The sequence below is a fragment of the Azohydromonas aeria genome (assembly GCF_009760915.1).
In the GTDB taxonomy this organism is placed as follows: domain Bacteria; phylum Pseudomonadota; class Gammaproteobacteria; order Burkholderiales; family Burkholderiaceae_C; genus Azohydromonas; species Azohydromonas aeria.
The window spans coordinates 1-105,900 of sequence record NZ_VIDQ01000017.1 but is presented as its reverse complement, the minus strand read 5'-3'; the positions used below and the strand labels follow the sequence as shown (position 1 = coordinate 105,900).

Annotated in this window: 85 protein-coding genes, 2 tRNA genes, 1 pseudogene and 1 riboswitch; of the genes and pseudogenes, 42 read left to right on the top strand and 46 right to left on the bottom strand. The window is 72.9% G+C overall.

What is annotated here, in order from left to right:
- The 6 genes from FJ694_RS12880 to FJ694_RS12855 form a co-directional block, all read right to left on the bottom strand.
- The coding region (locus FJ694_RS12880; protein WP_157267637.1) for a cadherin-like domain-containing protein at positions 1-7,605 on the bottom strand (7,605 nt) is incomplete at its 3' end.
- Positions 7,606-7,892: 287 nt separating this feature from the next.
- Positions 7,893-9,509, bottom strand: a complete 1,617-nt coding sequence (locus tag FJ694_RS12875) for a gamma-glutamyltransferase family protein (RefSeq protein ID WP_157267636.1) — start codon at positions 9,507-9,509, stop codon at positions 7,893-7,895.
- Between the two features lie 131 nt (positions 9,510-9,640).
- Complete coding sequence (locus tag FJ694_RS12870; protein WP_157267635.1) at positions 9,641-11,155, bottom strand: tripartite tricarboxylate transporter permease; 1,515 nt, start codon at positions 11,153-11,155, stop codon at positions 9,641-9,643.
- A gap of 4 nt (positions 11,156-11,159) precedes the next feature.
- Positions 11,160-11,633, bottom strand: coding sequence for a tripartite tricarboxylate transporter TctB family protein (locus FJ694_RS12865; RefSeq protein WP_157267634.1), 474 nt, complete (start codon positions 11,631-11,633; stop codon positions 11,160-11,162).
- 131 nt (positions 11,634-11,764) lie between these two features.
- On the bottom strand, positions 11,765-12,541 hold the full coding sequence (locus FJ694_RS12860; RefSeq protein ID WP_157267633.1) for a class I SAM-dependent methyltransferase: 777 nt from the start codon (positions 12,539-12,541) through the stop codon (positions 11,765-11,767).
- Positions 12,542-12,647: 106 nt separating this feature from the next.
- Positions 12,648-13,502: a TatD family hydrolase gene (locus tag FJ694_RS12855; protein WP_157267632.1), complete on the bottom strand. Its 855-nt coding sequence runs from the start codon at positions 13,500-13,502 to the stop codon at positions 12,648-12,650.
- A 67-nt stretch (positions 13,503-13,569) separates the two neighbouring features.
- Between FJ694_RS12855 and FJ694_RS12850 the strand changes: the two genes are divergently transcribed.
- The 4 genes from FJ694_RS12850 (at position 13,570) to FJ694_RS12835 (ending at position 17,821) form a co-directional block, all read left to right on the top strand.
- On the top strand, positions 13,570-14,634 hold the full coding sequence (locus tag FJ694_RS12850) for a S1C family serine protease (RefSeq protein ID WP_157267631.1): 1,065 nt from the start codon (positions 13,570-13,572) through the stop codon (positions 14,632-14,634).
- A 129-nt stretch (positions 14,635-14,763) separates the two neighbouring features.
- Positions 14,764-15,771, top strand: coding sequence for an AAA family ATPase (locus tag FJ694_RS12845; RefSeq protein ID WP_198320813.1), 1,008 nt, complete (start codon positions 14,764-14,766; stop codon positions 15,769-15,771).
- A complete protein-coding gene (locus tag FJ694_RS12840) occupies positions 15,764-16,750 on the top strand; it encodes a DUF58 domain-containing protein (protein WP_157267630.1) in 987 nt (328 codons plus the stop codon). Before FJ694_RS12845 ends, FJ694_RS12840 begins: the two co-directional genes overlap by 8 nt.
- A gap of 27 nt (positions 16,751-16,777) precedes the next feature.
- Positions 16,778-17,821, top strand: coding sequence for a VWA domain-containing protein (locus tag FJ694_RS12835; protein ID WP_157267645.1), 1,044 nt, complete (start codon positions 16,778-16,780; stop codon positions 17,819-17,821).
- A gap of 160 nt (positions 17,822-17,981) precedes the next feature.
- Here FJ694_RS12835 and FJ694_RS12830 read toward each other — a convergent pair whose 3' ends face one another.
- The 4 genes from FJ694_RS12830 to FJ694_RS12815 form a co-directional block, all read right to left on the bottom strand.
- On the bottom strand, positions 17,982-20,786 hold the full coding sequence (locus tag FJ694_RS12830) for a tripartite tricarboxylate transporter substrate-binding protein (protein WP_157267629.1): 2,805 nt from the start codon (positions 20,784-20,786) through the stop codon (positions 17,982-17,984).
- A 98-nt stretch (positions 20,787-20,884) separates the two neighbouring features.
- Positions 20,885-21,367 (bottom strand): DUF4148 domain-containing protein, encoded by a 483-nt coding sequence (locus FJ694_RS12825; RefSeq protein WP_198320812.1) that lies wholly within the window; start codon positions 21,365-21,367, stop codon positions 20,885-20,887.
- A 136-nt stretch (positions 21,368-21,503) separates the two neighbouring features.
- A complete protein-coding gene (lolD, locus tag FJ694_RS12820; protein ID WP_157267627.1) occupies positions 21,504-22,247 on the bottom strand; it encodes a lipoprotein-releasing ABC transporter ATP-binding protein LolD in 744 nt (247 codons plus the stop codon).
- A complete protein-coding gene (locus FJ694_RS12815) occupies positions 22,240-23,493 on the bottom strand; it encodes a lipoprotein-releasing ABC transporter permease subunit (RefSeq protein ID WP_157267626.1) in 1,254 nt (417 codons plus the stop codon). Before FJ694_RS12815 ends, lolD begins: the two co-directional genes overlap by 8 nt.
- Before the next feature lie 161 nt (positions 23,494-23,654).
- Here FJ694_RS12815 and FJ694_RS12810 point away from each other — a divergent pair, with 161 nt between their 5' ends.
- The 6 genes from FJ694_RS12810 (at position 23,655) to FJ694_RS12785 (ending at position 30,894) form a co-directional block, all read left to right on the top strand.
- Entirely contained in the window at positions 23,655-24,566 is a 912-nt protein-coding gene (locus FJ694_RS12810) for a hypothetical protein (RefSeq protein WP_157267625.1), read from the top strand.
- On the top strand, positions 24,563-26,293 hold the full coding sequence (gene recJ / locus FJ694_RS12805) for a single-stranded-DNA-specific exonuclease RecJ (RefSeq protein ID WP_157267624.1): 1,731 nt from the start codon (positions 24,563-24,565) through the stop codon (positions 26,291-26,293). Before FJ694_RS12810 ends, recJ begins: the two co-directional genes overlap by 4 nt.
- Before the next feature lie 170 nt (positions 26,294-26,463).
- Positions 26,464-27,693 (top strand): PQQ-dependent sugar dehydrogenase, encoded by a 1,230-nt coding sequence (locus FJ694_RS12800; RefSeq protein WP_157267623.1) that lies wholly within the window; start codon positions 26,464-26,466, stop codon positions 27,691-27,693.
- A gap of 18 nt (positions 27,694-27,711) precedes the next feature.
- Positions 27,712-29,100, top strand: coding sequence for a PQQ-dependent sugar dehydrogenase (locus tag FJ694_RS12795; RefSeq protein ID WP_157267622.1), 1,389 nt, complete (start codon positions 27,712-27,714; stop codon positions 29,098-29,100).
- A 131-nt stretch (positions 29,101-29,231) separates the two neighbouring features.
- The gene (locus FJ694_RS12790) at positions 29,232-30,095 is read left to right on the top strand and encodes a 3',5'-nucleoside bisphosphate phosphatase (RefSeq protein ID WP_157267644.1); all 864 of its coding nucleotides are present in this window, start codon (positions 29,232-29,234) and stop codon (positions 30,093-30,095) included.
- Between the two features lie 169 nt (positions 30,096-30,264).
- Positions 30,265-30,894: an L-threonylcarbamoyladenylate synthase gene (locus FJ694_RS12785; protein ID WP_157267621.1), complete on the top strand. Its 630-nt coding sequence runs from the start codon at positions 30,265-30,267 to the stop codon at positions 30,892-30,894.
- A gap of 75 nt (positions 30,895-30,969) precedes the next feature.
- Here FJ694_RS12785 and FJ694_RS12780 read toward each other — a convergent pair whose 3' ends face one another.
- Entirely contained in the window at positions 30,970-31,314 is a 345-nt protein-coding gene (locus FJ694_RS12780) for a RidA family protein (protein WP_157267620.1), read from the bottom strand.
- Positions 31,314-32,009: a glycerol-3-phosphate 1-O-acyltransferase PlsY gene (gene plsY / locus FJ694_RS12775; RefSeq protein ID WP_157267643.1), complete on the bottom strand. Its 696-nt coding sequence runs from the start codon at positions 32,007-32,009 to the stop codon at positions 31,314-31,316. The genes FJ694_RS12780 and plsY overlap by 1 nt, the downstream gene beginning before the upstream one ends.
- A gap of 141 nt (positions 32,010-32,150) precedes the next feature.
- Between plsY and FJ694_RS12770 the strand changes: the two genes are divergently transcribed.
- The 3 genes and pseudogenes from FJ694_RS12770 to FJ694_RS12760 all read left to right on the top strand — a co-directional run.
- Positions 32,151-33,566 (top strand): DUF3422 domain-containing protein, encoded by a 1,416-nt coding sequence (locus FJ694_RS12770; RefSeq protein WP_157267619.1) that lies wholly within the window; start codon positions 32,151-32,153, stop codon positions 33,564-33,566.
- A gap of 90 nt (positions 33,567-33,656) precedes the next feature.
- On the top strand, positions 33,657-34,358 hold the full coding sequence (locus FJ694_RS12765; RefSeq protein ID WP_157267618.1) for a DUF2238 domain-containing protein: 702 nt from the start codon (positions 33,657-33,659) through the stop codon (positions 34,356-34,358).
- 140 nt (positions 34,359-34,498) lie between these two features.
- Positions 34,499-34,699 (top strand): annotated as a pseudogene (locus FJ694_RS12760) (dodecin); the annotation flags it as partial.
- Positions 34,700-34,912: 213 nt separating this feature from the next.
- Here the strand turns inward: FJ694_RS12760 and FJ694_RS12755 are convergent.
- The 4 genes from FJ694_RS12755 to FJ694_RS12740 all read right to left on the bottom strand — a co-directional run bounded on the left by FJ694_RS12755 (position 34,913) and on the right by FJ694_RS12740 (position 39,300).
- Positions 34,913-35,401: an aminoacyl-tRNA deacylase gene (locus FJ694_RS12755; protein WP_157267642.1), complete on the bottom strand. Its 489-nt coding sequence runs from the start codon at positions 35,399-35,401 to the stop codon at positions 34,913-34,915.
- Between the two features lie 20 nt (positions 35,402-35,421).
- On the bottom strand, positions 35,422-36,486 hold the full coding sequence (locus FJ694_RS12750; protein ID WP_232540007.1) for an aldo/keto reductase: 1,065 nt from the start codon (positions 36,484-36,486) through the stop codon (positions 35,422-35,424).
- Between the two features lie 47 nt (positions 36,487-36,533).
- Positions 36,534-37,427, bottom strand: a complete 894-nt coding sequence (locus FJ694_RS12745; protein ID WP_157267616.1) for an Hsp20/alpha crystallin family protein — start codon at positions 37,425-37,427, stop codon at positions 36,534-36,536.
- Between the two features lie 97 nt (positions 37,428-37,524).
- Positions 37,525-39,300, bottom strand: a complete 1,776-nt coding sequence (locus FJ694_RS12740; RefSeq protein ID WP_157267640.1) for an acetate--CoA ligase — start codon at positions 39,298-39,300, stop codon at positions 37,525-37,527.
- 118 nt (positions 39,301-39,418) lie between these two features.
- Between FJ694_RS12740 and FJ694_RS12735 the strand changes: the two genes are divergently transcribed.
- The gene (locus FJ694_RS12735) at positions 39,419-40,366 is read left to right on the top strand and encodes an alpha/beta fold hydrolase (RefSeq protein ID WP_157267615.1); all 948 of its coding nucleotides are present in this window, start codon (positions 39,419-39,421) and stop codon (positions 40,364-40,366) included.
- A gap of 184 nt (positions 40,367-40,550) precedes the next feature.
- On the opposite strand, the gene FJ694_RS12730 is transcribed toward FJ694_RS12735, so the two are convergent.
- Both FJ694_RS12730 and FJ694_RS12725 read right to left on the bottom strand, forming a co-directional pair.
- Positions 40,551-42,644 carry a VC_2705 family sodium/solute symporter gene (locus tag FJ694_RS12730; protein WP_157267614.1) on the bottom strand — a complete coding sequence of 698 codons (2,094 nt, stop codon included), beginning with the start codon at positions 42,642-42,644 and terminating at the stop codon, positions 40,551-40,553.
- Position 42,645: 1 nt separating this feature from the next.
- Positions 42,646-42,963 carry a DUF4212 domain-containing protein gene (locus tag FJ694_RS12725; protein WP_157267613.1) on the bottom strand — a complete coding sequence of 106 codons (318 nt, stop codon included), beginning with the start codon at positions 42,961-42,963 and terminating at the stop codon, positions 42,646-42,648.
- A 138-nt stretch (positions 42,964-43,101) separates the two neighbouring features.
- Here FJ694_RS12725 and prfB point away from each other — a divergent pair.
- The 9 genes from prfB to FJ694_RS12680 all read left to right on the top strand — a co-directional run bounded on the left by prfB (position 43,102) and on the right by FJ694_RS12680 (position 54,361).
- Positions 43,102-44,206, top strand: a protein-coding gene (gene prfB, locus FJ694_RS12720) for a peptide chain release factor 2 (RefSeq protein WP_157267612.1) whose coding sequence is annotated in 2 segments (ribosomal slippage) — positions 43,102-43,182 and positions 43,184-44,206 — 1,104 coding nt in all. Because the reading frame shifts where the segments join, the coding sequence is not laid out codon by codon here.
- Between the two features lie 84 nt (positions 44,207-44,290).
- Entirely contained in the window at positions 44,291-46,993 is a 2,703-nt protein-coding gene (pepN, locus tag FJ694_RS12715) for an aminopeptidase N (protein WP_157267611.1), read from the top strand.
- Between the two features lie 46 nt (positions 46,994-47,039).
- On the top strand, positions 47,040-48,059 hold the full coding sequence (locus FJ694_RS12710) for a class 1 fructose-bisphosphatase (RefSeq protein ID WP_157267610.1): 1,020 nt from the start codon (positions 47,040-47,042) through the stop codon (positions 48,057-48,059).
- Positions 48,060-48,255: 196 nt separating this feature from the next.
- Positions 48,256-48,331, top strand: a tRNA-Thr gene (locus FJ694_RS12705).
- Positions 48,332-48,427: 96 nt separating this feature from the next.
- Positions 48,428-49,393 carry a glucokinase gene (locus FJ694_RS12700; RefSeq protein ID WP_157267609.1) on the top strand — a complete coding sequence of 322 codons (966 nt, stop codon included), beginning with the start codon at positions 48,428-48,430 and terminating at the stop codon, positions 49,391-49,393.
- A gap of 32 nt (positions 49,394-49,425) precedes the next feature.
- The gene (locus FJ694_RS12695; protein ID WP_157267608.1) at positions 49,426-50,352 is read left to right on the top strand and encodes a DUF72 domain-containing protein; all 927 of its coding nucleotides are present in this window, start codon (positions 49,426-49,428) and stop codon (positions 50,350-50,352) included.
- A 113-nt stretch (positions 50,353-50,465) separates the two neighbouring features.
- The gene (locus FJ694_RS12690) at positions 50,466-51,671 is read left to right on the top strand and encodes a DUF3182 family protein (RefSeq protein ID WP_157267607.1); all 1,206 of its coding nucleotides are present in this window, start codon (positions 50,466-50,468) and stop codon (positions 51,669-51,671) included.
- Positions 51,672-51,793: 122 nt separating this feature from the next.
- Positions 51,794-52,642 (top strand): alpha/beta hydrolase family protein, encoded by an 849-nt coding sequence (locus FJ694_RS12685; protein ID WP_157267606.1) that lies wholly within the window; start codon positions 51,794-51,796, stop codon positions 52,640-52,642.
- A 168-nt stretch (positions 52,643-52,810) separates the two neighbouring features.
- Entirely contained in the window at positions 52,811-54,361 is a 1,551-nt protein-coding gene (locus FJ694_RS12680; protein ID WP_157267605.1) for a methyl-accepting chemotaxis protein, read from the top strand.
- Positions 54,362-54,391: 30 nt separating this feature from the next.
- Here FJ694_RS12680 and FJ694_RS12675 read toward each other — a convergent pair whose 3' ends face one another.
- Together FJ694_RS12675 and trkA are read right to left on the bottom strand one after the other, a co-directional pair.
- Positions 54,392-55,849, bottom strand: a complete 1,458-nt coding sequence (locus tag FJ694_RS12675; RefSeq protein ID WP_157267604.1) for a TrkH family potassium uptake protein — start codon at positions 55,847-55,849, stop codon at positions 54,392-54,394.
- A gap of 18 nt (positions 55,850-55,867) precedes the next feature.
- Complete coding sequence (trkA, locus tag FJ694_RS12670) at positions 55,868-57,358, bottom strand: Trk system potassium transporter TrkA (protein ID WP_157267603.1); 1,491 nt, start codon at positions 57,356-57,358, stop codon at positions 55,868-55,870.
- Positions 57,359-57,546: 188 nt separating this feature from the next.
- Between trkA and FJ694_RS12665 the strand changes: the two genes are divergently transcribed.
- Positions 57,547-57,978 (top strand): DUF4148 domain-containing protein, encoded by a 432-nt coding sequence (locus tag FJ694_RS12665; RefSeq protein WP_157267602.1) that lies wholly within the window; start codon positions 57,547-57,549, stop codon positions 57,976-57,978.
- Here FJ694_RS12665 and FJ694_RS12660 read toward each other — a convergent pair.
- Genes FJ694_RS12660 through FJ694_RS12650 form a run of 3 tightly spaced genes read right to left on the bottom strand, consistent with a single transcriptional unit; the run spans position 57,915 to position 59,165 of the window.
- Positions 57,915-58,316: a nucleotidyltransferase family protein gene (locus FJ694_RS12660; RefSeq protein WP_198320810.1), complete on the bottom strand. Its 402-nt coding sequence runs from the start codon at positions 58,314-58,316 to the stop codon at positions 57,915-57,917. The genes FJ694_RS12665 and FJ694_RS12660 overlap by 64 nt on opposite strands.
- Positions 58,313-58,717: a nucleotidyltransferase substrate binding protein gene (locus tag FJ694_RS12655; protein ID WP_157267601.1), complete on the bottom strand. Its 405-nt coding sequence runs from the start codon at positions 58,715-58,717 to the stop codon at positions 58,313-58,315. The genes FJ694_RS12660 and FJ694_RS12655 overlap by 4 nt, the downstream gene beginning before the upstream one ends.
- Positions 58,718-58,760: 43 nt before the next feature.
- A complete protein-coding gene (locus FJ694_RS12650; RefSeq protein WP_157267600.1) occupies positions 58,761-59,165 on the bottom strand; it encodes a nucleotidyltransferase substrate binding protein in 405 nt (134 codons plus the stop codon).
- A gap of 223 nt (positions 59,166-59,388) precedes the next feature.
- On the opposite strand from FJ694_RS12650, the gene FJ694_RS12645 reads away from it, so the two are divergent.
- From FJ694_RS12645 to recD, 7 genes are all read left to right on the top strand, one after another.
- Positions 59,389-62,694 (top strand): exodeoxyribonuclease V subunit gamma, encoded by a 3,306-nt coding sequence (locus FJ694_RS12645; RefSeq protein WP_157267599.1) that lies wholly within the window; start codon positions 59,389-59,391, stop codon positions 62,692-62,694.
- A gap of 292 nt (positions 62,695-62,986) precedes the next feature.
- Complete coding sequence (locus FJ694_RS12640) at positions 62,987-66,709, top strand: UvrD-helicase domain-containing protein (RefSeq protein WP_232540006.1); 3,723 nt, start codon at positions 62,987-62,989, stop codon at positions 66,707-66,709.
- Between the two features lie 399 nt (positions 66,710-67,108).
- Complete coding sequence (locus tag FJ694_RS12635) at positions 67,109-67,315, top strand: hypothetical protein (protein WP_157267597.1); 207 nt, start codon at positions 67,109-67,111, stop codon at positions 67,313-67,315.
- Positions 67,316-67,555: 240 nt separating this feature from the next.
- Entirely contained in the window at positions 67,556-69,205 is a 1,650-nt protein-coding gene (locus FJ694_RS12630; protein WP_157267596.1) for a flagellar biosynthesis protein FlhF, read from the top strand.
- A 34-nt stretch (positions 69,206-69,239) separates the two neighbouring features.
- On the top strand, positions 69,240-69,683 hold the full coding sequence (locus FJ694_RS12625) for a hypothetical protein (RefSeq protein ID WP_157267595.1): 444 nt from the start codon (positions 69,240-69,242) through the stop codon (positions 69,681-69,683).
- Positions 69,684-69,771: 88 nt separating this feature from the next.
- Positions 69,772-71,280, top strand: coding sequence for a DegQ family serine endoprotease (locus FJ694_RS12620; RefSeq protein WP_157267594.1), 1,509 nt, complete (start codon positions 69,772-69,774; stop codon positions 71,278-71,280).
- A 295-nt stretch (positions 71,281-71,575) separates the two neighbouring features.
- Positions 71,576-73,420 (top strand): exodeoxyribonuclease V subunit alpha, encoded by a 1,845-nt coding sequence (gene recD, locus FJ694_RS12615; protein ID WP_198320809.1) that lies wholly within the window; start codon positions 71,576-71,578, stop codon positions 73,418-73,420.
- A 98-nt stretch (positions 73,421-73,518) separates the two neighbouring features.
- Here the strand turns inward: recD and FJ694_RS12610 are convergent, their stop codons facing one another.
- Both FJ694_RS12610 and FJ694_RS12605 read right to left on the bottom strand, forming a co-directional pair.
- Complete coding sequence (locus FJ694_RS12610; protein ID WP_157267592.1) at positions 73,519-73,752, bottom strand: hypothetical protein; 234 nt, start codon at positions 73,750-73,752, stop codon at positions 73,519-73,521.
- A 140-nt stretch (positions 73,753-73,892) separates the two neighbouring features.
- Positions 73,893-75,008: an NAD(P)/FAD-dependent oxidoreductase gene (locus tag FJ694_RS12605; protein WP_198320808.1), complete on the bottom strand. Its 1,116-nt coding sequence runs from the start codon at positions 75,006-75,008 to the stop codon at positions 73,893-73,895.
- A gap of 564 nt (positions 75,009-75,572) precedes the next feature.
- Between FJ694_RS12605 and FJ694_RS12600 the strand changes: the two genes are divergently transcribed.
- Positions 75,573-76,040 (top strand): MarR family winged helix-turn-helix transcriptional regulator, encoded by a 468-nt coding sequence (locus FJ694_RS12600; RefSeq protein WP_157267590.1) that lies wholly within the window; start codon positions 75,573-75,575, stop codon positions 76,038-76,040.
- Between the two features lie 194 nt (positions 76,041-76,234).
- On the opposite strand, the gene FJ694_RS12595 is transcribed toward FJ694_RS12600, so the two are convergent.
- Together FJ694_RS12595 and FJ694_RS12590 are read right to left on the bottom strand one after the other, a co-directional pair.
- Complete coding sequence (locus tag FJ694_RS12595) at positions 76,235-76,984, bottom strand: SapC family protein (protein WP_157267589.1); 750 nt, start codon at positions 76,982-76,984, stop codon at positions 76,235-76,237.
- Positions 76,985-77,114: 130 nt separating this feature from the next.
- Entirely contained in the window at positions 77,115-78,425 is a 1,311-nt protein-coding gene (locus FJ694_RS12590) for a hemolysin family protein (protein WP_157267588.1), read from the bottom strand.
- A gap of 75 nt (positions 78,426-78,500) precedes the next feature.
- Here FJ694_RS12590 and FJ694_RS12585 point away from each other — a divergent pair, with 75 nt between their 5' ends.
- The 6 genes from FJ694_RS12585 to FJ694_RS12560 all read left to right on the top strand — a co-directional run bounded on the left by FJ694_RS12585 (position 78,501) and on the right by FJ694_RS12560 (position 84,453).
- On the top strand, positions 78,501-79,328 hold the full coding sequence (locus tag FJ694_RS12585; RefSeq protein ID WP_157267587.1) for a symmetrical bis(5'-nucleosyl)-tetraphosphatase: 828 nt from the start codon (positions 78,501-78,503) through the stop codon (positions 79,326-79,328).
- Positions 79,325-79,600, top strand: a riboswitch (cobalamin riboswitch). (Overlaps the previous gene by 4 nt.)
- 91 nt (positions 79,601-79,691) lie before the next feature.
- Positions 79,692-81,566, top strand: a complete 1,875-nt coding sequence (locus FJ694_RS12580) for a TonB-dependent receptor domain-containing protein (RefSeq protein WP_157267586.1) — start codon at positions 79,692-79,694, stop codon at positions 81,564-81,566.
- A gap of 22 nt (positions 81,567-81,588) precedes the next feature.
- Positions 81,589-82,590 (top strand): FecCD family ABC transporter permease, encoded by a 1,002-nt coding sequence (locus FJ694_RS12575; protein ID WP_157267585.1) that lies wholly within the window; start codon positions 81,589-81,591, stop codon positions 82,588-82,590.
- Positions 82,587-83,363 carry an ABC transporter ATP-binding protein gene (locus FJ694_RS12570; RefSeq protein ID WP_157267584.1) on the top strand — a complete coding sequence of 259 codons (777 nt, stop codon included), beginning with the start codon at positions 82,587-82,589 and terminating at the stop codon, positions 83,361-83,363. The genes FJ694_RS12575 and FJ694_RS12570 overlap by 4 nt, the downstream gene beginning before the upstream one ends.
- Positions 83,364-83,368: 5 nt before the next feature.
- Complete coding sequence (locus FJ694_RS12565; RefSeq protein ID WP_157267583.1) at positions 83,369-84,283, top strand: cobalamin-binding protein; 915 nt, start codon at positions 83,369-83,371, stop codon at positions 84,281-84,283.
- A gap of 80 nt (positions 84,284-84,363) precedes the next feature.
- Positions 84,364-84,453, top strand: a tRNA-Ser gene (locus FJ694_RS12560).
- 17 nt (positions 84,454-84,470) lie between these two features.
- Here the strand turns inward: FJ694_RS12560 and FJ694_RS12555 are convergent.
- Both FJ694_RS12555 and FJ694_RS12550 read right to left on the bottom strand, forming a co-directional pair.
- Positions 84,471-84,761 (bottom strand): BrnA antitoxin family protein, encoded by a 291-nt coding sequence (locus FJ694_RS12555; RefSeq protein WP_157267582.1) that lies wholly within the window; start codon positions 84,759-84,761, stop codon positions 84,471-84,473.
- Between the two features lie 37 nt (positions 84,762-84,798).
- Positions 84,799-85,050 (bottom strand): BrnT family toxin, encoded by a 252-nt coding sequence (locus FJ694_RS12550; protein ID WP_157267581.1) that lies wholly within the window; start codon positions 85,048-85,050, stop codon positions 84,799-84,801.
- A 180-nt stretch (positions 85,051-85,230) separates the two neighbouring features.
- On the opposite strand from FJ694_RS12550, the gene FJ694_RS12545 reads away from it, so the two are divergent.
- On the top strand, positions 85,231-85,539 hold the full coding sequence (locus FJ694_RS12545; protein WP_157267580.1) for a DUF4148 domain-containing protein: 309 nt from the start codon (positions 85,231-85,233) through the stop codon (positions 85,537-85,539).
- A 39-nt stretch (positions 85,540-85,578) separates the two neighbouring features.
- Here the strand turns inward: FJ694_RS12545 and FJ694_RS12540 are convergent, their stop codons facing one another.
- From FJ694_RS12540 to flgB, 13 genes are all read right to left on the bottom strand, one after another.
- Positions 85,579-87,828, bottom strand: coding sequence for a putative bifunctional diguanylate cyclase/phosphodiesterase (locus FJ694_RS12540; RefSeq protein ID WP_157267579.1), 2,250 nt, complete (start codon positions 87,826-87,828; stop codon positions 85,579-85,581).
- Positions 87,829-87,832: 4 nt separating this feature from the next.
- Complete coding sequence (locus tag FJ694_RS12535; protein ID WP_157267578.1) at positions 87,833-88,228, bottom strand: Hpt domain-containing protein; 396 nt, start codon at positions 88,226-88,228, stop codon at positions 87,833-87,835.
- A gap of 157 nt (positions 88,229-88,385) precedes the next feature.
- Positions 88,386-89,606: a flagellin N-terminal helical domain-containing protein gene (locus FJ694_RS12530; protein ID WP_157267577.1), complete on the bottom strand. Its 1,221-nt coding sequence runs from the start codon at positions 89,604-89,606 to the stop codon at positions 88,386-88,388.
- A 95-nt stretch (positions 89,607-89,701) separates the two neighbouring features.
- Positions 89,702-91,732: a flagellar hook-associated protein FlgK gene (gene flgK, locus FJ694_RS12525; RefSeq protein WP_232540005.1), complete on the bottom strand. Its 2,031-nt coding sequence runs from the start codon at positions 91,730-91,732 to the stop codon at positions 89,702-89,704.
- A 57-nt stretch (positions 91,733-91,789) separates the two neighbouring features.
- Positions 91,790-92,773: a flagellar assembly peptidoglycan hydrolase FlgJ gene (gene flgJ / locus FJ694_RS12520; protein WP_157267576.1), complete on the bottom strand. Its 984-nt coding sequence runs from the start codon at positions 92,771-92,773 to the stop codon at positions 91,790-91,792.
- Positions 92,773-93,927 carry a flagellar basal body P-ring protein FlgI gene (locus tag FJ694_RS12515; protein WP_157267575.1) on the bottom strand — a complete coding sequence of 385 codons (1,155 nt, stop codon included), beginning with the start codon at positions 93,925-93,927 and terminating at the stop codon, positions 92,773-92,775. Before FJ694_RS12515 ends, flgJ begins: the two co-directional genes overlap by 1 nt.
- 18 nt (positions 93,928-93,945) lie before the next feature.
- Positions 93,946-94,659, bottom strand: a complete 714-nt coding sequence (locus FJ694_RS12510) for a flagellar basal body L-ring protein FlgH (protein ID WP_157267574.1) — start codon at positions 94,657-94,659, stop codon at positions 93,946-93,948.
- 47 nt (positions 94,660-94,706) lie between these two features.
- Positions 94,707-95,489: a flagellar basal-body rod protein FlgG gene (gene flgG / locus FJ694_RS12505; RefSeq protein WP_157267573.1), complete on the bottom strand. Its 783-nt coding sequence runs from the start codon at positions 95,487-95,489 to the stop codon at positions 94,707-94,709.
- A 202-nt stretch (positions 95,490-95,691) separates the two neighbouring features.
- Positions 95,692-96,420 (bottom strand): flagellar basal-body rod protein FlgF, encoded by a 729-nt coding sequence (gene flgF / locus FJ694_RS12500; RefSeq protein ID WP_157267572.1) that lies wholly within the window; start codon positions 96,418-96,420, stop codon positions 95,692-95,694.
- A gap of 49 nt (positions 96,421-96,469) precedes the next feature.
- Complete coding sequence (gene flgE, locus FJ694_RS12495; protein WP_157267571.1) at positions 96,470-97,771, bottom strand: flagellar hook protein FlgE; 1,302 nt, start codon at positions 97,769-97,771, stop codon at positions 96,470-96,472.
- A gap of 13 nt (positions 97,772-97,784) precedes the next feature.
- Positions 97,785-98,474: a flagellar hook assembly protein FlgD gene (locus FJ694_RS12490; RefSeq protein WP_157267570.1), complete on the bottom strand. Its 690-nt coding sequence runs from the start codon at positions 98,472-98,474 to the stop codon at positions 97,785-97,787.
- A gap of 49 nt (positions 98,475-98,523) precedes the next feature.
- The gene (gene flgC / locus FJ694_RS12485) at positions 98,524-98,931 is read right to left on the bottom strand and encodes a flagellar basal body rod protein FlgC (protein WP_157267569.1); all 408 of its coding nucleotides are present in this window, start codon (positions 98,929-98,931) and stop codon (positions 98,524-98,526) included.
- The gene (flgB, locus tag FJ694_RS12480; protein ID WP_157267568.1) at positions 98,931-99,377 is read right to left on the bottom strand and encodes a flagellar basal body rod protein FlgB; all 447 of its coding nucleotides are present in this window, start codon (positions 99,375-99,377) and stop codon (positions 98,931-98,933) included. Before flgB ends, flgC begins: the two co-directional genes overlap by 1 nt.
- 134 nt (positions 99,378-99,511) lie before the next feature.
- Between flgB and flgA the strand changes: the two genes are divergently transcribed.
- From flgA to FJ694_RS12465, 3 genes are all read left to right on the top strand, one after another.
- Positions 99,512-100,261, top strand: a complete 750-nt coding sequence (gene flgA, locus FJ694_RS12475; RefSeq protein WP_232540004.1) for a flagellar basal body P-ring formation chaperone FlgA — start codon at positions 99,512-99,514, stop codon at positions 100,259-100,261.
- A gap of 148 nt (positions 100,262-100,409) precedes the next feature.
- Entirely contained in the window at positions 100,410-100,706 is a 297-nt protein-coding gene (gene flgM, locus FJ694_RS12470) for a flagellar biosynthesis anti-sigma factor FlgM (protein ID WP_157267566.1), read from the top strand.
- A 19-nt stretch (positions 100,707-100,725) separates the two neighbouring features.
- The gene (locus FJ694_RS12465) at positions 100,726-101,121 is read left to right on the top strand and encodes a hypothetical protein (RefSeq protein WP_157267565.1); all 396 of its coding nucleotides are present in this window, start codon (positions 100,726-100,728) and stop codon (positions 101,119-101,121) included.
- A 76-nt stretch (positions 101,122-101,197) separates the two neighbouring features.
- Here FJ694_RS12465 and FJ694_RS12460 read toward each other — a convergent pair whose 3' ends face one another.
- From FJ694_RS12460 to flhF, 4 genes are all read right to left on the bottom strand, one after another.
- Positions 101,198-103,102, bottom strand: a complete 1,905-nt coding sequence (locus tag FJ694_RS12460; RefSeq protein ID WP_157267564.1) for a PQQ-dependent sugar dehydrogenase — start codon at positions 103,100-103,102, stop codon at positions 101,198-101,200.
- Positions 103,103-103,234: 132 nt separating this feature from the next.
- Positions 103,235-103,957 (bottom strand): RNA polymerase sigma factor FliA, encoded by a 723-nt coding sequence (locus tag FJ694_RS12455; RefSeq protein ID WP_157267563.1) that lies wholly within the window; start codon positions 103,955-103,957, stop codon positions 103,235-103,237.
- An 86-nt stretch (positions 103,958-104,043) separates the two neighbouring features.
- Positions 104,044-104,838, bottom strand: coding sequence for a flagellar biosynthesis protein (locus FJ694_RS12450; RefSeq protein WP_157267562.1), 795 nt, complete (start codon positions 104,836-104,838; stop codon positions 104,044-104,046).
- Positions 104,839-104,852: 14 nt separating this feature from the next.
- Positions 104,853-105,900 (bottom strand): flagellar biosynthesis GTPase FlhF (gene flhF, locus FJ694_RS12445; RefSeq protein ID WP_157267561.1); only part of this gene is annotated, 1,048 nt, incomplete at its 5' end.

Below are 105,900 nucleotides of genomic sequence, written 5' to 3'. Positions count from 1 at the left end.
CACGGCCGCCTCGCGCGGCGCGCCGGCGCCATCGGCCGCCGCGGGCCGGGGCACGACGATGCGCTCGGTGGCCGGCGGCGCGGCGGCTTCCTGCACCGGCGCGCTCGCCGGCAAGCTGCCGCCCGACTCCGCGGGCCCGTCCGCAGGGGCCGGCAGCGTCGGCGCCATCAGGTCGGACCCGCGCAGCCGCTGCGCCAGCAGCTGCCTGGCCTCGCGCTCCAGCTGCTGCGAAAAGGCCACGCCGTCGCGGCCGACATGCTGGCTGTGGCTCATGGCCAGGTTGTCCAGCAGCGTCTGGCTTTGCAGCTCGTCGCCCAGGTCCAGTCCCATGCCGGCCGTCAGCTCCAGGCTCTCCCGGGCCGAATCGCGTACCGCGTGCTGCACGAACAGCCCCGGCGCCATGGCCTGGGCGATGTCGCGCTGCTGCGGCTCGTACGCCACCGGGAAGATCTGGTCGCCGAACTTCACGAAGGCCGAGTTGCCGCGGATGGTGACGACCAGCGTGGCGGTGCTGGTGCTGCCGTCGGCGTCACGGATGGTGTAGGTGAAGCGCTCGGTGAGGATCTTGCCGTCGCCCAGCGCCGCCACCGCGGGATGGGCATCGTCCACGGCATAGACGTAGCGGCCGTCGGCCTCGACGCGCAGCGTGCCGTACTGGCCGCGCAGCGCGCCCGCGCCCACGCTGCCGCTGCGGCTCTCGAAGGCAATGCCGACCACGGTCACGGGCGCATCCGCGCCCAGGCGGTCGGCCACGTCGCCATCGCCGCGGCCGGCGCCGCCGAGCAGGTTGCCGCTGGCCGTGGCACGCGGCAGCGCGATGCCCAGCTGCGCCGCGTCGTCGCGCGCCAGCGGCGCGTCGTCGAGCACGAGCACGCGCAGCGTGCCCGCCACGCGGTCGCCGTCGCGGTCGAGCACCTGCAGCGCGATGTCGTCCGTGACGTCGCCGCCGCTGCCCGCATGGGCCTGCGGCGACGACAGCACGTAGCGCCAGGACACGGCGCCGCTGGCCGCGTCGTAGCCGGTGAGCGTGAGCACGCCGCGCGCGGTGACGATCTCCAGCGGCGAGCCGCCCAGGGCGGCCAGCCGGGCGGCGCTGACGAAGGTGCCGCCCACGCTCACGCCCTGCAGCCCGTCGGGCGCGCTCACGACGAAGCGGCCCTGCGTCGCCTGGCTGCCGTCGGCGTCGGCCAGCCCCCGCTCCGACACGCTGGCCTGGCCGGTGGCGCCGCCGTTGCCGTCGTCGATGACGAGTGTCGGCACGTCATTGGTGCCGCGGATGGTGATGACCAGCGTGGCGCTGCTGGTGTCGCCGTCGGCGTCGGTGAGCGTGTAGGTGAAGCGCTCCACCAGCGTCTCGCCCGCGACGAGGCGCTGCACCAGCGGGTTGGCGTTGTCCAGCGTGTAGCTGTAGCTGCCGTCGGCGTTGCGGGTGATGGTGCCGTAGGCCGGTACCTCGCCGCCCCAGGTCACGGTGTGCTGCGCCAGCGTGCCGTCGCCCGGCGTGTCGTTGGCCCGCACGCTGCCCGTCAGCGGCGTGGCCGTGTCCTCGTCCACGCTGCGGCTGTCGTCCACCGCCACGGGCAGGTCGTCGGTGCCGCGGATGGTGATGACGAGCTCGGCGCTGCTGGTGTCGCCGTCGGCGTCGGTGAGCGTGTAGGTGAAGCGCTCCACCAGCGTCTGTCCCGGGCCGAGCTGCTGCACCAGCGGGTTGGTGTTGTCCAGCGTGTAGCTGTAGCTGCCATCGGCGTTGCGGGTGATGGTGCCGTAGGCCGGTACCTCGCCGCCCCAGGTCACGGTGTGCTGCGCCGGCGTGCCGTCGCCCGGCGTGTCGTTGGCCCACACGCTGCCCGTCAGCGGCGTGGCCGTGTCCTCGTCCACCGTGGCAGCGTCGTCCTGGGCCACGGGGGCATCGTTGGTGCCGGCGATGGTGATGCGCAGCACGGCCGTGCTGGTGCCGCCGTCCGGATCGGCGAGCGTGTAGCTGAAGGTGTCAGTCAGCGTCTGTCCCGGGCCGAGCTGCTGCACCAGCGGGTTGGTGTTGTCCAGGTCGTAGCGGTAGGTACCGTCGGCATCGAGCCGCAGCACGCCGTAGCTGCCGGTCAGGCCGATGCCCACGGCTGCCGTGCCGTCGGTGCTGGCGCCCCCGGTGCCGGGGCGCACCGCGCTGATGCGCAGGCTCGACAGCGGGTTGTCGGGATCGCTGTCGGCTTCTGCGCTGACCCGGCCGGTGATGACGTTGCTGCCGACGAACACGCTGTCCTCGCTGATCGAGTGCGTGTCGTCGACCGCTGCCGGCGGGTCATTGGACGCTTCCAGCGTGAGGACGCCGACGAGCGCGTTGCTCGGCCGCGCAGGCCCGCCGGCATTGCCGCCGGGCTGCGCGTTGTTGCCGTCGTTGAGCTCGATGCGGTAGCTGCGCGTGGCGTCGGTGCCGTTGGCGGTGGGGTTGTCGCTGCTGGAGCGGTAGGCCAGCGCGTTGAGCACCGTGCGCACCTGCGCCAGCGTGGTGTCGGCATCGAAGCTGACGGTCAGCGCCGTGCCGACGCCGCCGGCCACCGTCACGCCGGCGGGCAGCGCCGCGGGATCGAGGTCGACGAACAGGATGTCGCCCGGGCGGTAGCCGGCGGCGTCGGTGAGGCTGACCGTGAGGCTGCCGCTGCCGAACACCGCCGGGTCCAGGCCCGGGGTGGTGGCCAGGTCCACGTCGCTGACGTCGCCGCCGGCGAGCAGGCGTACCGACTCGGTGCCGGTGGCTGCGTTCTCGCGCACGGTCGCGCCCGTCGTGCCGCTGAGCACCGGGGCGTCGTTGACGGGCACCAGGGTGATGGCGACCTGTTTCGGCGTGCCGTTGTTGGCCTGGCTGCCGCTGCCCGTGTCGCCGCCGAAGCGCGAGCCGCTGTCGTCGAAGGACATCGTCAGCGTCACGTCGCCGGCGGCGCCGGCATTCATGTCGCCGTTGACGTTGGCACCGGCCTGGTAGCGAAGGCCGCGCGTGGCGTCCTTGAGCAGCGCGTCGATGTCGGCGGCCGCGCCCGTGAGCGTGACGGAGGCGCTGCCGTCGCCACTGACGGTGACCGTGCGGCCGCTGACCGTGAAGCTGCCCTCCGCGGTCCCCACGGCACCCAGGTGGAGCGTGCCGTGGTTCACGCCCAGCGTGACCGAGACCGGGGTGCCGAAAGCCGCGCTCTCGGCATCGCTGACGCCGAAGCGGTTGCCGATGAAGGTGAGCGTGTCCTCGTCGATGTCGAGCGTGGCGGGCGCGACGAGGTCGGGCTCATCGTTGACGCTGGACGCGCGCACCTGCACGAAGGTCGAGTGGAGGTTGCCGGTGATGGCCCCGGTGGTGGGCACGCTGGCCGTGTACCAGTCGTACTCGGTCGAGGGCACGGCCACGGTGCTGGCCGTGGCGCTGGCCGGCTGGTTGTAGGCGCCGCCGTTGGCACCGGTGCCCAGCAGCTTGCCGTCGGCGTCGCGCAGCCGGTCGTCGGCGATCACCTGCACCCGGTACAGGGCGTCGCGGTCGTCGGCGAAGGTGAGGGTCAGCCCCGCCAGGGCGTCGTTGACCTGCTGCCGCGTGCCGCTCAGCACCAGGTAGTCGCCGTTGCCGGTGTGCTCGCGCTGGCCGTCGCCGTCGAGGTCAACGCCCACCACCGCGCCCGCGCCTGCGCCCGGCGCCAGCGTCACGCCGGCATACGTCGCCGCGCTCACCGGCAGGCTGCCGCTGGCCGGGAGCAGCCGCACCGTGACCTGCAGGAAGTCGGTTTCCCGGGCAGTGGTTCCGAGGCCCACGTCCGGCGTGGTGACGAAATCCAGGTCCGCGTCGGCGACCCGGAACACGGCCACCGGGTTGTTGGCCGCCACGGCGCTGTCGATGTTGATGATGGCGGCGCTGGTCACGGAAACGACGGGCGCGTCGTTGGCCAGCGGGTCGAAGTAGATCCAGAACTCGTTGCCGGCCTGCTCCTTGTCGCCGTCCGCCACCGTGAAGACGAACTTGTCGTCCGGCGTGGTCGCCGACGGTGCCGCGACCGGCTCGCTGCCGCGCTGCACGTAGTAGATGCGGCCGGCGGCCACGTCGGCCTTGGTGAACGCCGAGCCCGCGCCCAGCAGCGTGAAGGTGGTGCCGTTGGTGGAGTACGCCAGCGAACCGTGCGTGGGCGCGGCGGTGATGCGGTACTGCACCTGCTGGTCGGTGCTGTCGGGGTCGAAAGCCTGCAGCAGCGTGCTGGTGATCTGCGTGAACGTGCCCTCGCGGGCGTACAGCGGCTCGTTGTAGCTGACCTGGACGCCGGGACGCTCCGGGTCCGTCGGGTCGGCATTGCCGGGCCGGGCCGCGATGGCCGGCGGGTCGTTGACGTTGGTGATCTGAATGGTCACGGCGGCCGTCGTGGCCGAGAGCGCGCCCCAGCGGTCCACGGACCGCACCTGGAAGCTGGTCTGGCGCGTTTCGAGGCCGTCGCTGACGAAGCGCAGCCCCGTGGTGGCGGCGGAACCGGTCAGCAGCGAGGCATCGAGCGTCTGGCCCGCCGTCACGGCGGTCCAGGTGACCCCGTTGTCGCTGGAGGACTCCAGCGTGCCGCCCGTGGGCAGCGACACGACCTGGAAGCGCAGCGGCAAACCGCCGCCGGCGCCGTTGTTGTAGGCGAAATTGGCGCCGCCGCCGGGCAGCGTGTCGGCGGCCTCGTAGAGGCCTGCGCCGTCCGTGGAGATGGCGTCATCGGCATCGGCCACGGCGAGCTGGCCGGTGGTGATGTAGGCCGTGCCGCCTTCGCGGATGACGGTGGACGTGGAGCCCGTGACGGTGGGCAGGTCGTTGACCGGCGTGATGCGGAAGGCGAAGGTCGGCTCCCAGCGGTCGATGGCCAGGCTGCCGCCGCCGCCGTCGACGAGCACGCCGGCCGATACCGAGAACCTGACGCTGGACTCGAAGTCCTCGCTGGCGCCGTCGTGCACGTAGCGCAGCAGGCCGACCGGCGCGGGCTGCACCGGGTTGCCCGAGGGGTCCAGCGTCACGCCGTTGCCCGCGTTCAGGTCGGCCTGGGTGAACGTGTCGTAGCGACCGAGCGCGACCCAGGCGCTGCCGTTCCAGCGCTGCAGCGTGCCGTTCCAGCCCCCGCCGGCCGGGCCGCCGTCGAGGCTGGCCACGGTGTAGACGATCTGCTGCGGGTCCACGACGCCGTTGGGCGTGGTGACGCTGTAGCTCAGCGACGCCGCCGACAGCACGACGGCGCCACCCTCGCCCAGGCTGGCGTCGGCGCCGAGGACCTTGGTCGCGCTGTTGCCCGGCGGGTCGGGCGTGGGGTCGGGCGTGGCGGGCTGGGGGTCGTAGTCCGGATCGGCGGTCTGGTCCAGGCCCACCGTGAAGTTGAAGGTGCTCAGCGGACTGGCGGCGCCGCTGCCGGCGTGCACGCCGCCGGCGCGCGCGTACTGCGCGCCGGCGGCGTCCCAGAACAGCGACGTGGCGTTGTCCACCACCTGGAACTTGAAGGTGTCGTACAGGTCGCCGCCGGCCAGGTAGGTCTGGACGTAGCTCACCTGGTTGGCGCGCAGCTGCGCCAGCGTGAAGGTGCTGCCCACGGTCAGCGTCTTGCCGGCGAGCTGCAGCTGGCCATGGCTCAGGTCCGCCAGGTCCGTCACGATGATGCTCACGGCTTCCGCGCTCGAATCCACGTCCGTGATCCGGAACATGCTTTCCTGCAGGACCACCGAGCGCACGCCGCTGCCCTGGGGCACGTCGGCGCGCAAGGGCGCATTGGCCTGGTCCAGCACCGGGTCGTCGTTGACGCTGCGCACGCTGATGGCGATGGTGGCCGCCGTGCTCGCCGGCGTGCCGGTGCCGCCGCCGCCGTCCGAGACGAGCACGCCGAAGCTGTCGCCGTACGGGTAGCCGCTGCCGGGCTCGCGGCTGCTGAGGTTGGCATAGGTCAGCCGGGCGCGGTCGGCGTACGCGAACTCGAAACCCACGCCGACGGCCACGCCGTCGAAGTACAGCGCGCCGTCGCTGGGCAGCGCCGTGATGAGCACGCGCAGCGTCGCGGGGTCCTCGTTGTCGCCACCGTCTCCGGCGACGATGAAGCTGCCGATCGGGGGCGCGGCGTTGGCGGGTTGCCCTTCGTACGCGCTGCCCGTGCCCGACACGGTCGGCGGCAGGTTGACCGCCGCGATGTTGAGCGTGACGACGGCGGTGGCCGACGCCGCCACGGGCGTGGCGCCGTCGTTGAGCCGTACCGTGAAGGCATCGGGCAGGTTCTGGTCGGCGCCGGTGGCGGTGTGGACGTAAGCCAGCCGGCCGGCGATCACGTCCGCCTGCGTGAAGATCGAGTCCACGCCCAGCCGCGCGCCGTTGAGCGTGAGGTAGCCGTGCTGCGGCTCGGCGTTGAGCCTGTAGACGAGCTGCGCCATCACCTGCGTGCCGAAGGCCACTTCCGGGTCGAACGCCCCCAGCGTGGCCGCGGCAATGGTCGTGGTGGCGCCCTCGCCCACGCTCTGCGCAACGGGGACCAGGGTCGCCGGGTCGTTTGACGGCGTCACGGTCACGGCGATCGAACGCGTCGTGCCGTTGAGGGTGGCACCGTTGACATCGACCGCCGACACCGCCACCGAAAGCGTGCCGCTGAGCGCCGTGTTGCCGATCTCGTCCTCGGTAGCGTTGAAGCGCAAGGCGTTGAGCCACGCCAGGGCCGTCGCGGACGTGCCGCTGAAGCTCAGCGTCGAGCCCGTGTCGGTGCCGTTCTGCAGCTGGCCCAGCGCGGCGCTGCTCAGGGTCGCGGTCACCGTGACGTTGCCGTTGGTGCCGTCCGAGACCGCCCAGCCCGAGGAGAACGCGAAGCTGGACACGCCCGCCGCGTTGTTGGCGCTGGCCTCGATCACGGTGATCGCGGTCGTGCTGATGGTGACCGAGGGATTGGCCAGCAGGCCGCTGTAGCCGTCCACCACCAGTGCGCGCGTCTCGATGGCACCGACGGCAGCCTCCAGCGTCCAGTCGCCGCCCGCGCGCGCCGCGCCGGTGGCATTGGTGGAGGCGGCCACGTCGGCGCCGGTGAGCTCGGCCAGGCGCTGCAGCAGCTGCGTGCCGTCATGCGCCAGGTCGCAGCCGTAGAGCAGGATGTCGGCGTCGCTGCCCAGCGCCGCGCCGATGGCCTGCCATTGCGCCGCCTGCCGCGCGGCGCTGCCGGCGTCCACGGTGCCGGCGCCCAGGCGCAGCTCGCCGGCGGCGGCGTGGCTGAAGATGGACAGCGACGCGATGCCCGACTGCCCCTGCAGCGCCGCGGCCAGCTGCGCCACGCCGTCGGCCTGCGGCGTCAGCAGCACGACTTCGCCGCCGGCGGGCACGGCCGCAGCCAGCTGCTGCCAGTTCGCCACGCCCTGGTCGATCACGTAGACATGGCGCTGCGGCGCCGGGGCGGCCGGCTCGGCAGCCGCGGGCTGCGCCTGCTCGGCCGCGGCAGGCTGCGCGTCATGCCCGTCGCCGCCCTCGTGGTGCATGTCCGCCCCCACCGCGGCGGCCTCGACCAGCGCCGCGCCGTCGAAGAGCTGCCGGCTCTCCAGGGCAAAACGATGGGCACGGGGCCGGAACTTGGGAGCGGGCTTGGCAGCGGTGGGCATGGGCAGGTCAGCGGCGGCGTGAAAGCCGGCGGACCGGGCGCAGGACCGGCTGGCGGCGCGCACGGGCCAGCGCCCGAAAACGGCGTGACTCGCGGCGTCAAGCGGCTGCGGCCGGGTCCGCGCGGCAGGCGGGTCGGCAAATCAACTGCATCACTCTAGACGCCGATTTGTTACAAGACTGTAGCTTTGGTGCAATGAAATGACAGCCTCATGCAGTCTTACCGTTTTCCGCGACGGCCCAGATGACACAGCTGCTGGGCTTGCCACCAAAAGAATCGGCAGCTCTGTCAAAAACCCACCGCCGCGCCGTCGCGGCGCGGGTCGCTGGCCGCCACGAAGCCGTCCAGCGCCGGGTCGCCCAGGCGCCAGATGAACTGCCCGGCGCCGAAGTCCTGGTAGCTGTCCTCGATGACTTCCAGGCGGTGGCCGCGGTCGAGCAGGCCCTGCACGGTGGCCGCCGGCATGGCGGCCTCGACGTTGATCGAGAGCCCGGCATTGAAGCGCCAGCGCGGCGCATCGCAGGCGGCCTGCGGGTTCTGGCCGTGGTCGAGCATGCGCACGAGCGTCTGCAGCTGGCCCTGCGGCTGCATGTTGGCGCCCATGACGCCGAAGCTCATCACCGGCTGCCCGTCGCGCGTGAGGAAGCCCGGGATGATGGTGTGGAACGGCCGCTTGCCCGGCGCCACGACGTTGGCGCTGCCCGCGTCCAGGCTGAAGGCATGGCCGCGGTTCTGCAGGCTCAGGCCCCACTCGGGCAGCACCACGCCGGAGCCGAAGCCCATGTAATTGCTCTGGATGAAGCTGACCATCATCCCCTGCTCGTCCGCGGCCGAGAGGTAGATGGTGCCGCCGCGCGGCGGGCGGCCCGGGCCGAAGTCCTGCGCCCGGGCCGGGTCGATCAGCGCGGCGCGCTGCGCCAGGTAGGCGGGGTCAAGCAGGTGCTCGGTGGTGCACTCCATGCAGTCGCGCTCGGCCACGAAGCGGTAGACGTCGGCAAAGGCCAGCTTCATGGCCTCGATCTGCAGGTGGTGCGCCTCGGGGCTGTCCGGGCCCAGGGCGCGCAGGTCGAAGTGCTGCGCCATGCCCAGCGCCATCAGCGCCGCCAGTCCCTGGCCGTTGGGCGGGATCTGGTGCAGCCGCCAGCCGCGGTAGTCCTGGCCCACGGGCTCGACCCATTCGGGCGTGTAGCCGGCAAGGTCCTGCAACGTGAGCGCGGCGCCGGCGGCGCGCGCCGCCGCGGCCAGCGCCTGCCCGATCTCGCCGCCGTAGAGCGCCTGCCCGCCGGTGTCGGCGATGGCGCGCAGCGCGCGCGCCGCGCCGGGCAGCGCGAAGCGCTCGCCCACGTGCGGCGCCCGCCCGTGCGGCAGGAAGGCCGCGGCAAAGCCGGGCTGCTGCGCGAGTTCAGGCAGCGCCGCGGCGGCGGCCCACTTCTGCTGCACCACCACCGGCACGGCGTAGCCGCGCGCGGCGACGTCGATGGCCGGCGCCAGCACGCGCGCCAGCGGCAGCCGCCCGAAGCGCTGCGACAGCGCCACCCAGGCCGACACGGCGCCGGGCACGGTGACGCTGTCCCAGCCGCGGCGCGGCGGCGTGGCGGCGCCGGCGCCGTACCGGTCCGTGAACCAGCGCGGCGTCCAGGCCGCGGGCGCGCGGCCCGAGGCGTTGAGGCCGTGCAGCGCCGTGCCGTCCCACAGGAGGCAGAAGGCGTCCGAGCCCAGGCCGTTGCTGCAGGGCTCCAGCACCGTCATGGCCGCGGCGGCGGCCACCGCGGCATCGACCGCGTTGCCGCCGGCGGCGAGCATGCGCAGCCCGGCCTGCGCCGCCAGCGGGTGCGAGGTGGCCACGACGTTGCGCGCGAACACCGGCAGCCGTGGCGTGGGATAGGGATTGCTGTAGTCAAACATGGCGCGGCTCCCGCGGAGCAGGTGAGGTTGTCGATGCACCGAGTTTGGGAGCAGCGCGCGTGCCTTGCCGCAGGCCAGCCATGAAAAAGGGCCGCACGCGGCGGCCCTTCGGGGTTGGCGGGGAAGCGCGATCAGTCCGCGTCCTGGAACGCCACCTCGCGCTTGTTCTTGATGGAGGGCAGCATCACCACCACGATCATCAGCAGCGCGGCCAGCAGCAGCCCGGCCGAGAGCGGGCGCGACATGAAGGTGGACCAGTCGCCGCGCGACAGCAGCAGCGCGCGGCGCAGGTTCTCTTCCATCATCGGGCCCAGGATGAAGCCCAGCAGCAGCGGCGCGGGCTCGCAGCCGAGCTTGTAGAACAGGTAGCCCACCACGCCGAAGCCGGCGGCCATGTACACGTCGAAGTTGTTGTTGTTGAGCGTGTACAGGCCGATGGCGCAGAAGGTCATGATGGCCGGGAACAGGAAGCGGTAGGGCACCGTCAGCAGCTTGATCCAGATGCCGATGAGCGGCAGGTTCAGGATCACCAGCAGCAGGTTGCCGATCCACATCGAGGCGATCAGGCCCCAGAACAGCTCGGGGTTGCTGGTCATGACCTGCGGGCCGGGCTGGATGCCCTTGATGGTCATGGCGCCCACCATCAGCGCCATCACGGCGTTGGGCGGGATGCCCAGCGTGAGCATCGGGATGAAGCTGGTCTGCGCGCCGGCGTTGTTGGCGGCCTCGGGGCCGGCCACGCCGCGGATGTTGCCCTGGCCGAAGGGCACCTCGCCGGGGCGGCCGCGGGTCTTCTTCTCCACCGTGTAGGCGGCGAAGGAGGCCAGCAGCGCGCCGCCGCCGGGCAGCACGCCCAGGATCGAGCCCAGCGCCGTGCCGCGCAGCACGGCCGGGAAGGCGTCCTTGAAGTCCTGCCGGGTCGGCCACAGGCCCTTGACGTCCTTGGTGAAGACCTCGCGGTGCTCGGCCGGACGGCCCAGGTTGGAGATGATCTCGCCGAAGCCGAACACGCCCATGGCGATGGCCACGAAGCCGATGCCGTCGGTCAGCTCCGGGATGTCGAAGCTGTAGCGCGGCACGCCGGAGATGACGTCGGTGTTGATCTGCCCCAGCAGCAGGCCCAGCACGATCATGGCGATGGCCTTGACCAGCGAGCCCGAGGCCAGCACCACCGCGCCGATGAGGCCCAGCACCATCAGCGAGAAGTACTCGGCCGGGCCGAACTTGAAGGCCAGCTCGGTCAGCGGCGGCGCGAAGGCCGCGATGATGACGGTGCCCACGCAACCGGCGAAGAACGAGCCCAGGCCCGCGGCGGCCAGCGCCGGGCCGGCGCGGCCCTTGCGCGCCATGGTGTAGCCGTCGATGGCCGTGACCACCGAGCTCGACTCGCCGGGCACGTTGATCAGGATGGCGGTGGTAGAGCCGCCGTACTGCGCGCCGTAGTAGATGCCCGCCAGCATGATCAGCGCCGGCGTGGCGTCGAGCGAGTAGATGCTGGGCAGCAGCATGGCGATGGTCGCCACCGGCCCCAGGCCCGGCAGCACGCCGATGAGCGTGCCCAGAATGGCGCCGCCCAGCGCCCACAGGATGTTGGAGAACGTGAAGGCGGTCTGGAAGCCCAGCGCCAGGTTGTCGAGCAGTTCCATGGGGTCAGCCTCCGGTGGCCGCGCCGATGGTCGGCCACAGCGGGATGGTGAGATTGAGGCCGTAGATGAAGATCAGGTAGCTGCCTACCGTCAGGATCACGGCATTGAACAGCGCTTCCTTGAGCTTGAACTCGTCGCTGGCGCTGGCCGACATCACCACCAGCAGCGGCAGCGCGATGAACATGCCCAGGCGCGGCAGCAGCACGCCGAACAGGACAATGGAGCCGATGATGATGCCCAGCGGCCTCCAGGCGAAAGCGCCGATGGGCTCGCCGTCCGCGGTGTCCTTGGTCAGCGCGCCCAGCAGCACCAGGGCGCCCAGGAGGGCCATGAGCAGTCCCAGGCCGAAGGGGAAATAGCCCGGGCCCGGGCGTGCGGCCTGGCCGAAGCTGTATTCCGTCGCCCCCCAGGCGAAGCCCAGGCCGACGGCGATGAACATCAGCCCGGACCAGAAGTCCTTCTGGCTCTTTATCTTCACGATGGTTGTCTCCTGTACCGAAGTGGCGCGGATTCTAGGAACCGGCCCCGGGCGCTTTTGTGTGGATTCCACGTAAGCGCGAGCTCAGGAAACGGCCGCGGCCTGGCGCGGCGTGAAAGGTGGCGCGCGTTTCAGCCGGGCAGCCGCAGCGGGCGCACCAGGCGCAGCCACTTCGGGGCGGGCAGCCCCCAGCGCTCGCGGATGTGCTCGGCGCGGGCGATGAGCGTGTCGCGGTCGGGCACCGTCACGCCGCGGCCGGCCACGACGATGGTGTTGCCTTCCCTGGTCGGCGCCAGGTGCCAGACCTGGTCGATGCCGAAGGCCTCGGCGATGCGCGCGGCGCTGGCGTCGAAGCTGGCGTCGCGGCCGAAGAGGTTCACCGTCATGAGCCCGCCGTCGGCCAGCACGCCGCGGCAGTGCGCGTAGAAGGCCGCGTCGTCGAGCACCGGCGCGGCGGCCTCGTGGTCGTAGAGATCGACGTTGAGCACGGCCACCGTGCCCAGTTGGGCCGGGTCGGCGACCCAGCGCGCGGCGTCCTCGTGCAGCACGGTGAGGCGCGCGTCGTCGTCGGGCAGGTGGAACCACAGCCGGCAGGCGTCGATCACGGTGGCGTTGAGCTCGACGGCGGTGGTCTGCATCCTGAGCACCGAGTGGCAGAAGCGGGTGATGGCGCCCGCGCCCAGGCCCAGCTGCACGGCCTGCCCGCTCGCGAGCTCGCTGCTGGGCCGCCACAGCATCCAGGCCATCATGCGCTGCACGTACTCGAGCTCGATGGCTTCGGGCTTCCTCACGCGCATGGCGCCCTGCACCCATTCCGTGCCCAGGTGCAGGTAGCGCACGCCGGCGTACTCGGAGATGGTGGCGCCGGCCTGGGCCTGGCGCGCCGGGGTCTTCTTCTTGGTGGCCATGGAAAGTCGCCGCGAACGGACTTGCGGGGGGTGTGTCGGGGCCGCGAGTGTGCCGCGCCGGCCCGCGCGGCCCCGGCTGCCCCGGCGCCGGCGCGGGTTTGAAGCCTCAGGCGGCCGCGCCGGCGTCCAGCAGCGCCGCCAGCCGCGGCAGCGCGGCGCGGGCGTTGGCCACGGTCATGGCGGCGGTCTCGGCGGCGCTCCAGCCGCGCAGCGCGGCCAGGGTGTCGGCGATGCGCGGCAGCTCGGCGGGCTCGTTGCGCGCGCCGATGGCGCCGCCCGCCTCGCGCTCGGCGGCGCGGCGGTAGAGCCACTGCGGCGGGATGTCGGGCGCGTCGGTCTCCAGCACCAGCGCGTCGGCGGGCAGCTCCGCGGCCAGGCGGCGGATCTGCAGCGCGCGCTCGTGCGTCATGGCGCCGCCGAAGCCCAGGCGCAGGCCCAGGTCCAGGCAGGCGCGTGCCTGCTGCGCGCTGCCGTTGAAGGCGTGCGCGATGCCGCCGCGCACGCCGGCGCGCTTCAGGTGCATCAGCAGCCGGTCCACCGCGCGGCGGCTGTGCAGCAGCACCGGCAGCGCGTGCTCGCGCGCCAGGGCCAGCTGTGCCGCGAAGGCCTCCTCCTGCACGCCGCGCTCCAGCCCGGGCACGAAGAAGTCCAGGCCGATCTCGCCCACGGCCACCAGCCGCGCGTCGCCGCGCCATTGCCGCAAGGCCTCGCCCAGGCGCTGCAGCGCGGGCTGCGGGTCGCCGCGCACGTACAGCGGATGCAGTCCCAGCGCGTAGCACAGGCCGTGCCGGTGCGCCAGCGCGCGCACCGCCCCGAAGTTCTCCGGCGCCACGGCCGGGAGCACGATTTGCTGTACTGAAACATCGCGGGCGCGCTGCACCACGGCGTCGCGATCGGCTTCGAATTCGGCGGCATCGAGATGGCAGTGGGTGTCAACCCACGGCAAAGCGGCGTAACCCATGCGCCCGATGATGCCCGAGCGGGGAACGTGCTACCGTGGGGCCGCATTGCTGCAGCAGGGGGCGCAGATGAACGGGCGCAGGTCGAACCGGACTCCGCTTTACAGCCACTCGAGCCGGGTGAGTCCACCCGCGGCGGACCCGCCCACAGGGGCACCGCCCGACCGGCCGGCAACCGCTGCCGGGCCCCGGCCCGGCACCCGGGCGCAAGCCGCACCTCCCGCCTCCACCCCTCCCCCCACCGACGCATCCTCCGCCGCCATGCCGCCCCGGCGCCGCCGCGCGCTGGCCTTGCCGGCCTGGGGCTGGGCGCTGGCGGGCGCGCTGTTCCTGGGCGGGCCGGTGCTGCTGTGGGAGGCCTCGCGGCCGGCGCCGCAGCGCATCACCCAGAAGCACATCGACCAGGCCGTGCGCGAGGCGCTCAAGACGCAGCCGCTGCCCTCGCCCACCGCCAAGGCCTACGAGAAGATCCGCGGCTCGGTGGTGCGCGTGGTCGGCCTCGATGACGAGGACACCGTCGCCAGCGCCGAAACCACCAACAAGCCCGATCCGAGCAAGAAGGCCGTGGCCGGCGAGAAGCCCGGCCAGGGCGGCAGCGAGGTCGGCGTGGGCAGCGGCGTGGTGATCGTCGACAGCGGGCTGATCCTGACCAACCTGCACGTGGTCAGCGGCGCCAAGCGGGTGCAGGTGGTGTTCGCCGACGGGCTGGAGTCCGAGGCCACGGTGGTCAACGTCATGCCCGAGAACGACCTGGCGGTGCTGCGCGCGCAGCGCATCCCCGACGACCTGCAGGCCGCCACGCTGCGCTCCACGGCCGACCTGCAGCCCGGCGAGCGCGTCACGGCGGTGGGCTTCCCCTTCGGCATCGGGCCCTCCGTGTCGGCGGGCGTGGTCTCCGGGCTCAAGCGCGAGTTCCGCTCGCCTGAAGGCAAGCAGGTGCTGTCCAACCTGATCCAGTTCGACGCCATGGCCAACCCGGGCAGTTCCGGCGGCCCGCTGGTCACCGACGACGGCGAGGTGGTGGGCATCGTCACCGCCATCCTCAACCCGGTGCAGCAGCGCTTCTTCGTGGGCATCGGCTTCGCCGTGCCGATCGAGAACGCCGCCGGCGGCGCCGGCCTGCCGCCGTTCTGAACCACGCGGCCGCCGCGCCGCGTTCACCGTGGCGCGGCGCATGCTCTTTGCGCGCTCTTTGCCGCACGCCCGTGACCCGGGCGCTTGCACCGCCTCACCACCTCACTCATTTCCCACGGGAGGATTTCAATGCACGGCAGCAACAGCGAAACCGCGGCCCTGATGGAACGCGTGCTCTACGAGGTCAAGCGCGTGGTCGTCGGCCAGGACCGCTTCCTGGAGCGCGTGCTGGTAGCCATGCTCTCGCAGGGCCACCTGCTGGTCGAGGGCGTGCCGGGCCTGGCCAAGACGCTCACCGTCAAGACCCTGGCGCAGACGCTGCGCGGCCAGTTCAAGCGCATCCAGTTCACGCCCGACCTCGTGCCCGCCGACCTCGTGGGCACGCGCATGTACAACCAGAAGACCGGTGACTTCAGCACCACGCTGGGCCCGGTGTTCACCAACCTGCTGCTGGCCGACGAGATCAACCGCGCGCCGGCCAAGGTGCAGAGCGCGCTGCTGGAGGTGATGCAGGAGCGCCAGGTCACCATCGCCGGCACCACGCACCGCGTGCCCGAGCCCTTCCTGGTGATGGCCACGCAGAACCCCATCGAGACCGAGGGCACCTATCCGCTGCCCGAGGCGCAGGTGGACCGCTTCATGATGAAGGTGCTGGTGGACTACCCCACCGAGGAAGAGGAGTTCGTCATCGTCGAGCGCGTCACCGGCGCGCCGGTGGAGGTGCAGCCGGTGGCCACGACGATGCAGCTCGCCGCGCTGCAGCAGGCCTGCCGCAGCCTGTACGTCGATCCCTCGCTGATGCAGTACGCCGTCAGGCTCGTGGCGGCCACGCGCGACCCGGGCCGTGCTGGCCTGGGCGACATGGCGCGCTACATCACCTTCGGCGCCAGCCCGCGCGCCACCATCAACCTGGTCGAGGGCGGGCGGGCGCTGGCCTTCCTGCGCGGGCGCGGCTACGTGCTGCCCGAGGACATGGTCGACATCGCCGCCGACGTGCTGCGCCACCGCCTGACGCTGAGCTACGAGGCGCTGGCCGAGGGCATCACGGCCGACACCATCATCGGCCGGCTCATGCAGAAGCTGCCGGCCCCGGACAAGCCGCTGGAATCCCGCGTCCAGCTCGCCGCCAATGGTTGATCGCGCCACCGCCTCCCCAGCGCCGGGCGCGGCCGCCGCGGCGAGCGGCGCGCTGCCCGGCGAGAACGCCGAGGCGCTGCTGCGCCGCCTGGAGTGGAGCGTGCTGCGCCGCCTCGACGGCTGGCTGCAGGGCGACTACCGCACGCTCTTCCGCGGCGAGGGCCTGGACCTGGCCGACCTGCGCGAGTACCAGCACCACGACGACGTGCGCCGCATCGACTGGAACGTCACGGCGCGGCTGCAGCAGCCCTACGTGCGCGAGTACACCGAGGACCGCGACATCGCCGCCTGGTTCCTGCTCGACCTGAGCCCCTCCGTGCACTTCGGCTCGCGCCGGCGCAGCAAGGCGCAGGTGGGCATCGAGTTCACCGGCGTGATCGCGCGGCTGCTGGCGCGCCGCGGCAACCGCGTCGGCGCGCTGCTCTACGGCGACCGCGTGGACACCGTGCTGCCCGCGCGCAGCGGGCGCATGCAGGTGCTGGAGCTGATGCAGCGGCTCATCAACCGCCCGGACGCCAGCGCCATGCCGCAGGGCACCAAGCTCTCCGAGCTGCTGCAGGGCGCACTGCAGCAGCTCAAGCGGCGCAGCATGGTGTTCGTGCTGTCGGACTTCTTCAGCGAGCCGGGCTGGAGCGAGCCGCTGGCCACGCTGGCGCTGCGCCACGAGGTCATCGCCGTGCGGCTGTACGACCCGCTGGAGCTGGAGCTGCCCGACCTGGGGCTGGTCTACATCCAGGACGCCGAGACCGGCGAGCAGCTGATGGTGGACACCCATTCCAGGGGCTTTCGCCAGCGCTTCGCCGGCGCGGCGCGGCGGCGCGAGGCCGAGCTGCGCACCGGGCTGGCGCAGGCCGGCGTGGACACGCTGGAGCTGGCCAGCGACGAGGACCTGGCCGCGGCGATCGTCCGTTTCGTGCACCTGCGGCGCCAGCGCAGCCGCCTGGCCGCTGGCAGCGTGGCGCCGCGGCCCAACGCCTAGGTTCTTGATTGCCAGGGAGTCGTCATGATGAATTTCCTGTGGCCCTCGCTGCTGTGGACGCTGCTGTTGCTGCCGCTGCTGGTGCTGCTCTACCTTTGGCTGCTGCGCCGGCGCAAGCAGACCGTGCTGCCCTACGCCGACCTGGGCCTGGTCAAGCAGGCCCTGGGCCGCGGCGGCACCTGGAAACGCCACGTGCCGCCGGTGCTGCTGCTGCTGGCGCTGACCTCGCTGCTGCTGGCGTCGGCGCGGCCCACCGCCGTGATGACGCTGCCCCTGGCCGAGCAGACCATCATCCTGGCCATGGACGTCTCGGGCAGCATGCGCGCCGCCGACGTGCAGCCCACGCGGCTGGCCGCGGCGCAGACCGCGGCCAAGGCCTTCCTCACCGACCTGCCGCGCGACGTGCGCGTGGGCGTGGTCAGCTTCGCCGGCACCGCCGCGGTGGTGCAGGCGCCGACCTTCAGCCGCGAGGACGTGGTCGCCGCCATCGACCGCTTCCAGCTGCAGCGCGCCACGGCCATCGGCAGCGGCATCGTGCTGTCGCTGGCCACGATCTTCCCGGACGCGGGCATCGACCTGAGCCAGGTCACCGGGCAGCGCCCCATGCCGCAGGCGCTGGGCGAGAACAACGGCGCCGAGTCCAAGGCGCGCGACTTCAAGCCGGTGGAGCCGGGCAGCTACGCCTCGGCGGCGGTCATCCTGCTCACCGACGGCCAGCGCACCACGGGTCCTGACCCGGTGGATTCCGCGCGCATGGCCGCCGAGCGCGGCGTGCGCGTCTATACCGTGGGCATCGGCACCAAGGAGGGCGACACCATCGGCTTCGAAGGCTGGAGCATGCGCGTGCGCCTGGACGAGGAGACGCTCAAGACCATTGCCGACCTCACCCGCGCCGAGTACTTCTACGCCGGCACCGCGGCCGACCTCAAGAAGGTCTACCAGACGCTGTCCTCGCGCCTGGTGATGGAGAAGAAGGAGACCGAGGTCAGCGCCCTCTTCGCCGCCCTGGGCGCGGCGCTGGCGCTGGCCGCCGCGGCGCTGTCGCTGTGGTGGTTCGGGCGGGTGATGTAGGCCCGGCCGCTCTTCCTACTTCCCTTGCGAAACGGCGCGCCCCACGGGGCGCGTCGGCGTTTGCAGGCCTGTTTCCAAGGCACGGCAAGCGCTGCGCACGGGCTTGCGGCGGGATTGGGGGCCGCCTGGGTTCCCGCCTTCGCGGGAATGAAGAAGGTAGCTACTTCGCCAGCCGCGTCCGGTACGCCCGCGCCGCGTCGTAGTAGCGCTGCAGGTAGGCGCGCGTCTGCTCCTCGTCCAGCGGCTCGGCGCAGCTCAGCAGGTGGCGGCAGTAGTTGCGCCAGTCGCTGCTCTGCAGCGCGCGTGCCAGCGCCTGGCGCAGCGCCTGCACCCGCTGCGGCGGCATGGCCGCGCTGGCGACCACGGCGCGGAAGCTGCTGAAGCCGCGCAGGTCGATGCCGAGCTCCTGCGCCGCCGGCACTTCCGGGAACGCCGGGTCGCGCCGCTCGGCCAGCACCGCCAGCGGCCGCAGCTTGCCCTGCTCCAGTTGCTCCGCCACGTCGCCGGCCTCCTCGATCAGCAGCTCGACGCGCCCGTCCAGCACCGCCGCCACGCGCTCCCGGTGCTTGGACACCGGCACGTTGATCAGCCGCCCGCCGCCCCTGGCGCTCAGGGCGCGCAGCAGCAGCTCGTGGCGCCCGTCCGCCCCGGTGGTGGCCACGCGCAGCCGGCCGGGATGGCTGCGCGCCTGGTCGAGCACGTCCTGCAAGGTGCGCAGTGGGCTGTCCGCCGGCACGAACAGGAAGGACTCGAAGGAGGACACCACGCCCAGCACCTCGAACTGCCGCGGCTCCAGGTTGACGCTGCCGCCGGCCCAGACCCACACCGTGGTGCCGCTGAGGATGGCCAGGGCATTGGCCGGATCGCCGGACGCCAGCAACCGCGTCAGCCCGGTGTTGCCCGAAGCGCCGGGCACGTTGGCCAGCTCGAAGCCGGTGCCCAGGTCGCGCTCCATCAGCCGCGTCAGCAGCCGCGCGACGCCGTCGGGCCCGGAGCTCAGGCCGTAGGGAATGGTGAACTCGATGCTCCTGCGCACGTCGCGCTGCCCGGCGGCCGGGCCGAAGAACAGCGCCATCACGTAGCTGATGCTGTCGTGGTAGGCGGGCGGGGCGTTGTCGCGCCAGGTACGCAGGTAGTCCTCGAAGCTGCCGCCCGGGGCGTCGAGGTTGAGGTAGCCCAGCGCCTCCCACAGCTCCGGGTTCTCCTCGAACAGCGGCAGCAGCTGCGTGGCCACGACTTCGTTGCGGTCGCGGTCATAGGCGCCGCTGCGCAGCTTCTGCCCGTTGGCGGCGTACCAGGCCGCCAGCGTCTGCCCGGGCGGCAGGCTGCGGTGCTTCTCGCCCAGGAAGCGGTCGGCACTGGCCTGCAGCTCCTGCGCGTAGCCCTGCAGCCGCGGGCTCGGCGGGTTGTTGCGCCATTCGGCGGCGAAGCGCTGCAGCGTGTAGAGCGAGGACACCTCGCACAGCGCCTCCTCGAACCACTGGTGCGCGCCGGCGGTGCCGAAATGCGGATGGCGCTCGTAGTTGGCCATCACGTGGCAGAACTCGTGCGCGAACTCGTAGACGTAGCCGGCCCAGCGGTCGTCGCGCGCGGTGAGCAGCACCTGGTACTCGCCGCGCGGGCCGCGCTCGTAGAGCGCGATCGGCGAGCGCGTGGAATTCGACACCACGATCGGCGCCAGCGGCCGGCCCGGGATGCGCTCCTGCAGCTCGCGCGCCACGGCCACCAGGATGTCGCGGATGTCGCGCGTGTTGGCAGTGCCCCAGCCGCCCTCGCGCACGGTGATGGCCACCTTCGCCGCCGGCGCCTCGCCCGGTGCACGCGCGGGCTGCGGCATGACCTGGCCCACGGGCGCGCGCAGGTTGCGCTCGCGCAGCACCGCCGTCGCCAACTCGGGTTCCAGCGCCCGCGGCGGCAGCGTGTCCGAGGGCACCTGCCCGGCCTCGTGCAGGTAGGCCATGGTGCCGGCGATGAGGCGCCGCGCCGCGTCGTCGAACATGAAGGGCAGCGTCATGCGCGGCGCGCCGGCCGTGGCGGGCGTCGCCGCGTACAGCGCGTTCCACAGCGTGGCGGCATCGAAGCCGGCGGTCTGCGCCAGCGCCAGGCGCACGATCTCCTCGGCATTGGCCGGGTCGGCCAGGTAGCGCTGCGCATCGAGCTCGGCCTGCAGCCAGGCCCGCGCCACGTCCGGGCGGCGCTCCAGCAGTTGCGCGCGCATGACCAGGAAGGCGCCGTCCTCCATGCCGAACTCGTGGCCGCTGGCAATGCGCCGCGCCACGCCCTCCTGCACCAGCCGCGTGGCCACCGGCTCCCACACCGCGACGGCATCGACCCGGCCCGCGCGCAGGTTGCTGGTGATGAGCTCGATGTTCTGGCCCAGGTACGCGGCGGGCGAGACGTTGCGCTGCTGCAGCAGCTCGCGTGCGAAGCGGTCGGCGCAGCTGTCGCGCGGCGCCGCGATCTGGCTGCCCTGCAGCGCCTGCAGCGTGGCCGGCCCGTCGATGCGGCCCAGCAGCACGTTGCACTGGTCACGGCCCATGCCCAGCGCGGCCACCAGCCGCAGCTCGCCGGGCGTGCCTTCGGAGCGCGTGACGCCCACCAGCGCCGACACCGGGCCCATGTAGCCCACGTGCTGGGTGCCGGCCTGCAGCGCCGCGTTGATCTTGCGCCCCTGTAGCGCGGGCTCGAACTCGACCGTCGAGCCCTTGGGCAGGTAGCGCTCGTAGAAGCGCTTGCCGCGCATCACCAGCGCGGACCAGGCCGACGTGAAGTAGGGCTGGTAACCGATCACCAGCGCCACGGGCTCGCCCGGGCGGCCCAGGCCCGCAGGCGCCGCGGCGGCGGGTGCCGCCGGAGCCGGGGCTGCTGCGGCCGCCGTGGGCGGCAGCGCGGCCATGAAGAGGAGAAGCAGGGCCAGCGCCGCGGCCGGCAGCCCGGAGAAGAAGAAATGCAGAGGCGACTTCACGCCCCGCATGGTCGCACCCCGGGACAACTCCGGGGCCGTCACCCGCTGCGCCGGCGCGGCTTCCCCGGCAGCGGGAGCCACGCCGGCGAGATCGAGCGTCAGTACGAGTCGGCCGGGCCCTTGTAGACGCGGCCGGCGTGGCTGTTCCAGCCCGGCTCCAGGCGCTGCACGCCGTCGAGGTCGTTGAAGATCCAGCGGTCGCTGCGCATGGCACTGTCGCGGTCGGATGCGACGTCGGAGCGGCTGGCCGAGCCGCTGCTGCTGCCGTCATAGGGGCGGCCCGCCGCACCCGCGCTGCCGGAGTCCATGGACGACGACGAGGACATGGCCGAGCTGGAGCTACCGTCCATGCTGCTGCCGGAGGACATCGAGTTCGCAACGTGCTTGTCGTAGTTCTGCGATGACGGGCTGGTGGCCCACTCGGTGCCGTAGTTCAGGTCGTTGCGCTCGATGTCGCCGCTGGAGATGGCACGGGCGGCTTCGGACCTGACCTGGTCGCGCGTCAGGGGCTGGCTCTGGGCCATGGCGGAGGTGGCGCCCAGCGCCGCGACGATCAAGGTAGTGAGTGCTGCAACTTTCACGTTCTGCTCCTTGCCGGGTCCGGGTCGGGACCCGTGAAATCGACTATAGGACTGCCCCATCCCCTGGCATGGCAATGCATGCGTCGTGAATGGGGGCTGACCCTGACTCGGCAAGTCGCGGACCTCCCTGCGGCTCTTATGTGGCCTGCAGCACACCCTGGCTCAGGCGCAGCGCGCGGTCGCAGCGCGCGGCCAGGCGCTCGTCGTGGGTGACCAGCACGAAGGCCGTGCCACGCTCGCGCGCGAGCTCCAGCATCAGCGCGAACACGCCGTCGGCGGTGTCGCGGTCGAGGTTGCCGGTGGGCTCGTCGGCCAGCACGCAGGCCGGTTGCGCCACCAGCGCGCGCGCGATGGCCACGCGCTGGCGCTCGCCGCCGGAGAGCTCGCCGGGGCGGTGCTGCGCGCGCTGGCCCAGGCCCACGCGCGCGAGCATCTCTTGCGCCTGCGCGCGCGCCGGCTCCAGCGCCATGCGCCGCACGCGCAGCGGCATGGCCACGTTGTCCAGCGCCGTGAACTCCGGCAGCAGGTGGTGAAACTGGTAGATGAAGCCCAGGTGCTGGTTGCGCCAGCGGCCCTGCTCGGCGGCGTTCATGGCGGCGAAGTCGCGGCCCAGCAGCTGCACGCGGCCGCTGCTGGGCGCGTCCAGGCCGCCGAGCAGGTGCAGCAGCGTGCTCTTGCCCGAGCCCGAGGCGCCGACGATGGCCAGCGTGCGCGCGCGATAGACCTGCAGCGTCACGTCGCGCAGCACCTGCACGTCGAGGATGCCGTCGTGAAAGCGCTTGCTCAGCGCGGTGCAGGCCAGCACGGTTGCGCCGGCATCGGCAGCACCCGGTGCCGACGGGTTCGCGCCAGTGGCGCGGGAAGCGGAAACCTCATTCATAGCGCAGCGCCTCCGCCGGGTTGACGCGGCTGGCGCGCCAGCTCGGGTAGAGCGTGGCCAGCAGCGCCAGCACCAGCGAGATCAGCACGATGGGGACGATGTCGCCGCGCTGCGGGTCGCTGGGCATGTGGTTGATGACGTAGATGCTGCCGGGCAGGAAGCTGACGTTGAGCAGCCGCTCGATGGCCGGGACGATGGTGCCCACGTTCACCGCCACCAGCAGCCCCAGCGCCGCGCCGCCGAGCGTGCCGATGATCCCGGCGGCCGCGCCCTGCACCACGAAGATGCCCATGATCGAGCGCGGGCTCGCGCCCAGGGTGCGCAGGATGGCGATGTCGGCGCGCTTGTCCGTGACCGTCATCACCAGCGTCGAAACCAGGTTGAAGGCCGCCACCGCGACGATGAGCGTGAGGATGATGAACATCAGCCGCTTCTCGATCTGCACCGCGTCGAACCAGGCGGCGTTGGTGCGGGTCCAGTCGCGCACGAGCAGCCGCGGCATGGCGGCGCCGAGCTGCTGCGCGACGGCGCGCGCCTCGTTCACGTCGGCCAGGCGCAACTGCACACCGGTGGGGCCTTCCACGCGGAACAGCCGCGCCGCGTCGTCGAGGTGCACCAGCGCCAGGGAGCTGTCGTACTCGTAGTGGCCGGAGGCGAAGGTGCCCGCCACCGTGAAGGCGCGGAAGCGCGGCACCACGCCCGCGGGCGTGACCTGCCCGCCCGGCGCCACCAGCGTGACGCTGTCGCCCGGGCCCACGCCCAGCTGCCGCGCCAGCTCCTGGCCCAGCACGATGCGCCAGGCCCCGGGCTGCAGCTGCGCGAAGGTGCTGTCGCGCAGCTGCGCCGCCAGCGGCGTGACGGCGGCCTCCTCGGCCGGCTCGATGCCGCGCACGAGCACGCCGCGCATGTTGTCGCCGCGCGCCAGCAGCGCCTGCGTGGAAATGAAGGGCGCGGCGCCCTGCACCTGCGGCTGCGCCCTCGCCTGCGCCGCCACGGCGCGCCAGTCGGGCAGCCCGGCGCCGCCGGGCTCCAGGATCTCGACGTGCGAGATGACGCTGAGCATGCGTTCGCGCACTTCCTTCTGGAAGCCGTTCATCACCGACAGCACGATGATCAGCGCGGCCACGCCCAGCGCGATGCCCAGCATCGAGACGCCGGAGATGAAGGAAATGAAGCGGTTGCGCCGCCCGGCCCGGCCTGCGCGCGTGTAGCGCCAGCCGATCTGCCATTCGTAAGGCATTTGCATAGGTGCGGCATCCTAGCGGGGCCGGCACGGCCGGCGGCGACATGGAAGGCACGGTGAACCTGCGCACCAGCCTCATCGTTGTTCCTCCGGGCAAGCTCCTCTTCGATCGAACCCGGCTCGTGCCAGCCGCCTCATCGCCGGGGGCTTGGATAATCCAACCCATGCAGTTGCTGATTCCTTTTGCCGCCCCGCTGTCCGACGCCGGACGCCAGGCCCTGCAGTCGCTGCGGCTGCCCCACCTGGACGCTCTTCTTGCCAACTGGCGCGAGGCCGAACGCGACGCGGGCGACGAGGGCTCGCTGTCGCCGCCGCACGAGCGGGCGCTGGCGCGCGCGCTGGGCTGGGAGGTCAGCGACGGGCTCATTCCCTGGGCCGCGCACGACGCCGCCGCGGCCGGGCTGCCCGCCGATGCCGCCTGGGGCCGCCTCACGCCGGTGCACCTGCTGCTGGGCAGCGACCACATCGGGCTGGCCGATCCGCAAGCGCTCGCGCTCGACGCGGGCGAGTCGCGCCGCTTCTTCGACGCCGTCGAGGAGCTCTTCACCAGCGAGGGTTTCACGCTGCATTTCCACGAGCCCCTGAGCTGGCTGGTGTCGCACCCGCTGCTGGAGCAGCTGCCCACCGTGGCGGCGGACCGCGCCATCGGCCACGCGCTGCAGCGCGACCTGCCCGAGCAGCCGCGGCTGCTGCGCCGGCTGCTCAACGAGGTGCAGATGCTGCTGTTCAACCATCCGCTCAACGAGTCGCGCGAGGCGCGCGGCGAGCTGCCCGTCAACGGCCTGTGGCTCAGCGGCTGCGGCGCGCTGCAGCCCGTGCGCGCCGACGCCGAGGCCCCGCGCGTGGACGAGCGCCTGCGCACGCCCGCGCTGGCCGAGGACTGGGACGCCTGGCTGCAGGCCTGGAGCGCGCTGGATGCCGAGGTCATCGCGCCGCTGGCGCAGGGCGGAGAGGGCCGCCTGGTGCTGTGCGGCGAGCGCAGCGCGCTGGCGCTGGAGCCGCAGGCCAGGCGCTGGTGGCAGCGCCTGACCGGCGCGCGCGGCCCGCGCGCCGCGGCACTGCTGGAGACGCTATGACGCAGCCGCTGCTGGAGCTGCGCGACGTGCCGCCGCGCGCGGCGCACGCGCTGGAGCAGGCCGGGGTGCACCCGCTGCTGGCGCGGCTCTTCGCCGCGCGCGGCGTGCGCACGGCCGAGGAGCTCGACGACGGCCTGAACCGGCTGCTGCCGCCGGCCACGCTGCGGGGCAGCGCCGAAGGCGCACGGCTGCTGGCCGATGCGCTGGAGGCGGGAAAGCGCATCTGCATCGTCGCCGACTACGACTGCGACGGCGCCACCGCCTGCGCCGTGGCGCTGCGCGGCCTGCGCATGCTCGGCGCCGCGCCCGACACGCTGCACTACGTCGTGCCCGACCGCGCGGTGCACGGCTACGGCCTGAGCCCGACCATCGTGGACCTGGCGCTGCCGCTGCGCCCGGACGTGCTGGTCACCGTGGACAACGGCATTGCCAGCCTTGCCGGCGTGGCGCATGCGCGCGCGCTGGGCCTGTCGGTGCTGGTCACCGACCACCACCTGCCCGCCGTCGAGAACGGCAGCGTGCTGCTGCCCGAGGCCGACGTCATCGTCAATCCCAGCCAGCCGGGCTGCGCCTTTGAGAGCAAGTCGCTTGCGGGCGTGGGCGTGATGTTCTACGTGCTGCTGGCCCTGCGCGCCGAGCTGCGCGCGCGCGGGCGCTTCGATGCCGCGTCGCAGCCGCGCCTGGATGCGCTGCTCGACCTCGTGGCGCTGGGCACCGTCGCCGACGTCGTGAAGCTCGACGCCAACAACCGCCGCCTGGTGGCGCAGGGCCTGAAGCGCATCCGCGCCGGGCGCATGCAGCCGGGCATCGCGGCGCTCTTTGCCGCGGCCGGGCGCGACCCGCTGCGCGCCAGCGCCTTCGACTTCGGCTTCGCGCTGGGCCCGCGCGTCAATGCCGCGGGGCGGCTGGCCGACATGACGCTGGGCATCGAGTGCCTGCTCACCGACGACGCGGCGCGCGCGCGCGAGCTGGCGCAGCAGCTCGACGCCATCAACCGCCAGCGCCGCGAGGTCGAGGCCGGCATGCGCGAGCAGGCCGAGAACCTGCTGGTGCAGCTCGCGCCCGAAGGCGAGGAAGTGGACGCGCCCGCCGCCGTGGCGCTGTACGACCCCGAGTTCCACGAGGGCGTGGTCGGCATCGTGGCCGGGCGGCTCAAGGAGCGGCTGCACCGGCCGACCTTCGTGTTCGCGCGCGGCCAGGACGGGCTGCTCAAGGGCTCGGGGCGCTCCATTCCCGGTTTCCACCTGCGCGACGCGCTGGACCTGCTGAGCAAGCGCGCGCCGGGCGTGCTGCTGAAGTTCGGCGGCCACGCCATGGCCGCCGGCTGCACGCTGGCCGAAGCCGACTTCCCGCGCTTCGCGCAGGCGCTGGTGGACGTGGCGCAGGAGCAGCTCGACGCCGCCGCGCTGCAGCGCCGGCTGCCCGTGGACGGGCCGCTGCCGCCGCAGTACTTCGACGCCGACACGGTGCAGGCGCTGGAGTCGCAGGTCTGGGGCCAGGCCTTCGACGCGCCCCTGTTCTGCGACGAGGTGCAGGTCGTGGCGCAGCGCCTGGTGGGCGAGCGGCACCTGAAGCTGCGGCTGCGCCTGCACGGCACGCTGCGCGACGCGATCTGGTTCAACCACGCCACGACGCTGCCCGACACGGTGCGCCTGGCCTACCGGCTGGCGCTGGAGACCTGGCAGGGACAGACGCGGCTGCAGATGGTGGTGCAGGCCAGCGCCTGAGCCCGGGCGCCGCGCGCGCCCGGCGCTTTCCCGGGCCGACCCTCACGCCCCCACCGGTTGCCCGCGCAGCCAAGCCGGGCACGGCATCTGCTGAAAACGCATGTCGTCGTGCCGCTGCCGGCAGCAGGCCCGAACGACGTGCAGTCGGAAAAAACGTCGTTGAGGTGTCTATGCGTGATCTGCAGTGCGCGGGTGAACCCGTGCTGGCCGCGCCGTGTTCGCGGCGCCAGTTGCTGGGCCGGTTCGCCGGCTGGGGTGGAGCGGCCGGGATGGCGGCGCTGCTGCCGGGCGTCGCCGGCGCGGCCGACGTCGAGGTCGATGCCGCGGCGCTGCCGCCGGTGCGCACGCTGCGCACCGGGCTGAGCCGTCCCTGGGGCCTGGCCTTCGTCTCCGACGGCTCGCTGCTCGTGACCGAGCGCGAAGGCCGGCTGCGCCGCATCAGCGCCAGCGGCAGCGCGATGAGCACCGTCGCCGGGCTGCCGCCGCGGCTGTACGTGGGTGGCCAGGGCGGGCTGCTGGACGTGCAGGTGGACAGCAGCGGGGGCGACGACTGGGTCTACCTCAGCTACACCGAGCGCGGCACCGGCAGCCGCTGGGACAGCGTCGGCGTGGCGGTGGCGCGCGCCCGGCTCGCCGGCAACCGGCTGCTCGACCTGCGGGTCATCTTCCGGGCCCGGCCCAAGGTGCCGCTGTCGGTCTCCAACGCCCACTACGGCTCGCGCCTGGTGCTGGCCCCGGGCAACAAGCTCTTCATCTCGCTGGCCGACCACCGCGTGGACAGCGAGCGCATCAAGGCGCAGTGGCTCACGCACCACCACGGCAAGATCTGTCGCATCAACCGCGACGGCAGCGTGCCCGGCGACAACCCCTTCGTCGGCCACGAGCGCGCCCAGCCCGAGATCTGGAGCCTGGGGCACCGCAACCCGCAGGGGCTCACGCTCAATCCCTTCACCGGCGAGCTGTGGGAGAGCGAGCACGGGCCGCAGGGCGGCGACGAGATCAACGTCATCCGGCGCGGCGCCAACTACGGCTGGCCGCGCGTGTCCCACGGTTGCGAGTACGGCGCCGCGCCCGAGACCTGCCGGCCCGTGGGCGGCAGCAGCACGGCGCCCTGGGTCGAGCCGCCGGTGACGGTGTGGCGCCCGTTCTCGATCGCGCCCGCGGGCATGTGCTTCTACGACGGCGCCATGTTCCCGGAGTGGCGCGGCAACCTGTTCGTGGCCGCGCTGGCGGACATGGCGCTGTGGCGGCTGACCGTCAGCGGCCGCAGCGTGACCTCGCGCAGCGCCCTGTACCGCGGCCAGCGCCGGCGCATGCGCGACGTGCGCCAGGCGCCCGACGGCGCGCTGCTGGTCCTCACCGACGAGGACAACGGCCGCATCCTGCGCATCGCGCGCTGACAGCCAGGGAGCATCGCCATGACCGGCCCTGCCGCCCCGCGCGCATCCGTTGCAGACACGGCCTGTTCCGCCGATTCCACCGCTTCCGCCGACCTGCCCCGCCGCTTGCAGTGGCTCTGGAGCGCCGCCGTGGCGCTGAGCCTGGCGGTGTCGGGCTGCGGCGGCGGCGGCGGTGACGGCGGCTCCGCCACGAGCCCGCCCGCCGGGGGCGAGGCGGCGACGCCGGCGCCGGCGCCTGCGCCTGCACCCGCACCCGCACCCGCACCCGCACCCGCACCCGCACCAGCACCAGCACCAGCACCAGCACCAGCACCAGCACCAGCACCTGCGCCCGCGCCCGCGCCGGTGACCGATGCGCAGGTGGTTGCCTTCCGCAACGGGCTGAACCATCCCTGGGGCCTGGCCTTCCTGCCCGACGGCCGGATGCTGGTGACCGAGCGCGACCTGCGGCAGCTGCGCCTCGTCAGCGCCGACGGCGCCACGCTGTCGGCGCCCATCACGGCCGGGCTGCCGGCCATCCGCAGCGGCGGCCAGGGTGGGCTGCTGGACGTGGCGCTGGACCCGGACTTCACCAGCAACCGGCGCATCTACCTGTCCTACGCCGAGGGCACCGACGCCGCCAACGGCCTGGCGGTGTGGCGTGCCGAGGTGGAGGCCGACTACAGCGGCCTGCGCAACGGCACGCGCATCTGGCGCACCAACCAGCCGGCCGACGGCCAGGCCCACTACGGCGGGCGGCTGCTGTTCGACGGCAGCGGGCATCTGTTCGTGTCGGTGGGCGACCGGCTCAGCGACGCCACCCGCGTGCAGGCGCAGAACGCCGGCAGCGACCTGGGCAAGATCCTGCGCCTCACCACCGACGGCGCGCCCGCGCCGGGCAATCCGGCCATCAGCGGCGGCGTGCCCGGGCTGTGGAGCCTGGGCCACCGCAACCCGCAGGGCCTGGCGCTGAATCCGGCCAACGGCCAGCTCTGGGAAGCCGAGCACGGGCCGCAGGGCGGCGACGAGATCAACGTCGTGGGGGCCGGCCTCAATTTCGGCTGGCCGCTGGTGTCCTTCGGCTGCGAGTACGGCGCCCCGCCCGACACCTGCACCGTGGTCGGCGGCGCCACCGGGAGGCCCGGCCTGACGGCGCCGCTGACGCACTGGACGCCCTCGATCGCGCCCGGCGGCATCGCCTTCTACAGCGGCGACAAGTTCCCCGGCTGGCAGGGCAGCCTGTTCGTGACGGCGCTGGCCGACCGCTCGCTGTGGCGGCTCACGCTCAGCGGCAACACCGTCACCGGCCGCGAGCGGCTGTTCGCCGGGCAAGGCAAGCGGCTGCGCGCCGTGTACCAGGGGCCCGACGGCTGGCTGTACCTGCTCACCGACGAGGATGCCGGGCAGATCCTGCGCGTGCAGCGCTGAAGGCGGGGCCGTGGCGTCGCGGTCGCGGTCGCGGCCCGTCCGCGCCGCGATCGCGCGCCATCGGCGCGCATCGGTGCCGCAAGGGACTGCGCAATCCGGGAAAAACCTTGGCTGCCTACAATCCGGGGGTGATTGATCCCATCGAACTCAACGCCGACCTGCACTGCCACTCGGACGTGTCGGACGGCACCCTCAGCCCGGAAGGCGTCGCAGCGCGGGCCCACGCCAACGGCGTGCAGCTGTGGTCGCTGACCGACCACGACGAGGTCGGCGGGCAGCAGCGCGCGCTGCGCGCGGCGCGCGAGCTGGGCCTGCCCTATCTCAGCGGCGTGGAGGTGTCGGTGACCTTTGCCGGCAAGACGGTGCACATCGTCGGGCTGGGCTTCGACATCGAGGACGCGGCGCTGCGCGAGGGCCTGGCCGCCACGCGCGGCGGGCGCGGGCAGCGCGCGCACGAGATGGCGCAGGCGCTGGCCGAGGCCGGCATCGAGAACGCCTACGAGGGCGCGCTGCGCTACGTGGGCAACCCGGAGCTGATCTCGCGCACGCACTTCGCGCGCTTCCTGGTGGACAGCGGCGTGTGCGCGAACACCCCCGAGGTGTTCCGCCACTACCTGGCCGACGGCAAGCCCGGCTTCGTGCCGCACCGCTGGGCGGCGCTGGCCGACGCGGTGGGCTGGATCCGCGGCGCCGGCGGCATGGCCGTGATCGCGCACCCCGGGCGCTACAACTTCTCGCCCAACGAGGAGCACGCCTTCGTCGGCGAGTTCAAGGCGCTGGGTGGCGAGGGCGTGGAAGTCGTCACCGGCAGCCACCGGCCCGACGAGTACCCCAAGTACGCCGCGATGGCGCTGGAGTTCGGGCTGTACGCCTCGCGCGGCAGCGACTTCCACAGCCCCGACGAGAGCCACACCGACCTGGGCACCCTGCCGCTGCTGCCGGGCAAGCTGATCCCGGTGTGGGAGCTGCTGGCCGAGCGCGTGCACATGCCCTGAGGCCGGGCCCGCCGGGCACCCACCGCCCGGGGCCACCGGGCACGGCCCGGGCCGGACACGGAGGCGCGGGGCCTGCGCTGGCATGTTCCTGGCTAGGCCTTTGGCCATGCAAGCTGCCCTCACCGCGCCCTGGCCGGGCCTGTTCCGGCCGCGATGGACAATCCCGGCCATGGCCCAGTATTTCGAACTTCATCCCGACAACCCGCAGCCGCGGCTGCTGAAGCAGGCGGCGCAGATCCTGCACGGCGGCGGCGTGTGCGCCGTGCCCACCGACTCCAGCTACGCGCTGGTGTGCCACCTGGACGACAAGGCCGCCGCCGAGCAGCTGCGCCGCATCCGGCAGGTGGACGACAAACACCACCTCACGCTGCTGTGCCGCGACCTCTCCGAGCTGGCCAGCTACGCGCGCGTGGACAACCAGCAGTTCCGGATGCTCAAGAACGCCACGCCCGGGCCCTACACCTTCATCCTGGAGGCGACCAAGGAAGTGCCGCGCCGCCTCAGCCACCCGTCGCGGCGCACCATCGGGCTGCGCGTGCCCGAGCACGGCGTGACGCAGGCGCTGCTGGAGCAGCTGGGCCAGCCGCTGCTGGCCACGACGCTGATCCTGCCCGGCGACGACGACCCGCTCAACGACCCGCGCGAGATCCGCGAGCGGCTGGAGAAGCAGGTGCAGGCCGTGCTCGACGCCGGCGCCTGCCCGATGGAGCCCACCACCGTGGTGGACCTCTCCGGCGACGAGCCGGTGCTGGTGCGCCAGGGGCGCGGGGACGCGTCGGCGCTGGGACTGGGCCTGTAATCCTTTCCCCGCGAAACGCAAACGGCCGCCCATCGGGCGGCCGTTTCTGCATCGGGGCGTGAAAGGCTGAAAGGCTTACAGCGCCGCCGTCACCACCATCTCGACTTTCCAGTCCGGGTTGGCGAGCCGGGCCTGCACCGTGGCGCGCGGGGGCGCCTCCACGTCGGCGACCCACTTCTCGTACACGGCGTTCATGACCGGGAAGTCGGCCAGGTCCTGGATGAAGATCTGCACCATCAGCAGCCGGCTCTTGTCGGTGTGGGCGCGCTCCAGCAGCGCGTCGATCTGGTCGAGCACCTGCTGCGTCTGCCCGGCCATGTCGGCCGTGGCGTCGGTGGGCACCTGGCCGGCGAGGTACACGGTGCCGTTGTGCACCGCCATTTCCGACAGGCGCGGGCCGACGTCGAAGCGTTGAACCATCACTTCACTCCTTTGTGCTTGCGGGATTTGCCGCCGTGCGCGGGCGTGTGCGCCGGCGGGTGGTGCGGCGCCGGCGCCGCGCCCTTGGCCTTCTGGCCGATGCGGCTCTCGGTGCCGGCCATGAGCTTCTGGATGTTGGCGCTGTGGCGCCACACCAGCAGCAGCCCCATCACCGCCACGGCCAGCGCGGAGGGGCTCGCGCCCCAGATCAGCAGCTCGTAGAACGGCGCGAACAGCGCCGCGACGATGGCCGCCAGCGACGAGTAGCGGAAGAAGAAGGCAATGATCAGCCAGGTCGCCAGCGTGGCCAGGCCCAGCAGCGGGTTCAGCGCCAGCAGCACGCCCAGCGCCGTGGCCACGCCCTTGCCGCCCTTGAACTGGAAGAACACGGGGAACAGGTGGCCCAGGAAGGCGGCCAGGCCGACGAAGGCGATGGTGGTGTCGCCAAAACCCAGGCGCGGCGCCAGGGCCTGCGCGATGAGCACCGCGGCGGTGCCCTTGAGCGCGTCAAAGAGCAGCGTCAGCGCCGCGGCCTTGCGGTTGCCCGAGCGCAGCACGTTGGTGGCGCCGGGATTCTTCGAGCCGTAGCTGCGCGGGTCGGACAACCCCATGAGCCGGCTCACGATCACGGCGAAGGACAGCGACCCCAGCAGGTACGCGCCCAGCAGCGCCAGCAGGCTCCACAGCAGCTCCATGTCCTTCGTTCGCGGTGCGCTCAATTGTTCAGAGCCCACCAGTGTAAGCGCCGGGACAGGCTGCCCCCCTTGACAGCCGGCCGGCGCGGCCAGTCGCGCGCGCCCGTTACAGTGCCGATTCCAGCAGTCTTGATCCAGCGCATGAATCCGCTCACCGACGCGCCCGCGGCGCCCGCCCCCTCGCCCGCCGCCGCTCCCGCGGCCTGGCTGCCGCGCAGCCACACCGAGCTGCACGGCGAGCTGCACGCCCGCCCGGCGCTGCCGGTGCGCACGCCCTGCGTGGTGTCGTCCTGGGCGCAGTGGGGCATGGCCGCGGCGCAGGCCGAGAGCGCGCTGGCCGAGCTGTGCCGTGCCGGCGGCCAGCCCGCGCCGCCGCCGCAGGCGCGCCACCACGTGCTGCACACGCCGCGCTTCGAGCTGCGCTTCGAGCGCCACGGCGAGTTCGTGAGCTGGCAGGTGAACCGGCCGCTGCACCTGCCCGAAGGCACGCCCGAAGACGGCGCGCTCGACGACCTGCTGGAGCACGCCGCCGCCACCGAGCTGCTGCCCGCGGCCTTCGTGCGCCAGCTCTCGCCGCCCGAAGGCGCGCCGATGATCGCCGCGGCGCACGTGCTGCTGCTGCAGGCCGACGAGGACAGCCTGCCGCGGCTGCGCCGGCGCATCGCCACGGCGCTGGGCAGCGGCGGCGGGCTGGGCGGCGACGACGGCGCGCCGCTGCTGGGCGCCGTCATCGCCGACGGCCAGGCCGTGGTCTTCACCGACCTGCGCCTGCGCGGCGACGGTTTTACTCGCTTCGTGCTGCTGGACATGGGCCTGCCGCCGGACCAGGCCGCGCGCGAGGCGCAGCGGCTGTGCGAGATCGAGACCTACCGCATGCTGGCCATGCTGGGCTTTCCGGTGGCGCAGAAGGAGGCGCAGGCGCTGGTGTCGCTGGAGCGCACGCTGCAGCGCACCGTGGACGCCATGGCCAACGACGACGCGCGCGACGACGCCGCGGCCTTCGAGACGCTGACCAAGCTGGCCGCCGAGATCGAGCACAGCGCCGCGCGCACGCGCTACCGCTTCTCGGCCACGCGCGCCTACCACCAGATCGTGCAGCGCCGGCTGGCCGACCTGCGCGAGCGCCGCATCGAGGGCGTGCAGACGCTCTCGGGCTTCTTCGGCCGCCGCTTCGCGCCGGCCATGGCGCTGTGCGAGAGCACCGACGCGCGGCTGACCGACGTGGCCGACCGCATCAACCGCGCCGTGGCGCTGGCGCGGGTGCGCGTGGAGGTGCAGCGCGAGGCCGGCAACCAGGAGGTGTTCAAGCTGCTCGCGCACCGCCAGCAGCTGCAGCTGCGGCTGCAGCAGACGGTGGAAGGCCTGTCGGTGGTCGCCATCAGCTACTACGCGCTGGGGCTGGTGGGCTACCTGGCCAAGGCGGCCAAGGGCGTGCCGGCGCTGGCCGCGACGCTCCCCGCCCCCGACGTGGTGGTGGGCCTGGCGGTGGCGCCGGTGGTCGGCGGCGTGTGGCTGTTCCTGAAGCGGCTGCACCAGCGCCTGGGCGGCCATCACTGAGCCACCCCTGGGAAGACACCCACCCGGGGTGGGCACCTGGAATGCTCGGGGGATTGACATGGCGACCAAGATCGCCGTGGAGACAACCCCATGCATCTCAACCCCCTTTCGCCGCGCAACCCGCTGCACCCGGCCTGTGCCTGGGTGGTGGCGGCCGGGCTGGTCGTCTCGGGCCTGCAGCCCTACAGCCGCGTGGGCTGGCTGGCCGAGGCCGCGCCGGTGCTGCTGGTCGGCGCGGTGCTACTGCTGACCTACCGGCGCTACCCCCTGAGCACGCTGACGTACCTGCTGCTGTCGCTGTTCGCGCTGGTGGTGCTCACCGGCGCGGCCTACAGCTTCCAGCGCGTGCCGCTGGGCTTCTGGCTGGAGGACGTGTTCGACCTGTCGCGCAACCCGTACGACCGGCTGGGCCACTTCCTGCAGGGCGTGGTGCCGGCGATGGTGGTGCGCGAGCTGCTGCTGCGCCGCGGCTGGGTCACGCAGCGCGGCGTGGCCGCCGTGCTGTCGGGCTGCGTGGCGCTGGCGCTGAGCGCGTGCTACGAGATCCTGCAATGGCGCCTGGCGGTGCTGTTCCAGCGCCCGCTGGAGGAGTTCATGGGCATGCAGGGCGACCTCGCCGACAGCCAGGCCGACATGCTCATGGCGCTGCTGGGCGCACTGGCGGCACTGCTGCTGCTGTCGCGGCTGCAGGACCGGCAGATGGCGGCCACGCCCTGGCCGCGCGAGCAGAACGCGCCGCCGCGCGCGGGCCCGCACAACCGCGGCAGCCGCAACCGGCCCTCCGCGGCCTGAGCCGGCCGCGCGGTGCGCGGTTTCAGGGGGGACGCCGACCGCCCGGGGCGGCGCACGGCTTGCCCCAGAGGCTGGCCGCACCGCCGGCGCCTGCCGTCGCAGGACCGCCGCAGTCCAGGGCGCGGCCAGGAGAACAACCCATGTCCGAACACGTCTACAAGCTCATCGAGCTGGTGGGTTCCTCGACCACCGGCACCGACGACGCCATCCGCAACGCCATCGAGACCGCGGCGCTGACCGTGCGCCACATCGACTGGTTCGAGGTCGTGGAAACGCGCGGCCACGTCGTCGATGGCCGCATCGGCCACTACCAGGTCACGCTCAAGGTGGGGTTCAGGCTGGCGCCGCAGACCCCGGCCGGGGATGAGGACGGCGGCGGGGGCGGCGGCGGCAGCGGCGCGCAGGCCGGCGGGGTCAGCGGGATCGGGACGGCCTGAGGGCAGCACCCTCCTCGCGCAAGCGCATGCAGGCGGCCCGCGGGGCCGCCTTTTTCCATGGACGCTTTAGGTCGCCTTATGGCCGCTTCATGGCCGCCGATACGGCGTGTGCAGGCCCTACAGCGCGCACCGCACCGCCCTCGCCCCCACCAGCGTCGGCAGCAATTTCGGATCGATCCCCACCAGGTAGCCGCGCCGCCCGCCGTTGATGCGGATCTCCGGCAACTCCAACACCGTCGCCTCGACATAGACCGGCATCGCCTTCTTCGTGCCGAAGGGCGAGGTGCCGCCCACCAGGTAGCCGCTGTGGCGCTGCGCCACTTCGGGCTTGCAGGGCTCGACGCTCTTCACGCCGATCTCGCGCGCCAGCGCCTTGGTGCTGACCTGGCGGTCGCCGTGCATGAGCACGATCAGCGGCTGCGCGCGCTCGTCCTGCATCACCAGGGTCTTGACCACCGCGTGCTCGTCCACGCCGAGCTGGCGCGCGGATTCGGCCGTGCCGCCGTGATCGACGTAGTCGTAGGGGTGCTCGGTGAAAGCCACGCCCGCGCGGCGCAGGAACTGCGTGGCGGGCGTCTCGCTGACGTGCTTTTCCTTCTTCGCCATCTCGCTGCCGACGCCCCCGCTCACTGCGCCGGGTCGCGGTGCGACCAGCGGACGTCGTCGATGGCTTCGAGCAGCGACGCCGGCAGCGTCGTGTCCCAGGCGTCCAGGTTCTCGTCGAGCTGCGCCACGCTGGTGACGCCGACGATGGTGCTGGCCACGCGCCAGTTGCGATAGCACCAGGCCAGCGCCATGCGCGTGGGCGTGAGGCCGTGCGCGCGCGCCAGCGCGTTGTAGTGGCGCGCCGCCTGCAGCGCCTCGACACGGCCCCAGCGCTGCTGCTTCATGCTCTCGAACCGCGCCAGCCGCCCGGGGTTGTCCACGTCGTTCAAGCCGCGCTGGTCGTACTTGCCGGTCAGCAGCCCGAAGCCCAGCGGCGAGTAGGCCAGCAGCGACACCTGCGCGTGGAACAGGGCCTCGTCCAACCCGTTGTCCACCACGCGGTTGACCAGGCAGTACGGGTTCTGCACGGTGGCGATGCGCGGCAGCCCGGCGGCTTCGGCGAGGCGCACGAACTCGGCCACGCCCCAGGCCGTCTCGTTCGACAGGCCGATGGCGCGCACCTTGCCGTCGCGCACCAGCCGGTCGAGCGCCTGCAATTGCGCCTCGATGCCGGTGACTTCCTGGACCTTCTTCGGCTCGAAGTACAGGCCGCCGAACATCGGCACGTGGCGCGCGGGCCAGTGGATCTGGTAGAGGTCGATGCAGTCCGTGCCCATGCGGCGCAGGCTGTCCTCGCAGGCCTGGACGATGCGCTCGGGCTTCAGGTCAGGCACGCCGCCGCCGATCCACTCGTAGCGCGAGGGGCCGGCCACCTTGGACGCCAGCACCACGCGCTCGCGCGCGCCGGGGTGCTTCCTGAACCACGAGCCCAGGATGCGCTCCGTGTCGCCGTAGCGCGCGGCGCTGGGCGGCACGGGGTACATCTCCGCGGTGTCGATGAAGTTCAGGCCGCGCTCGAGCGCGCGGTCCAGGATGCGGTGGCTGGTGGCCTCGTCCACCTGCTCGCCGAAAGTCATGGTGCCCAGGCAGATGGGCGTGACGCGCAGCTCGCTGCGGCCCAGGGTGACGGTGTCAAGCATGGACATGAGTTTGCCTCACCATCGGTTCAGGGGGGGCACGCCCCCGCCGCGTGTCAGCTGCCGACCTCGCTGCCCGCCGCGCCCGCGCCACCGGCCATTCCGGTGCCGCCGGCCGGGGCGGCGCTCGGGTGCCCGTCGTTGATCGGGATCTGCCGCGTGCGCGTGTGGCGCGGCGGCATGTCGAAGCACACCTCCAGCACGCCGTTGTGGAAGCCCGCCTGCGCCGTGTCGGGGTTGACGCCTTCGGGCAGCGGGATGACGCGCTTGAAATGCCCGTAGGTGCGCTCGGTGCGGTAGTAGCCGCCGGGCTGCACGGAGGTCTGCGTGCTGCGGCGCTCGCCCGCCAGCACGAGCTGGCCGTCCTCGAAGCCGATCTGCACCTGCTCGCGCGACAGGCCCGGCAGGTCGGCATGCACGACCAGCTTGCCGTTGCGCTCGGACACTTCCACTTCGGGCAGCCAGCCGCCGCCCGGCGCCATGGCGACGCCGGAGCCGCCGGCCGTGCCGGGCGCCTCGGTGTAACTCTCGTCGGTGCCGCCGCTGCTGCCCGCGGCGGCCGGGGCATCCACCGCCTGGCCGCCGCCGCTCCAGCCGCGCAGCCGGCTGCGCAGCTTCTCGCGGCCGCCGCCGACGAACTCGTGGAAGAGGCGGTCCACGTCCTCGTCCAGGCGCTTGAGCAGGTCCATCGGGCTGGTGCCGCGGCGGCTGAAGAAGTCGGTGTAGGGGTTGCCGCTGCGGCGGGAGGTGTCGTCGCTGCCGCTGGCAGCACCCTGCTGCGAGCCGGCGCCGCCGTTGCCGGCGGCACTGCCGCCGGACGCACCGCCCTGCTGGCCGGCGGCGGCGCTGAACTGCTCCTGCTGGGTGCTGCTCGTCGAGGACGACGATTGCGCCCCCTGCTGCGAGGAAGACGTGGGGCCGGCGGCGCCGGATTGCTGGGACTGGTCCATGGTCGAAGGCTCCTCATCCGACGAAGCCGGCGCCGCGGCGATGCCCGCGGCCGGCCGGCGCTCCGGGCGGGCATCCACCGTGCCCGCACCCGGACGCTCAGCCCTGTCCGCTTGAAGCCCGCGCCGCTTCCCGCTCCCTCAACACCTTCCGCTGCACCTTCCCCGTCGTCGTCATCGGCAGCTGCTCGATGAACTCGATTTCCTTGGGATATTCATAGGGCGCCAGCCGCCCGCGCACGTGCTGCTGCAACTCCTCGATCAGCGCCGCGTCGCCCTGGAAACCGGCCGCCAGCACCACGAAGGCTTTCACGATTGCACCCCGCTCGGCGTCGGGTTTCGGCACCACCGCCGCATTGGCCACCGCCGGGTGCTTCAGCAGGCAGTTTTCTATTTCTCCCGGGCCGATGCGGTAGCCCGCCGCCTTGAACATGTCGTCGCTGCGCCCGCGATACCAGAGGTAGCCCTCGGCATCCATCTCGGCCATGTCGCCGGTGCGGCACCAGCTGTTGGCCGGGTCACCCGTGAACTTCGCGCGCGTGGCCTCCTCGTTGCGCCAGTAGCCCAGGAAGAAGATCGGGTCCGGGTCGCCGTGCATGTCCAGGCGGTGCAGCGCCACGTCGCCCACCACGCCGGGCGGGCAGACGTTGCCGGCGTCGTCGATCACGGCCACGCGGTGCCCGGGATAGCCGCGCCCCATGCTGCCCGGCCGTGCCGGCCAGCCCTGCGCCACGCGGCCGTCGGCGGTCCGGGGCGTGGCGCAGTTGCCGACGATGTAGTTCACCTCCGTCTGGCCGAACATCTCGTTCACCACCACGCCGACCTCGTCGCGGCACCAGTTGAAGACGGCGTCGCCCACCGCCTCGCCCGCGCTCATCAGGCCGCGCAGGCGCAACGTGAAACGTCCGCGCGGCTGCGGCACGGCTTTCATCATGGCTTTCAGCGCCGTCGGGAAAAGGAAGCTGTGCGTGACGCGATGCTCCTGCAGCAGCTCGAAGGCGCGCACCGCATCGAAGCGGCCGCGATACGCCAGCACCTCGCGGCCGAAGAAGAGCACGGGCAGCAGCACATCCATCAGGCCGCCGGTCCAGGCCCAGTCGGCCGGGCTCCAGAACGGGCCGGGCGCGGGGATGGAGGCCGGCCCGGTCCGGCCCGCGTCCAGCGCCGGCAGGCCCCAGGGCGCCGGCAGGTCGAAGCCGTTCTGGCTGGCGACGAAGCCGGTCAGGTTGCCCAGCAGCGCCCGCTGCGGCAGCAGCGCGCCCTTCGGGGCGCCGGTGGTGCCGCTGGTGTAGATCAGGATGGCCGGGTCCTCGGCGCTGGTCGCCGCGGGCTCGAAGGCGTCGGACTCGGCCGCCAGCGCCGCGTCCCAGTCCGCGTCGCCGCGGCCCTGCGCCTGGCCCACGGCCAGCAGCGTGCGCAGCGTCGGCACGGCCGCGCGCAGGCCGCGCAGCGCCTCGATGCCGCTTTCGTCCGTCAAGGCCAGCACCGACTCGCTGTGCCGCAGCCGGAATTCCAGCGCCTCGGGGCCGAACAGCGTGGTCAGCGGCATGGCGACGGCGCCGATCTGGTGCACCGCCATGTGCGCCACCGCCGTCTCGATGCGCTGCGGCAGCACGATCGCTACCCGGTCGCCGCGCGCCACGCCCAGGCGGCGCAGCGCGTGCGAGAGGCGGTTCACGTCGGCCTGCAGCCGGGCGTAGCTGACGGTCTCGACGCGGCCGTCCGCCGCCACCTGCCGGATCGCCACGGCGCCGGGCGTCTCGCGCGCCCAGCGCCTGCAACAGGCCTGGGCAATGTTGAAGTCGGCCGGCACGCGCCAGCGCCAGGCCTGTGCCAGGGCGGCGTGGCGGTCGGGCGTCGATGGAGAGGACGCCATCGGCTCGGCGGCCTCGGAACGGGGGATGTCAGGGTCGGTTCGCATGGCGGGACAGCTTAGGAGCGCCTATGGCGGCTGCCAGCCCGGCACAACCCGCGGCTGGCCTAGCATGCGGCGCATGAGCTACGAACCGCGCATCCCCGCCGCCAGCCGCTTCCTGGACATCCGGGGCTTGAAGTACCACCTGCAGTGCTGGGGCGAGCCGGCGCTGGCGGCGCCGCAGCGCCCACTGCTGGTGCTGCTGCACGGCTGGATGGACGTGGGCGCGTCGTTCCAGTTCCTGGTGGATGCGCTGCAGGCGCCGCGCTGGATCGTGGCCCCGGACTGGCGCGGCTTCGGCCGCAGCGCCGTGCCCGGCGCCGACGCCTACTGGTTTCCGGACTACCTGGGCGACCTCGACGCGCTGCTCGACGCGCTCAGCCCCGACGCGCCGGTGGACCTCGTCGGCCACAGCATGGGCGGCAACGTGGCGATGGTCTATGCCGGCGTGCGGCCGGGGCGCGTGCGGCGCCTGGTCAACCTGGAAGGCTTCGGCATGCCCGACAGCCGTGCCGCGCAGGCGCCGTCGCGGCTGGAGAAGTGGCTCGACGAGCTCAAGGCGCCGCCGGCGCTGAAACCCTACGCCAGCCTGGAGGCGGTGGCCGCGCGGCTGCGCGCCAACGACCCGTTCCTGGATGCGGACAAGGCCGCCTGGCTGGCCGCGCACTGGGCCGAATCCGACGGCGCCGGCGCCTGGCGGCTGCGCGCCGACCCGGCGCACAAGCGCGTGAACCCGGTGCTCTACCGCAAGGAGGAAGCGCTGGCGGCATGGGCGCGCATCGCGGCGCCGCTGCTGTGGGTCGAGGGCGAAGACACCGAGGTGCTGCGCCGCTGGGGCGCGGCCTATCCGCGCGCGGACTTCGAGGCCCGCATGGCGACGCTGCCGCCGCACCGGCGCGAGGTGCTGCCGCGCTGCGGCCACATGCTGCACCACGACCAGCCGCGGGCGCTGGCGGAGCTGGTCGAGGAGTTCCTGGATGCGGACGCGGCGCCTGGCGCCGCGCCGGGAGTCACACCAGCGCGCTAAACAGCGCCGGCACGCCGATCACGACCAGGCTGACCAGCAGCAGCTCGGCCCCGCCCAGGCGGTCGATGCACTTTTCCAGCTTGCGCATGTCGGTCTCCTGCGTCGCTCTTGTATGCGGCACAGGTTAGGCACCCCCTGATCGAGTGGATTTGATTCAGCTCAATTGATCCAGGTCACTTCGGGTTTACCCAGGGTGGCGCCAGTCGGCCACGCGCGCCCGGGTCTCGGCCGAGGGCGCGCGGGTGAAGAAGCTCAGCAGCACGATGGTGATGAAGCCCACCGGCACGCCCAGCACGCCGGCAGAGACCGGGTGCAGCCCCCACAGCAGCTCCAGCGGCGCCTCGATGCCGAAGAGCCGGCGCAGCCAGGGCTGCGTCAGCACCATGTACAGCACCGCGCTGCCCAGCCCCAGCACCATGCCCCAGCAGGCGGCGGTGCGCGTGGCGCGCTTCCAGAAGATGCCCAGCACCAGCGCCGGAAAGAAGGCCGAGGCCGCCAGCGAGAAGGTGGCCGAGACCAGGAACAGGATGTCCGCGGGCTTCTGCGCCGCCACGGCCGCGGCGGCCAGCGCCACCACCAGCAGCAGCGCCTTGGAGATGGTCACGCGCCGCGCGGTGGGCGCGCCGGGGTTGATGACGCGGTAGTAGGTGTCGTGGCCCAGCGCGTTGGAGATGCTCAGCAGCAGCCCGTCAGCGGTGGACAGCGCCGCGGCCAGGCCGCCGGCAGCCACCATGCCGGCGATGACGTAGGGCAGCCCGGCGATCTCCGGGGTGGCCAGCATGATGATGTCGCCGCCGATCTTCATCTCGCCGAGCTGGAAGATGCCGTCGCCGTTGACGTCCTGCACCGACAGCAGCGCCGGATCGACCTTCGACCAGTTGGCGATCCACGCCGGCAGCTGGTCGAAGGGCGTGCCCACCAGCACGTTGAAGATCTCGTACTTGACCAGCACCGCCAGCGCCGGCGCCGTGACGTAGAGCAGCACGATGAAGAACAGGCTCCACGCCACGGAGGCGCGCGCCTCGCGCACGCTGGGCGTCGTGTAGTAACGCGTGAGCACGTGCGGCAGCGCCGCCGATCCCACCATCAGGCAGAACACCAGCGCCAGGAAGTTGCGCCGCGAGTCCTCAGGGCCGCTGCGCGCGAGCGGGTCGCCGTCGGGCTCGCCGGCAAAGGGCACGGCATGCTCGGGCATGCCCGCCAGCGGCCGCGCGCGCGCCTCGTTGGCGGCCTTTTCCGCCTCCCAGCGCCGGCGCGCCTCGGCCTCGTTGTGCGGCAGCTGCGCCAGCGCGCGCTCCGCGGCGTGGATCTCCGACTGCGGCGCGTTGGTGTGCTTGAGCCGCGCCACGCGCGCCTTGGCGGCATCGACCTCGGCCTCCAGCGCCGCGGGCACGTTCTCCAGGCGGCGCGCGTAGGCGTCGGCACGGCCCTGGAAGGTGGCGATCACCTCCTTCTCCGCAATGTCGAGCTTGAGCTGCTGCTCGCGCTCGCTCACCTTTTCCAGCTGCACGCCGTAGACCAGCAGCGGCAGCGGCAGGCCGGTCTGCTTGGCCGCGAGCCAGCACACCGGCACCAGGTAGGCCACGATGAGCACGATGTACTGCGCCACCTGCGTCCACGTCACCGCGCGCATGCCGCCCAGGAACGAGCACACCAGCACCCCGCCCAGGCCCACGAACACGCCCACCTCGAAGGGCAGCCCCGTGAGCCGCGCCGTGATCAGGCCCACCCCATAAATCTGGGCAACGAGATAAGTAAAACTGACCAGGATGGTGCAGGCCGCGCCGATGAGCCGCGGCAGGTGGCCCTCGTAGCGCGCGCCCAGGAAGTCGGGAATCGTGTACTGGCCGAACTTGCGCAGGTAGGGCGCCAGCAGCAGCGCCATCAGGCAGTAGCCGCCGGTCCAGCCCACGATGTAGGCCAGGCCGCCGAAGCCGCTGAGGTAGAGCGTGCCGGCCATGCCGATGAAGGAGGCCGCGCTCATCCAGTCCGCGGCGGTGGCCATGCCGTTGTAGAAGGCCGGCACGCGCCGGCCCGCCACGTAGTACTCGGCCGGGTCGGTGGTGCGGCTGAGGATGCCGATGCCGGCATAGACCAGCACCGTCATGAGCAGGAAGGCGAAGCCGATCCAGCGCTTGGACAGCCCGGCCAGGTGCTCGGCCAGCCCCAGCAGCGCCACGAAGGCGATGAAGCCCAGCGCAAAGCCGATGTAGATGAGGTGCAGCCGGGCGCGAAAACGCTGCGGCGAGAACGAGCGCGTGACCGGCGGTGCCGCCATCTCAGCCCTCCTCCTCGGCCAGCCCGGTGGCGGCGTCGATGCGGCCCATGGCCCAGGCATACACCGCCACGATGGCCAGGAACACCAGCAGCGCGCCCTGCGAGGCGAACCAGAAGCCCAGTGGCCAGCCGAAGAAGCGCTGGCGCAGCTCGGTGGCGAAGAACACGCCCACGAAGCCGGCCACGAACCACGCCAGCAGCAGCGCCGCCGTCAGCCGCAGCGTCAGCCGCCAGTGCCGCGCCGCGGCGGGCTCGGCCGCGTCCGCGCGGGCCGGGCCGTCATTGGGAATGTCGGCCTGTTGGCGGCCCTGCGTGTCCATGTCTCCTCCCGTGCGGCAGGCCGTGGGCCGGACTGCCGGGGCCGGATTTTCTTACATCGCCCGCGCCGCCCGGCCCGGCATGGCGCGCGTGCGAAAATTCCACCCCTTCCAAGCATCACCGACCGTGGGTCCCCACACATGGACATCGAACGCATCAACGCCATCGGCAGCCTGCTGACCGACCTGAGCGAGCGCACCAGTGCGCTAAGGGGGTATCTTTGACTACGACCGCAAAGCGCTCCGCCTGAACGAAGTCAACGCCGCGCTGGAGAACCCCAGCGTCTGGAACGATCCCAAGCGCGCCCAGGAACTCGGGCGCGAGAAGAAGACGCTGGAGACGGTGGTCGAGACCATCAACCACCTCGAGCGCAACCTCGGCGACAACCTCGAGCTCTGGGAGATGAGCAAGGCCGACGAGGACGTGGCCGCCCTGGAGCACATCGAGTCCGAGGCGCAGGCCCTGCAGGCCGTGGTGGAGCAGCTCGAGTTCCGCCGCATGTTCAACAACCCCGCCGACCCGAGCAACTGCTTCATCGACATCCAGGCCGGCGCCGGCGGCACCGAGGCCTGCGACTGGGCCAGCATGCTGCTGCGCCAGTACCTCAAGTACTGCGAGCGCAAGGGCTTCAAGACCGAGGTCATGGAGGAGACGGAAGGGGACGTGGCCGGCATCCGCAGCGCCACGATCAAGGTCGAGGGCGACTACGCCTTCGGCCACCTGCGCACCGAGACCGGCGTGCACCGCCTCGTGCGCAAGAGCCCCTTCGACAGCTCCGGCGGGCGCCACACCAGCTTCGCCTCGCTGTTCGTGTACCCGGAAGTCGACGACTCCATCGAGATCGACATCAACCCGGCCGACGTGCGCACCGACACCTTCCGCGCCTCCGGCGCCGGCGGCCAGCACATCAACAAGACCGACTCGGCCGTGCGCCTCACGCACATCCCCACCGGCATCGTCGTGCAGTGCCAGAACGACCGCTCGCAGCACCGCAACCGCGACGAGGCCTGGCAGATGCTGCGCTCGCGCCTGTACGAGCACGAGATGCGCAAGAAGATGGCCGAGCAGCAGAAGCTCGAAGACGCCAAGACCGACGTGGGCTGGGGCCACCAGATCCGCTCCTACGTGCTCGATCAGAGCCGCATCAAGGACCTGCGCACCAACGTCGAGATCTCCAACACCCAGAAGGTGCTCGACGGCGATCTCGACAACTTCATTGCCGCCAGCCTCAAGCAGGGCCTGTAAGCCCCGCATCCCGGGCCGGTCCGCTCGCAGCGGCCGGCCCGGCCCACATCAACCGTCACCCGACAAGCACCGGAGCAGCAGCCCATGCGCGAAGGCACCGTCACCCTGGTCCGCCGCGAGGATTACCTCGCGCCGGCGTTCCGCATCCGCAGCGTCGACCTTTGCTTCGACCTGGAGCCGGCCAAGACGCTGGTGAGCTCGAAGCTGCTCATCGAGCGCGACGCGCAGGCCGCGCCGCAGCCGCTGCGCCTGCACGGCGAGGGCCTCACGCTGCTGCGCGTGCTGGCCAACGGCGAGAGCGTGAGCTTCCGCCACGAGGACGGCATGCTCGTGATCGACCACCCGCCCGAAGGCGAGTCCTTCCTGCTCGAGATCCGCAACAGCTGCTGCCCGGAGAAGAACACCGAGCTCTCCGGCCTCTACACCAGCGGCAACGGCTTCTTCACGCAGTGCGAGGCCGAGGGCTTCCGGCGCATCACCTACTTCCTCGACCGACCCGACGTGATGGCCGTCTACACGGTCACGCTACGCGCGGACAAGGCGAAGTACCCGGTGCTGCTCTCGAACGGCAACCTGGTCGAGCAAGGGGAGCTTGCGGCCGGGCGCCACTACGCCAAGTGGCACGACCCCTTCCCCAAGCCCAGCTACCTGTTCGCGCTGGTGGCGGCCGACCTGGTGGCGCGCGAGCAGAAGATCCGCACCCGCAGCGGCCGCGAGCACCTGCTGCAGGTGTTCGTGCGCCGCGGCGACCTCGACAAGACCGAGCACGCGATGAACTCGCTCATCGCCTCGGTGGTGTGGGACGAGGCGCGCTTCGGGCTGCCGCTGGACCTCGAGCGCTTCATGATCGTGGCGGTCGAGGACTTCAACATGGGGGCCATGGAGAACAAAGGCCTCAACATCTTCAACACCAAGTTCGTGCTGGCCAGCCCGGCCACGGCCACCGACATCGACTTCTTCGGCGTGGAAAGCGTGGTCGCCCACGAGTACTTCCACAACTGGACGGGCAACCGCATCACCTGCCGCGACTGGTTCCAGCTCAGCCTCAAGGAAGGCCTGACCGTCTACCGCGACCAGGAGTTCTCGATGGACATGAGCGGCGGCGCCAGCGCGCGCGCCGTGCGCCGCATCGAGGACGTGCGCCAGCTGCGCGCGGCGCAGTTCCCCGAGGACGCCGGCCCCATGGCCCACCCGGTGCGCCCGGACAGCTACGCCGAGATCAACAACTTCTACACCGCCACCGTCTACGACAAGGGCGCCGAGGTCGTGCGCATGATGGCCACGCTGGTGGGCCGCGAAGGCTTCCGCCAGGGAATGAGCCTGTACTTCGCGCGGCACGACGGGCAGGCCGTCACTTGCGATGACTTCGCCCAGGCGATCGCGGATGCCAACCCTGACAGCGCCTTGTCGGTGCGGCTCGATGCCTTCAAGCGCTGGTACGCCCAGGCCGGCACGCCGGCCGTGACCGCGCGCGGCAGCTACGACGCCGAGGGCCGCCGCTACACGTTGACGCTGCAACAGCGCTGCGCGCCCTCCCCCGGCCAGCCGGTGAAGCAGCCCTTCGTCATTCCCGTGGCGATGGGGCTGCTCGCGGGTGACGGCACGTCGCTGGCGCTGCAGCTCGAAGGCGAGGACAACCCCGGCGCCACCTCGCGCGTGCTGGTGCTGGAGCAGCCGCAGCAGAGCTGGGTGTTCGTCAACGTGGACGCCGCGCCGGTGCCCTCGCTGCTGCGCGGCTTCTCCGCGCCGGTGACGCTCGACGACGGCCTCACCGATGCCGAGCGCCTGGTGCTGCTGGCGCACGACAGCGACGCCTTCAACCGCTGGGAGTCGGGCCAGAAGCTGGCGCTCTCGCGCCTGTGCGCCGCCGCCTCGGGGCAGGCGCCGGCGCAGCTCGACGACGCCTTCGTCGAGGCCATGCGCGCCGTGCTGCACCACCCGGGCCTGGACGCCTCGTTCAAGGAGCTGGTGCTGCAGCTGCCCAGCGAGGGCTACGTGGCCGAGCAGCTGGCGGTGGTCGATCCGCAGCAGGTGCACGCGGTGCGCGAGTCGATGCGCCGGCAACTGGCCGAGCGGCTGCACGCCGACTGGGCCGCCATCTACGAGCAGCTCGCCACGCACGAGGCCTACGAGCCCTCGGTGGCGCAAGCCGGGCGGCGCGCGCTGGCCAACCTGGCGCTGTCGATGCTGTGCCTGCACGCGCAGCGCAGCGGCGACCCGGTGTGGCCGGGCCGCGCCTACCAGCGCTTCAAGGACGCCACCAACATGACCGAGCGGCTCGGTGCGCTCTCGGCCCTGGTCGAGTCGCATGCCGAGCTGGCCGAGCCCGCGCTGGCGAAGTTCCACGCCCTGTTCAGGAACGACGCGCTGGTGCTCGACAAGTGGTTCGCGCTGCAGGCGCGCGCGCCGGAGCAGGAGGGCCGCGTCTTCGCCCGCGTCAAGGCATTGATGAAGCACCCGGACTTCTCGCTGCGCAACCCGAACCGCGCGCGCAGCCTGCTGTTCTCGCTGACGATGTTCAACCCGGCGGCCTTCCACCGCGCCGACGCCGCGGGCTACGTGTTCTGGGCCGAGCGCGTCATGGAGATCGACGCCATGAACCCGCAGCTGGCCGCACGCCTGGCGCGCGTGATGGACCGCTGGCGCAAGCTGGCCGAGCCCTACCGCGGCGCGGCGCGCGAGGCCATTGCCCGCGTGGCGGCCAAGCCCGACCTGTCCAGCGACGTGCGCGAGATCGTCACCCGCGCGCTGGCCGACGACGCCGTGGAAGCGGCGGCGGCCCCATGAACGCATCCATGAAGCCATTCACCACCATCACCAGGAGGCCCCAGCCATGAGCAGCAAGCGAGTCAGTCTCAGCCAATACCTCGTCGAGCAGCAGCGCGAGCACGGCAACATCCCGGCGCAGCTGCGGCTGCTGATCGAGGTGGTGGCGCGCGCGTGCAAGCGCATCGCCATCGCCGTGAACAAGGGCGCTCTGGGCGAGGTGCTGGGCAGCGCCGGCAGCGAGAACGTGCAGGGCGAGGTGCAGAAGAAGCTCGACATCATCTCCAACGAGGTGCTGATCGAGGCCAACGAGTGGGGCGGCCACCTCGCGGCCATGGCCAGCGAGGAGATGGACGAGATCCACGTCATCCCCAACCGCTACCCGCAGGGCGAGTTCCTGCTGCTGTTCGACCCGCTCGACGGCTCCTCGAACATCGACGTCAACGTCAGCATCGGCACCATCTTCTCGGTGCTCAAGAAGAGCCCCGAGCACGAGGGCGTGAGCGAGGCCGACTTCCTGCAGCCCGGGCGCGCCCAGGTGGCCGCGGGCTACTGCGTCTACGGCCCGCAGACCACGCTGGTGCTGACCGTGGGCGCGGGCGTGGTGATGTTCACGCTCGACCGCGAGCTCGGCGGCTGGTTCCTGGTCGAGCAGAACGTGCAGGTGCCGGCCGACACCAAGGAGTTCGCGATCAACATGAGCAACATGCGCCACTGGGCGCCGCCCATGAAGCGCTACATCGACGAATGCCTGGCCGGCACCACGGGCCCGCGCGGCAAGGACTTCAACATGCGCTGGATCGCCTCCATGGTGGCCGACGTGCACCGCATCCTGTGCCGCGGCGGCGTCTTCATGTACCCCTGGGACGCGCGCGAGCCGAGCAAGCCCGGCAAGCTGCGCCTGATGTACGAGGCCAACCCGATGGCCTTCCTCATCGAGCAGGCCGGCGGCGCCGCCACCAACGGCCAGCAGCGCATCCTCGACATCCAGCCCACCAAGCTGCACGAGCGCGTGAGCGTGATCCTGGGCTCGAAGCACGAGGTCGAGCGCGTCACCGGCTACCACGCCGAGGCATCGCAGCAGTGAGCATGAGACGCGGCAGGCAATGAGGGCACGGGGCTTGCCGGCGCTGGCGCGAACCTTCCCGCGCACTGCGCCAGCCAGCACCGTGAGCCCCACCTGCCCCACCCGCCCTGCGTCCCGCCCGCAACCGCCTGAAGAATTTCTTCAATCCCTCTTGCGGGTGCACTCAAAAGCGTGCCATAATCTTGGTCTTGACGGCGCCGGTGTAGCTCAGTTGGTAGAGCAGCGCATTCGTAATGCGAAGGTCGGGAGTTCGACTCTCTTCACCGGCACCACAAACAACGTGAAGCCCTGGTTTCTTGCGAAGCCAGGGCTTTTTCGTTTGGGGCGCAACCGCTGACCCGACAAGGCGAACCAAGGCAGACCCGACCATGCAGCCCGGACCCGACACCCTGCGCCTCGTGGGCGACGTGGGCGGCACCAACGCCCGCTTCGCGCTGCTCGACGACTTTGGCCACCTGCAGGCCATCGAAACGCTTGCCACCGCCGACCACGCCGACCTGGCCGCGGCGGTGCAGGCCTACCTCGCGCCGCTGGGGCGCCCCGCGCTGCGCGAGGCGGCCGTCGCCATCGCCAACCCCATCGAGGGCGACTGGCTGCAGATGACCAACAGCCCCTGGCGCTTCTCGATCGAGGCCACGCGCCAGGCGCTGGGGCTGCGGCGCCTGTGCATGCTCAACGACTTCGAGGCGCTGGCGATGTCGGTGCCCGGCCTGGCCGGCGCGCAGCTGGAGGCCGTGGGCGGCGGCAGCGCGGCCGAGGGCGCGCCCAAGGTCGTGATCGGCCCGGGCACGGGGCTGGGCATGGCCTCGCTGGTGCGCGGCCCCGGCGGGCGCTGGCTGGCCGTGGCCGGCGAAGGCGGCCACGCCACGCTGGCGCCGACCTGCGCGCGCGAGGCCGACATCCTGCGCGTGCTGTGGCAGCGGCACGAGCACGTCTCGGTCGAGCGCGCCGTCTCGGGCATGGGCCTGGAGAACCTCTACCGCGCCATCGCCACGCTCGACGGCGTGCCGGTGCAGCCGCTCGCGGCGGCCGACATCAGCCAGCGCGCGCTGGCCGGCGCCGACGCGCAGTGCACCGAGGCGCTGGAGTGCTTCTGCGCGCTGCTGGGCGCGGCCGCCGGAAACCTGGCGCTGACGCTGGGCGCGCGCGGCGGCGTCTACGTCGGCGGCGGCATCGTGGCGCGGCTGGGCGACTGGTTCGCGCGGTCGCCCTTCCGGGCCGCCTTCGAGGCCAAGGGCCGCTACCGCGACTACCTCGGCCGCATCCCGACCTGGGTGATCCGCGCCGAGGAGCCCGCGCTGCTGGGCGCGGCGCGCGCGCTGCAGCAGGACTGAAGGCGCGGCTTCGGGCGCACGGGAGCGATGCGATGGGTTCCGGCAAGGATGACGGCGCAAGCAACAACATCCTGGTCGGCACCGCGTCCTGGACGGACAAGTCGCTGATCGACAGCGGCCGCTTCTATCCGAAGGAGGCCACCAGCGCCGAGGCGCGGCTGCGCCACTACGCCGCGCAGTTCCCGCTGGTCGAGGTCGATTCCTCCTACTACGCCATGCCCTCGCCCACCACGGCGCGGCTGTGGGCCGAGCGCACGCCGGCGGACTTCACCATGAACGTGAAGGCCTTCCGGCTCTTCACCGGGCACCAGACGCAGACGAAGGTGCTGCACGAGGACCTGCGCCAGGCGCTGGCCTGGCCCGAGGGGCGCAACCTGTACTGGAAGCACGTGCCGCCGGAGATCCGCACCGAGCTCTGGCGCCGCTTCCAGGGCGCGCTGCAGCCGCTGCAGGACGCGGGCCGGCTGGGCCTGGTGCACTTCCAGTTCGCGCCCTGGATCGTGTGCAACCGGCAGGGGCTGGAGCACGTCGAGGAGTGCGTCGGCCACATGCCCGTGCACACGCTCAGCGTCGAGTTCCGCCACCGCAGCTGGTTCGACGAGAAGAACCGCGCCTCGACGCTGGCGCTGCTGCGCGACCTGGGCCTGGTGCACACCGTCGTGGACGGCCCGCAGGGCTTCAGCAACAGCGTGCCGGCGCTGTGGGAGGCCACGCACCCGGCCGTGGCGCTGCTGCGCCTGCACGGGCGCAACACCGAGACCTGGAACGCCACCGGCCCCGCGGCCTCCGACCGCTTCAACTACGACTACCCCGACGCGGAGCTGGAAGACATCGCCCGGCACCTGCGCGAGCTCGCCGCGCGCGTGGCCAGCTGCCACGTCGTCTTCAACAACAACTTCGAGGACCAGGGCCAGCGCAACGCCGCCACGCTGATGAAGCTGCTGCACCTGGCGCGCTGAACGCGGCTGAACTTGCCGGGTGGCCCCGCGCCGAAGCGAGCGCTCGCTGGGCACAGCCGTTGCCGAAATCCCCGCATCCGGCACTTGCGCCGACCGAAGCGGGGTTTCCGACCATGAACGAAGCAGTACTCGTCCCGTCGGCCAATGGCTGGCACCGGCATCCGCCCCTGGGCCTGGGCGAAGCGCCCTTCGCCGCGCCGCCGCCCGAGCGGCTCACGGCGCACGAGCGCCTGACCTTCTACCCCTGCCGCGCCGACGCGCGCGAGCACGAGATCGCCACCCAGCGCGGCGTGGCGCGGCGCCTGGCCGCGCTCATGGGCTGCGACTTCGCCGACGGCACGGCCGAGGGCGCCACCGGCTCGCTGGGCTACGTGGTGCCCAACGAGACGCTGATGTCCCTCGACGCCGCGCGGCGCCTGGGCATCCGCGGCGAGGACGACCTGTTCGGCGGCGTGGTGCCCGCGCCCTTCGTCGCCACCAAGGTCATCACCCACGGCCTGTGGCGGCCCGACGCCGCCGCGCCCGCCGGCTGGAGCCCGGACTTCGGCGAGCGCGTGCGCGGCAGCGTGCTGCCGGGCTGGTCGGTGTTCAGCCTGGAGGACGCGCGCGCCGCGGGCCTGGCGCTGCTGCAAGACGGCGAGGTGCGGGTGAAGCCCGCCCGCGGCATCGGCGGCTCCGGCCAGTCGGTGGTGCGCGACGCGCGGGCGCTCGAGGCCGCGCTGGAGGCGCTGGACGCCGCCGAGCTGCAGCGCCACGGCCTGGTGCTGGAGCGCAACCTGGCCGGCGAGCTGCAGACCTACAGCATCGGCCTCGTGCGCCTGGGCGCGCTGCAGGCGTGCTACTTCGGCACCCAGTTCAACACCCGCAACCGCCACGGCCAGGAGGTCTATGGCGGCTCCACGCTCACGGTGGTGCGCGGCGGCTTCGAGCGGCTGGAGCAGCTCGCGCGCGAGGCGGGCGATCCGCATGCCGAGCAGGCCGTGGCGCTGACGCGCGTGTACCACGAGGCCGCGCGCGAGTGCTTTGCCGGCTTCATGGCCTCGCGCGCCAACTACGACGTGGTGCGCGGCCAGGACGCCGCGGGCCGGGCCTGCGCCGGCGTGCTGGAGCAGTCCTGGCGCATCGGCGGCGCCAGCGGCGCGGAGGTGGCGGCGCTGCAGGCGCTGCTGGAGGACCCGGCGCGCACCAGCGCCCGCGCCTCCACCGTCGAGGCGCACGGCGAGCCCGCCGAGCTGCCCAGCCGCGCCGTCCTGTACTACTGCGGCGTGGACGAGCACGTCGGCCCCATCACCAAGTACGCGCTGCTGCACGAGGACTGACGACCCCTTCTTCCGTTCGTCCTGAGGTATCGAAGGATGAACGGCCCCCGCCGGGCGGCGGGCCGCAGGTGCCAAGCCGGCGCACCGGGTCCGCCGCCCACCGATCAAGGACTGATTCATCCATGAGCACCCGGGAGCACGCCATCGAGATCGAGGTCGATGCCACGCGCATCGACGCCACCGTCGTCACCCCCGGCACCGCCATGCCCGGGGTGCTGTTCGTGCACGGCTGGGGCGGCTCCCAGGAGCAGTACCTGACCCGCGCGCGCGAGATCGCGGCCCTGGGCTGCGTGTGCCTGACCTTCGACCTGCGCGGCCATGCCGACACCCAGGAGCAGCGCGAGCAGGTCTCGCGCGAGAGCAACCTGCGCGACGTGCTCGCCGCCTACGACCGGCTCGCGCGCCATCCGCACGTCGATGCGGACGCCATCGCCGTGGTGGGCAGCAGCTACGGCGGCTACCTGGCAGCGATCCTGACCGCGATGCGCAAGGTGCGCTGGCTGGCGCTGCGCGTGCCGGCTCTCTACATCGACACCGGCTGGGAGGTGCCGAAAGTGCAGCTGCACAAGGACCAGGACCTGAAGGCCTACCGCCGCAGCTTCATCAAGCCCGACGACAACCGCGCGCTGCGCGCGGTGGCCGACTTCGAGGGCGACGTGCTCATCGTGCAGTCCGAGCACGACGACACCGTGCCGCACCCCGTGATCACCAGCTACCGCGAGGCCTGCCTGCAGGCCCGCTCGCTGACCTACCGCTGCCTGGCCGGCGCCGACCACGGCCTGACCGACCCGACCATGCAGCGCGCCTACAGCGCGCTGCTGACGCAGTGGCTGGGCGAGATGCTGGCCAGCGCGCGGCGCCCGGGCGACGCGGCCGCGGCGCAGGCGTCCAAGGCCGTGGCCGGGAAGGTGGCGGCGGAACAGGCCGCGCCCAGCGAGGCCGAGCCGGAGGCGCCGCCGCTGGCGCGGTGAAGCGGCGCGGCAAGACCGGCAACAGGCACAAGCGGCGTGACCTTGTTGGCAGGGGCTGGCACGGGCGTGTGAATCCGGGCACGGGCACCTCAAGCGCCCGGGCCCCGGGGCCGAAGGGATGAGGTTCTGCGCTCCAGGCGGGCGCTATCCCCATCCCGGATTTCCACCATGCCCCTTGCCTTCCTTCACAACCTGCGCATCGGCGCCCGGCTCGCGCTGGGCTTCGCCGGTGTCGTGCTGATCATCCTCGTGCTGGCCGCCACGGCCTGGGCCGACCTGTCAGCCGCGCGTGAACAGACGCTCGAACTCATCGGGCAGCAGCGCGAACGGCTGCTGCTGGCCGCCGAATGGCGCGAGAACATCCGCGTCAACAGCCAGCGCACCATGGCCATCGTGCTCAGCGGCGACAAGCGCCTGGCGGACCACTTCGGCGCCGACATCCAGGCCTTGTCGAAGCGCACCACCGAGGTCCAGAACCGCTTCGCCGAGATCGAGACCACGCCCGAAGGCATCGCGGCGCAGGCCAGGGTGGTGGAGGCGCGCAAGGCCTGGCTGGCCGCGCGCGACGCGGCCAATGCCGCCACCGCCGGCGGCAACGCCGCGGCCATCGAGCAGGCCACGCGCGCCTTCGTGCTCGCCACGCAGGCTTATGCCGCCGAGGCCAGCGCGCTGTTCCAGTACGAGCAGGCCCGCAGCGAAGCGCTGGGTTCGGCCAGCGCCGAGAAGCTGGACACGACGCTGCAGCACCTGTACGTGACGGCCGCGGCCTGCGTGGCGCTGGCCTGCGTGCTGGGCTGGCTGCTCAACCGCGGCATCGTGCGTCCGCTGTCGCTGGCGCAGGCCTCGGCCGAGCGCATCGCCGCCGGCGACCTCAGCACCGACGTGCCCCGCGGGCACCGCGACGAGGTGGGCCGGCTGCTGGGCTCGCTGGCGACGATGCAGGAGTCGCTGCGCCGCCTGGTCGGCGACATCCACCGCAGCAGCGACGGCATCGGCGCCGCCACCGCGGAGGTGGCGCACGGCAACCACGACCTGAGCGTGCGCACCGAGCAGGCCTCGGCCAGCCTGCAGCAGACCGCCAGCACGGTCGAGCAGATCGCCCAGACCATGCGCCAGAACGCCGACTCCGCCACCGAAGCCAGCCGGCTGGCCGATGCCGCCGCCGGCGTGGCCGGCCAGGGCAGCGCCGCGGTGCTCCAGGTGGTGCAGACCATGGACGCGATCAACCAGAGCTCCCGGCGCATCGGCGACATCGTCGGCGTCATCGACGGCATCGCCTTCCAGACCAACATCCTGGCGCTCAATGCCGCGGTCGAAGCCGCGCGCGCGGGCGAGCAGGGCCGCGGCTTCGCCGTGGTGGCCAGCGAGGTGCGCGCCCTGGCGCAGCGCAGCGCCACTGCCGCCCGCGAGATCAAGACGCTGATCTCGGAGAGCGTGGACCGCGTCGCCGCCGGCGCCCAGGAGGCCAGCGCGGCGGGCGAGACCATCGGCCAGGTGGTGGCCAACGTGCAGCGCGTCTCCGACATCGTGCGCGAGATCACCGAGGCGGCCAGCCAGCAGTCCCAGGGCTTCGGCGGCGTCAACGAGGCGGTGTCGCAGCTCGACCAGGTCACGCAGCAGAACGCCGCGCTGGTCGAGGAGTCGGCCGCCGCGGCCGCGAGCCTGCGCGACCAGGCCGAGGCGCTGACGCTGTCGGTGCGGCGCTTCCGGCTGGCGTGAGGCGCAGCGGGCCGCCCGGGCCCGCGTCCGTCATTTGCGCCAGAACGACCCGGTGAACAGCACCAGCAGCGAGAACAGCTCCAGCCGGCCCAGCAGCATCGCCACGGTGCAGACCCAGACCTGGAAGTCGCTGAGCGGCTGGAAGTTGCCTGCCGGCCCGACCACGCCCAGCCCGGGGCCGAGGTTGTTGATGCTGGCCAGCGCCGCGGTGAAGGCCGTCACCGGCTCCAGCCCGGAGAACAGCAGCAGCAGCGTGGCCAGCACCATCACCGCGCCGTACACCAGCATGAAGGCCAGCACCGACTGCAGCACGTTGGCGTCCACCGCCGCGCCGCCCAGCGTCACCGGCGCCACCGCGCGCGGGTGCACGATGCGCTTGAACTCGCGCTGCGCGCACTTCATCAGCAGCAGCGAGCGCACCAGCTTGATGCCGCCGCCGGTGGAGCCCGCGCAGCTGGTGAAGCACGACAGGAACAGCAGCAGCAGCGGCCCGAACGCCGGCCACAGCGCGTAGTCCCGGGTCGCGTAGCCGGTGGTGGTGGCGATCGAGACCACGTGGAACACGGTGTGGCGCAGCGTCTCGCCGAAGTCCGCATACACCCGGTGCGACATCAGGAACAGCGTCAGCACCAGCGTCGCCGACACCAGCAGCCCCAGGAACAGCCGCGCCTCCACGTCGCACAGCAGCGCGCGCAGGCTGCGCCGGCGCCAGACCATGAAGTACAGCGCGAAGTTGACGCCCGCCAGCATCATGAAGACGGTGGCCACGATCTCGATGGCCGCGGAATCGAAGGCGCCGAAGCTGGCGTCGTAGGCCGCGAAGCCGCCCAGGCTGACGGTGGTGCACATGTGCATGAAGGCGTCGGCCCAGCCCATGCCGGCCAGGCGGTAGGCCAGGAAGCAGGCCAGCGACATCCCGAAGTAGATGCTCCACAGGCCGCGCGCGGTGTGGGCGATGCGCGGGGTGAGCTTCTGGTCCTTCATCGGGCCCGGCGTCTCGGCGCGGAACAGCTGCGAGCCGCCCACGCCCAGCATGGGCAGGATCGCCACGGCCAGCACCAGGATGCCCATGCCGCCGATGAACATCATCAGGCAGCGCCAGACGTTGATCGACAGCGGCAGGTGCTCCAGCCCGGTGAGCACGGTGGCGCCGGTGGTGGTCAGCCCCGAGACGGCCTCGAAGTAGGCGTCGGTGAAGGACAGGCCCTCGATGTGGAACAGCAGCGGCAGCGCGCCGAAGAGGGGCAGCACCGTCCACACCGAGCTCACCAGCAGCAGCCCGTCGCGCGGCTGCAGCTCGCGCCGCACGCGCCGGCCCAGCAGGAACAGCGCCAGGCCCGAGAGGAAGGTGATGGCGATGGCGCCGTCCCAGGCGTAGAGCGCCGCGTCGCCGCCGAAGAAGGAGAAGGCCAGCGGCACCAGCATCGCGCCGGCGAACATCATCAGTGCCCCGCCAAGCATGGCGAGCACGGGCAGCAGGGTCTGCATGCGCGCGGTTCCCGGCGATCAGAGGAACAGGGGCGAGACCTGGAACAGCCGCTGCACCTCGCGCACCTGCTTCTTGTTGGGCAGGAAGACGATGAGGTGGTCGCCGGCCAGCACCTCGGTGTCGTGGTGGGCCATGACGATGCGGGCCTGCTCCACTTCCGAGGCCGCGCGCCGGCGGCGCAGCGCCAGGCCGCCGCGGCCGCCGCGCCCGCGCTCCTCGCGCCGCGGCTCGCCGCCCTCGTGCGGGTCGGGTAGCCCGCGCACGATGGCGCCGATCTGGGCCCCGGCGGGCAGCGGGATCTGGTCGATGCGCCGGCCCACGAGCTTGCTGGTGCCGGCGTCGCCGCTGACCACCGCCTCCAGCACCTCGGCCGTGCCGTGGCGCAGCGAGTGCACCGCCTCGACGTTGCCCCAGCGCACGTGCGCCAGCAGCTCGCCGATGACGGCCTGCGCCGGCGACAGCGCGATGTCGATGGTCGTGCCCTGCACCAGGTCGGCGTAGGCCTTGCGGTTGATGAGCGCCAGCACGTGGCGCGCGCCCATGCGCTTGGCCAGCAGGCAGGCCATGATGTTGTCCTCGTCGTCGCTGGTCAGGGCCAGGAACAGGTCCATGTCCTGCACGTTCTCGTCGCCCAGCAGGTCCTCGTCGGTGGAGTCGCCGTTGAGCACCAGCACGTCGCCGGGCAGCTGCGTGGCCAGGTAGTCGCAGCGCCCGCGGCTGACCTCGATGATCTTGACCTGCACCTCGCCGCGCAGCTGCCGCGCCAGGCGCAGGCCCACGCGGCCGCCGCCGGCGATCATGATGCGGCGCACCGGGCGGTCGCGCTCGCGCAACGCGCCCAGCACGCGGCGCAGCTGGCCGCTGGGGCTGAGCACGAAGACCTCGTCGCCGGGCTCGATGCAGGTGCTGCCGCAGACGTCGGCCACGGCCTTGTCCTGGCGGTAGATGGCCACCATGCGCATGTCGGCGCCGGGCACGAGCTTCGGGATCTCGTCGAGCCGGTGCCCCACCAGCGGCCCGCCGGCCACGGCGCGCACCGCCACCAGGCTCAGCAGCCCCTGCGCCAGCTCCAGCACCTGCAGCGCCTCGGGGTAGCGGATGAGCTGCCAGATCGAGCGCATCACCGACTCCTCGGGGCAGATGACGCGGTCCACGCCGAAGCCCTCGCGCTCGGTGGTCAGCGGCATGCCCTCCTGGAACTCCGGGCTGCGCAGCCGCGCGATGGTGGTGGGCACGTTGAAGAGCTGGCGCGCGACCTTGCAGGCCACGAGGTTGGACTCGTCGAGCTGCGCGCAGGCGATGAAGAGGTCGGCGTCGCCGATGCCCGCGTCGAGCAGCACCGAGGGCTGGATGCCGTTGCCGGCCACGCCGCGCAGGTCGAGCCGGTCCTGCAGCAGCGCTAGCCGCGCCGGGTCGGTGTCGATGACGGTGATGTCGTTGGCTTCGGAGGCCAGGCTTTCGGCCACGCTCTCGCCGACGCGGCCGGCTCCCAGGATGACGATGTTCATGCGGCGGGCATCTTCATCCCCGGCACTGCCGGCGGCAAGCCGGACGCGGTGACCAAAACGTGACCGCTGCTTGAAGCCGGCGTGAATCCCGGCGCCCAAAGTTGGATGCACCAGCCCGGGCGCCAGAACCTGTCACCCCGCCGATGTGGCTGGACCCCTTGTTCCACCCTGTTGCCGAAAGGTCCGCCATGAAAGCCACCCTGGTCACCACCGTCCTGGCCGCCGCCTGCGCCGCGCTGCTGAGCTTCAACAGCCAGGCCGCTGACCTCTCCAGCGTGCTGCGCGAATCGGCGCCGCCCTCCTTCGCCGACGCCGTGCCGGGCAAGACGCGCGCGCAAGTGAAAGCCGAGCTGGCCGAGGCAGTGGCGCGCGGCGAGGTGTCGCACGGCGGCGTGCCGCCGGCCGCCAGCGCCAACTACACGGTGCACGAGTCCGCCCCAGCGCCGCTGGCGGGCCTGCCCACCGGCAAGACCCGCGCGCAGGTCAAGGCCGAGCTGGCCGAGGCGATTGCCCGCGGCGAGGTGTTCGTGGGCGCGGGCAACGCCTACCGGCGCGGCTACGAGAGCGCGCCCTTCGAGCCGGCGCCGTACTCGGGGGCGCAGGGGGTGGCGCGGCGCTGAGAGTCGTCCGAGGTGCCCGGCTGCACGGGCACCCGCTGTGGACTCACCAAGGACTTGAACGACGCGTCGGCGGCATTCCAGTCCAGCACGTCTACTTTGAAAGGCAAGTCAGACTCGACAAACGCCTCAGCCAGCGCCGCCAGCAGCGACGCCGGCAGGCGCTGCGCACCGCCCACGGCCAAGTCCAGGTCCGAATAAGGCTTGCAGCGGCCGGTGACACGCGAGCCGAACGCCCACACCGGCCGGTCCGGCACCCAGCGCGCCAGGATCGCGCGCACGATGTCCCATTCGGCCGGGCGCAGTGCCACGGCAGGCATGGGCTCGATGGCGGCCTTCATCCGGTGCGTTCCGTCAGCCGCTGCAGCAGGTGGCGCGCCTCCGCCAGGAAACCCGGGATGGCAGCCACCACCTCCAGCGCCACGTCCTCGTTATAGGTATGGCTGGTGCGTGCACGCAGGTATCGCCACGTCCGCCATGCCGGCCAGTCGCCCAGCAGCAGGCCCTGCTCGTTGCCGGTGCGGACCAGGGTCTGGAAGTCCATGGCGTCGAAGTCGGCCGGGCTGGCGGAGGCCGCTTCTAGGTAGCGCTTGAGCATCTTGTGCGAGAGCTCGTAGGTGAACTCGAAGCGCTGGATCAGGCCGTCGCGGATCTGGTCGTCGCCGATATCTCGCTGATAGCGCTGCAAGCCTTCATCCAGGCGCGCGACGGCCCGTCCCAGCGGCGTGATGTCGAGTTCCATGGCGTGCTTCCTTCCCGCGGCATTCACGGCGATTGTGCGGCGCTCACACCACCCGCCCCGCCAGCCGCCGCTGCAGGTAGCGCAGCTCGTCCACGAAGCGCGGCACGGCGGCCACCACTTCCGGGCCCATCGGCTCCTCGCCGTCATGGCCGGTGTGCGCGCGCAGATCGCTCCACAGCCGCCACGCCGACCAGTCGCCCGGCAGCAGGCCCTGCGCGTGCGCCAGGCCGATGAGCGTCTCCATGTCCATCGCCTGCGCGGCCCGGGCGTCGCCCGAGGCCAGGCCCAGGCAGCGGCGCAGCGCCTTGCAGCCCAGGTCGAAGCCGAACTCGAAGCGCTGCACCAGCCCGTCCTGGATCAGCAGGTCGCCCGGGTCGAGCTGGCAGCGCCGCAGCGCCTCGTCCAGCCGCTCGACGGCGCGCGCCAGCGGCGCGATGTACAGCTCCATGCCCACTCCTCCTTCATTCGTGAACGCCATCCCGGCGTGACATCTTGCGGCCGCGCCCTGCAAGCAGTGCGCCCGCGCCGCGCCCGGACATCCCCGCCCCGCTATCCTCCCGCCCTTCGCGCGCGCGTGCGATCCTTTCCCCGGCCGCCCGGCCCCTTGCCTCGCCGGACCGGCATGAACCCACCCGCCCCCGTGCGCCCCACCCGCGCGCGGCGGCCCCGCGATGTTGAGCATCTGTTTTTCCAACCGCTTCGAGGCGCTGCAGGACGCGCTGCTGCAGGCCCTGGACGCGGACACCGGCGGCGATCCCTTCGAGCCCGTGCACCTGCTGGTGCCCGGCACGGCGGTGCGCCGCGCGCTCACGCTGGCGCTGGCGCGCGCGCAGGGCGTGTGCGCCCACGTGGCCTTCGCGGAGTTGTCCGCGTGGCTGGCGGCCCGCTCGGCCCGGCTGCCGGGCGGCGGCGGCGCGCTGGCGGCGCTGGAGCCGGCGGCACTGGCCTGGCGCGTGTTCGCGCTGCTGGGCGAGGCGGAGTTCGTCGCGGCGCAGCCGCGGCTGCAGCAGTGGCTGAGCCATGCCGACGACACCCTGCGCTGGGAGCTGGCGCAGCGCAGCGCGGCGCTGCTGGCGCGCTACGCGCACCACCGCCCCGACTGGCTGCAGGCCTGGAGCGCCCACGCGCCGGCCGGCCTCGGGGCCGAGACGCCGGACGAAGGCTGGCAGGCCGCGCTGTGGCGGCGCCTGCGCGCCGACCTGGGGCTGTCGGGCGGGCATCCCGCCGCGCCGCTGCTGCGGGCGCTGGAAGCGCTGGACGACGACGCGCTGCGCGCCGCCACCGGGCTGCCGCGCGAGCTGCACGTGTTCACGCCGGCGGCGCTCTCGCCGCTGCACCTGGCGCTGCTGCAGGCGCTGGCGCGGCGCATCGAGGTGCGGCTGTACGTGCTGAACCCCTGCCGCGAATACTGGTTCGAGCTGGTGGACACGCGCCGCATCGCGCGGCTGGAGCAGCAGGGCCGCGCGCTCTACCACGAGGTCGGCCAGCGGCTGCTCGCCGCCTGGGGCCGGCAGACGCAGGCGCAGCTGGACCTGCTGATCGAAGCCGCCACCGAGGCCGAGATCGACGACAGCCGTTTCGAGCCCGCCGCCGCGCCCACGCTGCTGGGCCAGCTGCAGGACGCGATGCTGGAGCTGCGCGAGCTGGCGCCGGGCAGCGTGGCGCTGGCCGACGGCGACCGCAGCATCGAGCTGCACGTGGCGCACTCGCGCACGCGCGAGCTGGAGGCGCTGCACGACCTGCTGCTCTCGCTCTTCGCCGCCGACCCGACGCTGCGCCCCTCGGACGTGCTGGTGGTCACGCCGGACCTGCCCGCCACCGCGCCGCTGGTCGAGGCGGTGTTCGGCACCGCGCCGGCCGAACGCTCCATTCCCTGGGCCGTCACCGGGCACGCCGCGGCGCCGGCCGGCGCGCCGGCGCGCGCGCTGCTGGCGGCGCTGGCGCTGGCCGGCTCGCGCTTCAACGCCGCGGCCGTGTTCGAGCTGCTGCAGCAGCCGCCGGTGGCGCGCCGCTTCGGGCTCGACGCCGCGGCGCTGGAGCGCATCCGCGCCTGGATGGACGACGCCGCCATCCGCTGGGGCCTGGACGCCGGGCGCCATTCCTTTGCGGAAGGCCTGTCCCGGCTGTACCTGGGCTACGCATTGCCGGCGCAAAGCCTTGAGCCTTTTGGCGAGCGGCTGCCCGCGCTGGCCGACGAGGGCGGCGACGCGCTGGCGCTGGGCGCGTTCTGGCGCTTCATCGCCGTGCTGCGGCGGCTGGACGCGCAGCTGTCGCACCCGATGCCGGCGGCGGCCTGGCGCGCCGCGCTGCTCGACGCGGCCGACGCGCTGCTGGCCCCCGACGCGGCCGGGCAGGCGGAGGACATGCACGCGCTGCGCCGCGCGCTGGCCGTGCTGGACGAGCCCGCGCGCGCCGCCAGCGTGGAGGCGCCGCTGTCGCCGGCGCTGGTGCGCGCCGCCCTGGCTGCGCAGCTGGCCCGGTGCGAGAGCGTGCCTACGGGCCGGGTCACCTTCGCGCCGATGGCCGGGTTGCGCGGCCTGCCTTTCCGGGTGGTGTGCGCCATCGGCCTGGACGACGGCGCCTTCCCCACCGCGCAGCGCCCGGCCGAGTTCGACCTGATGGCGCTGGCGCCGCGCCGCGGCGACCCGCAGCGCCGCCTCGACGAGCGCAACCTGTTCCTGGACCTGGTACTGGCCGCGCGGGAGCGGCTGGTGCTGTCGTGCACCGGCCGCAGCGTGCGCGACGGCTCGCCGCGGCCGCCCTCGGTGCTGGTGACGGAGCTGCTCGACGTGCTGGTGCCCGCCGTCGCCGCCGACGCCTCGCCGGCGGCGCTGGACGGCGCGCGCGCGCGGCTGGTGGTGGAGCACCCGCTGCAGCCCTTTGCGAGTGAGAACTTCGACCCCGAGGGCGATGCGCGGCTGCGCGGCTTCGACGCCGACATGGCCGAGGCGCTGCGGGCCTCGCTGTCGGCGCCGGCCCTCGCGGCCGGGGCGCCGCTGCCCGCGGCGGATGCCGGGGACGACGACGACGACGCGGCCCCGGGCCCCGGCCCCGGCCCCGGGATGCCCGGCCCGGCCTTCTTCACCGCGCCGCTGCCGCACGACCCGGCGTGGCGGCAGGTGTCGCTGGAGCAGCTGGCCGAGTTCTTCCGCAACCCGTGCCGCTACCTGCTGACGCGTCGCCTGGGGCTGGCGCTGCCGCGCGCGGCGCAGCCGCTGCGCGACGAGGAGACCTTCCTGCCCGAAGGCACGGACCGGCGCGCGCTGGCGGCGCGGCTGCTGCCGGCGCTGGAGTCCGGGCGCGATGCCGCCTCGCTGCAACGCCTGGCCCGGGCCGGCACCGAGTACCCGGCCGGGCGGCTGGGCGGGCTGCTGCTGGAGCGGGAGATGGCGCGGCTGTCGGACTACGCCGCGGCGCCGGGCGCGGCCACGGTGGCGACGCCGCCGCTGGCGCCGTTCAGCGCCGTGCTGGACATCGCGGTGGCGGGCGAGGCGTGGCAGCTGGAGGGCGCCTGCGCCGACCTGCGCCCGGACGGGCTGTGGCGCGGGCGCTATGGCGACGCGCGGGCGGCCGACCACGTCGAGGCCTGGCTGTGGCAGCTGTGGCTGTGCGCGGCCCGGCCGCCGGGCGTGGCGCCGCGCGTGCGCTGGCGCGCGCGCGACACCTGGATCGGGTTCGCCGAGGCACCGCAGCCGCGGCGCACGCTGGCGGCGTTGCTGGCGCTCTACCGCGAGGGGCTGACGCGCCCGCTGCGCTTCTTCCCGGGCGCGGCCTGGGCCTTCATGGAGGGCGGGGAGCAGATCGGCAAGGCGCGCTCGGCCTGGCACGGCACGCCGCTGTGGCCCGGGGAAGGCGACGACGCCGCCTACCGGCTGGCGCTGCGCGGCTGCAGCGATCCGCTGGACGAGGAGTTCGTCCGCACGGCGCGGGCGGTGCTCGGGCCGCTGCGGGAGTGTTTGAGGGGGGTGGAGACGTGAAGGGCGTGAGAGCTGGAATGAGCGGCCACGGAGTCCGAAGCCCGCGGCATCCCGTCAGCCAAGGCGGCGCGCCCTCTACTCCGTCATTCCGGCGGAAGCCGGAATCCACGAACGCCGCGATGTCGCGCTGGCCAGCGCAGGCACATGCCGGCGTCAGCCAGGCCACCGCATCGGTGCGCGTGGATTCCGGCTTTCGCCGGAATGACGGATCGGGGTGCGAAGCAACGTGGCTGGCGGGATGCCGCAAGTTGACGCCTCTCGGAGCGGCAGTGCTTCTGTCATGAAGCCATCCATGACCCGCCCCGAGCTCGACCTCCTTAATTGCCCGCTCGACGGCATCGGCCTGATCGAGGCCTCGGCCGGCACGGGCAAGACCTGGAACATCTGCGGCCTGGTGCTGCGGCTGCTGCTGGAGCGCGGGCTGGAGCTGCCGCAGATCCTGGTCGTGACCTTCACCAACGCCGCCACGGCCGAGCTGCGCGAGCGCGTGCGCGCGCGGCTGGCGCAGACGCTGGCCGTGCTGCAGGGCGGCGCGCCGCCGCCAAGCGACGCCTTCGTGCCGGCGCTGCTGCGGTCCTTGCGCGAGCGCCACGGCCTGGACGAGGCCGTGCTGGCGCAGCGCCTGGCGCTGGCGCTGCAGTGCTTCGACGAGGCGGCGATCTTCACCATCCACGGCTTCTGCCAGCGCGCGCTGGCGGACGTGCCCTTCGCCGCCGGAATGCCGCTGGCATTGGCGCCGCTGCCCGACGACAGCGCGCTGCTGCTGCAGGCGGTGCACGAGTTCTGGCGCCGCCACGTCGCCAGCGACGACCTGGACCCGGCGCTGGCCGCGTACCTGGCGGCGTGCCGGGACACGCCGGAGAAGTACGCCGCGCTGCTGGCGCGGCGCCTGCGCAAGCCGCTGTCGCCGCTGCGCTGGCCGGCGGATCTGGACGCCGCCGAAGACACCGGCGCCGATGCCGGCGCCGCCTTGGCCGAGGCCTTTGCCGCCGCGCGCGCGTGCTGGACGGACGAGCGCGACACCATCGCTGAAACGCTGCGCGGCGCCCTGCCCGCCCTGCACGCCGGCAGCTACGGCCCCCGCGCCGTGGCGCAGGCCCTGGTGGCCTGGCAGCGCTGGTTCCAGGCCGGCGACGCGCTGGCGCCGCTGGGGGCTGACACCGAGCGGCTGGCGCTGCTGTCCGCCGCCACGCTGGCGCGGCGCACCCGCAAGGCCGCCGCCGACGGCACGCCCGCGCACCGCTTCTTCGCCCTGGCCGAGGCGCTGCTGGCGGCACGCCGCGCGGTCGAAGGCTCGCTGCGCCGGGCGCGGCTGCGGCTGCTGCGCCGGCTGTTCGACGAGGCCGGCGCCGCGCTGCGCCAGCGCAAGCGCGAGCTGCGCGTGGCCGCCTTCGACGACATGCTGTTCAACCTGCACGAGCGGCTGCAGGCCGCGCCGGCGCTGGCGGACACGCTGCGCCAGCGCTATCCGGCGGCGCTGATCGACGAGTTCCAGGACACCGACCCGCTGCAATGGGCCATCGTCGAGCGCATCTGGGGCGACGGCACCAGCCCGCTGCTGCTCGTGGGCGACCCGCGCCAGGCCATCTACAGCTTCCGCAATGCCGACCTGCCCACGTACCTGCGCGCACGGCAACGGGCCTCGGCGGTGTACACGCTCACGCGCAACCAGCGCGCCGCCCCGGCGCTGGTGTCGGCGCTCGACGCGCTGTTCCAGGTGCACCCGCGCAGCTTCCTGCTGCCCGGGCTGGAAAGCGTGCCGGCGGGCCTGGGCGAGCGGCCACGGCCGGCGTTCGTCGATGAATCCCCGGACGAGGCACAAGGCGCGGGCGCGCTGCGGCTGTGGCTGCTGCCGCGCGACGAGGCCGGCCGGCCGCTGCCGCGCGAGGCCGCGCTCGATGCCAGCGTGCGGGCCACCGCCGCCGAGATCGCGCGGCTGCTGCGCGAGGCCCGCGCCGGGCGGGTGCGGCTGGACGGCCGGCCGCTGCAGGGCAGCGACGTGGCCGTGCTGGTGCGCAGCCACGCGCAGGCGGCGCGGGTGCGGCAGGCGCTCTCCGCGCTGGGCGTGGGCAGCGTGGCGCTGTCGCGCGCCAGCGTGCTTCACATGCCGGTGGCGCGCGAGCTGCAGCGCGTCCTCGCCGCCGTGCTGGAGCCGGCGCATGGCGGCCTGCTGCGCGCGGCGCTGGCCACGGAGCTGATGGGTTTCGATGCGGCGGCCATTGACGCCCTGGACCGGGACGACGCCGCGCTGGCCGCGTGGCAGGAACGGTTCACCGACTGGCACGCCTGCTGGCACGGGCAGGGCGTGGCCGCGCTGCTGCGGCGCTGGCAGCGCGAGGCCGGCGTGGCGCCGCGGCTGCTGGCGCGCGCGGACGGGGCCCGGCGATTCACGGACCTGCGGCACCTGGGCGAGGTGCTGCACGAGGCCGCGCCGCTGCAGCCCTCGCCGCGGGCGCTGTTGCGCTCGTTCGAGCTGCGCTGCGCGCGGCCGGGCGACGACGAAGGCGCGCAGCTGCGGCTGGAATCGGACCGGCAGCTGGTGCGCGTGGTCACGATCCACCAGGCCAAGGGCCTGGAGTACGGCCTGGCGTTCTGCCCGCTGCTGTGGGACGCGGCCGCCGCGCCGGCCGCGGCGCCGGGCCTGTACGAGTACCACGACGCCCAGGGACAGCCGGTGCTGGAACTGCCCGCCGGCGACGACGCAGGCGGCGCGCAGAGTTCCGGCGCCGAGGACGGCCCCGACGCTGCCGCCATCCGGCGCCAGGTGCGCCTGGAGCACGCGGCCGAGACGCTGCGCCTGGCCTACGTGGCGCTCACGCGCGCGGTGCACCGGTGCTGGCTGGTGGTCGGCCCCTGGGCGGCGCGCAACGGCAAGGGGCTGTCGCCGCAGGCCGGCGGCCGCAGCCTGCTGAACTGGCTCGTGGCCGGCGGCGACTACGCCGCCGACCCGGCGCGCTGGTTCGAGCAGCCGCCGGGGCCCGACGCGGTCGAGGCGGCCTGGCGGCGGCTGGCGGCGGGGTCGCGGGCGATCTCGCTGGCACCGCTGCCGATGCAGCCGGGCGAGCCGCTGGCGCCGGCCCCGGCGCGGCGGGTGGAGGTGCCGGCGCCGCCGCCGCGCATCGCGCCGGGGTGGCGGCTGGTGGAGGCCGCTGCCGATGCCTGGGCGCCGGAGCCGGACACGGACGAGGGCGCCCGGGCCGATACCCCCCTGGCACACGCGCCGGACGACGCCGCCGCCCTGCCGCGCGACGACGTGCTGCGCTTTCCCACCGGGCCGCTGGCCGAGCAGGCGCTGCGCGCCGCGCTCCTGAACGCCGACTTCGCCGACCCGGACAGCTGGGAGGCTGCGGCCCGGGACGCGCTGCGGGCGCATCCGCTGCCCGGCGCGGGCGGCGAGGCCGGGGAGCGGGCGCACGCAGCGCAACTGCGGCGCATGCTGGCCGACGTGCTGTCCACGGAGATCGCGCCCGGGCTGCGGCTGCGCGACCTGGCGCCGGGCCGCGGCATCAAGGGCCTGGAGTTCTGCCTGCCGGCGCCGGGGCTGCCGGCGTTTCAGGACCACTTCCCCGTTCGCCCTGAGCCTGTCGAAGGGCTCAGCCTGAACGGCATTTCCTCCAGGCAAGGCTCCAACGAACCTGAGCCCGATGACGGCTATGTCCACGGCGTCATCGACCTGGTGTTCGAGCACGGGGGCCGCTGGTGGCTGCTGGACTGGAGCGCGCAGCGGCTGGGCACCCGCGCGGCCGACTACGCCGGCGCGGCGCTGGCGCTGGCGGCGCAGGACCATGAACCGCGGCTGCGGCTGGCCACGCTCGCCCTGGAGCGCTGGCTGCGCCGCCGCGTGCCGGGCTGGTGCCCTGACACGCACCTCGGCGGCGCGCTGCTGCTGTTCGCGCGCGGGGTGCGGCCGCACTGGCGCGACGGTCGCGGCCAGCCGTGCGGGGTGGTGTGGGTGCGGCCAGCGCCAGGGGATCCAGGCCGTCCCGCGGAAAGCCCCCGCCCGGGCTGCGAATGAGAATCACGACCGGGAAATACTCTCAAACCGGTACGAGAACGGCTTCCAGTCAAGCGGCTGCCGCGGAATCGGAAAAACAGTAATTACCTTTGACCGGTTGAAGTCTCCGCCTCGCGTCCTAGATTGGAAAACATCCATGCCGGGGTCCGCGGGAAGCAGGCAGCCTTCCACGCGCCGGCGTGGCAGAAACCGATCCAACCCCGCCGGACTGGCCTGCGGGACAGCGACCTCCATTTTCCCACCCGGGCACCACCACCGCGGGGATGGCACCCTCGGCAATACTCATTGGCGGCGGCAATTGTGCTGCGGCACTGCGGACCCGAGCCGATCCTGAAACCTGGCCTGACTTCAAATGCAAGTCTGGGCGGGTGCGCGTTGCCATTTCATGAAACTCGAACGATGACCGGCAAGCCGTCATTCACGCAGCCAGGCAACGAAAATGGCACAGTGACTTTGGCTGCTTTGATTCAGGCCCTTGCTTTCTACCATTCGCAGCAAGCCTGCCGCATCCCAGGAGAACAGGAAAACCTGTTTTCGCGGCATGTGAACGCAGCCTGGAAAACAGGCCCTGCCCCACGAGGAGAATCCAATGCCGAAACTCGATGATTCCTGACGGCCTGGAGCCGCCGACAATCCCGACGCATGGGTAAACCGCGGGCAACGTCCGGCGCGCGGTTCTGGTCAAGGACCATGTCACGGTCCTTCCAACGAAAGGTGCTCCTCTTCCGCGGAGCATGCCGGAGCTCGGCCCGATGGCCTCGATCCCATGATGCCGGGAATTCCTGTCACTGAAGCGCGGTCAGCGGCACGCTGGCATGCCGACCGCCGGGCGCTGGAGGATGGAAAATGAACATCTCGTCATCATTGAACCGCAAGGCCGTCGCGTCGCTTCGCCTGACGCTCCTGGTGGGCATGCTGGCCGCCAGTTCTCTGGCATTTTCCCAGAGTGGCGTGGAAACCACCGTGGAGCCCTATGCCGGTCCCGTCGTGGCGCCGGCGGGCGAATTGGCCGTGGCACCGGCCATGCAATTGAAAGTGCCGGCCGCCCGCTTGCGCACGCCCGCGCAAATGCTGGCCGCGCAAGCGGCCCGCGCGCCCGAGGAGGCGGCGCAGCCCCAGCAGACGCCGTTTCTGCCTACCCTGGGCGATGCTGCCTACCGGGCTGCCAAGGCCGCCGCGGCACAACAGGGCATGGCGGCGAATGCAGCCCGTGCCCAGCCGGGGATGGCTCCGCTGGCACCGCCCTTCTTCGTCGGGCCCAGGTTCGAAGGCGTGAGGCAGACGGAAGCGGGAGGCGGCTTCCCGCCCGACACCCACGGCGCCGTGGGAAGAAACCATTTCGTCGAGGTCACCAACTTCCACGTCGATATCTACACCAAGGCCGGTGCGCGGGTACGGTCCGTGTCGCTGGCCAGCTTCTTCGGCTATACCGCGCAAACCCTCTTCGATCCGCGCGTGGTGTATGACCGCAGCTATGACCGCTACATCATCATTGCCGATGCACGGCCGGAATCGAGCACCGTGCAGCGCCATTTCATGGCCATATCCCGCACCGGCGATCCACTCGGCGGTTATTTCATCTACAACATCAATACCACGGGATTCGCGGGAACCAACAATTTCTGGGATTATCCGCAACTGGGCATGGACCAGGACAGCATCATCACCACGGGCAACGTCTTCAGCCCCACGAGCTTCATCGGCTGGCGCATGTTCGCCGTCGCCAAGGCCCGGCTGTACAACGGGCTGGGATTCAGCGTCCCGGTATTCGCCGGCGCGGCGTCGGACGGCACGCTGGCGCCGCCGATGGTCCTGGACCAGAACGCCAAGACCTTCCTGATTTCCGCGCCGTCCGGCGGTTCGGCACTGCGCCTCTATACGATGCGCGATTCGAGCCGCAACCCGGGCGTGAGCCTCACGGGCCCGGTTTCGATCACGGTGCCGGCCTATGCCCTGCCGCCGGACGCCCAGCAGTGCGGCGGCGTCGGCACGGCCGAAATGCTCGACACCCTGGACGCCCGATTCGTCAATGCCAGTACCCAGTCGGGCAATTTCCTGTGGAACGTGCACAGCATTGATTTTGCCGGGCCTGCCGTGCGCTGGTACCGCATCGACACCAACAGCCTGATCCTCAACAAGTCATCCACCTTCTGGGCCAGCAGCACGTCCTCCGACTTCAACGCCTCTATTGCCGCCAACGATGCCGGCGACATTTTCCTGAACTGGTCCTCTTCCAGCAGCACGGTGTGTCCGGAAATTCGCTTCTCGGGGCAGCGGTCCGCGGATGCCGCCGACACGGGCAGAAACGGTTTCGTGCTCTTCTCAAGCCCGACCAAGCTCACCGGCAATTTTGACAGCCGTTTTGGAACGCAACGCTGGGGCGATTATTCGGCCGTGACGGTGGACCCGCTCAATTCTCTGCGTGGCTGGATCGTCAACGAGAAGGTGAACGCGTCCAACGTCTGGGGCTCGGGCATCGGCCAGATCGGGTTCTGACGCGCCGGGTCACCGCCTTTTTCACAGGACCACCATGGCCAACACCAATGACGGCAAGTCAACGCGGCGGCGCAGCGGCCGGCCGGCCGCTGTAGCGTGGGCCCTGGCGGTCGCCACGGGACTGGTCATGGGAAGCTTCCAGGCGTGCAGTGCAGCGGCCGGCACCGGGCTGGTGACCGGCGTCGTCACCCGGGGCATGGGACCGCCGGTCCTGCTGCCCGGCGAGCAGCCGCCGCCACCGCTGCCCGTGGCCGCCGTGGTGGTGCGCGCCACGCCGGTGGACGCGCGGCTGCCCGCGGCATCCGCACGGACCGACGCCACGGGCCGCTATCGGCTCGTGCTCCAGCCCGGTGCCTACCGGCTCGACCTCGACGAGATTCCCGGCGGCGGCTTTCACAAGCCCGCCCGCGATCCCGTGCTCGTGAAGGCCCACGAGGAAATCCGCCACGACTTCCGGATCGATAGCGGGATGCGCTGAACACGCGGACCTTCAATTCCAGCGCGGCCTGTCCCGTTCGGCACACGCCTTGCCGACCTGAGCCCATCGTCGATCGAACGAGGCCGCCATGAAGCCACGCCCCCTGCCTGCCGCCCTGCTGCTGACCGCCCTGCTGGGCGGCTGCGGCCCGCGCACCAACACCGAGACCACCCCGGCCGCCGCGCCGCCCGCCGCCTCCACGGCGGCGCCCGCGTCCGCGCCGGCCTCGGCACCCGCGCCGACCGCCGCCGCCTCGGCCATCGGCCCGCTGCCGGCGGGCGCCAACGACTTCACCGCGCTGGTGCGCAAGGTCGGGCCGGCGGTGGTCAACGTCACCACGGTGCAGCGGGCGACCGCCCGGCCCGGGCAGGCGCTGCCGCCGGGCGACCCGATGTCGGAGTTCTTCCGCCGCTTCATGCCGCCCCACCAGCAACCCCAGCAGCCCAGCCAGGGCATCGGCTCGGGCTTCATCATCGACGCCGAGGGGCACGTGCTGACCAACGCGCACGTCGTGGCCGATGCCGACGAGGTCACGGTGCGGCTGGCCGACTCCAAGCGCGAGTTCAAGGCGCGCGTGGTCGGCACCGACGCGCAGACCGACGTGGCGCTGCTCAAGCTCGACGCCCGGAACCTGCCCGTGGCGCCCATCGGCCAGTCGGCGCAGCTGCAGCCGGGCGAGTGGGTGGCGGCCATCGGCTCGCCTTTCGGCTTCGCCAACACCATCACCGCCGGCATCGTCAGCGCCACGCAGCGCTCGCTGCCCGACGAAACCTACGTGCCCTTCATCCAGACCGACGTGGCGGTGAACCCGGGCAACTCCGGCGGGCCGCTGCTGAACATGCGCGGCGAGGTGGTGGGCATCAACTCGCAGATCTACAGCCGCTCCGGCGGCTACATGGGCATCTCCTTCGCGATCCCGATCGACATGGCCATGGACATCGCGCAGCAGCTGCGCACCAGCGGCCGCGTCACGCGCGGACGGCTGGGCATCGGCATCCAGGAGGTGAGCGAGCCGCTGGCGCAGTCCTTCAAGCTCGACAGCGCGCGCGGCGCGCTCGTCACCGCCGTGGAGCCGAACAGCCCCGCGGCCAAGGCCGGCCTGGCGCCGGGCGACGTGGTGCTGGCCTTCGCCGGGCAGCCCGTGCCCGACGCCACCGCGCTGCCGCGGCTGGTGGCCGGGACCAAGCCGGGCACGAACGCGGCCATCGAGGTCTGGCGCAACGGCGCCAGCACCACGCTGCAGGCCACGGTGGCCGAGGCGCCCAATCCGCGCGTGGCCGCGGCCGCGCCGGCGGCGCAGGGCAACCCGAGCCGGCCGTCCTCGGTGCAGCTGGGCATGGCGGTGAGCGAGCTGCCCGCCGCGGGGCGGCGCGCGCTGGGCGTGAACTACGGGCTGGTGGTGGAGGAGCTTCAGCCCGGCACGGCGCGCGCGGGGCTGCAGCGCGGCGACGTGATCGTGGCCGTCAACGGCCAGGGCTTCGGCAGCCTGGAGGAATTCCAGCGCCGCGTGGCGCAAGCACCGGCCGGCGGCAGCGTCGCGCTGCTGGTGCGCCGCGGCGAGGCCAGTTTGTTTGTGCCGGTGCCGGTGGGGCAGTGACGCTTGGAGGGGATGGCTCACTGGACGGTGGACGTGAAATGGAGCGTCTTGCCTCTGCTTTGTCGCCCCCTTCTGCACGCATTGCTGTCCGGGAAAAGTTGAGAGCGACCGGCATCCCGAAGGCACGAGCGTTCCGGCCCTTACTTCGTCATTACGGCGAAAGCTGGAATGACGGATCGGTGTGCGAGGCGCCGTGACTGACGGGATGTCGGCGGTCGGGAGCTTCCCGGACCGCCCTGCGCCCGCCCGGAAATGACGAAGTAACCGCCATGCCGCCCCGGCCGTGACCAGCGCCTTGCCCTCCCCCGCCCTCGACCTGGCCCAGGGCTTCGCCGAGCAGTTGCGGCAATGGGCGCTGGAGGCCGGCGCGCGGGCCGAGGACGCGGCGTTGGCCGCGCGCGCCGGACATGCGCTGAGCCTGGCCACCAGCGAGGGCCATGTCTGCCTGCCGCTGGACGAGTTGCGCGAGCTGGAGGCGCCCGAGGCGCTGCGCGCCGCGCTGCGGGCCTCGGGCGTGGCCGGCACGCCGCGGGCGCCCGGCGCGCGGCCGCTGGTGCTCGACGGCGAACGCCTCTACCTGCACCGCTACTTCGACTACGAGCGCCGCCTGGCGCGCCGGCTGCTGCAGGCGCGGCTGCCGGAGGAAGCCGTGGCGCCGCGTGCGCGCGCGCTGCTGCAGGAGCTGTTTCCCGCGGCATCGCCCGCCCCGGACGGCCGCCGGCTCGCCGCGGCGCTGGCGCTGCGCCGCGGGCTCGTCCTGGTCAGCGGCGGCCCGGGCTCGGGCAAGACCTCGCTGGTGGCGCCGCTGCTGGCGGTGCTGCTGGCGCAGTCGCCGCGGGCGCGCATCGCGCTGGCCGCGCCCACCGGCAAGGCCGCGGCGCGGCTGGCCGAGGCGCTGCGCGAGCACGCCGCCGCGCTGCCGGCGGACCTGCGCGCGCGGCTGCCCACGCAGGCCGGCACTGTGCACCGGCTGCTGGGCGGGCATGCCGCGGGCGGCTTCGCGCACCACGCCGCACGGCGCCTGCCCATCGACGTGCTGGTGGTGGACGAGGCCTCCATGCTCGACCTGGCGCTGGCGACGCGGCTGCTGGAAGCGGTGCCGGCCACGGCGCGCATCGTGCTGCTGGGCGACAAGGACCAGCTCGCCGCCGTGGAGGCCGGCGCGGTGTTCGCCGAGCTGTGCGCCGACCCGGCTTTCAGCCCGGCATGCCGGCACGAGCTGGCCGGGCTGTGCGGCGCCGATCCGGCCGCCCTGGCATCGCCCCCTCCGGCGACCGAGCCGCCGCGCCCGGGCCTGCGCGACGCCGTGGTGTGGCTGCAGGGCCACTACCGCTACGGCGCGGGATCGGCCCTGGACCGGCTGGCGCGCAGCGTCAACGCCGGCGACGGCGCGGCGGCGCTGGCGCTGCTGCGCGCGGCCGGCACCGGCCCCGACGACTCCCCGGAGGCGGCCGGCGCCGCCCCGCTGCGCTGGCGTCCCGACACCCACGCCGCGCTGTCGGAAGGCACGCGCCGGGCGCTGCTGCAGGGCTTCGGGCCCTACGTCGAGGCGCTGCGCCGCGACCCGCGCGACGCGGCGGCGGTGACGGCGGCCTTCGCGCGCTTTCGCGTGCTGGCCGCGCTGCGCGAGGGCCCGCGCGGCGTGGCGGCGCTGGATGCGCTGGTGGCCGCTCACGTGCGCCGCGCCGTCGGCGCCGACGCGCGCGCGCCCTGGTATCCCGGCCGCGCCGTGCTGGTCACGCACAACGACCCGGCACTCGACCTCTTCAACGGCGACGTCGGCATCGCCCTGCCCGACGCGGACGGCGCGCTGCGGGTGATGTTCCCGCACGGCGCGGGGCTGCGCGCCGTGGCGCCGGCGCGGCTGCCGCCGCACCAGGGCGCCTTCGCGCTGACGGTGCACCGGGCGCAGGGCTCGGAGTTCGAGGCGCTGGTGCTGGTGCTGCCCGAAGGCGGCAGCCGCGTGCTCGGCCGCGAGCTGCTCTACACCGGGCTCACGCGCGCGCGCCGCCACGTCACGCTGGTGGGCGCGGCGGCGGTGGTCGAGGCGGCGATCCGCGCCCCGACGCAGCGCCACTCGGGGCTGCGGGCGCGGCTGCGCGAGGAGCAGGACGCCGCAAGCGAGCCCGACGACGCCTGAAAAAAAGCCAGCCCCGCGCGGTGGCGGGGCTGGCGGCGGTTGCGGTAGGCGGCTTCCGGGGGAAGCGGCCGGATGTGGATGTACTTTTCAGCAGGCCCTCAGAAGCGCGATGCGGTGCCGCGGTTCTGTGCCGCGTTCACCTGGGCCTGGTGGTCGAGCCGGTAGCGCGTGACTTCCGCGTCGCGGCCGCCGTAAACCTTGGAATAGAACAGGTCGCGCGCGGTCACCGGGCCGCGGCGTTGCGGGACATCTCCTTCGCTGCAGCGCTGGCACAGGTCGCCGAACGTGAGCAGCTCGAAACAGCCAGGGTTCGTGCACCGGTGTTGCAGCATTGGCGTACTCCGCGTTGGCGTGTGGACCAGGACCCCCCGATGGTAGGAGCGCCTCCCCCAAACGGTGCAGCGTGGCAACCCTAAGCTGAAGAGCGCAAAAAGTTGCTGCGCCGCAGCAACTTTTCGGGTTGCGTCCGCATCTATAGCTGCACTGCAACATGATCGGCGATGGCCAGGCAGGCGGTCAGGCCGGGCGACTCGATGCCGAACAGATTCACGAGGCCGGGCACGCCGTGCTGCGCCGCAGCATCGATGCGGAAGTCGGCCGCCGGCTCCCCGGGCGCGCTGATCTTGGGACGCACGCCGCTGTAGGCCGGCGTGAGCGCGCCGTCGGGCAGCCCGGGCCAGTAGCGGCGGATGGCGGCCTCGAAGGCCGGGATGCGCGATTCGTCGACGCGGTAGTCGAAAGTGGTTTCGTCGGCGTCCGGGAGCCACTGCGTGTCCGGTCCGAAGCGGGCCTGGCCGCCCAGGTCGAGCGTCAGGTGCACGCCCAGCCCGGCCGAGTCGTGCAGCGGGTACACCAGGCGCGAGAACGGGCTGCGCCCGCGCAGCGAGAAGTAATTGCCCTTGCAGGCCCAGGCGCGCGGGACGTGGCGGGGGTCCAGGCCCTGGATGCGCGCGGCCAGCGCCGGCGCGCCGTGGCCGGCGGCGTTGACGACGCGGCGCGCCAGCAGCGCCATGGGCTGCTCGCCGCCGACCTGCAGCTCGATGCCGCCGTCGGCCACGCGCGCGCCCAGCACCGGGCTCGCCAGCGCCAGCAGCGCGCCGGCGCCTTCCGCGTCGCCCAGCAGGCTCAGCATCAGCGCGTGGCTGTCCACGATGCCGGTGGACGGCGACAGCAGCCCCGCCACGGCGTGCAGCTGCGGCTCCAGGGCGCGCGCCTCGTCGCCGGGGAGCCAGCGCACGTCGTCCACGCCGTTGGCCAGCGCCTGCGCCTGCAGCGCGCGCAGCGCGCCGAGCTGCTCCTCGCCGGTGGCGGCGATGAGCTTGCCGCAGCGCCGGTGGCCCAGGCCGCGCTCGGCGCAGTAGGCGTAGAGCCGCTCGCGCCCCTGCACGCACAGCCGCGCCTTGAGCGAGCCGGTGGGGTAGTACAGCCCGGCGTGGATGACCTCGCTGTTGCGCGAGCTCGTGCCCGTGCCGATGGCGGTGGCCGCCTCCAGCACCAGCACCTCCTGCCCGCGCTGCGCCAGCGCGCGCGCCACGGCCAGGCCCACCACGCCGGCGCCCACCACCACGGTGTCCACGCGCTCGGTCACGGCGCTCGGGGCTTGGATCGGATCAATCGGCACAGCATCTGGCATAGGAAAAATTTCCGGCAAGGGTCTGGAGGCGGGCACGGCACGCCTGCGCGCGGCGCTGCCCGGTCACGGTTGCCAAGCATGCACCGGCGCGGACCGCCCCGGGGGCTCGCCGGGTGAGCCCATGGGCGGCGGTCCGCGCCGGCCGTTACACGTGCGCGCAACGGGTTGCGGTGCCGCCGCCCGGCCTGCCCGGGCGTTGCCGATGGTTGCCGGCGGCACCGAAGCGGCGGACATCGGCACGGGCACGGGCGCTGCCGCGGGATGCGGGGGCCGGCGCGGGCGCGCCGCTTGCCATGGTTGTGTGCGCCACGGCCTGCGGCGGCCGCACGGCGGCACCGCGGGCGATTGCCGCGCCGGCGCTGCCGCGGCTGCAGCCGCGGCGGTGGCCGCAGCCGGCCTGGCCGGTGCAGAAGTCGCGAAAATCGTCGAGTTCTCTTCGAATTTGGCGGTTGCGTGCGCAACGCGCGCCGCCGGCTCGCTACACTGGCCTTTCCATCGGAAATCAACTGTGAGCCGCCCATGACCACACGTACCAAGACTGCCACCCGCACCCCTCCAGCGGCGCTGGATGGGTTGCTCAGTCACCGGCTGCACGAGCTCTACAAGCTCAGCGACGCCTTCGGCAGCGGCAGCGGGCTGCGCGCCAGCGGCGTCGCCCCGGGCGACGCGCGCTGCCTGGCGGCCATCGGCGCGTTCGAGCCGCTGTCGGTGGTGGAGCTGGCGGCGCGGGCGCGGCTGAACAAGGCGCAGGCCAGCCGCGCGGCGCAGTCGCTGGCCGACCAGGGGCTGGTGAAGAAGCAGGCCAACTCGGCCGACGCGCGCGGCGTGGTGCTCACGCTCACCGCGTCCGGGCGCGCCGCCTGGCGCAAGGTCATGGCGCTGATCGAGCGCCACAACGAGGAGGTCTTCGGCGTGTTCTCGCCCAACGAGCGCAAGCAGTTCGACAAGCTGCTGGAGCGGCTGCTGGCGCATCACCGCGAGCAGTGAGCCCCACTCGCTCCGGCCGGTGAAACGACGGGCGCCTGGCCGCAGCCGGTAAGTGGCCCGCTTGCGGGCCGAATCCACGGTGACTACCGGATCGTTCGGCCCGCAAGTGGGCTTTCTGCCAGCCGCTCGGTAGGTTTTCTATCAGTCCCGGACCGAAACCGGGATGAGTGCAGGCGCCGGGCGGCGGCCCGGGCTCAATGCGCCGCCGCCCGCATCGCGCGGCGCTCGGCCAGGCGGCGCAGGTGCACCATCGAGACCTGGTGCGCGTGGATCAGCCGCATCAGCCCGCTGCGCGCGAGCTCCGCCAGCGTCGCGTCGTCGAGCTTGAGCAGCTTCTCCTCCGCCACGGCCATGAAGCCGTCCACGCGCAGCGCCGGGGTGCCCTCGCCCTGGCTGATGTCCAGCCGCATCTCCTGCAGCAGCTCCAGCGCCATGAGCCGCTCGCAGCCGCGGCGCGTGCGCTGCACCTCGGCTTCGAGCTCGGGCAGCTGGCGCTGCATGCGCTGCACCAGCTCCGAGGGCTCGCCCTCGGCGTCGAACAGCGGCTCGCCCTCGGCCTCCGACAGCCCCGCGTAGCTGCGGTCGATGCACAGCGCCGCCTGCTGCGCGTCCACCTGCGCCAGCGCGAAGGGGTACACGCGCAGCTGCGCCGGCAGGTACTGCGCGGCCCAGCCGCCGTCGGGCTGCAGGTACAGGTTCTCGTCGCGCGTCAGGCCCAGCACCGCCATGGGCGCGACCTGCGGCTGACCGGCGGCGTCGGTGCCGGCGCGCACGAACACGATCGGGTACTCCAGGCAGGCCTGCGCGAACTCCGCGCCGTGCAGGAAGCAGGCGTTGAGCTTGCCGGCCGCGGCGGCCAGGCTCACCGGCAGCTGCAGCCGCAGCGCGCGGTGGTGGTGGCGGTCCAGCGCCACGGGGTCGCGGTGCAGGGCGGGATTGATCATGGCTGTCGTCCTCGGAGGGAAGTTGGAAGTGATGCGCGGCGCGGGCGGCGCCCGCCGCCGCGCCCCGGATACGGAAAAAGGATGGGCAGGCGCACGCGCCGCGCGGGCGGCCGTCCCGGGCCGGCGCTCATCACTCGGCCGCGGCGTCCGCGGTGCCCAGCGGCGTGGCCAGCACCTTGTCGATGCGCTTGCCGTCGAGGTCCACCACCTCGAAGCGCCAGTCGGCCCACTCGACCGTGTCGGCGGTGTTGGGCAGCCGGCCCAGCAGCAGCAGCACCATGCCGGCCAGGGTGTTGTAGCGCCCGCGCTCCTCTTCGGGCAGCTCCTTGAGCTCCAGCCGGTCCTTGAGCTCGGGCACGGGAATCAGGCCGTCGAGCAGCCAGCTGCCGTCCTCGCGCGCCACGGCCCAGGGCTGCTCGTGCACGCCGGCGCCGGACTGGAACTCGCCCGTGATGGCTTCGAGCAGGTCGCGGATCGTGATCACGCCCTGCACCTCGCCGTACTCGTCCACCACGAACACCATCTCCGCGCCCGTGGCCCGGAAGTGCTCCAGCAGCTCCATGCCCGAGAGCGTCTCGGGCACGAACACCGGCGGCGTGAGGTGGCCGGTGACGTCCAGGGCCTGGCCCTGCAGCGCCTGGCGCAGCAGCGCCTGCGCCGAGACCACGCCGACCACGTCGTTGAGGTCGTCGCGGCAGACCGGGTAGCGCGAGTGCCCGCCCTCGGCCAGCACGCGCTGCACCTCCTCGGTGGTGGCGTCGGCGTCGAGCCACTGGATGTCGGCGCGCGGGATCATCATCGAGCCGATCTGGCGCTCGTCGAGGCGGAACACGTTGCGCACCATCTGGTGCTCCTGCTCCTCGATCACGCCCGCGTCCACGCCCTCCTCGAGCTGCGCGGCGATCTCCTCCTCGGTCACGCTGCGGCCCACGGCGTTGCGGATGCCCAGCACCCGCAGCACGGCCTCGGTGCATACCGACAGCAGCACCACCAGGGGCCGCGCGATGGTGCTGAGCCATTCCATGGGCAGCGCCACCAGCCGCGCCACGTGCTCCGGGAACATCTGGCCCACGCGCTTGGGCACCAGCTCGCCGAAGATGATGGTCAGGATCGTGATGATCACCACCACCAGCGCCGTGGCGCTGACCGCGGCGGCCTGCTCGGGCACGCGCAGCGTCTCGGTGAGCCAGCGCGACAGCGGCTGCGAGAAGGCGTTCTCGCCGACGATGCCGTTGAGCACGCCGATGCTGGTGATGCCGATCTGCACCGTCGAGAGGAACTTGGTCGGGTTCTCGTGCAGGTCCATCGCGGCCTGCGCGCCCGGCTCCTGCGACTCGACCATGACCTGCAGCCGCGCCTTGCGGCTGGCCGTGAGCGCCATCTCCGACATGGCGAACAGCCCGTTGAGCAGGATCAGGAAAACCAGTAAAGCAACGTCCATCGGGCGGGCAAGGCGGGCTCGTCAAGCACCCTTGCCGGGGTAAAAAGGGCGGTTGAGCGTAGCAGAATCCCCCGAATGCACTACCTCATCGGCGACCTGCAGGGCTGCTGCGACGCCTTCGACCGCCTCCTGGCCGAGATCGGCTTCTCCCCTTCCCGCGACCGGCTCACCGTGCTGGGCGACCTGGTCAACCGCGGCCCCGAGTCGCTGCGCACGCTGCGCCGGCTGCGCGCGCTGGGCTCGGCCGCCGACGCGCTGCTGGGCAACCACGACCTGCACCTGCTGGCCGTGGCGCACGGCGTGCGCCCCGAGCACCGCAGCGACACGCTGCGCGAGATCCTCGCGGCGCCCGACCGCGAGGCCTGGATCGACTGGATCCGGCAGCGCCCGCTGGCGCTCTCGCGCGAGGGCTGGCTGTGCGTGCACGCCGGGCTGCCGCCGCAGTGGGACGGGCCCCAGGCGCTGGCGCTGGCCGGCGAGGTCGAGGCGATGCTGCGGGGCCCGGGCCTGGCGGACTTCCTGGCCGTGATGTACGGCAACGAGCCCGCGTGCTGGAGCGACGCCCTGCAGGGGCCGGACCGCTGGCGCTTCGTCATCAACGTGCTCACGCGCGTGCGCTTCGTCGCCGCCGACGGCACGCTGGACTTCAAGACCAAGGACGGCGCGCGGCAGGCCCCGCCCGGGCTGCTGCCGTGGTTCGAGGTGCCGGGGCGGCGCAGCGCGGGCCATCCGGTGGCCTTCGGGCACTGGAGCACGCTAGGGCTGGTGAACCGGCCGGACCTGCTGGCGCTGGACACCGGCTGCGTCTGGGGCGGCAGCCTCACCGCCGTACGCGTGGACGGCGGCCGGCGCGAGGTGGCGCAGGTCGCGTGTCAGCAGGCGCAAAGGCCGGGCCCGGTATGATGCGCGCCGCTTCAGGTGCCCCCGGGTTGTCCCGGAGGTTGAACGGGAAGCAGGTGCAGCGGCGCGGCGGCTCTTCGGCAACGAGGGCCCGCTGACGCCGTCCAGGCCTGCGCTGCCCCCGCACCGGTAGGCAGGCCGGATCGGACATCACTCCAAGCCACTGCGGGTTCGCAGCCCGTGGGAAGGCGATGTGCACGAGGCGCGCGATCGTTCTCCTGAACCACCGCGCGCGGCCTGCGAGCCCGGATACCGGCCTCGAAAGCCTCGCCGCCGCGGCAGGTCCGGACACGCAGTCGTCCGGGCGCCGCGGCCCCATGCCACTGCAGCCTGCGGGGACGCTGGCTGCCGGAGTGTCCAAGTCCGATGAAGTCCATGTCCTTCCGGGGCGCCGCGCTGTGCGGCCTGTCCCTGCTCGCCCTCACGCCGATCGCCAGTGCCGCCGAGGCCGCGCTGCAACCCTGGACCGTCGCGGCGGCCGACTCTCCGGCGCAGCCGGTGGTGGTGACGGCCACGCGCATCGCGCAGCCGGTGAGCCAGGCGCTGGCCGACGTGCGCGTGATCGACGCGCAGCAGATCCGCGACGCCGGCGCGATGTCCGTCACCGAGCTGCTGCAGACCTTTGCCGGCGCCGAGATTGCCAGCAACGGCGGCCCCGGCCAGCTCTCCAGCGTGTTCCTGCGCGGTGCCAACGCCAACCATGTCGTGGTGCTGGTGGACGGCGTGCGCGTCAGCTCCGCCACTGCCGGCAGCAACGCCTTCGAGCACCTGCCGGTCAACCAGATCGAGCGCATCGAGGTGCTGCGCGGCCCGGCCAGCAGCCTCTACGGGGCAGACGCCATCGGCGGTGTGATCCAGATCTTCACCAAGCAGGGCGAGCACACCGAGGCCCGTGTGGGCGCGGGCCGCTGGGACACGCGCGAAGCCTCGGCCGGCATCGGCCGGCGCTTCGGCGACACCAGCGTGTCGCTGCGCGCCGGCTACAAGCGCACGGATGGCTTCTCGGCCACCAATCCCGCCATCGATGCGCCGGGCACCCCGGCGATCTACCAGCAGTTCAATGCTGACCGCGATGGCTACCGCAACCGCAACCTCGGCGGCAGCGTCTCGCACGACTGGGCCCAGGGCCACACGCTTTCGGCACGCGGCTGGGCCAGCGAGGGCCGCACCCAGTTCGATCAGGGCCCGCTCGCCAACGACGTGGTGGAGCAGCGCCTCTCGGGCTTGTCACTGGAGAGCCGCAACCGCGTCACGCAAGCCTGGACCAGCCGCGTGCTGCTGGCGCGCGGCACCGACGACTACAAGACCCGAGGCGACTTCCCTTCGCGCTTTCGCACTGACCAGGACCAGCTGACCTGGCAAAACGACTTCACCCTGCCGGTGGGCACGCTCGCCGCGGGCCTGGAGTGGCGCCGCGAGCAGGTGGACAGCAACACGTCCTACGCGCAGACCCGCCGCATCGTGCGCTCGGCTTTCGGCAGCTACGCCGCGGCGCTGGGCGCGCACCGGCTGGAAACCTCGGTGCGGCACGACGACAACTCGCAGTTCGGCGGTGACACCACTGGACGCCTGGGCTACGGCTACCAGCTTGCGCCGGCCTGGCGCCTGTCGGCGGCGGCCGGCACGGCGTTCAAGGCGCCCAGCTTCAACGACCTCTACTACCAGTCGGAATTCTTCTTCGGCAATCCGGACCTGCGCCCCGAGCGCTCGCGCAACGTGGAAGCCGCCGCGCGCTACGACGACGGCACGCTGCGCGGCGGGCTGACGCTGTTCCGCAACCGCATCCGCAACCTGATCGCCATCGACCCGGCCACCTTCAGCACCGTGATCAACGTCAATGCCGCGCGCAGCCGCGGCGCCACGCTGGACGCGGGCTGGCGCACGGCGCAGTGGAGCGCGCATGCCGAGGCCACCTTCCAGCAGCCCGAGGACACCGCCACGGACCACCTGCTGCCGCGGCGCGCACGCCGCTTCGGCAGCGCCGGGCTGGACTGGACGCCCGGCCCCTGGCGTGCCGGCGTAGAGGTGGTCGGCAGCGGGGCACGCTTCAACGAGCTGTCCAACACCAACCGGCTGGGCGGCTACGTGCTGCTCAATCTCAAGGCTGCCTATGCCCTCACGCCCGAGCTCAGCGTGCTGGCCCGCCTGAACAACCTGACCGACAAGGGTTACGAGCTGGCCCACGGCTACAACACGCCCGGCCGCAACCTCTTCGTCGCGCTGGAATACGCGCCGAAGTAAGCGCGCCGTTCGCTGACCGACCATGCCCCGCGCCCTGCGCCTCTGGCTGCTGCTGGCCCTGGTGGCCGCCGCGGCGCTGGGCGTGGCGCTGGCCAGCGGCAGCAGCGACATCGCGCTGCGCGACCTGCCGCGGCTGCTGCTGCACCCCGACGACAGCCCCGCGGCGCAGGTGCTGCACGCGCTGCGGCTGCCGCGCGCGCTCTCGGCCTTCGCCTGCGGCGCGCTGCTGGCGCTGGCAGGCGCCTTGATGCAGGTGCTGCTGCGCAACCCGCTGGCCGACCCCTACGTGCTGGGCACCTCCGGCGGCGCGGCGGTGGGCTCCCTCCTGGCGCTGATGCTCGGCGGCGGCATGCTCACCCTGCAGCTGGGCGCCTTCGCCGGTGCGCTGGGCTCGACGCTGCTGCTCTTCGGCCTGGCGCGGCGCGCCTGGCAGCCGCACCTCGGCGAGAGCGAGGGCGGCGTGCCGCGGCTGCTGCTCACCGGCGTGATGCTGGCCGCGCTGTGGGCGGCCGTGACGCTGCTGCTGCTCACGCTTGTGCCCGAAGGGCAGCTGCGCGGCATGCTGTTCTGGCTCAGCGGCGACCTCGCCGGCGCCGACGCGCCGGCCTGGCCGCTGGCGGCGCTGGCGCTGCTGCTGCTGCTGGCCTGGCCGCTGGCGCGCGAGCTCAACCTGCTGCTGCGCGGCGCCGCCGGCGCGCAGGCGCTGGGCGTGGAAGTGACCCGGCTGCGCCGGCGGCTGTACGTGCTGGCCTCGCTGGCCAGCGCGGTGGCGGTGGCCGGCGCCGGCACGGTCGGCTTCGTCGGGCTGGTGGTGCCGCATGCGCTGCGCCTGCTCGTGGGCAACGACCAGCGCGTGCTGCTGCCGGCCTGCGCCCTGGGCGGCGGCACGCTGCTGCTGCTGGCCGACACGCTGGCGCGCACCGTCGTGGCGCCCCAGCAGTTGCCCGTGGGCGTGGTCATGGCGCTCGTCGGCGCGCCGGCCTTCATCGCGCTGCTGCTGCGCGGAGAGGGGGCCCGGCGATGACGGCGCCGCTGCTGGAAGCCGACGCCCTGGCGCTGCGCGCCGGCACGCGCACGCTGCTGGAGCAATTCGATCTTCGAGTGGATCCCGGCCAGTGCTGGGCGCTGCTGGGCCCCAACGGCAGCGGCAAGAGCACGCTACTGCACGCGCTGGCCGGGCTGCGGCCGGCGCAGGCCGGCTCGATCCGGCTCGACGGCCGGCCGCTGGCGCGGTGGAGCGCGCTGGAGGCTGCGCGCCGGCGCGGGCTGCTGCCGCAGCAGCTGCACGACGCCTTCGGCGCGCCGGTGCTCGACGTGGTGCTCACCGGGCGCCATCCGCACCTGCCGCGCTGGGGCTGGGAGACCGAGGACGACCGCAGCATCGCCCGCGCCGCGCTGGCCGCGGTGGACCTGCACGGCTTCGAGGCGCGCGACGTGCGCGGCCTCTCCGGCGGCGAGCGCCAGCGCGTGGGCATCGCCGCGCTGCTGGCGCAGGCCCCGCGGCTGCTCATGCTCGACGAGCCGCTGGCGCACCTGGACCTGCCGCACCAGGTGGCCGTGCTGGCGCACCTGCGCGCGCTGGCCGCGCGCGAGGGCCATGCCGTGCTGCTGTCCATCCACGACTTCAACCTCGCCCACCGCTTCGCCACGCATGCGCTGCTGCTGGGCCGGCCCGGCGTCGCGCCGCGGGCGGGAGAGGCCGACACGGTGATGAGCGCGGCGGCCCTGTCCGAGGCCTTCGGCCACCGCGTGCGCCGCGGCATGGTCGAGGGCCGCACCGTCTTCGTCGCGGATTGAGTCCCATGGCCGGATGCCGCTTTCCCGGACCCCGGCTGCGCGCCGCGGCGCTGGCGCTGGCCGTGGCTCTCGGGACGGCCGGTGCGGCCGCCGCGCCGGCGCCGCGCCTGGTGGATGACGAGGGCCACGCGCTCGCGCTGCCGCAGGGGGCGCGGCGCATCGTCAGCCTGGCGCCGCACCTGACCGAGCTGCTGTTCGCCGCCGGGCTGGGCGAGCGCGTCGTGGGCGTGGACGCCTGGAGCGACTTCCCCGCCGCGGCGCGGCGCCTGCCGCGCGTGGGCGACAGCGCGCAACTGGACCTGGAGCGCATCGTGGCGCTGCGCCCGGACCTGGTGCTGGTCTGGGCCGACGGCACCGCCGCGCGCCAGCTTCAGCGGCTGCAGGCGCTGAAGCTGCCGCTCTACTTCAGCCGGCTGCAGCGCCTGGAGGACGTGGCCGCCACGCTGCGCCGCCTGGGCACGCTGGCCGACACGCCCGCCACGGCCGAAGCCGCGGCGCGGCGCTACGAGGACGGGTTGAGCGCACTGCGCCGGCAATACGCCGGGCGGCGCGAGCTGCGGGTCTTCTACCAGGTCTGGAAACGGCCGCTGCTCACCGTCAACGGGGCGCACTTCATCAGCCAGGCGCTGGCGCTGTGCGGCGCGCGCAACGTCTTCGCCGGGCTCGGGCCGCTCACGCCGACGGTGAGCGAGGAGGCGGTGGTGGCGGCCGACCCGGACGCGATCGCGGCCTCGCGCCAGGACAGCGGCGGCGACGCGCCGCTGGCACGCTGGCGCGAGATCGGCGCGCTGCGCGCCGTGCGCCATGACGCGCTGCTGCTGCTCGACGCCGACACCCTGCACCGCCCGACCGACCGGCTGCTGCAAGGCGCCACCGAGCTGTGCCGGCGGCTCGACGAGGTGCGCTCGCGCACGCCCTGAGGCGGCGAAAAGGGCGCGTGGAAGATGCGACAATCGCGCCCTTCCCCGTTGCGCCGCGTGGCGCGATGCGCGGAAACACAGGAAGCGTGGCCGAGCGGTTTAAGGCACCGGTCTTGAAAACCGGCGAGGGTTGATCCCCTCCGTGGGTTCGAATCCCACCGCTTCCGCCAGACACGCGTCAACAGCGTCACTTCTGCGGGTGAGTTCGCAGCCAGTCCCTGAGCGCATCGTTCATGCGCGTCTGCCAGCCCGGACCGCCGGCGCGGAAGGCAGCCAGCACGTCCCGGTCCACCCGCAGCGCCACTTGCTCCTTGGTGCCTGAGCCGGCAGGACGGCCACGGCGCCGGCGTGCCGCCGCCAGCGCGGCCTGCAGTTCCTCGGCGGTGGCAGGCCGGTCGTCCTCGTCCTGCCCGTCCCACACGTAATCAGTGCTCGCGGGCAGTTCCCGCACGGCCTGCTTCACGTCCTCAGGCGTCATCGAATTCGTCTTCGAGCCAGGCATCGTAGGTCTCCCTTTACTCACGGCTTGCCCTGCGGAAGCTGATGACGCGCGTTGCGCCGTCGCGCTCGGTGTGCACCACCGTCAGCACCGCCAGGAAGCCCAGCGCGTAGGACATCGACCGGACCCGCTCCTCGCCACTGCGCAACTCCAGCACATCCAGCCGGTAGCGCGACTCAAGCACCTCAGAAGCGTCCGCGAAGTCCAGGCCGTGCTTGTGCAGGTTGCTACGGCGCTTCGCTTCGTCCCAGGTCAGCCGCGTGTCCATGCGATTAATTGTAGATACGTTTAAAGCCCTGCTGCGCGTGACCCTGGCCTCACGTCGTTCTGCACCTACTTTCGCGAGAACTCGCCGCGCTCTCCCGGCAGTGACCAAAGCCTTTCGCCCCGCCTCGCGCCCTCGCCTACCTTGAATTGACCGGCATCCCGCCGGCGCAGGAGGTCTTCCATGCGAACCATGCCCCACGTCGCCCTGCTCGCAGCCGCCACGCTCGCCTTTACGGCGCTCGTGGCCCAGGCGCAGGACCAACCGCGGACGCGCGCCCAGGTCAGGGCCGAGGTGATGAGAGCCCAGGCCAGCGGCGAGCTACAGCGGCTTCAGACAGATTACGCGCCGGGCAACTGGTCGCCCATGGCACAGCGCAGCGCCTCCCTGAGCACCGGCACGGGTGCGCAAGGACGCGCCTTCGACACCCCGGCTCCCGCCGCGCGCATGCCGGCACCGGTGGCGATGCCCCTGGGAGACGAGGGCGAATGACGGACCGGGCGGCGCCTGGGCGCTGAAGCCCCGGCCGCCTCAGCCCGCCGCCGCCCGCGGCACCGCCGCCGCGGCCGGCTCGGCCACGTGCCCCATGGCCGCCATCCACGCCGCCTTGCGCGGCACCATCACCTGCGCCAGCCAGCGCTCCAGCTCCGCGGCCAGGCACGGCCGGCTGAACAGGTAGCCCTGCATGATGGTGCAGCCCAGCCGGTTGAGCACCTCCAGCTGGCGCAGCGACTCCACCCCTTCGGCCACCACGCGCAGCTTGAGCGTGCGCGCCAGCGCGATGATGGCCGTGATCACGGCCGCGCTCTGCGGCGTCACGCCCAGGTCGCGCACGAAGCTGCGGTCGATCTTGAGTTCCGAGATCGGCAGCGTCGTGAGGTAGGCCAGCGACGAGTAGCCGGTGCCGAAGTCGTCGATGGCGATCTGCACGCCGATCTCGTTGAGCCGGTGCAGCGAGGGGATCACCTCCTGCAGCTCCTTCATCAGCCCGGTCTCGGTGATCTCCAGCTGGATCGCGCTGGTCTTGACGCCGTACTCGCCCACCGCGCGCTCGATGTGCTGCACCAGGTCGGAGCGCTCGAAGAGGCGGTTGGGCAGGTTCACGGCAATGGCGTCGCTGAAGCCGAAGTTCAGCTCCCAGCGCTTGGCCTGGCGCGCCGCCTCGTGCAGCGCCCATTCCGACATCGGCACGATCAGCCCGGTCTCCTCGGCCAGCGGGATGAACTCCGCCGGCGACACCAGCGTGCGCCCGCGCTGCCAGCGCATGAGCGCTTCCACGCCCACCATGCGGCCGTCGCGCACGTCCACCTTGGGCTGGTAGTACATCACCAGCTCGTCGCGCTCGATGGCCTTGTGCAGCGCGCTCTCCAGCTCCAGCTTCTCGCGCCCGCGCCCGGCCAGCATCGGGCTGTAGCTCGACGCGGCGTTGCGCCCCTGCGCCTTCACGGCGTACATCGCCACGTCGGAGTTGCGCATCAGGTCGGCCACCGTGGCGCCGTCGCGCGGGTACAGCGCGATGCCCACGCTGGCCGTGACGAAGCATTCCTGGCCGCCGACGAAGATCGGCTCGCGCATCACTTCCAGGATGCGGTCGGCCACGCGCTGCGCGTCGCTCTCGTCGAGCACCTCGGGCAGCAGCGCCACGAACTCGTCGCCGCCCAGGCGCCCCACCGCTTCGAGCGAGCGGTGCGAGCGCGAGCCCACCGCCTCCAGCGTGCCCTCCTGCACCGTGTCGCAGTGGCGCACGCAGGCCTTCAGGCGCCGGCCCACCTCCATCAGGAGCTCGTCGCCGGCGGAGTGGCCGAGGGTGTCGTTGATGACCTTGAAGCGGTCCAGGTCGATGAGCAGCAGCGCCGCCGAGTGCCCCAGGCGCCGCCCGTGCTCGATGGCGCGGTCGGCGCGCCACAGCAGCTGGCGCCGGTTGGGCAGCCCGGTCAGGGCGTCGAAGTTGGCCAGGTGGCGGATCTTGTCCTCGGCCACGCGGCGCTCCGTCACGTCCTGGACGATGCCGGTGTAGCCAGTCTGCGTGCCGTGCTCGTTGAACTCGGGCTCGGCCTCCAGGTGCAGCACGCGGTGGCGCCCGTCGGGCAGCGTCACCGGCACGTCGGTGGCCAGCACCGAGCCGTGCGCCAGCGCGTCGCGCAGCAGCCGCAGCAGCCCGGCACGGTCGCTGCGCTCGGCCAGGCGCAGCAGGTGGTACAGCCCCGGGCGGTCGCCCGCGGCATAGCCGAACACGCGCAGCCCTTCGGGCGACATCAGCAGCGCACCCGGGTGCCCGTCGGCCGGGTGCTTCCAGTCGAAGCTGCCCATGCGCGCAAGGTCCTGCGCGCGCGCCAGCCGCGCCTGGCTGCGCTCGAGCTCGCGGCGCGTGCGCGCGCTGCGCAGCAGGTACTGCAGCCGCCCGGCCAGCAGGCTCCACTGCGGGCTCTTGACGTAGAAGTCGGTGGCGCCGGCCTGGTAGGCGCGCTTGATCGAGGCGTCGTCGTTGAGCCCGGTGAGCATGAGCACGGGCAGGTGCTCGAAGCCCGGCGTGGCGCGCAGCCGGCGGCAGGTCTCGAAGCCGTCCACGTCGGGCATGAGCGCGTCGAGCACCACGATGTCGAAGGGCGCCTCGACCAGCTGCTTGAGCGCCGCGGCACCGCCGTCGGCCTCGGTGACCTCGAACCCCTGCTGGCGCAGCGCCTGCCCCGTGAGCATGAGCTGCACCAGGTCGTCGTCCACCAGCAGCACGCGCGGCTGCTCCAGGCCTTCGTCCGCGTCCGGCGGCAGCGGCAGGTTCATCGGCTCAGGCGGCAGGCAGCAGCGGCTGCAGCGTGTCGAGCAGCTGCCGGCATTCGGTTTCGAGCTCGCCGACCAGCGGCTCCAGCCCCTCCAGGCGCTGGTCGCGCAGCCGCTGCTCGACCTCGGCGCACAGCTGCGACAGCCGCAGCGCGCCCACGCTCATCGAGGACGACTTGAGCGTGTGCGCCACCATGCGCTGCGCTTCGAGGTCGGCCACGGCGCGCGCGGCCACGAGCTGGTCCAGCAATCGCCGCGTCGAGCTGTCGAAGGTGCGCAGCACCTTGGGCAGCAGGCCGTGGCGCCCGCCCGGATCGAGCTCGCTCAGGCGCTGCAGGGCCTCGGCATCCAGCGGGGGGCTCAGCGCGGCCAGCAGGGCCTGCGAGGGATCGTTGTCGGTCATGAAGGCGCGGACGATTCGGATGCCCCCATTCTGCCCCGCCCCGCAGGGGGATAGACATGCCGTCGCCCCGGCGACAGTGCGGCAATGCCGCCGCGCAGGCCGGCGCGGGCCGCCTTCTGCCGGCCACCGGCCCGCGGCGGCGCGCAGCGGGGCAGGCTCAGCCGCCGATGTACTGGAACAGCGACAGCTTCTGGACCATGGAATAGGTCTTGAGCGCCGCGTCGTAGCCGGCCTGCTGCAGCTGGAAGTCGGAGATGCCCTTGGCCAGGTCCAGGTCCTCGGCGTTGCTGCGCGCGGCCTCGGCCTGCAGCCGGCGCGTGGCGGTGCGGTCCTCGGCGGCGTCGGCGTGGTTGAGCGCCTCGCCCACGCGGCTGCGCAGCGCGCCCAGCGCGGTGGCCGAGCCGTCGAGCCCCGACACCGCGGCCTGCACCGTCTGCGCCACCTGCGCGCCGCTGCGCCCGGGCGTGGCGAGCTCGGCGATGGCGCGGTCGAGCGTGTCGAACACGCTGAGCTGCGGCTGCGACAGCCGCACCTCGAAGCTGTCGCCGTCGGCGGGCGTGCCGCTGATGCTGAAGCTCATGCCGTCGAAGGCCACGGCCTTGCCGCCCGAGCCGGTGCCCGGGGCGGCGGTGGAGGTGTTCCAGGGCTGCGCCGGCCCCATGGCCGCGCCGTCCTTGAGCACGGTGTAGCCCAGCGAGGCGCCGCTGCCGCTGAACTGCACCTGGTAGCGCAGCGCGTCGGGGTCGGCCACCGCCGGCGGCGAGGTGGCGGCGAAGAAGGCGGCCGGATCGGTGACGCGCCCGGCGTCGGACCAGGCCGTGGTGCTGTTGGTGTTGCTGGTCTTGAACAGGCCATTGCCGTCGCGCGCCTGGAGCCAGGCGGCCTGGCCGTCCACCGTCAGCGGCATCGACTCGCCGCCGGCCGTGGTCATGCCCCCGGCGCCATCGGCACCGCCCGCGCCCTGCCCGCCGAAGAGTGGGTTGCCCATGCCGTCGCCCTGGTTGGCCAGCGCGTACAGCTGGCCGCGCAGCGACTGCAGCCGCTGCGCGATGCCGGCGCGCTCGGTGTCGCTGAGGTTGCCGTTGCCGGCCTGGATCAGCGCATCGCGCGCGTCGGCGATGAGGTCCCCGGCGCTGCCCAGCGCCGACTCCGCCGCCGTCATGGCGGTGCGGCTGGCGTCGATGGCGCGCTGCTGCGTCTCGCTGCGCGCGACCTGCGCCCGCGCGCGCTCCGCGCGCGCGGCAGCGGCCGGGTCGTCGCTGGCGCGCAGCACGCGCTTCTCGGCGCTGAGGTGATCCTGCGCCTCGTAGAGCTTGCGCTGGCGCTCCTGCAGCGAGGCCACGTTGCGGTCGTAGGCGGCGGCGGTGGAAATTCTCATCAAAGGCTCCTGGCGCCGGCGGCGCCGTGGTGCGGCTCGGGTTCAGGACGTCGGGTCGGCACGGGCGGCGGCATGGCGGCTCGGGCTGGCGGGCGTCAGCGCCCGGTGGCCTGCAGCAGCGAGTCGAACACCGACTGCGCCACCTGCAGCACCTTGGCCGCGGCCTGGTAGCCCTGCTGGAACTGGATCAGCCGCGCCGCCTCCTCGTCGAGGTTGACGCCGCTGTTGGAGTCGCGCGCGGCCCGCGCATCGCTGGCCACGCCGCTGGAGATGTCGCTGGCGGTGCGCGCCGTCTGCACCCGCGTGCCCACGCTGGACAGCGCGTTGGCCCAGGCGTCGGTCAGCGTCGTGCCGCCGGTGTTGCCGCCGGCGCCCCAGCTGCGGCCCAGCAGCGCCTGGCCGTCGAGCCCGGCCAGCGCCAGCGCGTTGCCGTTGTTGGCGGCCGGATTGACGGTGGTGGCCAGCGTGAAGCTGTCGTTGGCCGAAGGCTTCCCGATCAGGCTGAGCTGCACGCCGCCGAGCTGCAGGGGCTGGCCGCTGCTCCAGGTGCCGGTGAGGCTGCCGCTGGCCACCACGCCGCCGCCGGCGTCGCGCTGCTCCCAGTCGTACTGGTACGCACCGCTGGCGTCGGTGAATCTCAGGCTGCCCTGCAGCTTGAGCGCCGGGTCGAAGGCGGCGCCGTCCGTGACGGCCAGGGCGCTGACCGAGCCGGTGCCCTTGTTGGCGCCGGCGGCCTTGGCCGTGACCGGCGCGGCCGCGGCGATGCCGCGCGGATCGTCGAGCACCACGCGCAGGTTCGACGCCGCCGTGCCCACGGGCTGCAGCAGGAAGCGGTCGCCCGCGGCCATCGTGCCGTTCAGGTCCAGCGTGAAGCCGGGGCGGAAGTCCGCCCCCGTGCCCTCGGCCGCAAAGCTGCTGCCGTCGGCGGTGGTGAAGCGCTGGCCGTCGCTGCGGCGGGTCATGAGGAAGCCGCCGCCGCCGGCGGACTGCAGCGTGTACTCGTCGGCCTCCAGCAGCGACGCGTCGCCGATGCGGATCGCCACCGACGCCGCCAGGTTGCCCGCGGCGTCGCGGCTGTTGGTGGCCGCGGGCTGGCCGCGCAGCGCGCCGGCCTGGGACTGCTGCACGAAGTCGGTGAAGATGGGCTGGCCCGTGCCGCTGGGCTGGCGCAGGTCCAGGCCGAGCGCCTGCTGCTGGTTCAGGCCGGCCGACACCGCCACGGCCATCTGGCCCAGGGTGTTGCGCGCGGCCACCAGGTCCTGGTTCTGGAAGCGCAGCAGGGCGCCGATCGAGCCGCCGCCGGTGAGCGTGGCGCTGTCGAGCGGGCGCAGGCTGCCGTCGACCTCGCGCAGCGCGAGCGCGGCGCGCGAGGGATCCAGTTTGTCGGTCACCGCCTCCAGCGGTTGCGCCTCGTTGCCCAGCACCAGGCGCTGGCCGCCGGCGGCGAACACCGCCAGCGAGCCGTCGGGGCCGGACACCGTGCTGACCTGCAGGTAGCCGCCGAGCTCGTGCACCATCTGGTCGCGCTTGTCGAGCAGATCGTTGGGCGGCTGGCCCAGCGCCTGCTGGCGCACGATCTCGGTGTTGAGCTGCGCGATGCCGCGGCTCAGGCCGTTGACGGTGGTGACCGCGCCCTTGAGGTCCGACACCACGCCCGACTGCATCGACTCCAGCTGCGCGCCGGCGCTGGAAAAGCGCTGCGCCAGCTCGCCCGCGCGCGACAGCACCACCTGGCGCACGGCGGTGTCGGCCGGCGTGCTGGCCAGGTCCGACAGCGCGCCGAAGAAGTTGCTGGCCGCCTGGCCCACGCCCGCCTCGCCGGTGGGAAAGGCGCCCTCGAGCTGCGACAGCAGCCGCAGGTGCGTGCCGTCCAGGGCCGCCAGGGAGTTGGTGTTGACCGCCTCGCGCGAGAGGAAGGCGTTGTGCGCGCGGGTGATGGTGGCCACGTTCACGCCGTGGCCCAGGAAGCCCGAGCCGCTGCGCTGCGCCAGCGCCGTCTCCAGGCTGGCCTGCTGGCGCGAGTAGCCCTCGACGCTGGCATTGGCGATGTTGTGGCTGGTGGTCTGCAGCGCGGCGTAGCTGGCGCTCATCGCGCGCGCGCCCACGGACATCAGTGAGAAGGCCATGTGTGGTGGTGTGTTCCGTCTTGCCGCCGCGCCTCGGGTGCCGTCGCGCGCGCTCCTTTAGCCCAGGGCGCGCTGCAGCCGCAGCGTGGTGTTGATGACGCGGCCGAGCTTGTCGGCGTAGGCGGGGTCGGTGGCGTAGCCCGCGCGCTGCAGGCCCTGCGCGAAGCCCTGCGCGGTGCCGGCGTTGGCCACCACCTGGGCGTAGCGCGGGCTGTCCTTCATGAGCCGCGCGTAATCGGCGAAGGACTCCTCGGGGCTGGCGTAGGCGCGGAAACGCGCCACCACCGAGCGCGGCTGGCCGCCGATGTACTCGGTGGTGCGCACCTCGGCCACCGGGCCCTTCCAGTTGGCGCCGGCCTTGATGCCGAACAGGTTGTGCGAGGGGCTGCCGTCGGCCATGCGGATGTCGCGCTTGCCCCAGCCGGTCTCGTGCGCGGCCTGGGCGATCATGAACGACGCCGGGATGCCGGTGGCGGCCTCCGCGGCGCGCGCGGCCGACTGGTTCGCGGCCACGAAGTCGTGCGCGCGCGTGCGCCCCGTGGTGGCGGTGGCCGTGGCGCCTTCGCCGGCCTGGGCGCGCGCGGGCGCGCCCGCGGCCTGGCCCGGCAGCGGCGCGGCCAGCGCCGCCGTGCGCCCGGCCGCGGCATTGATGGCGGGCGTGGGGCCCAGCGAGGCGCCCAGCGAAGCACCGGGCTGCGCCGCGTCCGGGCGGGTGAAGCCCATGCCGCGCTCGAGCTGGCGCGCGATGGCGTTGGACAGCCCGCCGGGCAGCCCGCTCATCTGGGTCGAGAGCTGCTTGTCGAGCAGCTCCGTGCCCAGCTGCGTGCCCTGGTTGTCGAGCAGCCCCTGGGCCTGAGTCGACTGGCGCATGCTCTTGAGGATCTCCTGCATGAACAGCGCCTCGAACTGCTTGGCGACTTCCTTGACCGTGCCGCGCGGGTCGCGCGCGGCGCTGCCGCGCAGCGAGTCCAGCGAGCGCGCGTCGGCGGCCAGGCTGCCGGCGGCCGTGGCGGAACCCGGGGTGGCGGGGATGGCGGCCATCAGATCACCTCCAGCTCGGCGTTGAGGGCGCCGGCGGTCTTCATGGCCTGCAGGATCGCCAGCAGGTCCTGCGGCGTGGCGCCGAGCAGGTTGAGCGCCTTGACCACGTCGGCGAGCTTGGCGCCGGCGGGCAGCTGCACCAGGGCGCCGCCCTGCTGCGTGATCGAGATGTCGCTCTTGGCGCCGGCCACCGTCTGCCCCCCGGACAGCGGGCCCGGCTGGCTGACCATGGGCGTGGTGCTGATCGTCACCGACAGGCTGCCGTGCGCCACGGCGCAGGCGCCCAGCGTCACCGCGTCGTTCATCACCACCGAGCCGGTGCGCGCGTTGAGCACCACCTTGGCCGCCGGCCGCGCCAGCTCCAGCGACAGGTTCTCGATGTCGGCCAGGAAGGCCACGCGCGCATCGGCCTCGGTGGGCATGCGCACGCGCACCACGCGGCCGTCGAGGGCCGCGGCCGTGCCCGCGCCCTTGGCGCGGTTGATGGTGTTGGCGACCTGGCGCGCGGTGTTGAAGTCCGCCGCGTTGAGACCCAGGTGCAGCGCGTCGCCCTGCTGCAGCGGCGTGGCCACCTCGCGCTCGACCGTGGCGCCCTCGGGGATGCGCCCGGCGCTGAGGTGGTTGATCTGCACCTTGGAGCCGTTGGCCGAGGCGCCGGCGCCGCCGACCACCAGGTTGCCCTGGGCCAGCGCGTAGACCTGGCCGTCGGCGCCCTTGAGCGGCGTGGCCACCAGCGTGCCCCCGCGCAGGCTCTTGGCGTTGCCCATGGAGGAGACGTTGACGTCGATGGCCTGGCCCGGCACCGCGAACGGCGGCAGCACCGCCGTGACCATCACCGCCGCCACGTTGCGCAGCTGCATGCCGGTGCCGGGCGGCACCGTCACGCCCATCTGCTGCAGCATGGCGTTGAGGCTTTGCGTGGTGAAGGGTGTCTGCGTGGTCTGGTCGCCGGTGCCGTCCAGGCCCACGACCAGACCGTAGCCCACCAGCTGGTTGTTGCGCACGCCCTGCACGGCGGCGATTTCCTTGATGCGCACCGCCTGCGCGGTGCCGCTCCAGGCCAGCGCGAACAGCAGCGCGGCCGCGCCGAGCAGCCGCCAGGTGCCGCGCGGGCGCAGGGTCGGGAAGAAGTGGGGGAGAGTCGGGGCAGCCATGGCGTGGATTCCGTGGGCTCAGAAGGGCAGCACGCTGGCGAAGACGCGGCCGAGCAGCCCCATGAGCTGCGCGTCGCCCTGCTGGCCGCGGCTGCGGTGCTCCACGCGCACGTTGGCGATCCTGGAGCTGGGCACGGTGTTGCCGGGCTGGATGGCGCGCGGATCGACCTGGCCGGAAAAGCGCAGCACGTCCACGTTGGCGTTGACGCCGATCTGCTTCTCGCCCGTGACGAGCAGGTGGCCGTTGGGCAGCACGCCCGTGACCATGGCGGTGATGGTCCCGGAGAAGTCGTTGCTGCTCTCGGTGGCGCCCTTGCCGGCGAAGGTGTTGCTGGAGTTCGCGCCCGCGCCGAGCTTGCCCAGCAGCGACGACCCCGGGCTCAGCAGCGGCAGCGCGCTCACGCCGGCCTCGACCTTGCCGCTCTTGTCCACGCTGCTGGTGGACTTCTGGCTGGCGCTCACGGCCTCGACGATCGTCACGGTGAGCGTGTCGCCGGGCAGCCGCGCGCGGTGGTCCTCGAACAGCGGGCGGTAGGTCGCGCCCTGGAAGATGGCGCCGTTGGCAGCGGGCGCCGCCACCGCCGGGGCGGCGGGCAGCACCGGGCGGGTGTCGGGCATCTCCACGCTCGGGGCGCGGTACTCCTGCACCGAGGCGCAGCCGCCCAGCGCCAGCAGCGCGGCAGCGGCGGTGGCCGCGGCGAAGGCGGGCGGGAAACGGAAGGGGCGGCTCATGGCGGGGACTCGCGCGCTCGGACGGGGGTTCAGCTTCAGGCCCGGGCTCAGAGCTGGCCGAGCTTGGCCAGCATCTGGTCGGAGGTGGAGATCGCCTTGGAGTTGAGCTCGTAGGCGCGCTGGGTCTGGATCATGGTCACCAGCTCCTCCACGACGTTGACGTTGGAGGTCTCGATGGCGCCCTGCTGCAGCGCCCCGAGGCCGTTGGCGTTGGGCGCGCCGGTGGTCGGGTTGCCCGAGGCGGCGGTCTCGGTGTAGAGGTTCTGCCCGCGCGGGTCCAGGCCGGCCGGATTGATGAAGTTGGCCAGCTGCAGCTGCCCCACCTGCTGCGGCGCGGTCTGCCCCGGCATGAGCGCGCTGACGATGCCGTTGTTGGACACCGAGACCTTGAGCGCGTTGGCCGGGATGGTGATGCCCGGCTGCACCGGGTAGCCGTCGTGCGTGACGAGCTGGCCACCGGCGTCGAGCTGGAAGGCGCCGTCGCGGCTGTAGGCCGTGGTGCCGTCGGGCAGCTGGATCTGGAAGAAGCCCTGGCCCTTGATGGCGATGTCCAGGTCGTTGCCCGTGTCCTGCAGGCTGCCCTGCGTGAAGTTGCGCGCGCTGGCCACCGGGCGCACGCCCAGGCCCACCTGCAGCCCCGTGGGCAGCTGCGTCTGCTCCGAGCTGGCAGCGCCGCTTTGGCGGATGTTCTGGTACATCAGGTCTTCGAAGACGGCGTGCGTGCGCTTGTAGCCGTTGGTCGAGACGTTGGCCAGGTTGTTGGTGACATGGTCCAGCCGGGTCTGCTGGGCTTCCATACCGGTCTTGGCGATCCAGAGCGATCGGATCATGGGCGCTTCTCCTCGATGCTGGAGCCGATCTTCGCGTGGGACGGCCCCGGGGCACCGCGCGAATAAAGCGGTGTTTGAGGCTCATATCGGCAGCGCGGCGCCGGCCTTGAGCGGCGCGCGGGCGCGAATCTGTAACAAGCGCCGACAGCCGCCGGCACCTTCGGGCGCGGGCGGCTTGCGGCGCGAGGCCGGGGCGGGAGCGTCAGCCGCCGTTGGACAGCAGCTTCTGCGCCGTCTGCGCCTGCTGCTCGGCGCTGTGCAGCAGCTTCATCTGCTGCTCGAACTGCCGCGACGCGGAGATCATGGCCACCATCGTCTCCACCGGGGAGACGTTGGAGCCCTCCAGCGCGCCGTCCTGCAGCCGCGCCGCCGGGTCGGCCGTGAGGTCGCCGTCGGCCCCGCGGAACAGCCCGTCGGCGCCGCGCTGCAGCGGCGCGTCGGGCGTGACGAGCTTGAGCCGCCCGGCCACCGTGGAACGGCCCTGGGCGTCGGTGGCGGTGAGCGTGCCGTCGTGCGCCACGCTCACCGTGCTGCCCTGGGGCAGCGTGATGGGGCCGCCCTCGCCCAGCACCGGCAGCCCGCTGCGCGTGACGAGCTGGCCCTGGGCGTCGGTATCGAGCGAGCCCGCGCGCGTGTACGCCTCGGTGCCGTCGAGGCCCTGCACCGCCAGCCAGGCGTTGCCCTGCATGGCCACGTCCAGGTTGCGACCGGTGGTCTGCAGCGGCCCTTGCGCGCTGTCGTAGCCCACCGTGGTCTCCAGCGCCGGCACGCGGGTGCTGGCGCCGTCGCCGCGGATGGGCACGGCGCGGAACGCCGCCATCTCGGCGCGAAAGCCGTTGGTCGAGACGTTGGCCAGGTTGTTCGACAGCACCTCCTGGCGCTGCATCGCCGCCTTGGCCCCGGTCATCGAGAGATAGATCATGCGGTCCACGGCGGCGCTCCTCCTGCGGCGGTGTCTTGCGGTGCGGCGGCGTGGTGCGTCAGCGCAGGTTGACCAGCGTCTGCAGCACCTGGTCCTGCGTCTTGATCGTCTGCGCGTTGGCCTGGTAGGCGCGCTGCGCCGTGATCATGTTGACCAGCTCGCCGGCGAGGTCCACGTTGGACTCCTCCAGCGCCCCGGCTTCGAGCTTGCCCAGCGTGCCGCTGCCGGGCGTGCCGCGCACGGGCTCGCCCGCGGCCTGCGTGATGGCCCACATGTTGCCCGCCATCGGCTGCAGCCCCTGCGGGTTGCGGAAGCTGGCCAGCTCGATCTGCCCGGCAGCCAGGCTCTGGCCGTTGCTGTACTGGGCCAGCACGGTGCCGTTGTCCTGGACGCTGATGCCCGAGAGGTTGCCCGGGGGGTAGCCGTCCTGGTCGAGCTTGGTCACGGCGAAGGACGAGCCGTACTGCGTGATGCCGGCGATGTCGAACTGGGCCGGATCGATGCTGATGGCCCCCGTCAGCACCCCGGTGGACGTGGTGGTGGAGGGGATTTCGATCATGTTGGTGGCGGCGTCCACCGTCTTGAAGCTGCTGTCGAGCCGGCCCGCGCCGTTGAAGGTCAGCGTCGCCAGCGACTCGGGCGCCGCCGCGGTGCCGTTGACGGGCGTGCCGTTGGCCGTGGCGTAGACGTTCCAGGTCGAGGCGCCGGTCGTGACGTCAGTGCTGGCCTTCTGGAAGTAGTAGGTCATCGCCACGCTCTGCCCCTTGGCGTCGTAGAGCGTCTGCGAGGTGGCGTTGTTGTAGGTGGAGGGGTCGCTGAAGTCGATGGTCGGCGGCGCCGTGGTGGCGGCGGTCGGGATGGCCGCGCGCGAGTCCAGGTTGACCTCCATCGAGATCTTGGCGCTGATGCGCGGCACGATGCCCGACGAGGGCAGCCGCAGCGGCTCCGCCGCGCTGGGCTGGATCTGGCCCCTGGTGTCGGCCTTGTAGCCCAGCAGCTTCATGCCGTCGTTGTTGACCACGAAACCGGAGCGGTCCACCTTGAACTGGCCATTGCGGGTGTACATCGTCGGGTTGATGCCGTCCGTGACCTGGAAGAAGCCGTTGCCGCTGATGGCCAGGTCGGTGGGCACGTCGGTGGTGCTGACGTTGCCCTGGGTGAACTGCTGCGTCACCGCGTCCACGCTCACGCCGGTGCCGATGCTCTGCCCGATGCCGCCGGCCGTGACGGCATAGACGTGCGAGAACTCCGCGCGCGAGGTCTTGGCGCCGTAGGTGTTGGCGTTGGCGATGTTGTTGCCGATGACGTCCAGGTTCTTGCTGGAGGCGTTGAGGCCGGAGAGGCCTTGCTGGAAACCCATGTCGATTCCTTGTTCAGTTGAAGGCCTTGACGGCGTCGTAGCCGACGATGCCGCCGCGGCTGAGCTGCAGCTGCAGCGTCTGCCCGCTGGTGGAGACCGCTTCGACGCGGTCGGTCGTCAGCGCCGTGGCGCCGACCTTGTTGGTGCCGCTGCTGGCGGTGACGCGGAAGGTGGCGCCCGCGGCCACGCTGGCCGGTTGCGTCCAGCCGAAGGCATGGCGCCCGCTGGTCTGCGCGCCCAGCTGCAGCGTGTCGAGCACGCGCCCGGCGCCGTCCAGGATCTCCACCTGCACGTGGTCGGCGGCGCTGTCCATCTCGAAGCCCCCGGCGAGCCGGCCCGCGGTGTCGCCGCTGGACAGCCGGTTGCCCGCCACCACCACGTCGCGCCCGACCAGGCTGGCGCCCTGCAGCGCCTGCATCTGCACCATCTGCGTGCTCAGCGCGGCGATCGAGGTGTTGACCTTCTCCAGGCTCGTCACGGCGTTGATCTGCGCCATCTGGCTGGTGACCTGCGCGTTGTCCATCGGATTGAGCGGGTCCTGGTTCTGCATCTGCGCCACCAGCAGCTTGAGGAAGCGCTCCTCGCTGGCGACCTGCTTGTTCTTGTCCGGGGCGCCGCTGCCGCCGGTGGTGGTGGCGCGGCTGCCCGACAGCGCCGCGTAGGGGTTGCTGGCGCTGCCGGTGGCGTTGGAAGTGGTGCTCATGCGTGGAAAGCTTCGGTCGGTGGGGACGCGGCGGCCGCGGGGCCGTCCTTCAGGACTGGCCCATCTGCAGCGTCTTGAGCAGCAGGCTCTTGGCGGTGTTCATGACCTCGACGTTGTTCTGGTAGGAGCGCGAGGCCGAGATCATGTTGACCATCTCCTCCACCGGGTTGACGTTGCTGAAGGTCACGTACCCTTCGGCATCGGCGGAAGGATGTTTAGGGTCGAAGACGCGGCGCCCGGGCGCATCGTTCTCGGTGACGGCCTGCACGCGCACGCCGGCGCTTTCCTGCGCGCCCATGAGCTCGGTCTGGAACACCACCTGGCGCGCCTTGTAGGCCTGGCCGTCGGGGCCGGCCACGGTGTCGGCGTTGGCCAGGTTGGAGGAGACGGTGTTCAGGCGCTGGCTCTGCGCGCTCACGGCGCTGCCGGCGACGTTGAAGATGTTGAGCAGGCTCATCACTGGCCCTTGATGGCATCGAGCATGGTGCGCACGCTGCCGTTGATGAAGCGCAGCGTCGCCTCGTACTTGACGCTGTTGTCGGCGAACGCGGCGCGCTCGCGATCCATGTCCACGCTGTTGCCGTCCAGCGAGGTCTGCGACGGGATGGCGTAGGCCAGCGCCCCGCCCTCGCTGCCCAGGGTGCCGAACTTCACGGACAGGTGCCCCGGCGCGGTGGCGGCCTGGCACTGCGGCGGCGCCGCGGCGGTGGCCGCGCCGATCTCGCCCGGTGCCGGCGGCACGCCGGTGGCCTCGCGCAGCGCCTTGGCGAAGTCCATCTCCCGCGCCTGGTAGCGGGGCGTGTCGGCATTGGCGATGTTGCTGGCGAGGATCTCCTGGCGCTGCGCGCGCAGCTTCAGGGCCTCGGTCTGGAAGTTCAGGCTGTCGGTGAGGCGGTTGAGCATGGGCGCGGGGCGAGCGGTCTTTCGGTTGCTGCGGATTGTGGGCAGGCCCCGGCGCGGCGCCGCGAGGATAAGCGGCAGGAAGTCGGCCCATTTCCGGCGCATGGCCCGCTGGCGCGCGCCCTACAGTGGCTGCCGTGAACTGGCCCCGCTCCCCCCGCTTCCTCCTGCTGCTCGCCCTCGGCCTCCCGGCCGCGGCTGCCGCATGGGCCCAGGCCGCCGCCCCCGCCCCGACCGGCACCGGCGCCGCGGCGCTGGAGCCCGCGCTGCTGGCGCGCGTGCGCGAGCTGGCGCAGCAGGCGGCGCAGGCCGCCGCGGCCGAGCTGCCCGGCGCGCGCGTGCACATCGAGCTCGGCACGCTCGACGCGCGGCTGCGCCTGGCGCCGTGCGCGCAGGTGCAGCCCTACCTGCCGCCGGGCCAGCGCCTGTGGGGCCGCTCGCGCATCGGGCTGCGCTGCGTGCAGGGCGCGCCGTGGAACGTGTACCTGCCGGTGACGGTCAAGGTGTTCATGCCCGCGCTGGTGCTGGCGCAAGCCCTGCCCGCGGGCACGCTGCTCGAAGCCGCGCACCTGGGCCGCGAGGACGTGGACGTGGCCGCCGGCGCCAGCGCCGCGGTGACCGCGCCCGACCAGGCGCTGGGCCGCGCCCTGGCCCGCAACCTGAACGCCGGCGACACGCTGCGCCGCGCCGACCTGCGCCCGCGCCAGTGGTTCGCCGCCGGCGACACCGTGCGCCTGGTGGCGCTGGGCGAGGGCTACAGCGTCAGCGGCGAGGCGCAGGCCCTCGGTCCCGGCCTGGAAGGCCAGTCCGTGCGGCTGCGCACCGACAGCGGCCGCATCGTCAGCGCGCTGCCCGTGGCGCCGCGCCAGGCGGAGGTCACGCCATGAGCTTTTTGCGTTGTTGCCATGATTTACCGGCCGTTTCCGCACTCTTGCCTGCGGCAGCACGGCAACGCGGACCTAAAGTTCTCCGGATCGACTCCGATACAACAAGCATGTTGATCGGGCCGGCTCAGCCCGTACCCGGAGACGCACCATGAAGATCGGCCCCTTTGACACCTCGTCCACCCGTGCCGCCGCCAGCGGCGAGCGCGCCTCCACGCGTGCCGCCGGCAGCAGCGACGCGGCGGCATCCTCCGAATCCAGCACGCAGGTGGCGCTGTCCTCGACGGCCGCGCTGCTGGGCGGCGGCGATCCCAGTTTCGACACCGCGAAGGTGGAGCGCATCGCCCAGGCCATCCGCGACGGCAGCTTCCGCATCGATGCCGGTGCGATTGCCGACAAGCTCATCGACAACGCCCAGGAATTGCTGGCGCGTCCTCCCAAGCATTGACACAAACCGGCCGCATTACATGAACACCCCGACCGTCGATCACGCCCACACCGCCGCTGAGCTCGAAGCCACGCTGGCGGTGCTGGAGGCGAACCTGTTGGGGTTGGGCGAATCGCTGCGCGAGCGCGACGCCGCGGCCATGGAGCACCAGGCCGAGCAGCTGCACCTGGCCCTGGCCGCGGCCGTGCACCGCTTCGCCCAGGCCGCGCGCAGCGGCAGCGTGCCGCCGGCGCTGCGGCTGCGCCTGGCACGCGCCGGCAGCCAGGTGGCGGCGCAGCGCGAGGCGCTGGCCCGTGCCACCGCCGCGCTGGACCGCGCCATCGACGTGCTGCTGCCGGGCCTGGCCCCGGCACCCGTCTACGGCGCCGACGGCGCCGCCGAGCGCGCCGCGCGTACCGGGGCGGCGCAGGCCTGAGGCCTCGGGTCCGCGCCAATGCGAAAAAGCCCGCTGACGCGGGCTTTTTGCATGGGGGCCGCGCCGCGCCCGGCGTTCAGCGCGGCACCAGCCGCCACACCTGCGTGCGCCGGTCGCTGCGGTTGTTGTCGCTGGAGGTGCTGATGTAGAGCGCGCCGTCGGGCCCTTGCGCGACGTTGCGCAGCCGCGTCTCCACGTCCTGCAGCAGCGGCGTCGCGGCACGCACCGCGTTGCCGCCGGCGTCGAGCTGCAGCACCAGCAGCCGCCGCCCCGAGAGCTGGCCGATCACGAGCGCGCCGTCCCAGTCCTTCCAGGCCGCGCCGCTGACGAAGCTGCCGCCGCCCGTGCCGCGCGCGGGCAGCCCCGAGCGCCAGGCCGGGGGCAGCGCGGCGGGGTACAGCGCGGTGTCGGTCATGTTGCTGCCGGCGTAGCCGCAGTAGCTCAGCGCCTGCCCGTCCGGGCAGCGCGCGGTGGCGCCGCCCAGCGGGCGCGGGCGCGGGTCCCAGCCGCCGTTGCCCGCGCGCAGCGGCGTGACCTCGTCGTTGTCGCCGGGGCCGTGCTCGATCAGGTAGGGCCGCTGCGTCCCCGGCTGCACCGCCAGCCCCTGCGGATTGCGCACGCCCGTGACCCAGATGCGCTCGTCGCCGCCCACGGGCGCGCGCGCCGCCGCGGCCGGGCGGCCCTCGCGGTCCACGCGCAGCACCTTGCCGCCCAGCGAGCGCACGTCCTGCGGCACCGTACCCTCGCGCAGGTCGCCGCTGCTGATGATCAGGTCCGTGCCCACGAAGGCCAGCGCGCCGCCGGAGTGCTCGCCCTCCAGCCCTTTGCGGTTCTGGAAGGCGATGCCGGTGACGATGTCCTTGCGCGCCTCCACGCCCGACCAGTCGGGCTTGACGCGCACGCGCACCACGCGGTTGTCGGGCACGCCCGCGGCGTTGGAGGCCATGAACACGAACACGCGCCGGTTGGCGGCGAAGTCCGGGTCCAGCGCCACGCCCAGCATGCCGCTGTTTGTGGCGGTGACGAAGTCGGCGGGCTTGAACAGCAGCCGCCGCTCGCCGCCGGGCAGCAGCGCCCACAACCCGCGCCCGCGCTCGGTGTAGAGCATCACGCCGCCGGGCGCGAAGGCCATGTCCCAGACCTCGTAGACGCCGCGCAGGACCACTTCGCGCACCAGCGTGGGCGCGCCCGCGGGCAGCGCCGTGGCCACGAGGTCGAGCCCGGCGTAGCCGCTGGCCGACACCGACAGCGTCTGCAGCCCCTGGCCCGGGCCCAGCGTCCAGGCCCCCGGGGCGGCGCGGCCGTTGGCGTCGCTCACCACGCTCAGGCGCGCGACGCGCCCGCCCTGCCCCGGCGCGAACGTGACCGGCACGCCCGCCACCGGCCGCCCGGCGGCGTCGAGCACGAACACCGCCGGCACGCGCGGCAGCACCGCGCCCACGGGCGCCATCTGGTGGTCGCTGGCCTCGGGCGCCATCAGGCGCGGCCCTTGGGCCAGCGCGTTGGCCGCCACCACCGCCTCGGGCAGGCCCGGCGTGCTGGCCGACAGCCGCTGGCGCCCGGCCACCGGCCCCAGCGTCCAGCTGCCCACCCGCGCGATGCCCTGGGCGTTGGTGCGGGCGTAGATGCCGGTGATCGAGCCGCCGCCGTTGACGACGCGGAACTGCACCTGCACGCCCGGCACGCCGATGCCCAGGTTGTCCATCACCTTGACCATCGGCGCCACCGGCAGCGTCGAGTTCACCGGCGCGCTCTGCCCTTGCCCGCGCACCACGCTCACCAGCGCGGGCGTGCCCGCGGCCGCAGGCTGTACCGGCGCCGCGGCGCCATAGGCAGAAATTGCAGCAGGAGCTGCGGCCGGCTCATGAGCCGCCGCATCGGCCGCGCCGGTTTCGGCCGCGGTCGCCGCGGCGACGATGGCCGCGCCACCGCCCCACGCCAGGACGGTGCGCGCCAGCGCCCGCCGCCATGCCTTGCGCATGCGCATGTCGATCCCCCAAAGACGTCGTGTCAGGGGTGGGCTGGGCGGCAAGCATGGTGCCGCGGCACGCCGGCGCCACGCGGGAAAAGGGGGGCGGCCCCGATCCGGGGCCTTGCCGGCGCGGCGCCGGCCTTACCAGTCGCGCATGCGCGCGCGCAGCCGCGCGATGCTCTGGCTGTGGAGCTGGCACACGCGCGACTCGGTCACGCCGAGCACGGCGGCGATCTCCTTGAGGTTCATGTCGTGCTCGTAGTACATGCTCATCACGTACTGCTCGCGCTCGGGCAGCCCCTCGATGGCCTTGACCAGGGCCTGGCGCATGCGCTGGTCCTGCAGCCGTGCCAGCGGGTTGGCCTCGGCGTCGCTGACGTGGCGGTCCAGGAAGTCCTCGTCGCCGTCGCCGCTGCTGCCGCCGCCGATGTCCTCCAGGTACAGCAGCTGCGTGCCGCGCACCTTGCCCAGCAGGTCCTGGTACTCGGCCAGCGACATCCCCATCTCGGCGGCGATCTCGCTTTCCAGCGGCGCGCGGCCCAGGCGGTGCTCGAGCTTGTGCACGGCGCTCTCGATGTCGCGCTGGTGGCGGCGGTTGCCGCGGCTCATCCAGTCGGCGCCGCGCAGCTCGTCGAGCATGGCGCCGCGGATGCGCTGGGTGGCGAAGGTCTCGAACTGCACGCCCTGGCGCGCGTCGAAGCGGCCCAGGGCGTCGTTGAGGCCCATCATGCCGACCTGGATCAGGTCCGAGACCTCCACGTTGGCCGGCAGCTTCGCGATCATCTGGTGCGCCAGGCGGCGCACGAGCGGGCTGTACTGCGTGAGCAGCGCGTTGTTGTCCAGGCGGCCTTTGGCGGTGTACATGGGTGGCTGCGCCTTTGCGGGCGTCTCGGTTCGGTTCGGTTCGGTTCGGTTCGGTCGTCGGTTCGGTCTGGCGTGGCGCGTGGGCATCAGGTGCGCGCGGCCGCGGCGCCGCGGCCGGCGCTGCCGCCGCCCGGGTGCCAGCCCGGCGCGCCGGGCAGGTCCTCGTGCTCCAGCAGCAGCTGCGCCGCCAGCCGCGCCAGCCCTTCGGGCACGGCCGCGGCGTCGCACGCCGGGTCCACGGCCACGCCCTCGCGCAGCCCCAGGCCCAGGCGGCTGCGTGCGCAACCAGCCAGGTGCCGCACCGCGCGCGCGGCCTGAGGCGAGGACATCGGCGCCCCCAGCAGCAGGTCGAACTGCGCGCAGCGGTGCCGCGTCGCCAGCAGCCTCAGGCTCGCCAGGGCGTGCGTGAGGCTGTCCATGTCTTCGGCCGCGAGCACCAGGGGGTTGAGCGCGCGACCGTCGAAAAAGCGGCTGAGTTCCACCGCTCCTGCATGGACCACGATCACGCGGCACTGCGGTGCGGCCGCGGCCAGCCGCGCCAGCCACTGCGCCGCGTCGCCGCGCGCCTCGCCCAGTCGCTGCGGCAGACCGCGCGCACCCAGGTACGACAGCCCCTCGCCCAGCGGCTCGATGCCCAGCGCCGGGTCCTGCAGCACCGCCGCGGCGGGCGCGGCCGCGTTGTCCGCGGCGTCCACCACCAGCGTGTGCCCGCCCTGCGCGGCCAGCGCCGCGGTCAGCCGCTCCAGCAGCAGCCCGGCGCTGGCCACGTGCGGGTTGCTGGCCACGGCCACCCAGCGCTGCGGCGCGCCGGCGCCGAAGAGCCGGCGCAGCCCCGCGGCCTGGTCGCCGGCGTCGCCGCCGGGCACGACGAAGCCCTGCATGCCCAGCCGCTCCATCAGGACGCCACCGCCGGGGCCGGGCCGGCGCGGCCCACGCCGGAGAACACCAGGTTCACGTCGTCGGCCTGCAGCCGGTAGGCCGCGGCGCCGCCGGCGCGCAGCGCGCGCTGCACCAGCGCGTGCGCACTCAGCCGGTGCCAGTCCTCGGGCACGCGCTGGCCGTTGGCCACGCCCACCACGCGCAGGCGGTGGCGGATGAGCGCGTCCAGCGCCGGCGCCAGCTTCACCGCCTCGTCGAGCTTGGACAGGATCACGCCGCGGCAGGCCGAGGCGCGCCAGGCCTGCATCACGTCGTCGATGGTCTCGCCCTGCGCGGCGGCGTTGACCACCAGCAGCCGCCGGATCGACGGGTGCACCAGCATGTCCAGCAGCTCGCGCGTGCGCTCGTCGCGCTGCGCCATGCCGGCCGTGTCGATGATCACCATCTTCTTGCCGCCCAGCAGCGCCAGCAGGTCCTCCAGCGAGGCGCGGTCGTGCGCGGTGTGCACCGGCACGCCCAGGATGCGGCCGTAGGCGCGCAGCTGCTCGTGCGCGCCCACCCGGTAGGCGTCGAGCGTGATCAGGCCCAGCTGCCCGGGGCCGTGGCGCGTGGCGCAGGCCGCGGCGAGCTTGGCGGTGGTGGTGGTCTTGCCCACGCCGGTGGAGCCGATGAGCGCGTACACGCCGCCCTCGTCCTCCAGCGCCACCTCGGCCTCGGCGCCGCGCAGGTTGCGCTGCAGCACGCCCACGGCCCAGGCCAGCGCGTCGGCCGTGTCCTGCGGCAGGCCCGAGCACAGCTTGCGGATCAGCGCCGGCGAGAAGCCGCAGTCCAGCAGCCGCTGCGTCAGCGCGGCCTGCGCCGGGCTGCGCTGCATCTGGTCCACGTAGGCCATGGCGTCGAAGCGCTGCTCCATGAGCCCGCGCATCGAGCGCAGCTCCTGCAGCATCTCCAGCTGCTCGCGGCGCATGTCGGCCATCTCCGCGGCCTCCGCCGCCTCCGACAGGTCCAGCGCGGACGGCGCCGCCGACACCGGGGCCGGCGTGGGCACGGGCGCGGGCATGGGC

Coding starts and splice junctions, on each gene's coding strand:
- FJ694_RS12645 (WP_157267599.1), top strand. CDS start 59,389: ATGTTGAGCATCTGTTTTTCCAACCGCTTCGAGGCGCTGCAGGACGCG.
- FJ694_RS12550 (WP_157267581.1), bottom strand. CDS start 85,050: ATGGACACGCGGCTGACCTGGGACGAAGCGAAGCGCCGTAGCAACCTG.
- FJ694_RS12570 (WP_157267584.1), top strand. CDS start 82,587: ATGACGGCGCCGCTGCTGGAAGCCGACGCCCTGGCGCTGCGCGCCGGC.
- FJ694_RS12725 (WP_157267613.1), bottom strand. CDS start 42,963: ATGGACACGCAGGGCCGCCAACAGGCCGACATTCCCAATGACGGCCCG.
- FJ694_RS12580 (WP_157267586.1), top strand. CDS start 79,692: ATGAAGTCCATGTCCTTCCGGGGCGCCGCGCTGTGCGGCCTGTCCCTG.
- lolD (WP_157267627.1), bottom strand. CDS start 22,247: ATGAATGAGGTTTCCGCTTCCCGCGCCACTGGCGCGAACCCGTCGGCA.
- FJ694_RS12565 (WP_157267583.1), top strand. CDS start 83,369: ATGGCCGGATGCCGCTTTCCCGGACCCCGGCTGCGCGCCGCGGCGCTG.
- FJ694_RS12690 (WP_157267607.1), top strand. CDS start 50,466: ATGAACGAAGCAGTACTCGTCCCGTCGGCCAATGGCTGGCACCGGCAT.
- FJ694_RS12490 (WP_157267570.1), bottom strand. CDS start 98,474: ATGAGCACCACTTCCAACGCCACCGGCAGCGCCAGCAACCCCTACGCG.
- FJ694_RS12575 (WP_157267585.1), top strand. CDS start 81,589: ATGCCCCGCGCCCTGCGCCTCTGGCTGCTGCTGGCCCTGGTGGCCGCC.
- FJ694_RS12845 (WP_198320813.1), top strand. CDS start 14,764: ATGCACGGCAGCAACAGCGAAACCGCGGCCCTGATGGAACGCGTGCTC.
- recJ (WP_157267624.1), top strand. CDS start 24,563: ATGACGCAGCCGCTGCTGGAGCTGCGCGACGTGCCGCCGCGCGCGGCG.
- FJ694_RS12780 (WP_157267620.1), bottom strand. CDS start 31,314: ATGGTTCAACGCTTCGACGTCGGCCCGCGCCTGTCGGAAATGGCGGTG.
- FJ694_RS12855 (WP_157267632.1), bottom strand. CDS start 13,502: ATGGGTTACGCCGCTTTGCCGTGGGTTGACACCCACTGCCATCTCGAT.
- FJ694_RS12585 (WP_157267587.1), top strand. CDS start 78,501: ATGCACTACCTCATCGGCGACCTGCAGGGCTGCTGCGACGCCTTCGAC.
- FJ694_RS12835 (WP_157267645.1), top strand. CDS start 16,778: ATGAATTTCCTGTGGCCCTCGCTGCTGTGGACGCTGCTGTTGCTGCCG.
- flgK (WP_232540005.1), bottom strand. CDS start 91,732: ATGGCCTTCTCACTGATGTCCGTGGGCGCGCGCGCGATGAGCGCCAGC.
- FJ694_RS12840 (WP_157267630.1), top strand. CDS start 15,764: ATGGTTGATCGCGCCACCGCCTCCCCAGCGCCGGGCGCGGCCGCCGCG.
- FJ694_RS12535 (WP_157267578.1), bottom strand. CDS start 88,228: ATGACCGACAACGATCCCTCGCAGGCCCTGCTGGCCGCGCTGAGCCCC.
- FJ694_RS12800 (WP_157267623.1), top strand. CDS start 26,464: ATGCGTGATCTGCAGTGCGCGGGTGAACCCGTGCTGGCCGCGCCGTGT.
- FJ694_RS12540 (WP_157267579.1), bottom strand. CDS start 87,828: ATGAACCTGCCGCTGCCGCCGGACGCGGACGAAGGCCTGGAGCAGCCG.
- FJ694_RS12770 (WP_157267619.1), top strand. CDS start 32,151: ATGAATCCGCTCACCGACGCGCCCGCGGCGCCCGCCCCCTCGCCCGCC.
- FJ694_RS12685 (WP_157267606.1), top strand. CDS start 51,794: ATGAGCACCCGGGAGCACGCCATCGAGATCGAGGTCGATGCCACGCGC.
- FJ694_RS12810 (WP_157267625.1), top strand. CDS start 23,655: ATGCAGTTGCTGATTCCTTTTGCCGCCCCGCTGTCCGACGCCGGACGC.
- FJ694_RS12640 (WP_232540006.1), top strand. CDS start 62,987: ATGACCCGCCCCGAGCTCGACCTCCTTAATTGCCCGCTCGACGGCATC.
- FJ694_RS12610 (WP_157267592.1), bottom strand. CDS start 73,752: ATGCTGCAACACCGGTGCACGAACCCTGGCTGTTTCGAGCTGCTCACG.
- FJ694_RS12870 (WP_157267635.1), bottom strand. CDS start 11,155: ATGGAACTGCTCGACAACCTGGCGCTGGGCTTCCAGACCGCCTTCACG.
- pepN (WP_157267611.1), top strand. CDS start 44,291: ATGCGCGAAGGCACCGTCACCCTGGTCCGCCGCGAGGATTACCTCGCG.
- flgC (WP_157267569.1), bottom strand. CDS start 98,931: ATGAGCCTGCTCAACATCTTCAACGTCGCCGGCAGCGCCGTGAGCGCG.
- FJ694_RS12620 (WP_157267594.1), top strand. CDS start 69,772: ATGAAGCCACGCCCCCTGCCTGCCGCCCTGCTGCTGACCGCCCTGCTG.
- FJ694_RS12700 (WP_157267609.1), top strand. CDS start 48,428: ATGCAGCCCGGACCCGACACCCTGCGCCTCGTGGGCGACGTGGGCGGC.
- FJ694_RS12785 (WP_157267621.1), top strand. CDS start 30,265: ATGGCCCAGTATTTCGAACTTCATCCCGACAACCCGCAGCCGCGGCTG.
- FJ694_RS12455 (WP_157267563.1), bottom strand. CDS start 103,957: ATGTACACCGCCAAAGGCCGCCTGGACAACAACGCGCTGCTCACGCAG.
- FJ694_RS12815 (WP_157267626.1), bottom strand. CDS start 23,493: ATGCAAATGCCTTACGAATGGCAGATCGGCTGGCGCTACACGCGCGCA.
- FJ694_RS12600 (WP_157267590.1), top strand. CDS start 75,573: ATGACCACACGTACCAAGACTGCCACCCGCACCCCTCCAGCGGCGCTG.
- FJ694_RS12465 (WP_157267565.1), top strand. CDS start 100,726: ATGAACACCCCGACCGTCGATCACGCCCACACCGCCGCTGAGCTCGAA.
- FJ694_RS12735 (WP_157267615.1), top strand. CDS start 39,419: ATGAGCTACGAACCGCGCATCCCCGCCGCCAGCCGCTTCCTGGACATC.
- FJ694_RS12660 (WP_198320810.1), bottom strand. CDS start 58,316: ATGAAGGCCGCCATCGAGCCCATGCCTGCCGTGGCACTGCGCCCGGCC.
- FJ694_RS12710 (WP_157267610.1), top strand. CDS start 47,040: ATGAGCAGCAAGCGAGTCAGTCTCAGCCAATACCTCGTCGAGCAGCAG.
- FJ694_RS12680 (WP_157267605.1), top strand. CDS start 52,811: ATGCCCCTTGCCTTCCTTCACAACCTGCGCATCGGCGCCCGGCTCGCG.
- flgE (WP_157267571.1), bottom strand. CDS start 97,771: ATGGGTTTCCAGCAAGGCCTCTCCGGCCTCAACGCCTCCAGCAAGAAC.
- FJ694_RS12745 (WP_157267616.1), bottom strand. CDS start 37,427: ATGGACCAGTCCCAGCAATCCGGCGCCGCCGGCCCCACGTCTTCCTCG.
- FJ694_RS12515 (WP_157267575.1), bottom strand. CDS start 93,927: ATGGCTGCCCCGACTCTCCCCCACTTCTTCCCGACCCTGCGCCCGCGC.
- FJ694_RS12850 (WP_157267631.1), top strand. CDS start 13,570: ATGAACGGGCGCAGGTCGAACCGGACTCCGCTTTACAGCCACTCGAGC.
- FJ694_RS12675 (WP_157267604.1), bottom strand. CDS start 55,849: ATGCAGACCCTGCTGCCCGTGCTCGCCATGCTTGGCGGGGCACTGATG.
- flgJ (WP_157267576.1), bottom strand. CDS start 92,773: ATGGCCGCCATCCCCGCCACCCCGGGTTCCGCCACGGCCGCCGGCAGC.
- FJ694_RS12460 (WP_157267564.1), bottom strand. CDS start 103,102: ATGCGCAAGGCATGGCGGCGGGCGCTGGCGCGCACCGTCCTGGCGTGG.
- FJ694_RS12625 (WP_157267595.1), top strand. CDS start 69,240: ATGGCCAACACCAATGACGGCAAGTCAACGCGGCGGCGCAGCGGCCGG.
- FJ694_RS12545 (WP_157267580.1), top strand. CDS start 85,231: ATGCGAACCATGCCCCACGTCGCCCTGCTCGCAGCCGCCACGCTCGCC.
- FJ694_RS12595 (WP_157267589.1), bottom strand. CDS start 76,984: ATGATCAATCCCGCCCTGCACCGCGACCCCGTGGCGCTGGACCGCCAC.
- FJ694_RS12730 (WP_157267614.1), bottom strand. CDS start 42,644: ATGGCGGCACCGCCGGTCACGCGCTCGTTCTCGCCGCAGCGTTTTCGC.
- plsY (WP_157267643.1), bottom strand. CDS start 32,009: ATGGAGCTGCTGTGGAGCCTGCTGGCGCTGCTGGGCGCGTACCTGCTG.
- FJ694_RS12590 (WP_157267588.1), bottom strand. CDS start 78,425: ATGGACGTTGCTTTACTGGTTTTCCTGATCCTGCTCAACGGGCTGTTC.
- trkA (WP_157267603.1), bottom strand. CDS start 57,358: ATGAACATCGTCATCCTGGGAGCCGGCCGCGTCGGCGAGAGCGTGGCC.
- FJ694_RS12510 (WP_157267574.1), bottom strand. CDS start 94,659: ATGAGCCGCCCCTTCCGTTTCCCGCCCGCCTTCGCCGCGGCCACCGCC.
- FJ694_RS12555 (WP_157267582.1), bottom strand. CDS start 84,761: ATGACGCCTGAGGACGTGAAGCAGGCCGTGCGGGAACTGCCCGCGAGC.
- FJ694_RS12630 (WP_157267596.1), top strand. CDS start 67,556: ATGAACATCTCGTCATCATTGAACCGCAAGGCCGTCGCGTCGCTTCGC.
- FJ694_RS12655 (WP_157267601.1), bottom strand. CDS start 58,717: ATGGAACTCGACATCACGCCGCTGGGACGGGCCGTCGCGCGCCTGGAT.
- flgB (WP_157267568.1), bottom strand. CDS start 99,377: ATGCTCAACCGCCTCACCGACAGCCTGAACTTCCAGACCGAGGCCCTG.
- FJ694_RS12450 (WP_157267562.1), bottom strand. CDS start 104,838: ATGCAGGGCTTCGTCGTGCCCGGCGGCGACGCCGGCGACCAGGCCGCG.
- FJ694_RS12665 (WP_157267602.1), top strand. CDS start 57,547: ATGAAAGCCACCCTGGTCACCACCGTCCTGGCCGCCGCCTGCGCCGCG.
- flgM (WP_157267566.1), top strand. CDS start 100,410: ATGAAGATCGGCCCCTTTGACACCTCGTCCACCCGTGCCGCCGCCAGC.
- FJ694_RS12530 (WP_157267577.1), bottom strand. CDS start 89,606: ATGAGAATTTCCACCGCCGCCGCCTACGACCGCAACGTGGCCTCGCTG.
- FJ694_RS12765 (WP_157267618.1), top strand. CDS start 33,657: ATGCATCTCAACCCCCTTTCGCCGCGCAACCCGCTGCACCCGGCCTGT.
- FJ694_RS12755 (WP_157267642.1), bottom strand. CDS start 35,401: ATGGCGAAGAAGGAAAAGCACGTCAGCGAGACGCCCGCCACGCAGTTC.
- FJ694_RS12740 (WP_157267640.1), bottom strand. CDS start 39,300: ATGGCGTCCTCTCCATCGACGCCCGACCGCCACGCCGCCCTGGCACAG.
- FJ694_RS12750 (WP_232540007.1), bottom strand. CDS start 36,486: ATGTCCATGCTTGACACCGTCACCCTGGGCCGCAGCGAGCTGCGCGTC.
- FJ694_RS12860 (WP_157267633.1), bottom strand. CDS start 12,541: ATGGCCACCAAGAAGAAGACCCCGGCGCGCCAGGCCCAGGCCGGCGCC.
- flgG (WP_157267573.1), bottom strand. CDS start 95,489: ATGATCCGATCGCTCTGGATCGCCAAGACCGGTATGGAAGCCCAGCAG.
- FJ694_RS12635 (WP_157267597.1), top strand. CDS start 67,109: ATGACCGGCAAGCCGTCATTCACGCAGCCAGGCAACGAAAATGGCACA.
- FJ694_RS12875 (WP_157267636.1), bottom strand. CDS start 9,509: ATGTTTGACTACAGCAATCCCTATCCCACGCCACGGCTGCCGGTGTTC.
- FJ694_RS12695 (WP_157267608.1), top strand. CDS start 49,426: ATGGGTTCCGGCAAGGATGACGGCGCAAGCAACAACATCCTGGTCGGC.
- FJ694_RS12650 (WP_157267600.1), bottom strand. CDS start 59,165: ATGGAGCTGTACATCGCGCCGCTGGCGCGCGCCGTCGAGCGGCTGGAC.
- FJ694_RS12795 (WP_157267622.1), top strand. CDS start 27,712: ATGACCGGCCCTGCCGCCCCGCGCGCATCCGTTGCAGACACGGCCTGT.